This window comes from Dyadobacter frigoris, assembly GCF_005280585.1.
Classification (GTDB): domain Bacteria; phylum Bacteroidota; class Bacteroidia; order Cytophagales; family Spirosomataceae; genus Dyadobacter; species Dyadobacter frigoris.
Genome location: NZ_SZVO01000014.1, coordinates 1 through 115,343, shown reverse-complemented (window position 1 = coordinate 115,343; position 115,343 = coordinate 1). Strand labels below are relative to the sequence as shown.

At 39.1% G+C, this 115,343-nt stretch carries 105 protein-coding genes (1 of these 105 running past the window's edge); 66 read left to right on the top strand and 39 right to left on the bottom strand.

Annotation, left to right across the window (positions count from 1 at the left end; translation table 11 throughout):
• The 8 genes from FDK13_RS25890 to FDK13_RS25855 all read left to right on the top strand — a co-directional run.
• Nucleotides 1-391, top strand: partial view of a Gfo/Idh/MocA family protein gene (locus FDK13_RS25890; RefSeq protein ID WP_137342919.1) — the 3' end only. 968 nt of this gene lie to the left of the window's left edge; 391 of the gene's 1,359 nt are visible here — the last part of the coding sequence; the start codon falls outside the window, past its left edge; the stop codon is at nucleotides 389-391.
• Nucleotides 392-446: 55 nt separating this feature from the next.
• Nucleotides 447-1,670, top strand: a complete 1,224-nt coding sequence (locus FDK13_RS25885; RefSeq protein ID WP_137342918.1) for a sugar MFS transporter — start codon at nucleotides 447-449, stop codon at nucleotides 1,668-1,670.
• A gap of 3 nt (nucleotides 1,671-1,673) precedes the next feature.
• Nucleotides 1,674-2,756, top strand: a complete 1,083-nt coding sequence (locus FDK13_RS25880; protein WP_137342917.1) for a GHMP family kinase ATP-binding protein — start codon at nucleotides 1,674-1,676, stop codon at nucleotides 2,754-2,756.
• A gap of 280 nt (nucleotides 2,757-3,036) precedes the next feature.
• Nucleotides 3,037-5,046 (top strand): (E)-4-hydroxy-3-methylbut-2-enyl-diphosphate synthase, encoded by a 2,010-nt coding sequence (gene ispG, locus FDK13_RS25875; RefSeq protein WP_137342916.1) that lies wholly within the window; start codon nucleotides 3,037-3,039, stop codon nucleotides 5,044-5,046.
• Nucleotides 5,047-5,077: 31 nt separating this feature from the next.
• Nucleotides 5,078-5,257 carry a DUF6728 family protein gene (locus FDK13_RS25870; RefSeq protein WP_137342915.1) on the top strand — a complete coding sequence of 60 codons (180 nt, stop codon included), beginning with the start codon at nucleotides 5,078-5,080 and terminating at the stop codon, nucleotides 5,255-5,257.
• Nucleotides 5,254-5,613, top strand: a complete 360-nt coding sequence (locus tag FDK13_RS25865; protein ID WP_137342914.1) for an MmcQ/YjbR family DNA-binding protein — start codon at nucleotides 5,254-5,256, stop codon at nucleotides 5,611-5,613. The genes FDK13_RS25870 and FDK13_RS25865 overlap by 4 nt, the downstream gene beginning before the upstream one ends.
• Before the next feature lie 81 nt (nucleotides 5,614-5,694).
• The gene (locus FDK13_RS25860) at nucleotides 5,695-5,988 is read left to right on the top strand and encodes a hypothetical protein (protein ID WP_137342913.1); all 294 of its coding nucleotides are present in this window, start codon (nucleotides 5,695-5,697) and stop codon (nucleotides 5,986-5,988) included.
• Nucleotides 5,979-6,266 carry a type II toxin-antitoxin system RelE family toxin gene (locus tag FDK13_RS25855; protein WP_137342912.1) on the top strand — a complete coding sequence of 96 codons (288 nt, stop codon included), beginning with the start codon at nucleotides 5,979-5,981 and terminating at the stop codon, nucleotides 6,264-6,266. Before FDK13_RS25860 ends, FDK13_RS25855 begins: the two co-directional genes overlap by 10 nt.
• A 57-nt stretch (nucleotides 6,267-6,323) precedes the next feature.
• Here FDK13_RS25855 and gldC read toward each other — a convergent pair whose 3' ends face one another.
• Together gldC and FDK13_RS25845 are read right to left on the bottom strand one after the other, a co-directional pair.
• Complete coding sequence (gene gldC, locus FDK13_RS25850; protein ID WP_137342911.1) at nucleotides 6,324-6,665, bottom strand: gliding motility protein GldC; 342 nt, start codon at nucleotides 6,663-6,665, stop codon at nucleotides 6,324-6,326.
• Between the two features lie 64 nt (nucleotides 6,666-6,729).
• Nucleotides 6,730-7,461 (bottom strand): DUF4197 domain-containing protein, encoded by a 732-nt coding sequence (locus FDK13_RS25845; protein ID WP_137342910.1) that lies wholly within the window; start codon nucleotides 7,459-7,461, stop codon nucleotides 6,730-6,732.
• A gap of 107 nt (nucleotides 7,462-7,568) precedes the next feature.
• On the opposite strand from FDK13_RS25845, the gene FDK13_RS25840 reads away from it, so the two are divergent.
• The 5 genes from FDK13_RS25840 to FDK13_RS25820 are packed head-to-tail and all read left to right on the top strand — an operon-like array spanning nucleotide 7,569 to nucleotide 12,794.
• Complete coding sequence (locus FDK13_RS25840) at nucleotides 7,569-8,846, top strand: competence/damage-inducible protein A (protein ID WP_137342909.1); 1,278 nt, start codon at nucleotides 7,569-7,571, stop codon at nucleotides 8,844-8,846.
• 58 nt (nucleotides 8,847-8,904) lie between these two features.
• Complete coding sequence (locus FDK13_RS25835; RefSeq protein ID WP_137342908.1) at nucleotides 8,905-10,209, top strand: dihydrolipoamide acetyltransferase family protein; 1,305 nt, start codon at nucleotides 8,905-8,907, stop codon at nucleotides 10,207-10,209.
• Complete coding sequence (locus FDK13_RS25830) at nucleotides 10,210-10,743, top strand: 5' nucleotidase, NT5C type (protein WP_137342907.1); 534 nt, start codon at nucleotides 10,210-10,212, stop codon at nucleotides 10,741-10,743.
• Entirely contained in the window at nucleotides 10,740-11,417 is a 678-nt protein-coding gene (locus FDK13_RS25825; RefSeq protein WP_137342906.1) for a response regulator, read from the top strand. The genes FDK13_RS25830 and FDK13_RS25825 overlap by 4 nt, the downstream gene beginning before the upstream one ends.
• 3 nt (nucleotides 11,418-11,420) lie before the next feature.
• Nucleotides 11,421-12,794 (top strand): sensor histidine kinase, encoded by a 1,374-nt coding sequence (locus tag FDK13_RS25820; protein ID WP_137342905.1) that lies wholly within the window; start codon nucleotides 11,421-11,423, stop codon nucleotides 12,792-12,794.
• 295 nt (nucleotides 12,795-13,089) lie between these two features.
• On the opposite strand, the gene FDK13_RS25815 is transcribed toward FDK13_RS25820, so the two are convergent.
• The 3 genes from FDK13_RS25815 to FDK13_RS25805 form a co-directional block, all read right to left on the bottom strand.
• On the bottom strand, nucleotides 13,090-13,836 hold the full coding sequence (locus FDK13_RS25815; protein ID WP_137342904.1) for an acyl-CoA desaturase: 747 nt from the start codon (nucleotides 13,834-13,836) through the stop codon (nucleotides 13,090-13,092).
• Between the two features lie 144 nt (nucleotides 13,837-13,980).
• Entirely contained in the window at nucleotides 13,981-14,655 is a 675-nt protein-coding gene (locus FDK13_RS25810) for a DUF4159 domain-containing protein (RefSeq protein ID WP_137342903.1), read from the bottom strand.
• A 69-nt stretch (nucleotides 14,656-14,724) separates the two neighbouring features.
• Complete coding sequence (locus FDK13_RS25805) at nucleotides 14,725-15,432, bottom strand: RsmE family RNA methyltransferase (RefSeq protein ID WP_137342902.1); 708 nt, start codon at nucleotides 15,430-15,432, stop codon at nucleotides 14,725-14,727.
• A gap of 392 nt (nucleotides 15,433-15,824) precedes the next feature.
• On the opposite strand from FDK13_RS25805, the gene FDK13_RS25800 reads away from it, so the two are divergent.
• Complete coding sequence (locus tag FDK13_RS25800) at nucleotides 15,825-16,835, top strand: glutamine synthetase beta-grasp domain-containing protein (protein ID WP_137342901.1); 1,011 nt, start codon at nucleotides 15,825-15,827, stop codon at nucleotides 16,833-16,835.
• 80 nt (nucleotides 16,836-16,915) lie between these two features.
• On the opposite strand, the gene FDK13_RS25795 is transcribed toward FDK13_RS25800, so the two are convergent.
• On the bottom strand, nucleotides 16,916-17,467 hold the full coding sequence (locus tag FDK13_RS25795) for a hypothetical protein (protein WP_137342900.1): 552 nt from the start codon (nucleotides 17,465-17,467) through the stop codon (nucleotides 16,916-16,918).
• Between the two features lie 42 nt (nucleotides 17,468-17,509).
• The gene (locus tag FDK13_RS25790) at nucleotides 17,510-19,696 is read right to left on the bottom strand and encodes a glutamine synthetase III family protein (RefSeq protein WP_137342899.1); all 2,187 of its coding nucleotides are present in this window, start codon (nucleotides 19,694-19,696) and stop codon (nucleotides 17,510-17,512) included.
• Between the two features lie 156 nt (nucleotides 19,697-19,852).
• Between FDK13_RS25790 and FDK13_RS25785 the strand changes: the two genes are divergently transcribed.
• Together FDK13_RS25785 and mtaB are read left to right on the top strand one after the other, a co-directional pair.
• On the top strand, nucleotides 19,853-21,691 hold the full coding sequence (locus FDK13_RS25785; protein ID WP_137342898.1) for an LTA synthase family protein: 1,839 nt from the start codon (nucleotides 19,853-19,855) through the stop codon (nucleotides 21,689-21,691).
• 39 nt (nucleotides 21,692-21,730) lie between these two features.
• Nucleotides 21,731-23,059 (top strand): tRNA (N(6)-L-threonylcarbamoyladenosine(37)-C(2))-methylthiotransferase MtaB, encoded by a 1,329-nt coding sequence (gene mtaB / locus FDK13_RS25780; RefSeq protein ID WP_137342897.1) that lies wholly within the window; start codon nucleotides 21,731-21,733, stop codon nucleotides 23,057-23,059.
• Nucleotides 23,060-23,202: 143 nt separating this feature from the next.
• Here the strand turns inward: mtaB and FDK13_RS25775 are convergent, their stop codons facing one another.
• From FDK13_RS25775 to FDK13_RS25765, 3 genes are all read right to left on the bottom strand, one after another.
• Nucleotides 23,203-24,522: an ammonium transporter gene (locus FDK13_RS25775; RefSeq protein ID WP_137342896.1), complete on the bottom strand. Its 1,320-nt coding sequence runs from the start codon at nucleotides 24,520-24,522 to the stop codon at nucleotides 23,203-23,205.
• A gap of 42 nt (nucleotides 24,523-24,564) precedes the next feature.
• Entirely contained in the window at nucleotides 24,565-25,815 is a 1,251-nt protein-coding gene (locus FDK13_RS25770) for a porin (protein ID WP_229216219.1), read from the bottom strand.
• Between the two features lie 347 nt (nucleotides 25,816-26,162).
• Nucleotides 26,163-26,510, bottom strand: coding sequence for a 4Fe-4S binding protein (locus tag FDK13_RS25765; protein ID WP_137342895.1), 348 nt, complete (start codon nucleotides 26,508-26,510; stop codon nucleotides 26,163-26,165).
• Nucleotides 26,511-26,642: 132 nt separating this feature from the next.
• On the opposite strand from FDK13_RS25765, the gene FDK13_RS25760 reads away from it, so the two are divergent.
• Nucleotides 26,643-27,662 (top strand): acyl-CoA reductase, encoded by a 1,020-nt coding sequence (locus tag FDK13_RS25760; protein WP_170982920.1) that lies wholly within the window; start codon nucleotides 26,643-26,645, stop codon nucleotides 27,660-27,662.
• A gap of 46 nt (nucleotides 27,663-27,708) precedes the next feature.
• Here FDK13_RS25760 and FDK13_RS25755 read toward each other — a convergent pair whose 3' ends face one another.
• Together FDK13_RS25755 and FDK13_RS25750 are read right to left on the bottom strand one after the other, a co-directional pair.
• Complete coding sequence (locus tag FDK13_RS25755; RefSeq protein WP_229216218.1) at nucleotides 27,709-28,458, bottom strand: alpha/beta hydrolase; 750 nt, start codon at nucleotides 28,456-28,458, stop codon at nucleotides 27,709-27,711.
• A 119-nt stretch (nucleotides 28,459-28,577) separates the two neighbouring features.
• Entirely contained in the window at nucleotides 28,578-29,648 is a 1,071-nt protein-coding gene (locus FDK13_RS25750) for a carboxypeptidase-like regulatory domain-containing protein (protein ID WP_137342894.1), read from the bottom strand.
• A gap of 282 nt (nucleotides 29,649-29,930) precedes the next feature.
• On the opposite strand from FDK13_RS25750, the gene FDK13_RS25745 reads away from it, so the two are divergent.
• The 8 genes from FDK13_RS25745 to FDK13_RS25710 all read left to right on the top strand — a co-directional run bounded on the left by FDK13_RS25745 (nucleotide 29,931) and on the right by FDK13_RS25710 (nucleotide 38,530).
• On the top strand, nucleotides 29,931-30,638 hold the full coding sequence (locus FDK13_RS25745; RefSeq protein ID WP_137342893.1) for an esterase family protein: 708 nt from the start codon (nucleotides 29,931-29,933) through the stop codon (nucleotides 30,636-30,638).
• 108 nt (nucleotides 30,639-30,746) lie between these two features.
• Nucleotides 30,747-32,018: an ATP-grasp domain-containing protein gene (locus FDK13_RS25740; protein WP_229216217.1), complete on the top strand. Its 1,272-nt coding sequence runs from the start codon at nucleotides 30,747-30,749 to the stop codon at nucleotides 32,016-32,018.
• Nucleotides 32,019-32,051: 33 nt separating this feature from the next.
• On the top strand, nucleotides 32,052-33,152 hold the full coding sequence (locus FDK13_RS25735) for a carboxylate-amine ligase (protein ID WP_137342892.1): 1,101 nt from the start codon (nucleotides 32,052-32,054) through the stop codon (nucleotides 33,150-33,152).
• 166 nt (nucleotides 33,153-33,318) lie between these two features.
• Entirely contained in the window at nucleotides 33,319-34,176 is an 858-nt protein-coding gene (locus tag FDK13_RS25730) for a type 1 glutamine amidotransferase (RefSeq protein WP_137342891.1), read from the top strand.
• 37 nt (nucleotides 34,177-34,213) lie between these two features.
• The gene (locus tag FDK13_RS25725) at nucleotides 34,214-35,407 is read left to right on the top strand and encodes an ATP-grasp domain-containing protein (protein WP_137342890.1); all 1,194 of its coding nucleotides are present in this window, start codon (nucleotides 34,214-34,216) and stop codon (nucleotides 35,405-35,407) included.
• A gap of 86 nt (nucleotides 35,408-35,493) precedes the next feature.
• Nucleotides 35,494-36,705 (top strand): aspartate aminotransferase family protein, encoded by a 1,212-nt coding sequence (locus FDK13_RS25720; RefSeq protein ID WP_137342889.1) that lies wholly within the window; start codon nucleotides 35,494-35,496, stop codon nucleotides 36,703-36,705.
• A gap of 55 nt (nucleotides 36,706-36,760) precedes the next feature.
• Nucleotides 36,761-37,636: an aldose 1-epimerase family protein gene (locus FDK13_RS25715; protein ID WP_229216216.1), complete on the top strand. Its 876-nt coding sequence runs from the start codon at nucleotides 36,761-36,763 to the stop codon at nucleotides 37,634-37,636.
• A gap of 78 nt (nucleotides 37,637-37,714) precedes the next feature.
• Nucleotides 37,715-38,530 carry a serine hydrolase gene (locus FDK13_RS25710; RefSeq protein WP_229216215.1) on the top strand — a complete coding sequence of 272 codons (816 nt, stop codon included), beginning with the start codon at nucleotides 37,715-37,717 and terminating at the stop codon, nucleotides 38,528-38,530.
• A 262-nt stretch (nucleotides 38,531-38,792) separates the two neighbouring features.
• On the opposite strand, the gene trxA is transcribed toward FDK13_RS25710, so the two are convergent.
• From trxA to FDK13_RS25695, 3 genes are all read right to left on the bottom strand, one after another.
• Complete coding sequence (trxA, locus tag FDK13_RS25705) at nucleotides 38,793-39,125, bottom strand: thioredoxin (protein WP_090338216.1); 333 nt, start codon at nucleotides 39,123-39,125, stop codon at nucleotides 38,793-38,795.
• Between the two features lie 87 nt (nucleotides 39,126-39,212).
• Nucleotides 39,213-42,866: a DNA polymerase III subunit alpha gene (gene dnaE, locus FDK13_RS25700; RefSeq protein ID WP_137342886.1), complete on the bottom strand. Its 3,654-nt coding sequence runs from the start codon at nucleotides 42,864-42,866 to the stop codon at nucleotides 39,213-39,215.
• 57 nt (nucleotides 42,867-42,923) lie between these two features.
• Nucleotides 42,924-43,613 (bottom strand): DUF2461 domain-containing protein, encoded by a 690-nt coding sequence (locus FDK13_RS25695; protein ID WP_137342885.1) that lies wholly within the window; start codon nucleotides 43,611-43,613, stop codon nucleotides 42,924-42,926.
• 155 nt (nucleotides 43,614-43,768) lie between these two features.
• Between FDK13_RS25695 and FDK13_RS25690 the strand changes: the two genes are divergently transcribed.
• The 6 genes from FDK13_RS25690 (at nucleotide 43,769) to FDK13_RS25665 (ending at nucleotide 48,086) form a co-directional block, all read left to right on the top strand.
• Nucleotides 43,769-43,996, top strand: coding sequence for a hypothetical protein (locus FDK13_RS25690; protein WP_137342884.1), 228 nt, complete (start codon nucleotides 43,769-43,771; stop codon nucleotides 43,994-43,996).
• Nucleotides 43,997-44,333: 337 nt separating this feature from the next.
• Nucleotides 44,334-45,311 (top strand): tryptophan--tRNA ligase, encoded by a 978-nt coding sequence (trpS, locus tag FDK13_RS25685; protein WP_137342883.1) that lies wholly within the window; start codon nucleotides 44,334-44,336, stop codon nucleotides 45,309-45,311.
• A complete protein-coding gene (locus FDK13_RS25680; RefSeq protein WP_137342882.1) occupies nucleotides 45,308-45,883 on the top strand; it encodes a phosphatase PAP2 family protein in 576 nt (191 codons plus the stop codon). The genes trpS and FDK13_RS25680 overlap by 4 nt, the downstream gene beginning before the upstream one ends.
• Nucleotides 45,884-45,921: 38 nt before the next feature.
• Entirely contained in the window at nucleotides 45,922-46,866 is a 945-nt protein-coding gene (locus FDK13_RS25675; protein WP_137342881.1) for a ribose-phosphate pyrophosphokinase, read from the top strand.
• 33 nt (nucleotides 46,867-46,899) lie between these two features.
• Nucleotides 46,900-47,466, top strand: coding sequence for a 50S ribosomal protein L25/general stress protein Ctc (locus FDK13_RS25670; RefSeq protein ID WP_137342880.1), 567 nt, complete (start codon nucleotides 46,900-46,902; stop codon nucleotides 47,464-47,466).
• A gap of 125 nt (nucleotides 47,467-47,591) precedes the next feature.
• Nucleotides 47,592-48,086: a DUF421 domain-containing protein gene (locus FDK13_RS25665; RefSeq protein ID WP_137342879.1), complete on the top strand. Its 495-nt coding sequence runs from the start codon at nucleotides 47,592-47,594 to the stop codon at nucleotides 48,084-48,086.
• A 2-nt stretch (nucleotides 48,087-48,088) separates the two neighbouring features.
• Here FDK13_RS25665 and FDK13_RS25660 read toward each other — a convergent pair whose 3' ends face one another.
• On the bottom strand, nucleotides 48,089-49,024 hold the full coding sequence (locus FDK13_RS25660; RefSeq protein ID WP_137342878.1) for an NAD(P)-dependent oxidoreductase: 936 nt from the start codon (nucleotides 49,022-49,024) through the stop codon (nucleotides 48,089-48,091).
• Nucleotides 49,025-49,228: 204 nt separating this feature from the next.
• On the opposite strand from FDK13_RS25660, the gene pdxA reads away from it, so the two are divergent.
• The 7 genes from pdxA (at nucleotide 49,229) to FDK13_RS25625 (ending at nucleotide 59,013) form a co-directional block, all read left to right on the top strand.
• Nucleotides 49,229-50,332, top strand: a complete 1,104-nt coding sequence (gene pdxA, locus FDK13_RS25655; RefSeq protein ID WP_137342877.1) for a 4-hydroxythreonine-4-phosphate dehydrogenase PdxA — start codon at nucleotides 49,229-49,231, stop codon at nucleotides 50,330-50,332.
• A gap of 70 nt (nucleotides 50,333-50,402) precedes the next feature.
• Complete coding sequence (locus FDK13_RS25650) at nucleotides 50,403-51,290, top strand: YicC/YloC family endoribonuclease (RefSeq protein WP_137342876.1); 888 nt, start codon at nucleotides 50,403-50,405, stop codon at nucleotides 51,288-51,290.
• On the top strand, nucleotides 51,291-51,917 hold the full coding sequence (locus FDK13_RS25645) for a DNA-3-methyladenine glycosylase (protein WP_137342875.1): 627 nt from the start codon (nucleotides 51,291-51,293) through the stop codon (nucleotides 51,915-51,917).
• Nucleotides 51,918-52,102: 185 nt separating this feature from the next.
• Nucleotides 52,103-53,884: a tetratricopeptide repeat-containing sensor histidine kinase gene (locus FDK13_RS25640; protein WP_170982919.1), complete on the top strand. Its 1,782-nt coding sequence runs from the start codon at nucleotides 52,103-52,105 to the stop codon at nucleotides 53,882-53,884.
• A gap of 74 nt (nucleotides 53,885-53,958) precedes the next feature.
• A complete protein-coding gene (locus FDK13_RS25635) occupies nucleotides 53,959-55,140 on the top strand; it encodes a class I SAM-dependent methyltransferase (RefSeq protein ID WP_137342873.1) in 1,182 nt (393 codons plus the stop codon).
• A 120-nt stretch (nucleotides 55,141-55,260) separates the two neighbouring features.
• The gene (locus FDK13_RS25630) at nucleotides 55,261-57,582 is read left to right on the top strand and encodes an efflux RND transporter permease subunit (protein ID WP_137342872.1); all 2,322 of its coding nucleotides are present in this window, start codon (nucleotides 55,261-55,263) and stop codon (nucleotides 57,580-57,582) included.
• A 45-nt stretch (nucleotides 57,583-57,627) separates the two neighbouring features.
• Nucleotides 57,628-59,013, top strand: a complete 1,386-nt coding sequence (locus FDK13_RS25625; RefSeq protein WP_137342871.1) for a M28 family peptidase — start codon at nucleotides 57,628-57,630, stop codon at nucleotides 59,011-59,013.
• Nucleotides 59,014-59,092: 79 nt separating this feature from the next.
• Here FDK13_RS25625 and FDK13_RS25620 read toward each other — a convergent pair whose 3' ends face one another.
• Complete coding sequence (locus FDK13_RS25620; protein WP_137342870.1) at nucleotides 59,093-59,827, bottom strand: proteasome-type protease; 735 nt, start codon at nucleotides 59,825-59,827, stop codon at nucleotides 59,093-59,095.
• A gap of 235 nt (nucleotides 59,828-60,062) precedes the next feature.
• Here FDK13_RS25620 and FDK13_RS25615 point away from each other — a divergent pair, with 235 nt between their 5' ends.
• Together FDK13_RS25615 and FDK13_RS25610 are read left to right on the top strand one after the other, a co-directional pair.
• Entirely contained in the window at nucleotides 60,063-60,530 is a 468-nt protein-coding gene (locus FDK13_RS25615; protein ID WP_137342869.1) for a nuclear transport factor 2 family protein, read from the top strand.
• Nucleotides 60,531-60,583: 53 nt separating this feature from the next.
• Entirely contained in the window at nucleotides 60,584-61,135 is a 552-nt protein-coding gene (locus tag FDK13_RS25610) for a DUF2911 domain-containing protein (protein ID WP_137342868.1), read from the top strand.
• Nucleotides 61,136-61,203: 68 nt separating this feature from the next.
• On the opposite strand, the gene FDK13_RS25605 is transcribed toward FDK13_RS25610, so the two are convergent.
• Nucleotides 61,204-62,781 carry a glycoside hydrolase family 32 protein gene (locus tag FDK13_RS25605; protein ID WP_170982918.1) on the bottom strand — a complete coding sequence of 526 codons (1,578 nt, stop codon included), beginning with the start codon at nucleotides 62,779-62,781 and terminating at the stop codon, nucleotides 61,204-61,206.
• Between the two features lie 227 nt (nucleotides 62,782-63,008).
• Between FDK13_RS25605 and FDK13_RS25600 the strand changes: the two genes are divergently transcribed.
• Together FDK13_RS25600 and FDK13_RS25595 are read left to right on the top strand one after the other, a co-directional pair.
• Nucleotides 63,009-63,704 carry an SGNH/GDSL hydrolase family protein gene (locus FDK13_RS25600; protein WP_137342866.1) on the top strand — a complete coding sequence of 232 codons (696 nt, stop codon included), beginning with the start codon at nucleotides 63,009-63,011 and terminating at the stop codon, nucleotides 63,702-63,704.
• 176 nt (nucleotides 63,705-63,880) lie between these two features.
• Nucleotides 63,881-64,450, top strand: coding sequence for a helix-turn-helix domain-containing protein (locus tag FDK13_RS25595; RefSeq protein WP_137342865.1), 570 nt, complete (start codon nucleotides 63,881-63,883; stop codon nucleotides 64,448-64,450).
• A 203-nt stretch (nucleotides 64,451-64,653) separates the two neighbouring features.
• Here FDK13_RS25595 and FDK13_RS25590 read toward each other — a convergent pair whose 3' ends face one another.
• Nucleotides 64,654-65,562: a diacylglycerol/lipid kinase family protein gene (locus FDK13_RS25590; RefSeq protein WP_137342864.1), complete on the bottom strand. Its 909-nt coding sequence runs from the start codon at nucleotides 65,560-65,562 to the stop codon at nucleotides 64,654-64,656.
• An 83-nt stretch (nucleotides 65,563-65,645) separates the two neighbouring features.
• On the opposite strand from FDK13_RS25590, the gene surE reads away from it, so the two are divergent.
• From surE to FDK13_RS25575, 3 genes are all read left to right on the top strand, one after another.
• Nucleotides 65,646-66,383 carry a 5'/3'-nucleotidase SurE gene (gene surE, locus FDK13_RS25585; protein ID WP_137342863.1) on the top strand — a complete coding sequence of 246 codons (738 nt, stop codon included), beginning with the start codon at nucleotides 65,646-65,648 and terminating at the stop codon, nucleotides 66,381-66,383.
• Between the two features lie 225 nt (nucleotides 66,384-66,608).
• Nucleotides 66,609-67,916 (top strand): MFS transporter, encoded by a 1,308-nt coding sequence (locus tag FDK13_RS25580; protein WP_137342862.1) that lies wholly within the window; start codon nucleotides 66,609-66,611, stop codon nucleotides 67,914-67,916.
• A 77-nt stretch (nucleotides 67,917-67,993) separates the two neighbouring features.
• Nucleotides 67,994-70,315: a DUF7133 domain-containing protein gene (locus FDK13_RS25575; protein WP_137342861.1), complete on the top strand. Its 2,322-nt coding sequence runs from the start codon at nucleotides 67,994-67,996 to the stop codon at nucleotides 70,313-70,315.
• A gap of 73 nt (nucleotides 70,316-70,388) precedes the next feature.
• Here FDK13_RS25575 and FDK13_RS25570 read toward each other — a convergent pair whose 3' ends face one another.
• A complete protein-coding gene (locus FDK13_RS25570) occupies nucleotides 70,389-70,967 on the bottom strand; it encodes an O-methyltransferase (protein ID WP_137342860.1) in 579 nt (192 codons plus the stop codon).
• A 107-nt stretch (nucleotides 70,968-71,074) separates the two neighbouring features.
• The gene (locus FDK13_RS25565; protein WP_137342859.1) at nucleotides 71,075-71,401 is read right to left on the bottom strand and encodes a low molecular weight protein tyrosine phosphatase family protein; all 327 of its coding nucleotides are present in this window, start codon (nucleotides 71,399-71,401) and stop codon (nucleotides 71,075-71,077) included.
• A gap of 156 nt (nucleotides 71,402-71,557) precedes the next feature.
• On the opposite strand from FDK13_RS25565, the gene FDK13_RS25560 reads away from it, so the two are divergent.
• Both FDK13_RS25560 and FDK13_RS25555 read left to right on the top strand, forming a co-directional pair.
• Nucleotides 71,558-72,745 (top strand): THUMP domain-containing class I SAM-dependent RNA methyltransferase, encoded by a 1,188-nt coding sequence (locus FDK13_RS25560; protein WP_137342858.1) that lies wholly within the window; start codon nucleotides 71,558-71,560, stop codon nucleotides 72,743-72,745.
• A gap of 100 nt (nucleotides 72,746-72,845) precedes the next feature.
• Nucleotides 72,846-73,421: a hypothetical protein gene (locus FDK13_RS25555; RefSeq protein ID WP_137342857.1), complete on the top strand. Its 576-nt coding sequence runs from the start codon at nucleotides 72,846-72,848 to the stop codon at nucleotides 73,419-73,421.
• 65 nt (nucleotides 73,422-73,486) lie between these two features.
• Here FDK13_RS25555 and FDK13_RS25550 read toward each other — a convergent pair whose 3' ends face one another.
• Nucleotides 73,487-73,750, bottom strand: coding sequence for a hypothetical protein (locus tag FDK13_RS25550; RefSeq protein ID WP_137342856.1), 264 nt, complete (start codon nucleotides 73,748-73,750; stop codon nucleotides 73,487-73,489).
• A 423-nt stretch (nucleotides 73,751-74,173) separates the two neighbouring features.
• Here FDK13_RS25550 and FDK13_RS35570 point away from each other — a divergent pair, with 423 nt between their 5' ends.
• The 8 genes from FDK13_RS35570 to FDK13_RS25515 all read left to right on the top strand — a co-directional run bounded on the left by FDK13_RS35570 (nucleotide 74,174) and on the right by FDK13_RS25515 (nucleotide 84,374).
• Complete coding sequence (locus FDK13_RS35570; protein ID WP_170982917.1) at nucleotides 74,174-74,326, top strand: hypothetical protein; 153 nt, start codon at nucleotides 74,174-74,176, stop codon at nucleotides 74,324-74,326.
• A 212-nt stretch (nucleotides 74,327-74,538) separates the two neighbouring features.
• Nucleotides 74,539-76,149 carry a hybrid sensor histidine kinase/response regulator gene (locus FDK13_RS25545; RefSeq protein ID WP_137342855.1) on the top strand — a complete coding sequence of 537 codons (1,611 nt, stop codon included), beginning with the start codon at nucleotides 74,539-74,541 and terminating at the stop codon, nucleotides 76,147-76,149.
• 1 nt (nucleotide 76,150) lies between these two features.
• Complete coding sequence (locus FDK13_RS25540; protein ID WP_137342854.1) at nucleotides 76,151-79,756, top strand: response regulator; 3,606 nt, start codon at nucleotides 76,151-76,153, stop codon at nucleotides 79,754-79,756.
• A gap of 46 nt (nucleotides 79,757-79,802) precedes the next feature.
• Nucleotides 79,803-80,168: a response regulator gene (locus FDK13_RS25535; protein ID WP_137342853.1), complete on the top strand. Its 366-nt coding sequence runs from the start codon at nucleotides 79,803-79,805 to the stop codon at nucleotides 80,166-80,168.
• Nucleotides 80,169-80,176: 8 nt separating this feature from the next.
• The gene (locus FDK13_RS25530) at nucleotides 80,177-80,986 is read left to right on the top strand and encodes a CheR family methyltransferase (protein WP_137342989.1); all 810 of its coding nucleotides are present in this window, start codon (nucleotides 80,177-80,179) and stop codon (nucleotides 80,984-80,986) included.
• Nucleotides 80,968-81,549, top strand: coding sequence for a chemotaxis protein CheB (locus FDK13_RS25525; protein ID WP_137342852.1), 582 nt, complete (start codon nucleotides 80,968-80,970; stop codon nucleotides 81,547-81,549). Before FDK13_RS25530 ends, FDK13_RS25525 begins: the two co-directional genes overlap by 19 nt.
• A 345-nt stretch (nucleotides 81,550-81,894) precedes the next feature.
• Nucleotides 81,895-83,520, top strand: coding sequence for an NADP-dependent glyceraldehyde-3-phosphate dehydrogenase (locus FDK13_RS25520; RefSeq protein WP_137342851.1), 1,626 nt, complete (start codon nucleotides 81,895-81,897; stop codon nucleotides 83,518-83,520).
• Nucleotides 83,521-83,951: 431 nt separating this feature from the next.
• Nucleotides 83,952-84,374 carry a hypothetical protein gene (locus FDK13_RS25515; RefSeq protein WP_228101774.1) on the top strand — a complete coding sequence of 141 codons (423 nt, stop codon included), beginning with the start codon at nucleotides 83,952-83,954 and terminating at the stop codon, nucleotides 84,372-84,374.
• 60 nt (nucleotides 84,375-84,434) lie between these two features.
• Here the strand turns inward: FDK13_RS25515 and FDK13_RS25510 are convergent, their stop codons facing one another.
• Both FDK13_RS25510 and FDK13_RS25505 read right to left on the bottom strand, forming a co-directional pair.
• Nucleotides 84,435-84,731, bottom strand: coding sequence for a hypothetical protein (locus FDK13_RS25510; protein ID WP_137342850.1), 297 nt, complete (start codon nucleotides 84,729-84,731; stop codon nucleotides 84,435-84,437).
• 644 nt (nucleotides 84,732-85,375) lie between these two features.
• Complete coding sequence (locus tag FDK13_RS25505; protein ID WP_137342849.1) at nucleotides 85,376-86,179, bottom strand: XRE family transcriptional regulator; 804 nt, start codon at nucleotides 86,177-86,179, stop codon at nucleotides 85,376-85,378.
• A 251-nt stretch (nucleotides 86,180-86,430) separates the two neighbouring features.
• Between FDK13_RS25505 and FDK13_RS25500 the strand changes: the two genes are divergently transcribed.
• The 5 genes from FDK13_RS25500 (at nucleotide 86,431) to FDK13_RS25480 (ending at nucleotide 90,763) form a co-directional block, all read left to right on the top strand.
• A complete protein-coding gene (locus FDK13_RS25500; protein WP_137342848.1) occupies nucleotides 86,431-87,327 on the top strand; it encodes a MerR family transcriptional regulator in 897 nt (298 codons plus the stop codon).
• Complete coding sequence (gene crtID, locus FDK13_RS25495) at nucleotides 87,320-88,819, top strand: bifunctional phytoene desaturase/3,4-desaturase (protein ID WP_137342847.1); 1,500 nt, start codon at nucleotides 87,320-87,322, stop codon at nucleotides 88,817-88,819. The genes FDK13_RS25500 and crtID overlap by 8 nt, the downstream gene beginning before the upstream one ends.
• Before the next feature lie 3 nt (nucleotides 88,820-88,822).
• Nucleotides 88,823-89,659 (top strand): phytoene/squalene synthase family protein, encoded by an 837-nt coding sequence (locus FDK13_RS25490; RefSeq protein ID WP_137342846.1) that lies wholly within the window; start codon nucleotides 88,823-88,825, stop codon nucleotides 89,657-89,659.
• Between the two features lie 83 nt (nucleotides 89,660-89,742).
• Entirely contained in the window at nucleotides 89,743-90,258 is a 516-nt protein-coding gene (idi, locus tag FDK13_RS25485; RefSeq protein ID WP_137342845.1) for an isopentenyl-diphosphate Delta-isomerase, read from the top strand.
• Between the two features lie 7 nt (nucleotides 90,259-90,265).
• Nucleotides 90,266-90,763, top strand: a complete 498-nt coding sequence (locus FDK13_RS25480) for a sterol desaturase family protein (RefSeq protein WP_137342844.1) — start codon at nucleotides 90,266-90,268, stop codon at nucleotides 90,761-90,763.
• Between the two features lie 5 nt (nucleotides 90,764-90,768).
• Here the strand turns inward: FDK13_RS25480 and FDK13_RS25475 are convergent, their stop codons facing one another.
• The 5 genes from FDK13_RS25475 to FDK13_RS25460 all read right to left on the bottom strand — a co-directional run bounded on the left by FDK13_RS25475 (nucleotide 90,769) and on the right by FDK13_RS25460 (nucleotide 95,888).
• Nucleotides 90,769-91,914 (bottom strand): NAD(P)/FAD-dependent oxidoreductase, encoded by a 1,146-nt coding sequence (locus FDK13_RS25475; RefSeq protein WP_137342843.1) that lies wholly within the window; start codon nucleotides 91,912-91,914, stop codon nucleotides 90,769-90,771.
• The gene (locus FDK13_RS25470) at nucleotides 91,898-92,593 is read right to left on the bottom strand and encodes a methyltransferase domain-containing protein (RefSeq protein WP_137342842.1); all 696 of its coding nucleotides are present in this window, start codon (nucleotides 92,591-92,593) and stop codon (nucleotides 91,898-91,900) included. The genes FDK13_RS25475 and FDK13_RS25470 overlap by 17 nt, the downstream gene beginning before the upstream one ends.
• Nucleotides 92,586-93,611, bottom strand: coding sequence for a type III polyketide synthase (locus FDK13_RS36215; protein ID WP_229216222.1), 1,026 nt, complete (start codon nucleotides 93,609-93,611; stop codon nucleotides 92,586-92,588). The genes FDK13_RS25470 and FDK13_RS36215 overlap by 8 nt, the downstream gene beginning before the upstream one ends.
• A 53-nt stretch (nucleotides 93,612-93,664) precedes the next feature.
• A complete protein-coding gene (locus FDK13_RS36210; RefSeq protein WP_229216213.1) occupies nucleotides 93,665-94,540 on the bottom strand; it encodes a UbiA family prenyltransferase in 876 nt (291 codons plus the stop codon).
• 118 nt (nucleotides 94,541-94,658) lie between these two features.
• Nucleotides 94,659-95,888 carry an MFS transporter gene (locus FDK13_RS25460; RefSeq protein WP_137342841.1) on the bottom strand — a complete coding sequence of 410 codons (1,230 nt, stop codon included), beginning with the start codon at nucleotides 95,886-95,888 and terminating at the stop codon, nucleotides 94,659-94,661.
• 250 nt (nucleotides 95,889-96,138) lie between these two features.
• Here FDK13_RS25460 and FDK13_RS25455 point away from each other — a divergent pair, with 250 nt between their 5' ends.
• Nucleotides 96,139-96,372, top strand: coding sequence for a hypothetical protein (locus tag FDK13_RS25455; protein ID WP_137342840.1), 234 nt, complete (start codon nucleotides 96,139-96,141; stop codon nucleotides 96,370-96,372).
• Nucleotides 96,373-96,446: 74 nt separating this feature from the next.
• Here FDK13_RS25455 and FDK13_RS25450 read toward each other — a convergent pair whose 3' ends face one another.
• The gene (locus FDK13_RS25450; RefSeq protein ID WP_137342839.1) at nucleotides 96,447-96,986 is read right to left on the bottom strand and encodes a DUF2911 domain-containing protein; all 540 of its coding nucleotides are present in this window, start codon (nucleotides 96,984-96,986) and stop codon (nucleotides 96,447-96,449) included.
• Nucleotides 96,987-97,199: 213 nt separating this feature from the next.
• On the opposite strand from FDK13_RS25450, the gene FDK13_RS25445 reads away from it, so the two are divergent.
• Nucleotides 97,200-98,000 (top strand): sulfite exporter TauE/SafE family protein, encoded by an 801-nt coding sequence (locus FDK13_RS25445; protein WP_137342838.1) that lies wholly within the window; start codon nucleotides 97,200-97,202, stop codon nucleotides 97,998-98,000.
• Here the strand turns inward: FDK13_RS25445 and FDK13_RS25440 are convergent.
• Nucleotides 97,960-98,334, bottom strand: a complete 375-nt coding sequence (locus FDK13_RS25440; protein WP_137342837.1) for a DUF7674 family protein — start codon at nucleotides 98,332-98,334, stop codon at nucleotides 97,960-97,962. The two genes, FDK13_RS25445 and FDK13_RS25440, sit on opposite strands and share 41 nt — an antisense overlap.
• Before the next feature lie 280 nt (nucleotides 98,335-98,614).
• Here FDK13_RS25440 and FDK13_RS25435 point away from each other — a divergent pair, with 280 nt between their 5' ends.
• Entirely contained in the window at nucleotides 98,615-98,884 is a 270-nt protein-coding gene (locus FDK13_RS25435) for a hypothetical protein (RefSeq protein ID WP_137342836.1), read from the top strand.
• Between the two features lie 103 nt (nucleotides 98,885-98,987).
• On the opposite strand, the gene FDK13_RS25430 is transcribed toward FDK13_RS25435, so the two are convergent.
• From FDK13_RS25430 to FDK13_RS25415, 4 genes are all read right to left on the bottom strand, one after another.
• The gene (locus tag FDK13_RS25430; RefSeq protein WP_229216211.1) at nucleotides 98,988-100,934 is read right to left on the bottom strand and encodes a CocE/NonD family hydrolase; all 1,947 of its coding nucleotides are present in this window, start codon (nucleotides 100,932-100,934) and stop codon (nucleotides 98,988-98,990) included.
• Between the two features lie 81 nt (nucleotides 100,935-101,015).
• Entirely contained in the window at nucleotides 101,016-102,017 is a 1,002-nt protein-coding gene (locus FDK13_RS25425) for a CobW family GTP-binding protein (protein WP_137342834.1), read from the bottom strand.
• A 93-nt stretch (nucleotides 102,018-102,110) separates the two neighbouring features.
• Nucleotides 102,111-103,220: a glycoside hydrolase family 26 protein gene (locus tag FDK13_RS25420; RefSeq protein ID WP_137342833.1), complete on the bottom strand. Its 1,110-nt coding sequence runs from the start codon at nucleotides 103,218-103,220 to the stop codon at nucleotides 102,111-102,113.
• A 46-nt stretch (nucleotides 103,221-103,266) separates the two neighbouring features.
• On the bottom strand, nucleotides 103,267-104,445 hold the full coding sequence (locus FDK13_RS25415; RefSeq protein WP_137342832.1) for a glycoside hydrolase family 130 protein: 1,179 nt from the start codon (nucleotides 104,443-104,445) through the stop codon (nucleotides 103,267-103,269).
• A 277-nt stretch (nucleotides 104,446-104,722) separates the two neighbouring features.
• Between FDK13_RS25415 and FDK13_RS25410 the strand changes: the two genes are divergently transcribed.
• Nucleotides 104,723-105,607 (top strand): AraC family transcriptional regulator, encoded by an 885-nt coding sequence (locus FDK13_RS25410; RefSeq protein WP_137342831.1) that lies wholly within the window; start codon nucleotides 104,723-104,725, stop codon nucleotides 105,605-105,607.
• Between the two features lie 20 nt (nucleotides 105,608-105,627).
• Here FDK13_RS25410 and FDK13_RS25405 read toward each other — a convergent pair whose 3' ends face one another.
• The 4 genes from FDK13_RS25405 to FDK13_RS25390 form a co-directional block, all read right to left on the bottom strand.
• Nucleotides 105,628-109,869 (bottom strand): PAS domain S-box protein, encoded by a 4,242-nt coding sequence (locus FDK13_RS25405; RefSeq protein WP_137342830.1) that lies wholly within the window; start codon nucleotides 109,867-109,869, stop codon nucleotides 105,628-105,630.
• Nucleotides 109,870-110,297: 428 nt separating this feature from the next.
• Complete coding sequence (locus FDK13_RS25400) at nucleotides 110,298-110,630, bottom strand: hypothetical protein (RefSeq protein ID WP_137342829.1); 333 nt, start codon at nucleotides 110,628-110,630, stop codon at nucleotides 110,298-110,300.
• A 14-nt stretch (nucleotides 110,631-110,644) separates the two neighbouring features.
• Nucleotides 110,645-111,193, bottom strand: coding sequence for an RNA polymerase sigma factor (locus FDK13_RS25395; RefSeq protein WP_137342828.1), 549 nt, complete (start codon nucleotides 111,191-111,193; stop codon nucleotides 110,645-110,647).
• A gap of 228 nt (nucleotides 111,194-111,421) precedes the next feature.
• A complete protein-coding gene (locus FDK13_RS25390) occupies nucleotides 111,422-112,603 on the bottom strand; it encodes a putative sensor domain DACNV-containing protein (protein WP_220417427.1) in 1,182 nt (393 codons plus the stop codon).
• 183 nt (nucleotides 112,604-112,786) lie between these two features.
• Between FDK13_RS25390 and FDK13_RS25385 the strand changes: the two genes are divergently transcribed.
• Nucleotides 112,787-113,266 carry an Lrp/AsnC family transcriptional regulator gene (locus FDK13_RS25385; protein WP_137342827.1) on the top strand — a complete coding sequence of 160 codons (480 nt, stop codon included), beginning with the start codon at nucleotides 112,787-112,789 and terminating at the stop codon, nucleotides 113,264-113,266.
• A 2-nt stretch (nucleotides 113,267-113,268) separates the two neighbouring features.
• Nucleotides 113,269-114,225, top strand: a complete 957-nt coding sequence (locus tag FDK13_RS25380) for an EamA family transporter (RefSeq protein WP_229216210.1) — start codon at nucleotides 113,269-113,271, stop codon at nucleotides 114,223-114,225.
• Nucleotides 114,226-115,343 lie beyond the last annotated feature (1,118 nt).

Sequence of the window (115,343 nt, the reverse complement as noted above, 5' to 3'; positions counted from 1 at the left end):
GGGTTTCAGAGCGCAGGGAACTGAGGGAATCTGGATGAACGACGGTCACACGATTTATCTTGAAGATGTCTCGCCAAAGAAACATGAAGCTGAACCGGATGCTCCCTATTTGAAAAAATATGACCACCCGCTTTGGACAAAATACGAGAAAGAAGCAGAAAATGCAGGTCATGGCGGAATCGACTATTTTGTTTTCCGTGGTTTTATCGAAGCTGTAAAAAGAAAAGTCGCTCCGCCAATCGATGTTTACGATGCAGCCGTCTGGAGCGCGATCAGTCCGCTTTCTGAATTATCAATCGCAAGAGGAAGCTCACCGGTTGAAATCCCTGATTTCACAAGAGGAAAATGGAAAACCAATAAGCCAATTTTCGGCCTCAATGACGAATTCTAAAATTTGCAAATAACAGTTCAATTATAACCAGGGAATTTTTAACTAACTAAACTAAATGTCTAATAAAAAGAACGAATATCTAGGCCCTCTTGTAATTATCGGTGTAATTTTCTTTGTGATGGGTTTCATCACTTGGGTTAACGGAACTCTGATTACTTTCTTCAAAAAAGCATTTTCTCTGGATAACACCAGTTCTTACCTTGTTACTTTTGCTTTTTTCATCTCTTACGTGATCATGGCAATCCCATGTTCGATGGTTGTAAAAAAAACCGGTTTTAAAAATGGTATGTCCCTGGCTCTTATGGTAATGGCCGTGGGAACACTTATTTTTATTCCTGCTGCTGAGATGGCTTCTTATCCACTATTTTTGGTGGGCCTTTTTACAATAGGTATTGGGCTTACTGTGCTTCAAACGGCTTCTAATCCTTATGCGACGATTTTAGGACCCCGTGAAAGTGCTGCGCAAAGAATCAGTGTAATGGGAATTGCCAACAAAGGCGCCGGTATCATCAGTCAGATCGTGATTGGCAAGTTGCTTCTGGCAGGAGCAGAATCGGCAGATCCAAAAGATGAATTGGACAAAGTTGTTGTCCCTTATCTGATTCTGACAGCTATTCTGGTTGTTCTGGCATTAGTAATCCGGCTGAGCAAAGGTCTGGTTGAAGTGAGCGAAGAAGAAGATGAAACGCCAGGCACAAGTCAGGCTAGTGTACAAAAGACCAGCGTCTTTCAATATCCAAATCTTGTTTTGGGCGTCATCGCTTTATTTTGTTATGTTGGCGCAGAAGTAATTGCGGCAGATACTATTATTAGCTATGGTGTATCATTGGGCATCCCTGAAAGCGAGGCAAGGGTTTTTGGAGCGTATACATTGGGCGGAATGATGTTCGGGTATATGCTCGGTATTGTCCTTATTCCAAAATTCGTTTCACAACAAGCTTACATGATTTTCTCTGCAAGTTTGGGACTTGTCGTTACCGTAGTGGCGTTTCTGACTACCGGTTTCACATCCGTAATGTGCATTGCGGTTCTTGGTTTTGCCAACGCAGTTATCTGGCCTGCATTATGGCCGCTTGCGCTTAGCGGATTGGGTAAATTCACAAAAATTGCTTCTGCGCTTTTGGTAATGGGTATTTCCGGTGGTGCTATTATGCCATTGATTTACGGAGGTCTGGCAGACTCAATTGGCAGCACTCAAAAAGCTTACCTTATAGTACTTCCGCTTTACGCGTTTATTTTATATTTCGGTCTTGTTGGCCACAAAAAGAAAAGCTGGTAGTACATGAGAATCTCAACCCCCGGCCGTATTTGCTTTTTCGGTGAACACCAGGATTATTTGGGACTTCCCGTAATTGCAGCGGCCATTTCAAGACGAATTAGTATTGACGGTGATTATAGAAATGATGATCAGATCATTCTTCATTTACCTGATTTAGATCAAAAAATAGAGTTTTCTCTGATGGAAACATTTCCTTACATCATTCAGAGAGATTATTTCAGAAGTACAATTAATGTTTTAAAAAGAAAAGGTCTTGTTTTTTCAAAAGGATTTGAGTGCACGATCCACGGAAATATCCCGATTAACTCGGGAACTTCCAGCTCTTCGGCGCTGATCGTTTCATGGGCACATTTTCTTGATAAAATGAGTGATAATCCGGCTAATTTCTCTCAAAAAGAATTGGGAGAAATTGCCAATGCGGCCGAAGTTCTGGAATTTGGTGAACCTGGCGGTATGATGGATCACTATTCAACGGCAATTGGGAATGTAATTTATCTGGAATCTACGCCAGAAATTTACGTTGAAGCGCTGACTCCAAAACTTGGTACTTTTGTGCTTGGCGATTCGCTTGAACCAAAAGATACACTTGGAATTCTTTCCCGCTGCCGTTATGGCATGGAAGATGTGATCAAAAAGGTAACGCAATACGATCCTTATTTTTCGATCTTCAAAACACAAATGGCGCAGTCTTCCGATTATAAGAAATTATTATCCCAGGATGAATTAAGCCTTCTTCAGGCCAATATTGACGACCGGGATATTCTTTTACAAGGAAAAGCACTTTTATCTCAAAATGTTGAAGAAGCCGGAACCGCGGAATTTGATAAGGAACTGGGTTCATTGCTTTACAGACATTACAAAAATCTTCGTGATCATAAGCGTACTTCTACGCCGAAAATCGAACGAATGATGGATGCTGCACTTTCTGCGGGTGCTTTGGGTGGAAAAATAAATGGTTCGGGCGGTGGAGGATGCATGTTTGTATATGCACCAAACAATGCCGAAGAAGTAGCCGAAGCGATTGATGCCGCTGGTGGAAAAAGCTATATCATTAATGTCGATTCGGGAACAAGAATTGAGGAATAAAAGATTTTATACGTTGTGAAAACAAAATCGGCCCGGGATTCAATTTCCGGGCCGATTTTGTTTTGTAAGAATATAGCGGTTTTTAATATAAATGCACCTTTGTAATTCCATTTGTGTTTTACTTTTGTGTAATTTGTCATCTGGTTTACGCCAGAAACTATAAGGCATTGAAGCTCTGTCTTCTGATTCTAACTTTTTAGATTTAAAAATCAGAATATCGGTAACAGTGTCCGCATTTATTACAAGTGGAATAATTATCTGCTAAAAAAACAAAAACAAGATGTCCATTTTGACAGCTCCTGATAATAAATTAAATATGTACTGCCCTTCCCTCACTGAATACAAACGGAGGGAAACGATTACAATTAAAATTGGTGATATCCCGATGGGTTCTGATTATCCGATCCGGGTTCAGTCCATGACAACGGTTGATACCATGGATACGCAGGGATCGATTGAGGAGGTTATTCGCATGGTCGACTCGGGTTGCGAGTATGTGCGTATCACCGCTCCAAGTGTTAAAGAAGCTCAAAATCTTGAAAATATTCGTAAAGGATTGCATCAAATAGGAATTTTTATTCCCTTAATTGCTGATATACATTTTACGCCAAACGCTGCTGAACTCGCAGCCAGGATTGTTGAGAAAGTTCGTATCAATCCTGGAAACTACGCAGATAGAAAACGTTTCGAAGTAATAGATTATACGGACTCTTCATACGCCGCCGAACTGGAACGTATCCGTGAAAAATTTATTCCGCTGATTAAAATCTGTAAGGAATATGGAACTGCGATGCGTATTGGTACAAATCACGGATCACTTTCCGATAGAATTTTAAGTCGATACGGTGATACGCCGCTTGGAATGGTTGAATCTGCACTGGAATTCCTGAGAATTTGTGAAGAATTCAATTATTTCAACATTGCGCTTTCTATGAAATCCAGCAATACGCAGGTGATGGTGGAAGCCTACCGTTTACTTGTTCAGCGACTGGATGAAGAAGGTTTGAAACCTTATCCATTACATTTGGGAGTAACCGAAGCTGGTGAAGCGGAAGATGGGAGAATAAAATCGGCGGTTGGAATCGGTACCTTACTGGAAGATGGCTTAGGCGATACCGTTCGTGTTTCACTAACTGAAGCACCTGAAAAAGAAGCACCTGTGGCTCGTGCCTTGGTTGAAAGATATACTCATCGTGCTCCTCACGAGCATATTGAAGCTATTGAGGCTTGTCCGATCAATCCTTTTCAATATACAAGAAGAGAAACTTCGGAAGTATTTAATATCGGTGGATTGAACGTTCCGCGTGTGATTGCTGATTATTCAGATCTTACGGTTGAACAATATGATGATTTAAAAAGTATTGGTCATTTTTTCTTGCCCGTACCTGATAAATGGGCAATGAACGATCAGGGTGCCGATTTTATTTATTCAGGAAGCAAAGCTATTCCATTTATGTTACCAAATGGATTGAAGGAAATTCTTGATTACCAACAATGGCTTGAACATCATGACCGGACAAATAAATTTCCGGTTATGATGGTTCATGAATATTATTCGGCTGCCGAAACGTCTTCTCAATTAAATTTTATAAAAGGTAATATTCATCAGTTTGATATTCCTTTTCTTGAAAAAATCAGGGAAGAAAAAAATATAGTGCTTTTGCTGCATTCTGAAAATCATCATGCGATGCCGGAAATGCGCAGGTTTTTCTATCGTTTGGTAGAAATGAAAATAAAAACGCCGGTTATCACTCAGCGTACATACGAAACAGATCTTGGCGACAGTTTAACTTTATATTCGGCAACGGATATTGGTGGATTGTTGGTTGACGGATTTGGTGATGGAATTTTATTATCTCCTGATTTTCAATATCCCATTTCACATAAAGAAAAACTTACATTAGCGACAACTTACAACAGCATCGCTTTCGGCATTTTGCAGGCCGCAAGAACGCGGATGTCAAAAACGGAATATATCTCCTGCCCTTCCTGTGGCCGGACGTTATTTGATTTACAGGAAACAACCGCCATGATCCGAAAATATACCGAGCATTTGAAAGGTTTGAAAATCGGGATTATGGGTTGTATTGTCAACGGACCGGGAGAAATGGCGGATGCCGACTATGGTTATGTGGGTATGGGTAAGGATAAAATTGCTTTATACCGTGGACAGGAAGTTGTAAAACGCTCTGTTACAGCTGCGAAAGCAGTTGACGAATTAATTGAACTGATCAAAGAAGACGGCCGCTGGATTGATCCGGGACAGGACGAAACTTTCAATCTTTCTTAATTCCTAATCTCGAATTGTAAACTTGTTTAATATGAAAAAGTATTTTCAGCTTGGAGATGTATTTTATTACTTTGTCCGGGTATTCAAAAAACGCGATCCAAACGATCCGACTTCATTCAACCTTCGGATGATGCACGGCATTAACCGGATTTCGATTGTTATGTTTTTATTCTGTCTGATCGTAATGATCGTACGCGCTTTTACAAGATGAACTTAGAAACCATTCGCGATTTTTGCCTGGAATTGCCAGGCGTAGTAGAAGACCTTCCTTTCGGACCAGATACGCTTGTATTCAAGGTAATGGGAAAAGTGTTTTTATTGACACCGATGGATTCGGCTAAGCCGCAATTCAACGCAAAATGTGATCCTGAAAAAGCCGAAGAACTACGCGAAAAATATTCGGACGTTCTGCCAGGATATCACATGAATAAAAAGCACTGGAATACGGTTCACATTACGGGAAGTATTCCAAGTGAATTATTGTATAGTTGGATTAAGGATTCTTATGAGCTGATTGTAGATAGTTTACCGAAAAAGGATAAAGCGGCTTTGGAGGAATTGAAATAGTATTATTGTTGTCATAAATTACAACTTTAATTTGCTGATAATTAGATTATATTTGTTAATCAAAATTAACAACAATTGATTATGGCTACCGAAATCGTAAATAGCTACAAAAACCTAGTTAACAATATTGGGCAGTTAATCGAGGTTTCAGGATACCGAAATGATTACATAGCTCAAAAAATTGGCTTAACTCCTGTTAATTTCGCCACAAAAAAAAAACGCGGTACTTTATCAGTCACTGAGATCGAACAAATTATCTCAATCATTGAAAATGAAGATGTTGAAGATTACATCATGATTGAAATTATGAAATCAAGGAAAGATGAGCCAACTATCTCCTTGGAACAGCTCGAAAAAGAAATGGGATGGAAATAGAAATCAGATCCAGTTTTCTTAAAGAACTTAAAAAATTACCTTCTGATATTCAAATTTCAGTTTATGCCACTTTAAAAACTTTGCGTGAGGCTCAATCATTGGAATCTTCTGATGTGGATTACAAAAAAATGCAAGGCCAGAAAAAAGGAGGAAATTATTATCGAATTCGGCTTGGTCAATGGCGCATAGGGATTGAATATATTAATCCCGAAATTATCGCAATAACTGTTTTAAGTCGAGGAAATATTTACAAACATTTCCCACCAGGTAAAAACTAAAAAAGCGGCCGAAAGACCGCTTTTTGTTTTTCAATAAGATGATAAAAGTATTGCCAATTATTTCGCAGCCTTCATTTCCTCATCAAGTTTCTTGCTAAGAGTTTCGCAAACGCCTTCAATTGCGTCGGCCATCACTGTATCGTTTGTAGCAGTCAGCAAAGTATCTGCTATTCCGCTCATAATTTCAATGTAAAAACGTTTCATTTCAAAAACCTCCATGTCTTTTGTCCAAAGGTCAATTTTCAAAGTACCTCTGTGGTAATGATCCCAAACTGCAATAGCTATGGCGCGGGTATCATTGATTCCTTCGTTTGGATTGTCGGTCGCAGACCAGTGGATTTTATCAGGTACGTTTTGATTATCTAGTTCAACGGTGAAATGAATCTCAGAATTTTTCATAAAAGGATTAAATATTTTTCGCAAAAGTAAGACAAAGTAACAACACCTGACAATTTCAGGTTCGCTACTTTCCTGATTGTCCGAAAACTGTTTTCAAAATATCACTTACTCTGGCTACCGGATCTTTCCTGATTTTCTTTTCCTCCTGCGCAATTAAAGTGTACAAACCATCAATCGTTTTTTGTGTAGCATATGCTTTCAGATCAGGATTCACTTTTTTCACCAACGGAATTTCATTATATGTTTTTACAAGATCAGCATAATATTGTGTCGCTTTATTAAGGTTTAATGTACTGTCAACAACCGGAAAAAAAGTATTATAAAGATCCTTGTTTGTCGTCTTTTGCAGGTACTTCGTTGCCGCGTCATCCTGCCCTTTTAAAATACTGAGGGCATCTGTGATTGTCATCGAGGTAATTGCTTTTACAAAAATAGGTTTGGACTTTTTCGCAGCATCTTCGGCAGCGCGGTTTAGCGAAAGAGTGAATTTGTCAACCTCTTTTCCCAAGCCAAGCTTACGAAGTGTTTCCGCAACTTTCTGAGCTTCCGGTGGTACCACGATTTTGATAAGTTCATTCTTAAAAAATCCGTCAGTTTTAGAAGCCTCGGCAGATCCGTTACTGATCCCGACGGTTAATGCTTCTTTCAAACCTTTTACAATATCGGCGTTAGATAATGATGATGTTCCTTCTGGTTTTTTAAATGAGTCCAGTACCTTTCCAAGATTAAACTGAGCCATTGAAGCACAGCTGCATGAAATCCACAAAAAGACAATTAATAGTATTTTACGATTCATTGGGGTTACTCTGTTTAATACACACTAAGTTTCAAACGTAATCAATAACAATTAATTTTACTTAATTTTGGAAAAATAAACGGTTCAAATCATTCAAATTCGCATTTATGAATCCCATTATCAGGGCGGAAATAATTACCATAGGTGATGAAATTCTTTTTGGACAAATCACAGATACAAATACGCAATGGATTGGTGCTGAGCTCACTGGAATAGGAATTCGCCCGGTTCGTAAAACCTCGGTCGGCGATTTGCAGCAAGATATCATCGCAGCCCTGTCAGAAGCGAGCCAAAGAGTTGATGTTATTATTGTAACCGGTGGCCTCGGCCCAACGAAAGATGACATCACAAAACATACATTTTGTAAATATTTTAATACCGAATTAAAAATAAATGAAGATGCTCTGGCTCTCGTTACAGATTTTTTTGCCAAAAGAGGCAGAGAAATGACAGAGCTTAATAAACAGCAGGCGGCACTTCCGGAAAACTGTACCTACATTCCAAATCTTTGGGGTACGGCGCCAGGCATGTGGTTCGAAAAAGATGACGTAATTTATGTTTCTCTTCCGGGCGTCCCGTATGAAATGAAAAGCCTGATGACACACGCGATTCTGCCAAAACTGAAAGAGCGGTTTATTTTTAATATCATCACCCATAAAATAATTCGCACGATTGGTATCGGCGAATCCTTTTTAGCCGAAAAAATAGCCGACTGGGAAGATGCGTTACCATCCCATATCAAACTTGCCTATCTCCCTCATTTTGGACAAGTAAAATTGAGATTAACAGCAACAGGAGATAACCAGGACACTTTAGACGCGGAATTAAAGGAGCAGGTTGACCAGCTTGTGCCGATGATTCAGGAATTCATTTTCGGATATGATACAGACGAGCTGGAATCTATAATTGGAAAACTGCTTTTGCAAAATGATGCTACCGTTTCCACAGCCGAAAGTTGTACGGGCGGATTTGTAGCTAATCAGATCACAAACGTTCCAGGCTCATCAGGATATTACGAAGGTTCCATAATCAGTTACAGCAATGCAATAAAAATGCATATATTGGGTGTTTCCAGAGAAACGCTTGAAGATTTTGGAGCGGTTAGTGAACAGACTGCACGGGAAATGGCCGAAGGTGCGCGTAGAAAATTAAATACAACTTATGCCATTTCTACCACCGGAATTGCAGGACCAGACGGTGGAACACCGGAAAAACCTGTTGGAACGGTTTGGATTGCTTGTGCTACACCAAAAGAAACTGTTACTCAGCTTTTAACTTTAAGGAACGACAGAAAAGTAAATATTGAGCTGACGTCGAGCTACGTTTTAAATTTGTTAAGAAAAACAATTTTGAAAACAGAAGCAGAAAAAATTAATGACTTATAAAATTTAGATAATTCATAATATCGTGGGGTTCGGTTGTGGAGATGAAATATAGAAAAATATGAAAATAGTTGAAATGTTAATGCCCGCTTTGGGTGAGAGTATTATGGAATGTACCGTGTTGACGCTTCTTAACAAAGAGGGAGATTCAATAACGGCTGACGATTCTGTCCTGGAAGTGGCCACGGATAAAGTGGATACGGAGGTTCCCTCGCCCTATTCCGGTGTGTTAATCGAATGGCTTGTAAAAGAAGGCGACGTAGTTGCTATAGGAAGTCCTGTGGCTCATATTCAGGTAGAGGAAGGTGATGAAACTCCTGATGATTCTCCAAAGGCAAGTTTTGATGATCCTGCTTTTGATGCGGTTGCATTTCTCGAAAAGGACATTCATAATGCCGTCCATAAGACTTCTGAAACGGTTGCCGCTGAACTTTTACTGAAAAGCGGTTCTGAGTCGAGCACATTTTATTCGCCGCTGGTATTAAGTATTGCCCGTGAAGAAAATCTAAGTGCACAAGAGCTGGCCAGTATTCAAGGTACCGGCGCTGAAAACCGTGTTACCAAAAACGATATTATTTCTTACCTGAGTGACCGGACAAATACTAAAAAAGAAGTTGTTCAGACAGCGCCTGTAAAAGCTACGTCACTGAACGGTTCATCCGAAATTATTGAGATGGATCGCATGAGGAAGATGATTTCTTCCCGTATGAGTGAATCAAAACGCATTTCTGCACACGTTACCTCGTTCATAGAAACCGATATGACTACGGTGGTAAAATGGAGAGATGCGATCAAAAATGATTTTAGAAAAAAATCAGGTGATAGTATCACATTCACGCCGATTTTGATCGAGGCTGTTGTAAAGGCTATTAAGGACTATCCATTGATCAATATTTCGGTTGAGGGCGACAATATTATCAAAAAGAAAGATATCAATATCGGAATGGCTGTTGCTTTACCCGATGGTAATCTGATCGTTCCTGTGATTCATCACGCCGATCAATATGATCTGGCTGGATTAGCTCGGAAAGTAAATGAACTGGCGAAAAGAGCGCGTGAAAATAAATTGAAAGCGGATGACCTTGCCGGCGGAACTTATACAGTTTCCAATATTGGTGCTTTTGGGAATTTAATGGGGACGCCAATTATTGTTCAGCCGCAGGTTGCTATTATGGCTTTTGGCGCAATAAAAAAGAAACCGGCCGTTATAGAAACCTTACAGGGAGATTTGCTCGGCATAAGAAGTCTGATGTTTATTTCTCATTCTTATGACCATCGCGTTGTTGACGGTTCACTTGGCGGTATGTTTGTGAAAAGGGTTTCTGATTATCTTGAAAATTTTGATGCCCATAGAACGCTCGTCTAAATGCTGAGACTCACTTTGGATATGGATGATGTGATGGCCGATACGCATGGAAAACTGTCGGATATCGTTCTGAAAGATTTCGATACGGCTTTGACTAAAATAGATCTTGAAACAAAGTCACTAAGGGAATTACTTCATCCGAAACAATTAACACGGATCAAAAGGATCATGAATGAGCCGGGTTTTTTTGCCGACATTCCGGTTAAGAAAGATGCCCGGGAAACGATTTTGAAACTTTCCGGATTCTATGAAATTTATGTTGCCACAGCCGCTATGGAATTTCCAAATTCGTTTAAGGATAAATTTGACTGGCTCCAAAAACATTTCAGTTTCATACCCTGGTCCAATATTGTTTTCTGTGGTCATAAAAGTATTATTCATTCCGACTATCTGATAGATGACCAGGTTCGCAACCTGAATGCTTTTAAGGGCGAAGGGATTTTATTTACAGCAACGCACAATCTTTCTGACAAAACATTTCGACGTGTGTCGAGCTGGCAGGAAGTTTCCGAATTATTTTTACCCAATAAATGAAATTACTACTGATAGAAGATGAACCGAAAACCGTTCAATCCCTGAAACAAGGACTTGAAGAAAATGGGTATGAGGTTGATATAGCATACGACGGCCTGATTGGAAAACAACTGGCTAAGAAAGGCGGCTATCAGTTAATTATCAGTGATATCATTATTCCTGGAATCAACGGCATAGAACTTTGCAGGGAACTGCGTCACTCCGGTGACGAAACGCCGATTTTAATGCTGACGGCTCTTGGCTCAACGGATGATAAAGTGACAGGACTTGATGCAGGAGCGGACGACTATCTTGTAAAACCATTTGAGTTTAAAGAACTGCTTGCCCGTGTTCGTGCGCTGACAAAACGTGGCTCAACGATTTCTCAGACTGCACAAATTTTACGTTTTGCTGATATCGAAGTATCCATGGATGCTAAGACGGTTCACCGATCCGGAAATAAAATTAACCTTACGGCGAGAGAATTTAATTTGCTTGTTTATTTAATCAGAAATCAGGGGCGTGTTGTTTCAAAAGTTGAAATTGCAGAGCAGGTTTGGGATATCGGGTTTGATACGGGTACCAATGTGATTGAGGTTTACGTCAATTATCTTCGTAAAAAAATCGACAAAGATTACCCGGTAAAACTGATTCATACACAGTTTGGAATGGGCTATGTGCTTAAAATCGAGTAAACCATGCAAATCCGTACCCGACTTACGATCCAGTTCTCCTTGCTTGTAAGCGGCATTTTATTGGTTACATTTTTTGCGATCTATTATTTTACCTACAATAACGTTACAGAGGATTTTTACGACAGGTTAAGATCAAAGGCCAAATCCACAGCCGAGCTCTTACTAAAAGTCCCCCAGGTAAACACCGAAGTTTTGCGGGCATTGGAAGGGTCCAACCGTGACCTTATATACAATGAAAATATCCTGATTTTTGATGAAAAAAACAGGCTTATTTATACCAATACAAACGCTGTTACCAAATCAATTCACGTTTCAAATTACTGGCTGGATGAAATCCGGAAATCCGGAGAAATCCGTTATACCGATGGTGACTATAAAGTTGTAGGGCTTTATTACAAATATCCTTTCAACCGGGCGGTCGTTATGCTGGGCGCTCAGGATTTGTACGGCCAGGCGAATTTGTCCAACTTAAATACGCTGCTTACAGTTTTGTATCTTATTGTAACAGCTATTGTCGGACTTGCGGGCTGGGTCTTCGCTAAACGAGCGCTTCGTCCAATTTCAAAGGTTATGAACGCCGTAGAAGGAATTTTGCCTCAAAAGCTCGACACAAGATTAGAGATTCCTAACCAAAAAGATGAAATCGGCCGTTTGTCAACGACATTCAACAAACTTTTGGACCGGATTGAAACGGCTTTTCAGATGCAGAAAATATTTGTTGCCAACGTTTCGCATGAGCTCAAAAATCCTTTAACCAAAATAAGGTCACAGCTGGAAGTAAGTATGCTAAAAGAGCGTAGTACGAAGGATTATCAGGTTACAATTCAATCCGTGCTCGAAGATGTTCAGGAACTTGCGCAACTTTCAAATACTTTACTTGAACTTGCCAAAGTGAGCGAAGACCAGCGAGATCTTTTGACGGAAATAGTCAGAATTGATGATTTACTCTGGGATTGCAGACAAAGTCTGAGTCAGGCAAATCCTGCTTACAATATTCAGCTTAATCTGGACGAGCTTCCTGATGATGATACATGGCTGGAAATTGCTGGAAATTCAACTTTATTAAAAACTGCCTTTCTGAACTTAATGGATAATGCCTGCAAGTTTTCAGAAAACCAGATGGTGAAGATTACTTTACACGCTTCTTCAAAAAAACTGAATCTGCGTTTTGCCGACAATGGCAAGGGAATCCCGGTACAGGATCAAAATCTTATTTTTCAGCCGTTTTATCGCGGTGACAATACAGCCAATGTGAAAGGTTACGGCATCGGACTTTCTTTGGTTGAAAGAATCGTCAAACTACACAACGGGTATGTCTCTATTCAAACCAACCAGCCTAAGGGAACAACCTTTATTATAGATTTTATTCGCCTCTAAGCAAATTCTAATTTATCCTTAAGTCCATCTTAAGGATTACGTGTTTAATTTGTAATGTTCTTTAAGCGTCAGACTTTTTTCATCGAACGCGTAAAATTAGATTTCATTTTTTGTGGTGTTAATAAGCAAACTTGGCAGGTGTCACTCACACCTGCCAAAGTTTTTTTGTGGCCATCCATGGATTAAAATCCATGGCTACAATATCCGTCATACCTACGGCATTAATATAATCATAACAAAAAAGGCAATGAACAATTAATTGTTCATTGCCTTTTTTGTTATGATTATTTATTATTTAGCTCTTCTTACGAATCTCAATAATTTTCAGCTTGTTAAGCATTTTAATTACCGGATAAGTCGGATCAACTTCAAACCATTTTGAACCAAAATTGATTGAATTGGGGCGTTTGTGGTGATTGTTCTGGAACAATTCTCCCATCATAAGAAAATCAAAAATCAGCGAATTCTTAGATTTGTCATCATTATCAAAATTCTGATAACCATACTTGTGACCACTCCAGTTAACAATAGCACCATGGATTGGACCCATCAAAAAATGTATCGGTAACAAGAAGAAAAACACCCAGTGCATATCCAGATAGATGTAAGCCAATATATAAAAAGCAGAATATAAAATCGCCCAGCCAGTTCTTGAAACCCAGGAATCTCCCAGTTTTTCAATAAAATTCCATTCAGGATAATTACGCTCGAATTGTGTTTCAATCGCTCTTTTACGATTCAGAACTGCGTTGTAGATATCTTTTGTCTCCCACATCATTGTAAACACATTTTTTGTGTGATGCGGAGAGTGCGGATCTTTTTCTGTATCACTGAATGCATGATGCATACGATGAAGTATTGCATAGGCACGAGGACTCAAATAAGACGACCCTTGCGACAAATAAGTTAACAGATAAAAAAACCGCTCCCATGGCTTGCTCATTATAAACATTTTATGAGCTGAATAACGGTGCAAAAAGAATGTTTGACAAAAAAGAGACAAGTACCAGTGTACAACAAAAACGGCAAGAACTATATACATGAAAAGATCTGATGGTTAAAAACGGAATAATGACACAAATTTAATTGTAACAAGGCAGAATTCCACCATCATTACCCGTTAATTTGCACACTTATTTATATTCATTCTATAATATTCCTAAAATACTATGTCAAACTTGGGATATTACAAAATCGTAAATGCATAATCAAGGAGATTGGCTCCCATTTGTAAAGCTTTACGACGGAGCTCTTCCGGATCTTTATAAACACTTTGATCCTCCCAACCGTTTCCTAAATCACATTCGTAAGAATAAAAGCATAATAAACGGCCCTGATAAATTAACCCGAAACCTTGCGGCTGTTTCCCATCATGCTCGTGAACTTTTGGTAAACCATTGGGAAAATCATATTTCAAGTGATAGATCTGATGATCAAAAGGAAGTTCGACAAAAGATAATTCAGGAAAGACTTTTTTCATTTCCCTGCGGATAAACGGATCCAAACCATAATTATCGTCAATATGCAGAAAACCACCTGCAAGCAGGTAATTCCGCAAATTTCTGGCTTCTGCATCAGTAAAAACGACGTTGCCGTGGCCCGTCATATGCACAAAAGGATAGGTAAATAAATCCGGGCTCCCAACTTCCACCACATCTTCAACCGGATTAATATTCATTTTAAGCTCCGAATTACCGAACCGGATCAGATTTGGAAGCGATGTTTTATTGGCATACCAATCACCTCCGCCACCATATTTCAGTTTAGCAATTTTCAGAGAAGACTGCGCCCAGCCGGATAATGCAGCAGTCAGCAAAATAATTACCAAAAACGATTTCTTCCAAAAGATGCTTTTCACCATAATATCTTTAATGAAACTAAGTAGTGCCGGATTGAATATCTCGCACCTTCGTGTATTTGTAAATCTCTTTCAAAGTAATTGTGCCAGATTAATAGCGTGGCAGCCGGCAACCGCAGCCGTCTCAGTTCTTAATCTGGTAGCACCCAAAGAAACAGCCTCAAATCCGTTGGTTGTTGCTAATATAACTTCTTCCGGGGAAAAATCCCCCTCAGGTCCTATCAATAATATTGTATTAGAATGCTTTTTGACTTTTTTAATAACATGTTCTGTCAAATGATTGTCCGGAACATAGGCGATCAGACGAGTACCATCCTCGCATTCCTTTATAAACGAAGGAAAATCTGTAACCAATCTGATTTCCGGCATATAATATTGTTGTGATTGTTTCATTGCAGATGCCGCAATACGATTTAGGCGGGCCATATTGACGACACGTGACACAGTTTCGCGGTGGGTATGTTCTGTCACAATAAAATCGATACGGTCCACGCCCATTTCAGTCATCTTCTCCACCATCCATTCGTTCCGTTCCGCTTTTCGCGTTGGAGCTACCGCAATGTGTACATTATATGATCTTTTTGGTATGAAACTTGATTCAACTGCTTCATAAGTAACGTTTTTTCTGCCAATATTAAGCCGGCATTTTTGAAGACGCCCCTTACCGTCGGTCACATAAATAATATCCCCGGAAGTTAGCCTCAGCACTTTTGTACAGTGACGAGACTCCTCTTCATCCAATTCAAAAACCTTTGGATCAGGCTGAAAAAATAAATGCATAATCTAATTTAATTTCCGAAAGCAACAGCCTCGATTTTTTTCCAAAAATAGCTAATAATTATGTAATCACTTCGTAGTCAAAAAGTGACTATACTAAGATTTGACCAAAAGTAGATGAAAACCCGTTTTTTGTATTTTTTCATTATTTTTAAAAATACTTATTAATATAAACCCTAATTATGATATAAATACACAATTGCGTTTTGAAAGGTTTATTTTTAAATCTTAGCTGATTTTATAGAAAAAGTACATTATTTACTGAAAATACTACCATACTCGCAATTTTATTCTGTATTAGATTAAAATTTGTTAGATTTTATTTTTTAGAAATACATTTTAGCATTAATATTGTGTCGTAATATTAATTCGTCACCACTTTATCTAGTATTATTATGTCAAAATCTAAGCTGGAATACATTTGGCTGGACGGCTATAAGCCAACCCAAAGTTTACGCAGCAAAACCAAAATTGAAAGCGACTTTAGTGGTAAACTTGAAGATCTAAGCAATTGGTCGTTTGATGGTTCATCTACCGAGCAAGCAGCTGGTGGTTCTTCTGACTGTCTATTGAAACCTGTTTATCTTATTCCGGATCCGCAACGTAAGGACGGATACCTTGTTATGTGCGAGGTACTTAACGCTGACGGAACCCCTCACGTTTCAAATGGCAGAGCTACGATTGAAGATGATGACAACGATTTCTGGTTCGGTTTTGAACAGGAGTATTTTCTTTGGGACATCGAAACTAATAAGCCACTAGGATTTCCGGCAAACGGTTACCCTGCACCACAAGGCCCTTACTATTGTTCAGTAGGTGCTCAAAATGCATACGGACGCGAAATTATTGAAGAACACCTTGACGCTTGTATCGAAGCAGGTCTTAACATTGAAGGTATCAATGCAGAAGTTGCGGCTGGTCAGTGGGAATTCCAAATGTTCGCAAAAGGAGCAAAACAAGCCGGAGACGAAATCTGGTTGGGACGTTACCTTTTGGAGCGTATCGGTGAAAAATATGGTGTTTCTATCAACTGGCATCCAAAACCACTAGGAGCTCTTGACTGGAACGGAAGCGGAATGCACGCTAACTTCTCAAACAATGTATTGAGAACCGCTGGCAGCAAAGAAACATTCGATAAAGTATGCGAAGCTTTCCGTCCTGTTGTTAAAGAACACATAGAAGTTTATGGTGCTGATAACCACCTTCGTTTGACTGGAAAACATGAAACTGCAAGTATTCATGATTTCAGCTACGGTGTTTCTGACCGTGGTGCTTCAATTCGTATCCCTGTTCTTGTTCCTCAAAAAGGATGGAGCGGATACCTTGAAGATCGTCGTCCAAACTCTGCCGCTGATCCTTATAAAGTAGCTGCTCGTATTATCAAAACTGTTAAAGGAGCTGTTTAAGAAATAGTTATTTTACGATAACAACAAAAAAACCACCTTAATGGTGGTTTTTTTGTTGTTATGATATTATTCAAACGAAATTATTCTTCATCCTCAGTCGAAAAAGAATAAACATTCGGATCAAGCTGCAAACGTCCTGAATTGTAACGAATGATAAAATCATTAATGATTTTATCATTTATTTCAGTTTTATTCAATCCAACTTCCAGACCGATTCCGTAATCAAATTTATCGTCAACCTCAACATGCTCGCGAACCGATATTTCTTCGTTTTCCTCAATTTCTTCAATAAATTCAGTAAGCAGAATTTCAGCTTCTTCGTCCTTATCAAAATCCACCACATCATTCTCTCCTCTTTCATCAGGAGAAATATAGTCTGGCATCTGGAGCTTTAATCTTTCCAAAGCCGCATCATACACCAAAGTGGAATGGTGTAATCTTAAAGTATAAATTAACAAGTCATAAACCACCTCTTTATCTTTGTAAGAACCTACAAACTGAACGTGGGCATGTTCGTTATTTTCTTCTTCATCGTCTTCGAACTCGTCTGTCACATACACAAAGTTCAATCGTTCAGCTTTACATTCCCGTTTAAGCTGTGCAATTTCTTCTGGATCGAATCCCGGATTCATAGTTTTGATTTGATTATTGTTTTAAAGCAATGGTAAAAATAATTATTCTAAAAATAGCATTTCCCTGTATTTGGCAAGTGGCCAGTCTTCATCATCGATCAGCAATTCCAGTTTATCCACGTGATATCTGATCTCATCAAAATATCCTTTTACTGTTGAACCATAAAAACGGGCGCGCTCAAATAAATCTTCAACATTATTAGCCGTCTTCCGGCTTTCTGTCATTTCACCAACCAGCCTTTTAATGACCACCACATGTGAAGAAATATCCTTGATTATTTCCTTGATCGGTTCCGCTTCTTCCAGCATTTCCAGATCTGTTAGCGCACGTGCCGTCTGCGCCAGTTTAAATTGGTATTTGACAACCGTTGATACGACGTGATTTAACGCCAGGTCACTTATTACCCTTGATTCTATTTGTAATTTCTTAACATAATTTTCAAGTTCAATTTCATAACGGGCATGTAACTCTCTGGAAGACAACACGCCCATTTTTTCAAATGCCTTAATTGTACTTTCAGTAACATAAGCATAAAGCGCATCATACGTCGCACTGATATTACTTAATCCTCTTCTTTTAGCCTCTTCAACCCATTCCTCGGAATAACCGTTTCCTTCAAACAGTATTTTTTTTGATTCTTTAAAATATCTTTTAAGAATTGTGACTGTCGCTACCTTTTTTTCCTCTCCCGCATTAAGCCTTTCGTCCATTTCCCGTTTGAATTCAGTCAGCTGATTAGCAACAATTGTATTCAAAACAATCATAGGCGAAGCGCTGTTTAACGCACTGCCAACGGCCCTGTATTCAAATTTATTCCCCGTAAAACAAAAAGGAGAAGTTCTGTTCCTGTCTGTATTATCTCGTTGCAAGTTAGGTATTCTTGTAATACCCAGCTTATAATAAAAGTTTTCGCCTTTTTCAAGTGTAATTTCTCCCTTACTAACCAATTCTTCAAGCATATTGGTCAGTTCTCCACCCAAAAATACAGAAACTATTGATGGCGGCGCCTCATTTGCTCCCAAACGATGTTCATTTCCTGCTGATGAAATAGAAGCACGCAGCAAATCCGCGTGATCATGAACCGCTTTTACAACATTAAGCAAAAATGTCAGGAAGCGTAGATTCTCTTTTGGCTTTGTTGTTGGTGCCAGTAAGTTAATTCCTGTATCTGTTGACAATGACCAGTTATTATGTTTTCCGCTGCCGTTTATTCCTGCAAAAGGTTTCTCATGAAATAAAACCTGAAAATTATGCTTCTCTCCGATTTTTTGCATCAGATCCATCAGCAAAGCATTATGGTCGATGGCTAGGTTAACTTCTTCAAAAGTTGGTGCACATTCAAATTGTCCCGGTGCTACTTCATTATGTCTTGTCCGAACCGGAATACCAAGTTTCAGTGCTTCAAATTCAAAATCCACCATAAAAGCATTCACACGCGGCGAAATGGACCCGAAATAATGATCGTCCAATTGCTGGCCGCGCGCAGGGCTATGGCCAAAAACCGTTCTTCCTGTCATCAACAAATCAGGACGGGCGTAATATAAAGCTTTATCAACCAGAAAATATTCCTGCTCAATACCCAGCGTCGGCGTTACTTTATCTACATCACGATTAAAAAACTGACAAACCGATGTCGCAGCTTTATCCAGCATCACGAGTGACCGGAGTAATGGCGCCTTATAATCAAGCGCTTCACCCGTGTAAGAAATAAATACAGACGGTATACATAATGTTTTTCCCCCTGCCCCATTATCCATCAGAAAAGCGGGAGAACTTGGGTCCCAGCCAGTATAACCCCGCGCTTCAAAAGTAGCACGCAACCCGCCACTAGGAAACGACGAGGCATCAGGTTCCTGTTGTACTAATGCACTGCCTTTAAATTTCTCAACGGCTTTTCCGTCAATTGTTAAATCAAAAAAAGAATCATGTTTTTCAGCAGTACTTCCTGTCAACGGTTGAAACCAGTGTGTATAATGCGTTGCTCCTTTGGAAATCGCCCATGATTTCATAGCCGCGGAAACTTCTTCCGCAACTTCTCTGTCGATGGTTGATCCTGAACGAATCGCATTTGAAATTTTAATATAAGCTTCCTGGGAGAGTAAGGTTCTCATCACATCATCGCTAAAAGTATTACTGCCGTAAAGGTCAGCTACCTTTTCGGTAGGTGGCGTCAGAACGGGTGCAACACGGCTCAGTGCAATCTCAAACGCTTTGGAACGAAATGTCATAAGTATGGTGAATTAATAGTATTTCTTGCCAAAATTATTTATTTCGGGATACTAAGCATCAAAACTGCATGAATTTTTCTGATTTTTCATTTTATAAGTTACAACAAGTGTCAAATTCAAGATATTTTTTTGATTTTTGCAATTTATTCCCCTAACATGCTGAAAAGAATTCGATTTCTGGCCTTGTACGGGTTGAGCTGGATATTGTTCTTTCAACTCTTCCGCATCATTTTTTTTATTTACCATTTCAAAAAATCTCTTGATCTTGGCGGCGCCCTGCTTGTCCAAAGTGCATTGCACGGATTAAGAATGGATATTTCTTTTTCGGGTTATATTCTAATGATACCTACACTGCTCATTGCAGCCAGCAGCATAAAGTGGAAATGGTATCAAAATTTCTTACATTGGTATAGCGCAATCGTCGCATTTTTCATGGTCTTGCTTACTATTTTTGACCTGGAATTATTTCGTGCCTGGGGTTTCCGGATCGACGCTACATCACTTATATATTTAAAAACGCCCAAGGAAGCTTTTGCTTCCATGGGTGCTGCGCCCGTTTTCCCACTTTTGGTTTTATTGATTTTACTTCTCGTTCTGGTTATCAAAATTTTATTTACCATTCAAAAAAGGACGATACCATATTTCTCCGGATCATCACCGGTTTTCACTGCATTACTTTTCATTTTTCTGGCTGCCGTACTTGTAATTCCAATTCGCGGGGGTTTTCAGTTAGCACCAATGAACGAAAGTGCAGTATATTTTTCCAACAAAAGTTTTGCCAACTATGCGGCTGTCAATGTGCCCTGGAATTATAGCCGATCGTTGCTCAATGAAGGATTTGACAAACATAATCCATTCAATTATTTCCCTGAGGATAAAGCAAAAGCTACGGTAACATCATTATATCATCACGGAATAGAACATGAACAATTGATTGACACAACCAATGCGCCTGTTAATCTTATCATTATTATCTGGGAAAGTTTTACAGCAAAAATCGTTGAAAAATTAAATGGAGTGCCTGGTATCACGCCACAATTTGATGCGCTGACAAAAGAAGGAATTCTTTTTACAAATATGTACGCCAGCGGAAACCGAAGTGATAAAGGCATGGTGGCAATACTCAGCGGATATCCGGCGCAACCGACCACTTCTATTATAAAAATACCAAATAAAACAGTTTCTCTTCCTTCGCTGCCCAGGGAATTTAGAGATTTCGGTTATAATACATCCTTTTATTATGGTGGAGAAACTGAGTTTGCCAACATGAAAACGTATTTTTTACAACAGGGATTTAACACCATTGTTGACAAAAATGCTTTTAATGGGGCTGATATGAATTCTAAATGGGGTGCTCACGACCATGTGGTTTTGAATAAGTTCCTAACTGATCTTGATCAAAAAAAACAGCCATTTTTTACAACACTTTTTACACTCAGCAGTCACGAACCTTTTGAAGTTCCTGTAAAAACGGTTATTCCGGGAAATGACCAGGAACATTTATTCCTCAATGCACATCGTTACTCGGATGCTTCTATTGGCGAATTTATCAAAAATGCCAAAACAAAACCTTGGTGGAAGAATACGCTTATTGTCATATTAGCGGATCACGGCCATCCTTTACCAGAAAAGCCAGCTTCGAAACCCAACGAGTTTCATATTCCTATGTTATGGCTTGGCGGAGTTTTGAAAAAAAAGAATATTACGATAGACTCGTTGTGTTCACAAACTGATTTGGCCGCGACTTTACTAAATCAATTGAATTTACCTTCAAAAACATTCAACTGGAGTAATGACATTTTCATGACAAACCGTACTTCATTTGCTTATTTTGCCTTTATGAATGGTTTTGGCTGGATGCGTCCCAACGGATTTATTGTCAGGGATAATATTGGGGGAAACATTACTGAGAAATCAGGGAATCTCAAACCAGAAGAGGTTGACTACGGAAAATCCTATTTACAAGCTTCTTTTGGTGATTATTTGAAGCGTTAAGCGGAAAAAGTGTAATTTTGCAGTCTTATTGTAAATACTATGAAAAAAGTCGCTTTTTATACGCTGGGTTGCAAACTTAATTACTCTGAAAGTTCTTCGATCGCGAGAATGTTTGAAGATAAGGGTTATTACAAAGTTGAATTCAACGATAAGCCGGATATATTTATCATCAATACATGCTCTGTGACGGAAAATGCGGATAAAAAATGCCGTAAAATCGTTCGCGAAGCCCAAAAAATAAATGCAGATGGGTATGTCGCCATCATTGGTTGTTATGCTCAACTAAAACCTGCCGAAATCGCCGAAATTCCAGGCGTTGATGCAGTTTTGGGTGCAGCAGAAAAATTCCGTCTGGTGGAATTGCTGGATACTTTTGAAAAAGAACCAGTCAATCAAACTGCTAAAATTCTTGCCTCTCCTATCGAAGATGCGGTAGAATACCATACTTCTTATTCGCTAAACGACCGCACCCGTACTTTTCTGAAAGTCCAGGATGGTTGCGACTACCCTTGTGCCTATTGTACAATTCCTCTGGCTCGCGGAAAAAGTCGTTCAGATACTATTGCCAATATTGTTAAAGCTGCCAACGATATTGCTGCAAGAGACGTGAAGGAAATCGTACTTACGGGGGTTAATATAGGAGATTTTGGTATTCAGAATGGTGAGAAAAAAGAAACGTTTCTGGATCTGATCAAAGCACTGGATGAAGTGGAAGGAATATCAAGATTCAGGATTTCTTCTATCGAACCTAATTTGCTGACAGATGAAGTTATTGAATTTGTAGCGCAGTCGAAACGTTTTGTTCCTCACTTCCATATTCCTTTACAATCGGGATCCAATAAGGTTTTGTCGCTGATGCGCCGGAGATACCGCAGAGAATTGTACGTGGAAAGAGTAGCCAAAATAAAATCATTAATGCCTGATTGTTGCATCGGTGTGGATGTAATTGTGGGCCATCCGGGAGAAACGTATGAATTATTTCTGGAAAGTTATCAGTTCCTGAATGAGCTGAACATTTCCTATCTGCACGTTTTCACCTATTCAGAAAGAGAAAACACTTTGGCGGTGACTATTAAACCAGTAGTCCCAAAATCTGAAAGAGCAGAGCGCTCCAAAATGCTTCATATTCTTTCAGAAAAGAAAAAGAGACATTTTTATGAATCACAGATTGGAAAAACCGGTACTGTTTTATTTGAAGACGAAATTCAAAACGGACAAATGCTTGGCTTTACCGAAAACTATATTCGTGTTGCTGTAAAATACGATCCTTTGCTGATCAACGAAACAAAGGAAATCCAGTACGTAAATCTTAACGAGTCAGGTTTGATGGAAGTAATGGAATCTGATCATTATGAGCCTGCACATTAACAATAGCTTTTAGCAATCAGGTTTCATTCCTGGATTTCAGTTCTAAATTCCTGTTTTAGGTTAAGATTATTTTACAAATCCTTCTATACAAAGAACGACCGGCAGAATATTCTGCCGGTCGTTCTTTGTATAGTTTTGAATTCTTATGCTTCTACAAGGAACTCATCATGCTGACTGATATCCAAACCAACTTTTTCGTCAGTTTCAGATACACGAAGTGGCAAGATAAGGTCTGTGATTTTCAAAAGAAGGAATGAGCCTCCGAAAGCGAATACAGATACACCTACCAATGCAATCACGTGATTGATGAAAAGTGTAGTTTCACCGAAAGCAAGACCTTGATCAGTTACCAATGGGTTCACTGCGCTTGTTGCGAAAATACCAGTCATCAACATACCAACCATTCCACCAACACCATGGCAAGGGAACACGTCAAGTGTATCATCCAAAGTTGAACGTGTACGAAGGTGAGCAACGTAGTTACTGATACATGCAGCAACTGCACCGATGAAGATAGACGAAGGAACCGTTACGAAACCAGCAGCAGGTGTGATAGCCACAAGACCTACAACCGCACCGATACAGAATCCAAGAGCAGAAACTTTTTTGCCCCTTGCAACATCAAACAATACCCAAGCCAAACCAGCAGCACCGGCAGCCGTGTTAGTAGCAGCGAAAGCGGAAACAGCCAAAGGAGAAGCAGTCAAAGCAGAACCGGCGTTGAAACCGAACCATCCGAACCAAAGTAAACCAGTTCCCAAAAGAACGTAAGGAATATTAGCAGGAGGCAATACGTGAGATTCAAGTACAGATTTACGTCTTTTCAGATACATTGCGCCAGCCAAAGCAGCCCAGCCAGCAGACATGTGTACAACAGTTCCACCCGCAAAGTCAAGAACACCCATTTTGAAAAGGATACCATCTGCATGCCATGTCATGTGAGCAAGCGGTGCATAAACGAACACGCAGAACAGGATCATGAAAAGTACATAAGAGCGGAAATTAACACGTTCAGCCATAGAACCCGTAATAAGTGCAGGTGTAATGACAGCGAATTTCATTTGGAACATCGCAAATAACGCGAAAGGAATTGTTCCGAAAGCAGGACCATCCAACACTCCTTTAAACATAAAGTGAGTCGTCGGGTTACCGATAAAGCCTCCAACATCTTCACCAAAAGCAAGACTGAAACCAACTACAACCCAAAGAACGCTAATGACACCCATCGCGATAAAGCTTTGAAGCATGGTGGAGATAACATTTTTGTTATTAACCATCCCTCCATAGAAATAAGCTAAACCGGGAGTCATTAACAGTACCAGTGCGGATGATACCAACATCCAGGCGATATCGCCTGAATCTAAGCCCTCAGTGACAATTTTGGTAGGCACGCTAGGAACAAAAGCTCCCAGCAGAGCAATTACCAGTAAAATAATCAGTGGTAAATAATTACGTTTTTCCATTGTTTTGTAGAGATTTCGATTGTTTTGATTTAAGAAGGTGAATTAAAATTTATAAATGAAAGCAATTCCAAACGTTGTCTGACTGCTTTTAGTGAAATTTCCATCGGAATCTTCAAATTGTTGTTCCTTAGTACCGCTCGCTTTTGGATAAGCATCAAGACGGAACTCAGGTTTGATAAGGATGTGTCCGTCTGCAAGACCAATGTTACCTGTTAAAGTTACAGAATTTACGTGAGTTCCAATACCTGTTGCACCGTCCAATTTTCCATTTGGATAAGCAAGTAAGGCTCTAACACCATTATCGTTATCAAAATATTCATAACGCGCACCGATTGCGAAATTATCTGTGATGGCTACATTCGAGTAAATCGCTGCACCACCCCATGATTTGGAATTATCAGGACCACCTGCTCCCTGATAATCTCCTTTTTGAGAACCCAATGCTGCATTTACTCCAACAAGGAATTTTGGGGTAACCTGATAACTTGAAGTAACATCGAATACCCGGTAATGTGCTTTTGGTGAATCTCCGTCAGAACCCGGATTAGCTTCGTTACTATTGATAAAATTAAGATAGACATTCCAGCCCGTAACAGGTGAAATAAATAACTGAGAAATAATTCCCTTTTTGCGGTTGTTATCTCCCAAACCATCTACGTTGTTAACTACACCAGCCATTAATGAAACTTTATCAGTGAAAGCGTAAGTTGCCTTAACCCCCATGTGATAAAATGGCCCGTTGTTAAATAAGTTTGAAAGTGAGTAGTTAAAGTTGGCAGGCGCATCAATTACTTCATATCCGATATGCGTTCCGAATTGTCCCGCTGTCATAGAGAACTTATCAGTAAACTTGTAAGTAAAGTAAGCTTGTTTGATGGCAAGCGCGGTTCCTGTTTTTGATGAATTAAGAGGACTCAGAAGGTTACCATAGTTACCCAAATCCGCATTAGGCCCAAACGTCAGATCCACAACTGCTTCTGACTTTGAATTGGTGTAAACTGCTTTGGCCTGAACAAGTCCTAGTGAAAACTGTCCGGATTTTATATCAAAAACCCGAGCGTTAGCCTGGCCAAGATTTGATCGTGAAGCCGGCTTGTTAAAGTTGGCCATGTAATAAGAATCTAAATAACCAGAAAACGCAAAAGATCCTTTTCCTTCTTCACCTTCTTCTTTTACCTCCTCAATTTTGCTAGTTTCTGTTGTTTTGGCTTTTTTCTCTTCATCCAAACCCGACTTACTAAAACCCAAAAAGGGGATCATTAAAGATAATACTGTACAATAGACCTTTTTCATAATTTTCTTCTGTTTACGTATTTAATAGTTTCACTGATTATTTACGTACCAAATATTGTACTAAAATTATATTTATCAAATAATATAGTCATTTTTTATCATGAAATCGTCAATTTTCCTTTTTTTGTACTCTTTTTTATCAATATTAAAACATAATTATAACAAAATCTACATTTTAATAAATTTTAATTTATTCTGTATTTGCATACTATTACAAAATTTTATTAAATAATGTCCAAGCTATTAATTAAGAAATTTTATTATTATTTTACTATTAAAAAAAAACAGGGCACAAAAAAAGACCCACTGTTGAGTGGGTCTTTAAAGCATTAACTGGTAATTATGGCTTATTCACCATGCATCCAAGCTTTTTTAGCCAGTAAAGTTTCTTCCTCTTCCTCATTTTCAGGATCAGGCACGCAGCAATCCACCGGGCAAACGGCAGCGCATTGCGGTTCTTCATGAAAGCCTACACACTCGGTACATTTATCTGTTACTATATAATAGAATTCGTCAGAAACAGGTGACTGTTTTTCTTTACCGCTGATAACGGTGCCGTCTCCAAAATCTACCTCGTCCAAACTCGTACCATCCCCCCAAGTCCATTCTACACCTCCTTCATAAATAGCCGTATTGGGGCACTCTGGCTCGCACGCCCCACAATTTATGCATTCATCGGTTATCATTATAGCCATAGTCGCCGGATTGTTTATATTTGTTCCTATTTTTCTCCTTAATAGACTAACAAATATAACTATTTAAAGTTTCCCGACAATCAGAAAAATAAAAACAGATTTACAAATTTAATTATTTTTAGTTTCCCTGGAATGATATCAAGAATTCAACGCATAAATGCCTTTATTAAGTTAGGAAATTTTTTGAAAGACCCTAAAAACGGGGACTATCTTCAGGAATTGGCCATTAGTGCCAATAGAAAAAACAACTGGTTTACGCCGGTCAATGTGCTTGGGTCGTTAAATGCAATTGCCACCCGCTTTCTGTCGGAAGAAACCCTTGTTGCCTGGGTTGAAAAATATCCGGAACCTGAAACTTACCGGAAAATCGGTGTTATCATGGCCGGCAACATTCCGGCTGTTGGGTTTCACGATGTATTATGTGTTTTGATCAGCGGACATAAATTACTGGCAAAACCCAGTTCAGATGACCCTGTCCTGATTCCCGCTCTCCTGGAAAAACTTATCGAGATAGAACCAGCCTTTTCTGATTGCATATTTTTCGTAGACAGACTTAATGATTCTGACGCTTACATTGCCACCGGAAGCGATAATACCGCACGATATTTTCACTATTATTTTTCAAAAAAACCGAATATAATCAGGAAGAACCGGACTTCACTGGCCGTGATCAGTGGTAACGAAAGCGAAAATGAATTGCACGCTTTGGGCAATGATATTTTACAATATTTTGGCCTCGGATGCAGAAATGTTTCCAAGCTCTATGTTCCCAAAGGATATGATTTTACCAAGTTTTTCGAATCTATTCAATCCTTTGATCATCTGTGTCTTAATCACCACAAATACTTCAATAACTACGAATACAACAAATCCATTTTACTGGTAAATCGTGTTCTTCATTATGATAATGGATTTTTAATGCTGACTGAAAGTCCGGCAATGGTATCTCCTATCAGTGTTGTTCATTACGAAACCTATGAAAACATGGAATCCATGAAAGGTTATCTTGAAGAAAATTCGGGGAAAATCCAATGTGTTGTGGGAGACAAAAACAATTTCCCCAACGCAATTCCTTTTGGACATACACAAGAGCCTGAGCTATCCGATTATGCAGATTCTGTTGACACTATGAAGTTCCTGACTTCTTTATAATATATTATTCATGAGAAGCGGAAAAACAAACCCGCTTTTCATGAAATTATTTTCCAAATGCCCAGATCAGGAAATCAGGCATTGCACGAGACCAGGTCTCAGGATTATGTTCCCCTCCTATCGTTTCACAATAATTAATATCTTTCCCCCAGGCAAATCCTTTCCGTTCGAGTTCGGCTATACATTCCAGCGTATCCTGGATTGAATCAATAATACCATCATGATCGCGGTCGTCGGTTTCGTCATTGGTACCGGTCTGAAACCAGAATCTCAAATCCTGTTTTGTTTGCGAATTCCTGATCTGTTCGTGCATGATACGGTCAATATCCCTGTATCCTGCATCCAGCGCCTTTTGCCTCCACCATAACGCACCCGAAAATATCCCGGTTTTTGAAAAAACATCCGAATGATTCCAAACCATATCAAGCGCCATCAAACCACCAAGAGAAAATCCGGCATAGGTGATATTTTGCGTTTCAATCGGATAATTTTCGTTTAAAAAAGACAGTAATTCCTTCAATACAAAATCGGTAGTAGCGCCTGCCTTGCTTCCGCGGTGGGCATAATCAGGCTTACAAACCGTTCCATATTCCTGCAAGCGATCTGTTCCGGCATGAATACCTACAACGATAACGGGTTGGATTGTCTCATTAATTTGTAAATCGGTAAGAATATGATTCATCCGGAGCGCTTCAAAATCCTGCCCGTCGTTTATTAAAAGCAATGGATATTGGCGTGCTTCATTATAATGTACAGGAAGCCTTATTGAGATAAGAACTTCGCGATGAAGAAACAAAGAAGATATGCTTTGCTCAATACACAAAAGATGGGGATCGGATGAAATCAAAATAAACTGGAAAAACGATAAAGCAACAAGGTAACAGATGCAGTGTTTTAATAAAAGAAAGATTAAAATTATTCCGGTTGCGGAAAATAGTCAAACGGTAACATATCCCCTACTTTATCCCAGCTCCAATATCCATTAAATATGATCCCAAGGGGTTTTTCAAACCTTCCGTTTTTATCCAAAAGGACATACTGATCTTTTAATGTTATGGTTGACGTTTGATATGACGCTTTTTTAATACCTGAGCTATTGTTAGCGTAAACATATTCAAGGTCTTCCATTTTGCGGAGATAAACAACCCGCAACGCTCCTTTAAATTCCATCTTCGCTTCATTGTCAGGATAAGAAAGATATTCGTCATAAGACACATCTCCATATGTTATAGCTCTGGTTACCCGAAATCCCTCCTGCTGTAATTTTTGGTCTCTGAGTGACCGTGCGAAATGCATCGAAGAACCTTGAAATACTTCTAACCGTTTTTCTGCCCATTGCCGCTTTTGCGAGTCTTTCCCATCCATTGGTTCGAAATGCGGATAGCCCAAATAACTTACATAACCTTCGCTTTTATTCAACACAAATGCGATCAATAAGAAGTTGATGTTATATCCCAACTCAGGATTTTGGATTTTCAAAGGTTCTTTGGCGGTGACCGTTAATGTTTGTTTTTCAACATTAAATTCCGTTATCAACGCATCAGGATTAAGCAATTTACATTTTTGGGCAATTGCACTTTTACCTAAAAAATAATCCTTAAACAACCTCAGATTCGAATACCAGGAAGCATCACGCTTACCGGTAACAGAAATTGCATCTAATGCATAGGCCTGCTGTGGAATTTTAAACAAAACTGGCGTCATGGCCATTTCATCGTTTTTAATCATTATGGGATGAACGATAGGTGCGTACCCTACCAACGAAACCACGACCTCATATTTCCCGGGATCCAGCATTAAGGAAAAGCCTCCGTTGTCATTTGTTAAAGTACCAATCGTTGAATTGGTTATGTACACTGAGACAAATTCTAGCGGCTTATTCGTTTCTTCATCTATTACACGGCCCTTGAACATCTTCTTTTGGGCGGAAGCTGTACCCGAATTAAATGTAAATAATAGCAGGATGTATAAACTTACAGTTTTCATAGCTGGCGCGGTTTATAACTAAAAATCTAAGTAGTATTTAGTTACAAAATACACTATTACATTTATTTTAAAAATTATATCGGAAGATTTTTACTTTCTCCCGGTCATCCAACTTTTTTTTCACTCAAAAATATATCACTTTTATCAGTTTTCACTTTTTCCGACTTTTAAGAAAATTTGCCTTTTGAATTAAACAGCCCTTGTTTATTCGCAATATTTACTTATTTGCTTCTTATTATATGTTTTGTATATTTCAACATCAACCATAAAAATCTGCTCACATTGGAGGAAAAACATATAAAATATTACTCACACCATCTCGGACGTGATATCGAGATGCTGGTGTATGGCAGCTGGGGTTATCCGATTTTAGTATTTCCCACAACACTTGGACGATATTATCAGGCAAAAGATATGGGACTAATCGAGTCGGTCCGTGGTCTTGTTGATTCGGGAAAATATAAAATTTATTGTATTGATTCAGTAGATGCAGATTCCTGGTATGCAAAACATTTAAATCCCGAAGCCCGTGTTTTAAATCACATTCAGTATGATAAATTTCTTACAAACGAACTTGTTCCTTATATCCGGAATGAATGTCGCGTAGATAAAATTGGTGTTGCAGGATGCAGTTTCGGCGGTTTCCACTCTGCCAATTTTGCTTTTCGGCATCCTGATACTGTGGCTTACCTGGTGAGTATGAGCGGAGCTTTTGATATACGTAATTTCATGGACGGCTTTTATGATGACAACGTCTATTTCAGCAATCCGGTGGATTTTATGCCAAACGAACAAAGCTGGCGGTATAACCATATGAAGATTGTGCTGGGTACTTCCGACTGGGATATTTGTCTGGAGAGTAATATTAAGATGTCGAATATTCTCAGTTCAAAAGGTATCGACCACTGGCTGGATATCAGGGGCTGGGAAAAACATGACTGGCAACTTTGGAACAAAATGTTTCCTGATTATCTGAGCAGAATTATGTGAGCCAATTTGGCTCTTTTGCACCATTTTGATATTTGGAAAAAATAAAAATATTAAAATCCCTCGTAGATACCACCATTTAACAATCAAAATCATTAACAACAAGTCATTATGAAAAAAATCGGAATACTCTTTGGAATGGAAAATACCTTTCCACAGGCATTTATAGATCGCGTTAACAGTAAGGGTGAAAAAGATATTATTGCAGAAGCAGTAACAATCGAAAAAGTCGTCCAGGCCGATCCAACTGAATATGCTGTAATCATTGACAGGATTTCACAGGATGTTCCGTTTTACAGGGCTTATCTCAAAAATGCAGCTTTATGCGGCACTGCCGTAATTAATAATCCTTTCTGGTGGAGCGCAGATGAAAAGTTTTTTAATAACGCACTGGCCGAAAAAATCGGGGTACCCGTCCCAAAAACCGTTTTAATTCCTTCAAAGGAAAGACCAACGGATACTTCGGAAACTTCATTTCGAAATCTAAAATTCCCGTTAGCCTGGGAAGAAATGTTTCAATATATAGGATTCCCTGCTTATATGAAACCACATGATGGTGGTGGCTGGAAGAGTGTTTATCAGGTGAACGATCCGCATGATATGTGGAGAAAACATGAGGAAACGGGTCAGTTGATCATGATGCTTCAGGAAGAAATCCAGTTTGAAGATTATTTTCGCTGCTACTGTATTGGTCAGAAAGATGTGTTGATCATGCCTTACGAACCGAGAAATCCCCATCACCTGCGTTATGCTTCCGAAATAAAAGCAAAAGGCGAAGAAGCTGAAAAACTTTTGGCAACGATCAAGGAATATACTTTGAAACTGAATATTGCTTTGGGTTACGATTTTAATACGGTGGAATTTGCTGTACGGGACGGAATTCCCATTGCTATTGATTTCTGTAATCCGGCGCCGGATGCGGATATTTATTCTGTTGGTAACGATAACTTCGAATGGGTTGTTGAGGCCGCAGCAAACATGGCAATTGACCGGGCGAAAAGTCATAAATCCGGCCAGACAAACCTGACATGGGGAACATTTATAAAAGACTCTGTTGGTGTTTCTTTGCAAGCTCCGGAAATTGCCCCGAAAGCAACTGAAGTGGTTGCAGCAAAAACGGTTAAGCCGAAAAAAGAAACTGTTGCAAAAACAGAAACTACTGAAACCCCTGCACCAGTTGCGGCCGTGAAGGAAAAAGCACCAGCTCCGATTGCCTTTGAAGAAATCCCGAAAAGAAAAGCTGCGCCTGAAAAAGTGGAAGCAAAAGAAACTGCACCCGCTAAACCGGCTGTAAAAGTTACAACAAAAAAAGCGGTGACTCCAAAAGCGGTAACAGCGGAAACTCCTAAAAAAGCAAGCAGCAAAACGACAAAAAAGAAATAGCAGCCAATATATTACTAACCTCAGCATCAAAATATGGCGACTTTCACACTCGGAATTGAAGAAGAATTTCAAACGATTGACCCTGTTACCAGAAATCTGCGTTCCCACATGTCTAAATTAGTTGAAGACGGGAAAATAACGCTGAAAGAACGGGTAAAGGCTGAAATGCACCAGGCAGTGGTGGAAGTAGGTACCAATATTTGTCATAACATCCAGGAGGCCAGAGAGGAAGTTACCTATCTGCGTAAAATGATCCTGGATCTGGCTGCCAAGCAAGATTTACAGGTGGGAGCCGCCGGAACCCATCCGTTTGCGGACTGGGTGGAACAGTTGATCACTCCCGATCCGCGTTATGATGAAATTATTGACGAGATGCGTGATGTGGCCAGAGGAAATCTGATTTTTGGTTTGCACGTGCATGTTGGAATAGAAAACCGAAACGAGGGAATTGAAATCATGAATGCTGTAAGATATTTCCTACCCCATATTTATGCATTGTCTACGAATTCGCCGTTTTGGTGTGGCCGAAATACGGGGTTTAAGTCATATAGATCCAAGGTTTTTGACAAATTTCCAAGAACCGGTATTCCCGATTATTTTTCAAGTGCAGCTGAATACGATGAATATATAAATCTGTTGGTCAAGACAAAATGTATCGATAACGGTAAAAAAATCTGGTGGGATATCAGGCTTCATCCTTTTTTCAATACCATCGAATTCCGGATGTGTGATGTACCTATGCGTACGGATGAAACCATTTGTCTGGCCGCTATTATGCAGGCGCTTGTGGCCAAAATCCATAAACTGCACCGCATGAACCTCAGTTTCCGGCCATATCACCGCATGTTGATCAATGAAAACAAATGGCGCGCAGCGCGTTACGGCATCAGCGGAAAACTGATCGATTTTGGAAAACAGGAAGAAGTCGAATATAAATTACTAGTGGTAGAATTACTGGAATTTATTGATGACGTAATTGACGAATTGGGAAGCAGAAAAGAGATCGAATATATTCACCAGATACTGGAAATGGGCACAGGCGCAGACAGGCAGCTGGCTGTTTTTGAACAAACAAATGATTTGAAAGCCGTGGTGGATTACATTGTTTCAGAAACGAAAATCGGAATTTATTAACGGGTCACATTCTTATTAATAATTGATTGAAAGAAGAATTCTTTTTAGTACTAACTAAGGGAATTCTTCTTTTTGTTGAATCAAATGAGGAAATTTACGTTTTAAAATAAAGGCAATAACAAAACGGAGTACCAAAATAATCATCAGCTTTGGGCCCTATCTAAAAATGAACAACGATAAGAAACAGTTCAGAATCGCTATTCTGGACATGTACAACGGCTTTGAAAATGAGGGGATGCGTTGTATTAAAAAAATCATCACCGGGTTTGGTGAAAGAGAATTATTGAATCTGACATACGAAATTTTCGACGTACGTCAGAAACTTGAAGTACCCGGAATGGACTTTGACGCTTATATTTCCACAGGTGGACCGGGAAATCCTGCTCCTTCGGGCGAAGCCTGGGAACGTAAATTCTTTCGTTTTCTCGATCAGTTAACACAATATAATGCAAGCCGGCACAATCGTACAAAAAAACATCTTTTCCTGATTTGTCACTCGTTCCAAATGGCGAGCATTCACTGGCAAATAGGTGCTGTTGGAAGAAGAAGAAAAACTTCATTCGGGACATTTCCTGTTCATAAAACTTCCTGGGGAAGGAAAGATCCTGTACTTAATCCGCTAAATGATCCGTTCTGGATTGTTGATTCCAGAGATTTCCAGGTAATCCAGCCAGACCAGCAGGCGATAGATAATATGGGTGCGAAAATTATTTGTCTTGAAAAAATACGCCCTCATGTAAAGCTTGAACGCGCAATAATGGCGATCCGTTTTTCAAAAGAAATTGTTGGAACACAATTTCATCCCGAAGCAGATTCGGAAGGAATGCTGAGATATTTTTTAAGAGATGATAAGAAAAAAAGCATCATTGAAAATCACGGTGAAGCAAAATATAACGACATGATCGAGCATTTGAACGATCCTGATAAAATCAAAATGACGGAGGCGACAATCATTCCGATGTTTTTAAAAATGGCATTTGACAAAATTCAGGAGTCAGAAAGTATTCCTGTTACTGTTAAATAAACCATGCATTCATTCAACAAAGTAAATTCAGGAAAATATGCATCAGGAAGCACGGAAGCAATTTAACCAGTCATTTTCTGAGGAAAAATACCAGCAGCTTAAAAATGAAATTCAAACAGATTATCCTGATAAGCTTGATTTTCGTGTAGCCGAAACGCCAGTTTTTGTTCCGAAAGATTTAAAAAATAAATTGGTTGAAGCTTGCGAGGAGATTATCGAAACCATTATTTCCGATGATTTCAAATCGAGAACGGATCGTGCGATTCCGGCAGGCCAAAATGTTCCGAATGAAAATGGACATTCTTCTTTTCTGGCTATTGACTTTGCTATTTGTAAAGATAAAAATGGTGCATTAGTTCCTAAATTAATTGAATTACAGGGATTTGCTTCTCTCTATGCCTATCAGGGATATTTATCAGAAACCTTCAAAAAGTATTTTCCGATTCCTGAAAATTTTTCATATTCTTTCGGCTCTCAAAATTTCGAAGGGTACGTTGAGGATTTGAAAAAGCTGATCGTAGGCGAAGAAAATCCTGAAAATGTTATTTTACTCGAAATATTCCCTGAAAAACAAAAAACCAGAATTGACTTTGCTTTGACAGAAAAACTGCTTGGCGTAAAAGCGGTTTGTTATACCAAGCTGATCAAGGAAGGACGTAATCTTTTTTATGAAGAAGATGGACGAAAAATCCAGGTCAAACGAATTTATAACCGGTTAATTTTTGACGATCTGCAAAATTATCCCGGCCTGGAAACAAGCTATCATTTTACGGATGATGTTGATGTCGCCTGGGTTGGTCACCCAAACTGGTTTTTTAGGATAAGTAAATTCACTTTGCCTTTTTTAAAGGGCGAATACATTCCGGAAACCAGATTTGTTTCGGACTATGGAAATAATTTTCCGGTCGATCTTGAAAATTATGTTTTAAAACCGCTGTTTTCTTTTGCAGGCACCGGTGTCCAGCTTCATGTCGATCAAGAAATGTTAAAAGAAATAACGGATCCTGAAAACTATATTTTACAGAAAAAGGTAATTTATGAACCGGTTGTGCAAGCACCTGACGGGCTCGTGAAATGTGAAGTCAGGATGATGTATGGCTGGCCGGATAACGAAGATAAACCTCGTTTATTAACGAGTCTAAGCAGACTTAGTCGCGGAGAAATGATTGGCGTCCGTTTTAATAAGGACTTCACCTGGGTAGGTGGGACAGCATGTTTTTTTGAAGAATAATACTTTGGCTTTCAATTTCGAAAAAATATGGAAAGTTTAATATTTTAGAATAATATAATTAATAAAAAAAGTATAATAAGTATTAAATGCATATTTCACATCGTCAACATTTTTTTGATCATATTGCCCAGACATCCGACTTTCCTCTTGCCCTTGAAATTGAAAAAGCAGAAGGTGTGTACATGTACGGAACGGATGGAAAACGCTATTTGGACCTGATTTCCGGCATTGGCGTAAGTAATGTTGGCCACAGACATCCGGAAGTTTTAGCGGCTCTGCACCAGCAACTGGACAAACATATGCACTTGCTGGTTTATGGTGAATTTATCCAAAGCACACAAGTACAACTGGCAAAAGCGTTGGCAGATACTTTAAATTTTGAATCAGAAAATCCATCTCCTTTTGGTAAAATTGATAATGTATATTTTACCAATTCAGGAACCGAAGCGGTGGAAGGCGCTATGAAACTGGCCAAACGTTTTACCGGCCGAACAGAATTTATTTCCTGTTACAACGCCTATCACGGCTCCACCCAGGGCGCATTAAGCCTTTCGGGAGCAGAATCCTTCAAGCGGAATTTCCGTCCATTATTACCCGGCATCAGAAATATTGAACATGGAAATAGTGCAGATTTACAATTTATTACTTCCAAAACAGCTGCGGTTATCATTGAAATAATCGGAGGGGAATCAGGCGTACGCGTTCCAACTTTGGATTATATAAAAGCACTTCGCAAAAGATGTACGGAAGTAGGTGCATTGTTAATTCTTGATGAAGTTCAGACTGGATTCGGGCGCACGGGTTCCTTCTGGGCATTTGAACAATATGACATTTACCCTGACGTGCTTTTAAGTGCCAAAGGTATGGGCGGCGGAATGCCAATTGGTGCTTTTATGTCTTCTCAGGAAGTTATGAGCGTTTTTAAAAACAATCCGGTTTTGGGACATATCACAACTTTTGGCGGACATCCGGTAAGTTCGGCAGCTTCTCTTGCAGCTCTTCAGGTAACTTTGAAAGAAAATCTGGCTCAAAAATCAGTTGCGAAAGGAGACCTTTTCAAATCATTACTGGTTCATCCAAAAATCAAAGAAGTTAGAGGAAAAGGATTAATGCTGGCGGCAGAAATGGATTCCTTTGAAGTTTTAAAACAAACAATTGACAGCTGTATTGCGAAAGGTGTTATAACTGATTGGTTTCTTTTTTGTGACAATTCCATGCGTCTTGCTCCTCCGCTGATCATTACCGAAGAGCAAATCAGAGAAGGATGTAGGGTGATAATGGAAGTATTGGAACAATAAATTAGACATTACTAACCAAATTTATTTTAATGATTAATAAACTTTAAATTAGATCATGGCTACGATAGAAAACGATATTCTTAGAATTGGCGTCAGTGAACTTGGTGCAGAACTTTGTGAAATCCATTCCAAAATTTCAGGTAAGGAATATATGTGGGATGCAAATCCGGACATTTGGGGGAGCTATGCGCCGGTACTTTTTCCGGTTATCGGAGCCATTAAAGATGGCTATGTTCTGATTAAAGGACGGCAATACAAGGTACCCAGACATGGTTTTGTACGAAATAATCCCAATGTCACAATTGTTGAGCAAACTAAAAACAGCCTTACTTACGGTTTGAAATACAGTGAAAAAACATTGCAGATCTATCCATACGAGTTTGAGTTCCTGATCACTTTTTCACTTGAAGGAAACAAAATTACTGTAAGCCATCAGATCATAAATCATGGCGACTACACTATGTTTTTTTCTCTTGGCGGGCACCCTGCATTTAAATGTCCCGTTAACGCAGACGAGGAATATGAAGATTATTACCTTGAATTCGAAAAAACGGAAAACGCCGCAACCTGGCTTTTAGAAAAAGACGGTCTGGTTGGGAAAACAACAAAGCCGGTCATTCAGAATTCGAATATCTTGCCATTACAATCAGATATGTTTGATAACGATGCGCTGATATTTAAAAATCTGAATTCGACGAGTGTAAGTTTGAAAAGTAAAAAATCTGCTCAATCTGTTCATGTTGAATATTCAGGATTTCCCTATCTCGGCATTTGGGCAAAACCAAATGCAAAGTTTGTTTGTATAGAACCTTGGCTCGGTATCGCAGACAACGCCGACAGCGACCATAATTTTGAAACCAAGGAAGGCATATTAAGCCTGGCTGCCAAAGACACTTTTAACGCATCGTACTTAATCGCAATCCAAGAATAATGTATGAAACAAGTATGCTTTACAATCGCTTTATTTTGCCTGTCAAATCTCTCTGTTTTCGGGCAGTCAAAATTAAAAATGGGAGATTTAAAGCAGAAAATTTCAACTGAATTATCAAAACACAAAGGCTCTTACGCCGTTGCTCTCAAGGATCTGACTACCGGTGAAGAGTTATCAATTAACGAGCTCCAAACTTTTCATGCGGCCAGTACAATGAAAATGCCCGTCATGATTGAAGTTTTCAAACAAGCCTCTCAGGGGAAATTTAAACTGACAGATTCGATCACAATTAAGAATGAATTTAAAAGTATTGTGGACGGAAGTTCGTACAGCCAGGATTCTATTCAGGATAGTGATCACATTCTTTACAGGCATATTGGAGAAAAACGTGCGATTAAAGATCTGGTTTATGAGATGATCATTGTCAGCAGCAATTTTGCGACGAATATGGTTATTGATCTCGTTGGCGCAAAAAATGTAACGCAGACCATGCGGGATTTAGGGGCAAAAGATATTCTGATTCTTCGTGGTGTTGAAGATGCAAAAGCATTTCAAAAAGGTTTGAATAACACCACGAATGCGTATGATCTGCGGTTACTTTTTGAAAAAATGGCGCTTGGTAAAATCGTGAGCCAGAAAGCGTGTGATGCTATGATAAAGATTTTACTGGATCAAAAATTCAACGATGTTATTCCTGGAAACCTTCCAAAAGATGTAAAAGTTGCTCACAAAACTGGCGGACTTCCTAATATTCAACACGATAGCGGAATCGTTTTCCTGCCGGATGGTAGAAAATATGTGCTCGTAATTTTGTCAAGAGACTGGGAAAACGAAGCGGCAAACAGGAAAATGCTTGCAGGAATTTCTGAAATGATTTATTTGAATTTGAAATAAGGGCTTCTAGTTACGGCTCAATAAGAGCCTCCTGTTTATAGAAGAGGTAAATTGGGTAGAAGATATTGGCTCCATAGGAGCCTCCTGATAGTAGGGTACCAGGAAACTGCGATACAGTTAACTGGTTAATTCAGGATTTTTTTCTATAACAGGTAATCCCAAAGGGATTTGAGCAGAAACTTCTTAGATGAAACGCGGTAGAAGTCCAATAAAAAAGGCTCCTCACGGAGCCTCTTTTATATAAATCCTGAAACTGTTAAAATTAAACAGTCGCTACGATTTGAGCATTTAATTTATCTTCCAAAGTAGTTTTAGGCACTACACCTACAACTTTATCTACCAACTGACCATTTTTGAAGATCATTAAAGTAGGGATACTGCGGATACCAAACTTAGCAGGAATTGCCGAATTCATATCTACATCCATTTTACCAATAACAGCTTTTCCTTCATACTCGCCTGCCAATTGCTCCACAACCGGCCCGATCATTTTACAAGGACCACACCATTCCGCCCAGAAATCAACAAGTACAGGCTGATCGCCCTGAATAAGTTCTTCAAAAGTGCTATCGGTAATTTCAAGTGCTTTTCCCATGTCAATAAGTGTCTATTTTGATATTAATTAGTTGAGATAATAATGAAAAAAGTACTATAAAAGTTCCGGAAATATGAAATATCCGTACTAGTTAAGAAAAAATTTCACACCCGGAAAACCATCCAGAATTTTAAACAATTCATTTGTTGGCGAGACACGATAATTCCGTAAAACCATCTCTACTTCCAAATGTGTTTCAGGATCCTTAACCGTCATATTTACAGGACATGGGCCAGGATTATTACTAAAAGTATCATTTAATAAGGAAATAAATTCAGCATCGATCTGATCGAGTGTCAGATTGATTCTTATCTTTTTACACATCTTATCCCGGATTTCAGTTAGCAGTTGTATAGAAGAAATTTTAAACTCAAACTGATCTTCCTGTTTCCAGCGATTTTGTATTTTTCCTTTGATATACAAAAAGCGTCCTACTTCGAGGTAGTTTTTAAACTTCACACAATCCTCTCCACCCAAAAGCATTTCTATCGAACCTCTGTAATCCTCTAATTTAAAGATCATGAAAGGATTACCATTTTTGGACATCCGCTCAATGACACTGGTCACAATTCCGCCTACACTTATTTCTTTACCAAAATTCCTTGGCGCGCGTTCTCCCTCATGAATGGTCAATAATTCATTCAGTGTTCCGTTACAGAAATTATCAAGTTCGAGTCGGAATGTATCCAAAGGATGCCCCGAGATGTAAAAACCAACGACTTCCTGTTCATATCTAAGTTTCGCGAGATCATCCCAAGGTTGTACATCAGCCGGTTTTGGCTTTGCCATTAGCGCTTCATTTCCTCCAAATGCACCAAACAAAGAAGCTTGGGCTGATGCCTTTTCAGCATGATAATTATTCGCATAACGAATCAGACGCTCAATAAAAGTACCAACATCACCACCAGGTTCAGAGGTAAAATATTGTGCGCGGTGATAATCCTCAAAGCAATCAAAACCACCCGCATAAGCCAGGCTTTCGAGCGTCTTCTTATTTACGGTTCTTAAATTGACACGGGTAATAAAATCAAAAATATCTTTAAACTCTCCGTTCGTATCACGTTCTTCTATTATCGATTCAACCGCGGCATCACCGCTTCCTTTAACACCGGCAAGCCCAAACCTGATTTCTCCCCTGCTAGTCGCATTAAACTGACGATCCGATTCGTTGATATCCGGCCCCAAAACCGTAATCCCCTGGCTCTTACACTCTTCCATAAAGAATGTAATTTTTTCAATATTACCCAGCGAACTTGTCAATACAGCCGACAAATATTCTGCCGTAAAATGCGCTTTCAGATAAGCAGTCTGGTAAGCAACAAAAGCATAGCAGGTTGAATGGGATTTGTTAAAGGCATACGATGCAAAAGCCTCCCAGTCGGTCCAGATTTTTTCAAGTTTCTTTAAATCCAGACCTTTTTCTTCCCCGCCCTTCATGAAATACCCTTTCATTTTATTCAGGGTTTCAATCTGTTTCTTACCCATTGCTTTGCGCAAGGTATCCGCCTGGCCTTTTGTAAATCCACCCAGTTTCTGGGACAAAAGCATTACCTGTTCCTGATAGACTGTAATTCCGTATGTATCAGCAAGATACTCTTCCAGTTCTGGTAAATCGTAGGTAATTTCTTCATGCCCGTTTTTCCGACGGATAAAGTTTGGAATATAGGCAATCGGTCCCGGACGGTATAATGCGTTCATCGCAATAAGGTGTTCAAAACGGTCGGGAATAAGATCCCGCATGTGTTTTTTCATACCGTCAGATTCAAATTGAAAAATCGCGTTGGTTTCTCCTCTCTGAAAAAGCTCAAATACTTTCGGATCATCCAGCGGAATATCGTCAATGACGATTGAAATACTATGATTCCGTTTGATCAGGCGAAGTGCTTCTTTAATAATGGTCAGGTTTCGCAGACCCAAAAAGTCCATCTTTATAACACCCGCATCTTCTATAATTTTCCCCTGATACTGTGTAATCAGAAAATCAGAATCTTTGGAAGTACTTACAGGAATAATCTCAGTCAGATCGCTTGGAGCAATAATAATACCTGCCGCATGAATACCCGTATTTCTTACAGTTCCCTCCAATCGTCTGGCTTCCTGTAACACGCTGGCCTGAAGATCATTTCCGGCAATGATCGCCCTCATTTTCTTCACGTTATCCAATTCCTCAGGAGCAATCCCCTCCTTTTTGGTCAAACTCCCCTCACCTTCCAGCGGCGCAGAAAATATTCTTGCCAAAGTCATATTGTAGGCCGGTTTATCTGGAACAAGTTTCGCGAGCATGTTGGCATCCTGCAACGGCAAATCCATTACACGGGCAACATCCTTGATTGCAGATTTGGCAGCCATTGTACCATACGTTACAATTTGGGCAACCTGGTTATAACCATATTTCTTAACAACGTAATCAATCACTTTCTGCCGGCCTTCATCATCGAAATCCGTATCAATATCAGGAAGTGAAATACGGTCAGGATTAAGGAAACGCTCAAAAAGTAAATCGTATTTAATCGGGTCAATATTGGTAATTCCGGTACAATATGCTACTACCGATCCCGCAGCAGAACCACGTCCGGGACCAATAAAAACACCCATTTTCCGGCCCGCATCAATAAAGTCAGCCACGATCAGGAAGTAACCGGGGAAACCCATATTTCTGATTACATTCAGCTCAAAATTTAGACGTTCTTCAATTTCAGGCGTAATTGTGCCATATTTGAATTTTGCACCTTCAAAAGAAAGGTGTCTTAAAAATTCCCATTGATTTAAAACATCAGCTGTAAGTTCTTTCGTCCCTACCATTTCGGACAACGTGTGTGTCTTGAATTCTTCCGGAATCGGGAAGTTCGGCAGCAGAATATCTTTCCTTAAATCAAGCGTTTTTATCTTGTCAACGATCTCATTCGTATTGTCTATCGACTCGGGTAAGTCGTTAAACAATTTCATCATTTCACTTGTATTTTTGAAATAAAACTGATCGTTGAAAAATGCAAAACGAGAACCTTTCGGGATTCCTTTGTCATCATCAAAATCCTTCGCCGAAGGCGTGCTTTGTTTATCACCCGTATTGATACAAAGCAAAATATCATGCGCATTCCAATCCTCCCGATCTACATAATGTGAATCATTGGAAGCTATAATTTTAACATTATATTTTCTGGCAAAACGGATCAGTACTTCATTAACGATATACTGATCCCGGATTTCGTGACGTTGTAATTCAACATAAAAATCGTCCCCAAAAAGATCCAGCCACCATTTAAATTCCTTTTCAGCTTCGGCCTCACCTTTTCTGATAATTGTTTTGGGAATAATCGCACCAATACAACAAGTTGTAGCGATAAGTCCTTTATGATATTTCACAATCAGCTCTTTATCAATCCGCGGGTATTTCCCATACATTCCCTCTATAAAACCAAGAGAACACATTTTGACAAGATTTTTATAGCCAATTTCATCTTTTGCCAAAAGCAGCTGATGATGGCGGACATCCTTTTTTTCTTTCGTAAACTGGCGAATATGGCGGTCTTCTACGACGTAAAATTCACAGCCAACAATTGGTTTTATGCCCTGTTTATTACCTTCGGCCACAAATTCAAAAACACCGAACATATTCCCATGGTCGGTAATGGCAACGGCCGGCATGTTATCTTCCTTCGCTTTTTTGAAAAGCTTTTTGATATCAGCAGCACCGTCAAGCAGCGAAAATTGTGTGTGGCAATGTAAGTGGGAAAATTGCATATTTATTTTTTGAAGATTCGCTCAATTCTGTCATTCACTAATTCTATCATTCAATCATTATAATTGAATATCCTCCGCTTCCGGATTGGCATCGTACAATATATAATTCATAAAATCGGTATAAGGTTTCAGCAATTTCATTCCATTTATTATTGAATCTGCGAAATCCTTTGAAGTCACATCCTTATCCGTAAAACGATGGATAAAGAAAAGTTGTTTTCGTCTTAACAACTCAATTTCCGGATGATCTTTTGGGTATCCTTTGGGAGCTGTTTTTAAGGATTCGCCTGAAATTTCAGGAAAAAATTCACGAAAGGTTTTTTCATGAATAATGCTTTTCAATTCATCTGCATTGTAATCAACTTCCTGCCGATATTTGCTCAATTGCTCCGCAGTTGCGTCCCACATCCCGCCGCCTAAAAAAGAATTTCCATCCGGCTGAATATGGAGATAGTAATCAACTTTGCCCGAACTTCTCCCACCCGGCCCGATTCCCGCACTTAAATTACTTTTATAAGGATCTTTATTTTTCGAAAAACGCACATCCCGATTGATCCTGAAAATGCAATCTTTTACCTGCAAATTCCCCAAATCATGAAATTTACCAAGTTCTGTAATTAAAATACCGACCAGTTTTTCAAGATCTGCTTTGGAAGCATCATATCGTTTTCTGTTTTCCAGAAACCATTCTCTATTGTTGTTTTGAACTAAGTCAGTAAGAAATTTCAGTGTTGATGATTGAAGCATAAAATATATTCTGAGATAATAATCTGTTTTTCACGTTTAATAAACCTTAGACAATTTACAAATATCAAATTTACCACGTTTTTCTGAATCAATTTAACGAATTTTACAATTCGAAAGGACGAAGTTTCTTTAAAACTCATAATCAACTGAAAATTATGAACGTTCAATTTTTGTCAAATGAAAAGGGTGAAAAGACAGCTGCCGTGATACCGATTGAATATTGGAATAAGATCAAACAGCAACTTGAAATTGAAGTACCAGATTTCTGGGGAGATTTGCCCGAACATGTTAAGGACGGAATACAAAGGTCTCAAAAGCAATTTTTAGCCGGAGAAACAAAATCCAACGATGAGGTAATGGAAAAATATAAAAAGTATCTATGACTTTTCCCATCCGCTGGACCACAGAAGCGCAAGAAAGCTTTGGTCATATCACACACTACATAGAAGAGCATAGATCGGAAAAACAAGCACAAAAAATTTGTAAGAACCGTCAATAAAACGATACTCGAAATTGCTAATTTCCCATATATTTTTGAGGCATCAGCGTCAAATTCTTCTATTCGAAAAGGTTTCGTAAACAAACGGTGCTCCTTGTTTTATCAGATTGAAAATGATGTAGTCATACTACTTTATTTCTGGGATAATCGCCGAAAACCACGTTTGTAAAATACAATGTTTACAACAAAATTTGATATAAGTAAATCAGTTAATTAATTAAATGGCCAGAATTCTTACCGGGATACAAAGTAGCGGGCTTCCACATTTGGGAAATCTTTTGGGTGCAATCCAGCCTGCTATTGAACTATCCAAAAATCCACAAAACGAATCTTTTCTTTTTATAGCGGATCTTCATTCGCTGACTACACTTAAAAACGGATCTGAGCGCGAATTATATGTTCGCTCCATTGCATCAACGTGGCTTGCATTTGGGTTTGATACGGATAAAAATGTATTCTGGAGACAATCCCGGGTTCAGGAGCACGCAGAACTTTCATGGTATCTGAGCTGCTTCACGCCTTTTCCTATGCTTGCAAATGCCACTTCTTTCAAGGATAAATCTGAAAAACTTGCAGATGTAAATGCTGGATTATTTACCTACCCGGTTTTGATGGCGGCAGATATTTTGCTTTACAATGCTAATATAATTCCGGTTGGAAAGGATCAAAAGCAGCATCTGGAAATGGCAAAAGATATCGCTTCGCGATTTAATAATCTTGCCGGAGAAGATATTCTGGTTTTGCCAGAACCGCTTATCGACGAAAGAATGATGACAATTCCGGGTGTAGATGGACAGAAAATGAGTAAATCTTACAATAATTATATCAACATTTTTCTACCTGAAAAGGAATTGAAAAATGTTCTTAAAAAGATTGTTTCAGATTCTACGCCGCTTGAAGAACCCAAAGATCCTGATTCTGACATTACCTTTAAACTGTATTCTTTGCTAGCCTCAGAAACGGAAACGGAGACGATGCGTCAGAATTATTTGAATGGAGGTTACGGTTATGGTCATGCAAAACAGGCACTTTTTGAAATAATACTTGAAAAATATGCGGAGCCGCGCCGTCTCTATAATTACTACATGGAGAATAATGACGAATTGGAAAATATCCTGAAAACGGGTGAAGAAAAAGCAAGAATTATTGCCAGAGAAACAATCGCAAAAGTCCGCCGTGTTCTCGGATACGGCGAATGAGTCCTGCCATTGACAGCCTTGTTCACGGAGATCAACAGCTTTTCCTTTTGCTGAATGGCGAGCATGTGCCCTGGATAGATTCAATCATGTACTGGGCAACTTATAAGTTCACCTGGATTCCGATGTATCTGGTTTTGCTTTTTTTTACAATAAAAACAGAAAAGAAAAAAGCGGCCGCCATAATCGTTACTGTTTTAGCGGCGGTAATTTTATCTGACAAGCTTGTTTCCGGTGTGATGAAACCTTATTTTGAACGTTTCCGCCCTTGTCATGAACCGTTGCTGGCTGGGCTTGTGCATAATGTTGGTGGATGCGGAGGCTTATACGGATTCGCGTCTGCGCACGCCGCAACCAGTTTTTCTCTTGCCATTGTTTGGTTCCAACTGACAAAGGGCAAGATCAGAAATATGGGCTGGCTGTTTGCCTGGGCGGCTTTTTATTCTTATAGCCGTGTGTATGTTGGCGTCCATTATCCGGGTGATATTTTCGTCGGAGCACTGGCTGGCCTGATCGTTGGCTGGATATGTATTCAACTTTATTTAATATTTTTGAAGAAATACTATCCTAATTAATTGATTTTTATTAATTTTGCGCAAATTTTAGTTTAGCCATGGGCTCTTTTAATACAGTAAAAATATTTTCAGGAAGTCAGTCTGAGTATCTGGCAAAAGACATTGCAAGGTATTTCGGCAAGGAGTTGGGAGGATACACATTGCGCAAATTCAGTGATGGCGAATTATCCCCGAGCTTCGAAGAATCAGTGCGTGGTTGTGACGTATTTCTGATCCAGTCGACATTTCCGCCGGCAGATAACTTACTGGAACTGCTTTTGATGGTCGATGCAGCCCGACGCGCCTCTGCACATTATGTTACGGTTGTCATCCCTTATTTCGGATATGCACGTCAGGACAGAAAGGACAAACCCCGTGTAGCAATAGCCGCAAAAGTGGTTGCCAATTTGTTAACAGCTGTTGGAGTGGATCGTTTAATGACTGTTGATCTTCACGCAGGTCAAATTCAGGGATTCTTTGATTTACCTGTTGATCACCTGGAAGGAACGTCGATTTTTGTTCCTTACATTAAGTCACTTGGACTGAAAAACCTGCTTATTGCGTCACCTGATATGGGTGGAGCAGCAAGGGCAAGGAATTTTGCCAAGTTTATGAACGTTGATATGATTTTGTGTGATAAACACAGAAAAAGAGCCAACGAAATTGCAAGTATGCAGGTTATCGGTGAGGTTGAGGGAATGGATGTTGTGCTTGTGGATGATTTAATTGATACCGGCGGCACTTTGTGTAAGGCAGCAGAGATTATTATGGCAAAAGGTGCAAATTCAGTCAGAGCCATTAGTACTCACCCGATTATGTCCGGGAAAGCACATGAAAATATTGCAAATTCTGTCTTGGAGGAATTAATTGTCACAGATACTATCCCTCTTAAGCAACAGAATGACAAAATACGCGTATTGTCAGTTGCGGAGTTGTTCGCAAAAGCAATAGGACGTATCAGAGATCACGAGTCTATTAGTTCATTGTTTATAAATTATCAGTAAATTTTATTTTTTTTAACTTTAATAATTATTCTTATGAAAACGCATGAGATTGTAGGGTTTAGAAGAGCGAATCTCGGCAAGGTGGAAGCTCAGGAGTTACGTGCTCAGGGTTATGTTCCATCTGTGCTGTATGGTGGTACCGAACAAGTGCATTTTTATGCACCTGCTATGTTGTTCCGCACATTGCTTTTCACACCGGATGCTTTTAATGTTACCTTGAATATCGAGGGAACTATATATAATGCTATTTTACAGGAAAAACAATTCCACCCTGTAAATGACATGTTGTTGCACGCTGACTTTCTTCAGATCATCGAAGGAAAAGAAATCAAGATTGAAGTACCTGTAAAATTAACGGGAACCTCATCTGGTGTAATGAAAGGTGGTAAAATGAACCAAAAATTGCGTAAATTGCGTGTACAAGGTTTGGCAGAAAACATTCCTGATTATGTAGAAGTTGATGTAACTGAACTTGATCTTGGAAAATCTGTTAAAGTTGGTGCTATCAAGCCTGAGGGTTTCACTATCCTTAGCTCAATCAGTAACCCAATCGCATCAGTAGAAATCCCACGTGCTCTACGCGGTACAATTGGTAAATAATAAGTATTTTATTTTTCATGGCTAATAGATGCAAACGTGCCGACCTTTGGTCGGCATATTTGTTTTACAGCTATTCGTTTTTTAAATAGCTTACACACTTATTCCCATACAGTTCAAAAATATCAATGGATAAACTTTTCAATGTAGACTGGCATGCCATGTTTGTTCCCAGCTTATCGCTGCTGGAAATATTTTTACGGGGAACATTCACGTACTGGGTTATTTATCTCTGCATGAGATTATTTCGCAGAGGAACAGGGCAGCTAAGTATCAGCGACTTACTTCTGATAACAATGATTTCTGACGCCGCTCAAAATGCGATGGCCGGAACTTATAATTCAGTAGTCGAAGGTGCAGTGCTAATCCTGACGCTCGTATTCTGGGATTTTGCGATTGACTGGATGGGTTACAAAAAGGTGATTTTTGGAAAGTTTGCAAAGCCAGATCCGGTATTACTCGTTCGAAACGGCAGACTTTTACATAAAAATATGGAAAAGGAATTGATAGGCGAAGATGAATTAATCGCGCTTTTAAGGGAAAAAGATGTAGATGATTACACAAAAGTAAAAACATGCTACCTCGAAGCAACAGGAAATATCAGTGTTATTTTAAAAGAATAATCTTAGGCCATCACCAGCCATTCTTTTATTTGACGAAGCAAAACTTCATTGATCCTTACATAACTTTCGTGTGTCCAGCCACCAATATGGGGCGTGAGTACAACGCGATTGGAATTAATCAGATAATCAAAAACAGCCTGCTGTTCTTCGGTCAAAGTTTTTAATTTTTCATTTTCCAAAACATCCAGACAAGTGCCGATTATTTTTCCTGATTTCAAGCCCTCTGCAACAGCAGTCAGGTTTACCACTTTTCCTCTTGACAAATTCATCAGATAAAAGGGTTTGGAAAAATTTTCAATAAATTTCTGGTCAATCAGGTATTTCGTTTCATCCGTAAGCGGAACGTGTAAACTTAAAATATCTGCTTCCTGCATAATTTCTTCCAGAGAAGCTTCCGTAGCAAAAGCGTCGCCATAATTGTCACGGTATTTATCAAAAGCTAAAACCTTACAGCCAAATCCACTTAACCGTTTCGCCGTAGCTCCGCCGTTGTTTCCATAACCAATGAGTCCCACGGTTTTCTTCATCAGCTCCACGCCCCTGTTTCCTTCCCTGTCCCAAATTCCGTTTCGAACTTCCTTATCCGCTTTTACAATATTTGCCAGCAAGCCTAAAAGCATTCCAAGCATGTGTTCGGCTACTGCATCCCGGTTGCCTTCACCTGCGTGAAAAACCTCAATGCCTTTTTCTTTTGCAATTTCAAGATCAATTAAGTCAAGGCCCGCTCCTGCCCTTGCGATAAAACGAAGTTTTTTTGCTGGTTGCATTACTTCCAGATCAACAAAAGTTTTGCTCCGGATAAACAATCCTTCATATTCTGGTAATTCACGGATAATATCTTCCCTTTTGTATTCGGGATGGTAAGCATATTCCCAACCTTCCGCTTCCAACATTGTAAAAAGAGACGGATGCATGGAGTCTGCTATCAGGATTTTCATAGGTGCACGGGAATTTTTGTAACTTGCCAATTGATTAGTTTTACAAAAGTAATCAGAAATACATACAAGGGAGGATATAAATGCATATTCCGCATGAAGTTCTGTGTTTAAAATTCTTCATTATGAATACAAAATTATTAATATCAGTACCTTGCAAAGTAATTTCAACAAAACAGAAATAACAATCAATACTATATCAAATAAATGAGTGAACTACCAAGTGATAAACCATTAATAGGGATTACGTTAGGAGATTACAACGGGATTGGCCCGGAAGTGATCCTTAAAGCATTGGAAGGAAATCAGTTAGCTAAATTATGCACACCGGTTATATACGGTTCTTTGCGCGTACTGAATCAATATCGCAATCTTTTTGAAATGAAAGACTGGACGTTGCATGGGATCCAAAAGCCTGAGCAGGCGAATCCAAAGCTATCCAACGTAATTACCTGCTGGCACGATCATCAAACAGAAATTCAACCTGGAAAAGTTACTCCGGAAGCAGGACAAGGCTCTTTATCGTCATTGAAGCGGGCAGTTGAAGATCTTAAAGCAGGAAAAATACATGCTCTTGTCACCGGCCCTATCAATAAAGACAATATTCAAAGTGCAGAATTTAAATTTCCGGGACATACAGAATTTTTGGCAGAGGCTTTCTCTGTTCAGGAAGCCTTAATGTTTATGGTTTCCGGCGATCTTCGTGTGGGCGTTCTTTCCGGCCACATTCCCGTAAAGGATGTTCCGGCATGGGTCACTACTGAAAAACTGACTGCCAAAATTGAGCAAATGCTTTATTCATTAAAAAATGATTTTGGTATAAAAAAGCCAAGATTGGCCGTTTTAGGTTTAAATCCTCACGCTGGTGAAAACGGTTTGCTGGGTAGTGAAGAAATTGATACAATTATTCCTGTGTTAAAAAGTTTCCGGGAAAAGGGTAATCTGGTTGTTGGGCCCTTCCCGGCAGACGGTTTTTTTGCAGCCGGAACTTATAAACAATATGACGGAGTTTTGGCCATGTACCACGACCAGGGCTTGATTCCTTTTAAAACATTGGCTTTTAACGAAGGAGTAAATTTCACTGCCGGATTGTCAGCTGTAAGAACTTCACCTGATCACGGGACCGCTTATAATATTGCAGGAAAAAATCAGGCAGAACCAGGTTCGCTGTTACAGGCAATTTATCTGGCCTGCGATCTGGCAAAATACAGAACATTCAGTCAGGATATTGACAAAAAAGCACTGATAACAAAACCACAGCAATCGGAAAGCCAGCATCCGGCAAAATCAGGAAAACAAAGACAAAATTGATGCAAGCAAAAAGGCCCATTTTTTGTGGCAGCTTTCCTCACTTAACTTTCAATTTAATTAAAGACCCTACATGTTAAGATCCATGACCGGCTACGGTGTAGCAAACATCGAATCCGAATCGATCAACGTAACAGTTGAGATTAAAACACTGAATTCTAAATTCCTGGATATATACTGTCGCGTTCCGAGAAATTATTCAGAACGTGAAATAGAAATCCGCAACCTTGTAACGCAATCTTTGGAACGCGGAAAGGTTGAAGTAAGCCTGACAGTGCAACCCGTTGGAAAAGCTATTGCAACAACAGCGGTAAATCGTCCGTTGGTAAAAGCTTATTTTAATGATTTATCCGAAACAGCCAATGATTTAGGTTTTTCCGGAGAATATACGGATTTGCTGCGTATGGCACTTCAAATGCCTAATGCCTACAATACTGAATCTGTAAGTGAAACAAATCGCGATAATGACTGGGCTCAGATTAAAGAAGCCGTTCACGAAGCGTTAAGAAAATGTACTGTTTTTCGTGAGCAGGAAGGTAAAATGACTGCTGATAAATTTGCAGATTATATCGGCACCATTTCAACACTTTTGGAAGAAGTAAAAGAACAGGATAAATTACGCATTCCGGCAGTACGTGAACGTTTGGAAAAACAGGTGCGTGATTTGTTGTCCGACGAAAATTTTGATCCAAACCGCTTTGAGCAGGAACTGATTTATTACATAGAAAAATTTGATATTTCAGAGGAAAAAATTCGACTTGCCAATCATTTGTTATATTTCAATGAAACATTGCAATCTCCCGAAAGCAATGGTAAAAAGCTGAACTTTATTGCCCAGGAAATCGGACGGGAAATTAACACGATCGGTTCAAAAGCGAATGACTATGGCATTCAGCGTTTTGTGGTTCAGATGAAAGATGAACTGGAAAAAATCAAGGAGCAAACTATGAATATCATTTAGATGATTCCTGGCGAAAATCGTTTGCCAATATCCTTTTACGAAGCTTACGACACGCGTACGCTAGCCCAAAAATTACTAGGCTGCGAACTCGTTCACAATAGTCCCGATGGTATCACCAGCGGGATTATTGTTGAAACAGAAGCCTATTTACAGGATGATCCCGCTTGTCATGCCTATCAGAAAAGAACGGCAAGGACAGAGCCTATGTACGCTGCCGCGGGAACTATTTATGTTTATCTCATTTATGGAATGTACCAATGTGTAAATGTTGTAAGCAACAAGCCAGGCTGTGGAGAAGCGGTGTTGATCCGGGCTCTTGAACCCGTGAAAGGCATTGAGCTCATGGAAATGCGAAGGGAAATATCCCGAAACAAAAAATCCGGTGTATTAAAAAAACCGATTTCAACAAAGGAACTATGCCGTGGACCAGGAAAGCTTGTTCAGGCGATGGGCATCGACAAGTCCGTTCACAATGCCCAGTCTTTGATCGAAAGTAATTTATACATCACGCCTTCTGCATCTTGCAATCCTTTTGAAATAGAAATTTCCAAAAGAATCGGAATCACACAGGGAGCTGATTTTTTGTATCGTTATTCTATCAAAAACAACCCTTTTGTAAGTAAATAAGTATACATACAGCTACAAAAACAAAATTTATACTACAAACAAATAAAAGAAATGCCTACAAGGTGACTTTTTGTTTTATGATTTTCTATATTTGGCCTTTCTTTAAAACACTCAGCGTTATATAACTTCTAATAAAAATTTTATTTGGTCTAATACGCGCCTTGCCATACATGTTGAATTTATTTATGGCTAAATTTTACTCATTAGCTTTTATTTTACTGGTATACGTAAACCTTTTCGAAGGGTTTACTTCTTTTGCCCAGACTTCAAGAACTCAAGAGGTCGTGGTGCGATCGAAATATTCAACAAGTTTCCCCAAGGACACCGTATTGATATATAAATACCGCAAGCTTGCTTTAGATAATTTGTATTATGACGCAGACAAAGCTGTTGTATACGCCCAACAGATTCTACGGCTCTCGCAAAAACATCAATGGCCGAAAGGCAAGATCATGGCATATGATTTGCTTTGTACCTATTATATAATCGATGGCAGCTATGACATTCTGAGAGAAATATCCAATGAAATACTTATTCTTTCTCAAAAAGAAAACCTTCCGCTCTATACCGCCAATGCCAAAAGATTTCTGGGAGAATCCGCAGCAGAATATAAACAATTTGACACCTCACTTGCTAATTTCCAAAGTGCCTTTAAAATTTACAGCAGCCTGAAACTCGACAGTTCCAAGGCAGTTTGCCTGGAAAATATTGGTAACTTTTATCGCGAAAAGCTGGAATATCCCGAGGCGAATCGTTATTATGATTTGGCTTATCGCTCATTCGAGAAAATTGGCTCACAACTTGGAATGGCATCTGTTCTGCAAAACCGAGGCTATCTTTATGTAAGAAAAAATGAATTGGATAAGGCTGAAAAATATGTCAGCCAGGCGCTGGTAATATTTCAGAAGCTGAACAATCGTTTTGGGATGCTTAATGCACTTAACGACTTGGGAAATGTTTATTTTTCCAAAAAACAATATGACAAAGCTATCAAATCAGAAAGCGAGGCGCTTGCACTCAGCAAACTTTACCATTCTTCCCGTCAGACGAACTGGGCTCTGATTTGTCTTTACAAGGCATACAAAGGACAAAATAATGTTGAACAGTCACTCAACTACCTGGAACAGGTCGATTATATCCGCCGTACACGACACCTCGAACGCGTTGCGAGAGAGTATAACATGTATAAGCTGATTTATGAAAACCAGCAAATGGATTCTGAAATTCAGCAAAAAATCATCAATGAACAAAATACGATTCAAAGTTTTTTAATCGGTTTTTTGGTTCTGATCGTAGCTTTTTCAGCCTTCCTTTGGTTTAATAATAAAAAGCTTAGACTAAAAAATGCTGCAATAAAAGAAGCGCTTATCCAGGGACAAACTATTGAAAGAAAACGTGTTGCAGCTGAACTTCATGACCATTTAGGTGGCACACTTGCCTCTTTGAACTGGTATTTATACGGCATGGATAAAAAACTTTTATCCGAAGAAGAGCAAAAAATTTACCAAAGTGTCCATCAAATGGTTGGAGCCGCTTATAGGGAAGTCAGAAGTTTATCTCATAACTTAATGCCGGTCGAGCTTGAAGAACACGGGCTCGTCATGGCTTTGCAACGCCTCATTGGTAAGCTGAACGAAAACAATTCTATTCATTTTACCTTCGAAGTTGACGGGCTAGAAAAAAGACTTGACAAAAAAGTGGAATTTGAATTGTACAGTATCCTGCTGGAACTTACCAATAATATTCTTAAACATTCCAAAGCAGACAAAGCAGAAATTTCGTTGACAGAATCCGTTCGCACTATTCATCTGACTATTAGCGATAATGGAAATGGAATCAAAAATAATTCTTTGCACGGCGCGGGTCTGGGAAATGTGAAGAACAGGGTGCAAAGTCTTAAAGGGAAAATCATGATTTCTAACGAAGAAAACCCTGGAACGAACATTGGAATTGAGATCCCTAAATAAACTTATTCTCCTTTCAACAAACTGTATTAGCGTTCGTGGTGTTAGTGTAGTTTGAGAAAAACAAAACACGTCTAATGATTATTTCCGAAAAAATTAAGGAGTTCACCACTGCAATCTCGCAAACCATTACCAATCAAACTTTCATCAGCCTTTCTCTGGGCAATTATAAAGGCAGCGAAGAAAACCTGAAAAATCTTTATGTCAAAAGAATTCTGATCAAAAAAGAGGAGAAACTAAGCTTTACTTATCGCTATAAAACCAGGGACATTGTTAAAAACTTTTCCATAGCAGAAGCGGTCAACATGATAGAAAAATTTCTCCTCGAAGGGTTCAAGGTATCTACACTTTTTTCAACGGAATCGGATCTGCAATTTGAAATTCTCAATACCGGTAAAGTTACTTTAAAGAAAAAGCCTTCATCCAAAAGTACTGCTTCACTAGATCATGATAAAAATAAAAAACGGTTAATCCCGGCACAAAATAAATCTTATCTAACTGATTTAAAGATCACTGACCAGGAGGGGAATGTCTTTAAAAATGCACAGGATAAATACAAACAGATCAATCACTACGTCGAAATACTAAGTTCGCTTATAAAGGAAATCCCTACTGAGGGAACTATAAAAGTGGTTGATATGGGCTCTGGAAAGGGATATCTTACTTTTGCCTTGTACGATTATCTTCAAAATGTACTAAATCTTCAACCCGAAATTACCGGCGTTGAATTCCGGGCAGATATGGTTGCGCTTTGTAATAACATAGCCGAAAATGCCGCTTTCAAAAGTCTGAATTTTGTAGAAGGAACGATAGAAAATTATGAAAACAAGGAAATTGATATTCTTATTGCACTTCATGCCTGTGACACGGCAACGGATGATGCCATTTTCAAAGGGATAAAAGCAGAGGCAGAATTAATTGTAGTAGCGCCTTGCTGTCACAAACAAATCCGCAGGGAGATTGAAAAACACAAAGCAACCAACGACGTCGACTTTTTAACGAAATACGGAATTTTTCTTGAACGCCAGGCCGAAATGGTTACCGACGGAATCCGGGCAATGATTTTGGAATATTGTGGCTACAAAACAAAAGTTTTTGAATTCATTTCAGACGCTCATACGCCAAAAAACGTTATGATTGTCGGTATTAAAAATCATAAGTCAAATCCGGACAAAACGCAGCTGCTGAAAAAAATAAAAGATGCTAAATCTTATTTCGGCATTGAGTACCATCATTTGGAAAGAATGTTGGGAATTTGATGCATGGCATGAGAATTTATATAATTATTTTTTTGAAGTGACAAAAAAGGTCAAAAAAGACCGTTTCCTAAACATGCTGTGTATATTTGCAGCTTTTTGCAAAAAACCTAATTACAATATATGTGGAATAAATTAGCAACTTACATAATCCGCTACCGGCTTTGGTGGGTTGCATTGGTGTTGGTCTCAACAGTTTTCATGGCTTATGAGGCAAAAAAAATCGAACTTTCTTATCAGTTTGCAAGAATCCTCCCCGCAAACGACCCGGTTGAAAAAGAATATCAGGATTTCCGTAAATTATTTGGCGAAGACGGCAGTGTAATGGTGATCGGCTGGCAGGATCCGGAACTGTTTCAGGTCAATAAATTTCAGGACTGGTGCAAACTAGCACAGCGCATCAAGGAAACTACCGGCATAAAAAATGTTTTATCCCTGGCCAATCTGCAAAAAGTTGTAAGAAACGACAGTCTGAGTCAGTTTGATTTCGCTCCTGTTATCAGAACAATTCCAACAACCCAAACAGAAGTTGACAGCCTGAAAAAGGAAATTCTTAATCTTCCGTTTTACGAAGGTTTGGTGCTTAATTCCAAAACAAATGCCACACTTATTGTCATAACCTTTAACGATAAAGCACTTAATTCAGCTCGCCGTCTTAGTATAGTAAGTGATATTGAAGCAATGGCCGAGGAATTTGCTGTCAAATATAAAACGGATCTGCATTATTCAGGTATGCCTTATATCCGGACAGTCAACATGAAGAAAATTTCTGGTGAAATGGAATTGTTCATGGGACTGGCCGTTTTGGTTACGCTTTTTATCCTTTGGGCTTTTTTTCGATCCTTCCGCCTTACACTGCTTTCAATTATTGTTGTATTGATTGGCGTAATATTTTCGGTTGGTTTTCTACAATTATTTGGGTATAAAATAACGGCACTTACAGGGCTAATTCCTCCCCTGCTCATTGTAATCGGCGTTCCTAACTGCGTATTTTTTATTAATAAATACCAGACAGAACTTAAAGCCGGTCGAGCAAAAGATGATGCATTACTGGAAATGGTTCGCCAGATCGGTCTGTCGACTTTCTTGGCTAACATAACCACGGCAATCGGATTTGGCGTTTTCTACTTTACCAATAGCACATTACTAGTTGAATTTGGTATTGTTGCTGCGATCAGTGTGATGGTCACTTATGTACTTTGCCTGTTGCTTCTTCCGATCACGCTTCATTATATGGATGTGCCAAAAGCACGCCATTTGAAACATCTGGATGGGAAATGGGCACATGGTTTTCTTACAAAAGTAAATTATCTGGTACATAACCGTCGCAAGGAAATTTATATCGCCATGGTCATTATCATCGTCGTTTCAGGTTATGGTATGACCAAAATCAAGGCAATAGGTTATGTGGTGGATGATCTTCCAAAAAACGATCCGGTATACACCGACCTTCGTTTCCTTGAAAAAAACTTCAATGGCGTTTTACCTTTTGAAGTTATGATCAACACCAAGGAAAAAAATGGTGTTTTTGGTGATCAGGCTGCGGTACTCTACAAAATAAAATCGCTGCAAAATGAACTTGGAAAGTATAAGGAATTTTCAAAACCAGTTTCGGTTGTAGAGGCTTCACGTTTCCTTTATCAGGCTTACAGAGGTGGCGATGCCAAATATTATGCCTTGCCGGGTGCACTGGAATTGTCGAAACTGACTAATTATGTTCAGGGAAAACAGGGAGCTTCCAAACAAATTAATTCGTTTTTGAACGAAGATAAAAGCGTAACACGTGTAAGTTTTCAAATGGCTGATGTGGGTTCGGAACGTATCAAGGTTTTGATGAAAGAAATCCGCCCGAAAGTGGATTCTATTTTCAGTCCGGCCAAATACAAAGTTAGTCTGACGGGACATAGTTTGGTATTTTTGAAAAGCAATGACTATTTGCTTGGAAACTTGTATGAAAGTTTACTGATCGCAATTCTTCTGATCGCCGTCGTTGGAATGGTACTTTTCCGATCGATTCCGATCATACTTTTGTCAAAATTACCGTGTCTTATTCCTTTGGCTCTGACTGCCGGCATCATGGGATATTTCGGGATTTATTTCAAACCGACAACCATTCTCATTTTCAGTATTACTTTTGGTATCGCATCGGATGGAACCGTTTATTTCCTTACAAGGTACCGTCAGGAAATTTATGACAAAGGACTCAATGCGTCACAGGCCGTTACCAATTCTATATTTGGAACCGGACTAAGCATGATTTACACAGCAGTAATTCTTTTTTGTGGTTTCTCAATTTTCTCTGCTTCGAGCTTTGGCGGAACGGCTGCGATGGGTGTCATGGTTTCAATAACTTTGCTGGTTGCTATGTGTACCAATTTGATTTTACTGCCTGCGTTGCTCCTTTCCATTTCCAAATGGCAGGGAAAAGGCGAAAAACCGTCCTGATAGTAATTAATATTGATTAGTAAACACTCCTATAAAAAACAAGAAATGAAAAGAACAATGCTTTCTGTGGCGATGTTAGCCTTATGCTCAACAACAGCCACTTTTGCCCAGTCCGACTACCAGGCTGACTCGATTTTTATCCGTAAAATTTTCAACACGGCTTTATCCGAAGGACACTCTTATGAATATTTAAGAGATCTTACCCAGAAGGTTGGCGCGAGATTAAGCGGCTCGGCCGGAGCTGCGAAGGCTGTTGAGTACACCCGGGATATCATGGTTAAGGAAAACTTTGACAATGTCCTTTTGCAAAACGTGATGGTTCCGCATTGGGTACGTGGAGCAAAAGAGAAAGCGTATATTCTTTCAGGAAAACAAAAAATCGTAGTCCCAATCGCTGCTTTGGGCGGTTCAGTTGCAACACCCAAGGGCGGGACAAAAGCAAAGGTTATTGAAGTTCAAAATTTTCAGGAATTAAGAGCTCTTGGAACGGATAAAGTGAAAGGAAAAATCATTTTCTTCAACCGTCCGATGGATCCTACCAAATTAAATACTTTTGAAGCATACGGCGGTGCTGTAGAACAACGTGGTTACGGCCCGAGTGAAGCCGCAAAACTTGGTGCTGTCGGCGCTATCGTTCGTTCGATGACGACAAGACTGGATGATTTCCCTCACACAGGCAGCTTGCGTTATGCCAGCGGAGCAGGTATGATTCCGGCCGCAGCCATTTCTACAAACGGTGCTGAACTGTTAAGCAAGCTGATAAAAGAAAATCCGGATACGGAAATTTATTTTGAACAATACAGCGAGACGCTTCCTGATGTTGCTTCGCATAATGTGATCGGCGAATTAAAAGGATCTGAAAATCCTGCAAAATACATCGTTGTTGGCGGACATCTTGATTCCTGGGATTTTGCACAAGGCGCACATGACGATGGCTCTGGCTGTGTTCAATCCATCGAAGCGGTTCGTTTGCTTAAAGTTTTGGGATACAAGCCAAAAAACACTTTGAGAGCTGTGATGTTTATGAATGAGGAAAACGGACTGAAGGGTGGGATTGCTTATGCCGATTCAGCAAAAAATAAAAATGAGAAACACATTGCTGCTATCGAATCCGATCGTGGTGGGTTTATTCCATTGGGTTTTGGTGTAGTTGGAACACCAGCTCAAAAAGCGAAAATTGTTTCCTGGACAAAATTATTTACACCTTACGGCTTGTATGAATTAGGACCAGGCGGCGGCGGCGCGGATATTGGGCCATTGGGTCCGCAAGGAACCGTTTTGATGGAATTAATTCCTGACTCTCAGAGATATTTCGATTATCACCATGCTGCCAATGACACTTTTGACAAAGTCAGCAAGCGCGAGCTTGAACTTGGCGGGGCTTCCATGGCAGCCATGTTATACCTGATTGATAAATACGGAGTGGAATAATTCACTTCAACCAGAACAAAAAAGATCGGGCCTGAATAAAATATTTATTCAGGCCCGATCTTTTTTGTTCTGGGTATATTTAATCCTGTTTTTCTTTAATTTTATCAAAGGAAACATCCATCCAGTCTTCCGGAATTTCGTCCAGATCTTCTTTCAGTTTTGCTGCCCAAAGTTCAGATACTTTTTCCATATCTTTCTTTTCATAGCGATGCTCAACAATCGCGAAACTATCTTTTTTGTAAAGCACAACATCAATGGGAAATTCGACATCATTGTTACTAACACGCGTTGAATCAAAAGAAAGAAAGCCTGCTTTCAAGGCTTGTTTCATCGTAGATTCATCGTCAAGTACTCTATTCAAAATCGCTTTTCCCTGACCTGAATTCCCGATAATTACATAAGGAGACCCTTCATCAAGTTCCACCCAGTTTCCTTCGGAATATAGCAAAAAAAGCTTGTGCTCTGCATCATCTTTCAGCTGTCCGCCAACAATCGTATTCAGATTAAACTTCAAACCAGCACGTTCAAGTGCCTCTTTGTCTTCAACAGCAACCCTTTTCACTTGTTCTCCAAACGCATTAACCGCCTTATACAATTTGTTATAAACTACTCCTTCCTCAATCAGTTCTTCAAAATAATGTACCGCCTTATCCCTCACAGAACGCAGGCCGCTGGTCATGATAAAAAGAGAATAATTATCTTTTTGAGCAATGTACATCTTCTTTTTTGTAGTTGTATTGGTACCAGCTGTGATGCGCGTATCCGCAATCGCCACCAATCCTTCTTTCACTTTAATTCCTAAGCAATAAGTCATAATTCCGTCTTTACTTTAAATAATGGAAAGATTTCCGTGTGAAATAAACCCTTCCTATCGTGCAATTAAATCAATTCTCCACAAAAATACCAAATCCAAAAGGTTACTTTAAGCTTTATCTAATAATTAATATAACCTCCCACCTCTTGTTTCTGTCAGCCTTTTGTACATTTATAGCCCCGGGCTTTGAAAACCGGGTTTCCAGCTTCAACTTTCTTCTTACAAATCAACCTTTATGGCGTCTAACGGACAATTGATCACCGCATTTTATACAAGTTTCCGGAATAAAGATTACAAAGCTATGCAAGATTGTTACGCCGAAAATGCTGTCTTCAATGACGAGGCCTTTAAAAATCTCAACAGTGAAGAAGTGAAAGCGATGTGGGAAATGCTTTGCAAATCAGGAAAAGAACTAAGCCTTACTTTTGGAAATGTTACCGAAAATGAAACGGGCGGAACTGCGGAATGGACAGCTTCCTACCTTTTTTCAAGAACCGGAAAACGGGTAGTCAACAATGTATATGCAAAATTTGTCATCCAAAATAATAAAATTGTAAAACACACAGACACCTTTGACTTTTATACCTGGGCCAAACAAGCATTCGGCACAACCGGATTATTACTTGGCTGGACACCCTATTTCAGAAATAAAGTTCAGACTGCGGCCAGAGAAAATCTGGATAACTTTATGAAAAAGAAATAAATTAGCAGCTAATATCATCCCAATTACTATTCCCAATAATTACTTTCAAAAAAATGAAAAAAGCAATTTTACTATCATCTATGCTTTTCATAGGTGCAATTTCTGCCAATGCCCAGACATTCAGAGGCCTTGATGCAAGTCCGATGGATAAAGCTTTTTATCCAGACAATTTCTCTCACGATCGCAAAGGCGACGACAAAGCGCTTGTTCGCGTAACGTACAGCCGCCCGGCCAAAAAGAACCGTGAAGTCATTGGAAAACTGGTTCCATTTGGAAAAGTATGGAGAGTTGGAGCGGATGAGTCTACCGAAATCAAATTTTACCAGGATGCAACGATTCAGGGACAAAAAGTAAAGGCTGGCACCTACGCTTTATTCGCCATTCCGGGAGAAACGGAATGGACAATTATCCTGAATAAAGATTTGGATTATTGGGGTGCTTACAGCTACAAAGAAGCTGATGATGTCCTAAGAGTAAAAGTACCTGCGAAAAAAACAGCCGAAAATATCGAAAATTTCACTATTCAGTTTGCCAAAGTCGATAATGGCGCGGTAATGAAATTTGGCTGGGAAAATACAGTGGTAGAAACGCCGATCACTTTCTGATTAAAAAAAGTAAAGGCTCTATCAAAAGAAATTTCGATAGAGCCTTTACTTTTTAGTATAAAACGATTTTACTCCATAGAAGTCTTCATCTCCCAGATGTTAATATTTTTGAAAGTCGTGGCTACTTCGGTTGAAAACAATTCATAACTTACTTTTTCGGAAAGAGGAAAAACCAGATCCGTCATCACCTGCTTTCCGCCATTCGCAAAAACTTCGATATTGTTCCTGTCCACCAGAATTCTGATGGCTATATCATCATTAGTATCCGGCATTGGCACAGATTCAATACTAGGGAATTTAGGACCAAAACCTACATTCCCGCTTTTAGTACGATCAATTTTCAGCGTATTATCAATTTTGTTGTAATAAACCAGCGTCTGATTTTCTCCATGTTTCAATAATTTAATCCCGGCCTGCTCCGCAGAACTTTTTTTAATTATAAATTCAATATCAAGCATACTGCCGGAAATAGAATTCAGTAATTTGCTTCCTGTCACGGCCACAGAATTTTGTGTTGCTAAAAGCTGACCGCGATAGGAAGTCACTTCTCTGACAGGAAATGATTTTATCCGATATTCGCTGTTTTCATTTTTATAGATTGAAAGTTCTCTCGGAACAGACATTTGGCCTCTAAAACCTTTTGACGGCGTGGTCGCAGCATATTCCCAGCTATTTTCCCAACCGATCATGATTTTGCGTTTGTCGTTGTCGGGCAGGTTGTTGAAAATAATTCCGGCATAAAAATCCTTACCGTAATCCAGGTATAATGGATATTGTAAAATATCGGGAGTGAAAGTTTTTCCGTCAAAGTTTCCGATAAAATACTGCATCCCCAAATTTCCGTTTTGCTGAGGATGACCACCGGAAACCGTTATTACCCATTTTGTGGTGCCGGGTTCATTTTCAACAGGCAATTCAAATATATCCGGGCATTCCCAGATTTTACTTTTATCTCCGAATTTGTCCCCAAATTCACTTAATAAACTCCATGATTTTAAATCCGGGGAGGCATAGAGCTGCACCTTAAAATCCAGCGGTTTGGCCACAATCATAATCCATTGTTTGGATTGTTCCTGCCAGAAAACTTTTGGATCGCGAAAATCCCTGGTGTGCAAATCGATCAACGGATTTTTGTCATACCTCGTAAATTGTTTTCCATCAAGGCTATACGCCAGGCTTTGGCTTTGAGAAATGCCCGTACCGCTGCTATCAATATGCGCCGTGTAAATGGCTACCAAAGGAATCTCACCATCTTTTTTCCCAAAACCCGATGTATTGTTTTTATCAACAACTGCAGTGCCGCTGAAAAACATGGTACTGGTACCATTTCCGTTTGGATAATCCTGCAAAGCAACCGGCTGATGCTCCCATTTCATCATATCCTTGCTCGTTGCATGACCCCACGACATATGTCCCCAGGTATCTCCTTCGGGATTATACTGGTAAAAAATATGGTATTGATCGTTATAAAAAACCAGCCCGTTTGGATCATTTGTCCAGTTTTGAGGTGGCGCAAAATGAAAAGCAGGTCTGTAAGTCATTTCTTTGGTGGAATCCACAGACTGCGCATTTACCAAAGAAGTATTGTTTAACTGGCTGATCATTAAAGCAATCGTAAAAGTCCGAATGGTTTTTAGCATTCTCATAGATAAAAATGTATTAAGCAGGGCCGATTTGTCTGTTAGTTTAAGCAATTTTTCTTTATTTCTAATACACTTAAATAACAGTGCCTGAAACATCAAAAACGACGGAATTTAAATAATAATCTAAATCCCGCTCATTTCGATCCAAACGGCTTTAAAAATGGTATATATGAAGTAGCAAATTATCAAAAAAGCTGTTTCAAACTATTTTGAACATACCGATTCTAAAAATGTACAAATTAATTTTATCGTCTCTTCTTTTTTGTATTGCCTGTATTAATGAGCCGGAAGTTGCCATAGTTCATTCAGGAAATAGCCCTGAAAGCACAGCGGGACTACGGTATCTTGCCCTTGGAGATTCTTACACGATTGGACAAAGTGTGCCGGAAACCGACCGGTGGCCTGTACTTTTTGCAAAAAGTTTGAGAGAAAACAGGACTCCGGTTACTACAACGGATATTTTGGCAAAAACCGGCTGGACAACGGCCAATCTATTAAGTGCTGTTTACGGCTATAAACCTACCGAGAATTATGATCTGGTTTCCTTGCTTATTGGCGTGAATAATCAGTTTCAGAGTTTAAGCATTGATCAGTTTCGGATCGATTTTCATGAATTGCTTTTACAAAGCGTAGCTTATGCTGGTGGTCGTGCCAACCGTGTTTTTGTTTTGTCAATTCCTGACTGGGGCTCTACGCTACTTGGCTCAGGAAGCCGGGAAGAGATCGGGAAGAGTATTGACAAATTCAATCTTGTGGTTAAAGAAGAATGTGCCAAAGAGAAAATATTGTTTATCGACATTACTCCAATTTCCCGCAAAGCACTGAATGACCCAACGATGGTTGCCAGCGACAATCTTCATTATTCGGCTAAAATGCACCAGTTATGGGTCGACGAAGCGCTGCCAAAAGTGAAATTTTTACTGTAAGTTTTAACAAAAATCATTCTTGCAACCTTTGTGTATTTCAATAAAATAAACAAAATATCCCTGCCGTAAATTAAGTTAAGATTGCTAAATCGTGAAGTATTGAAAAAAATACCTGTGTAAATGCAAGAAGCATTTAACTTTGAGGTGTAAAAAAACGTTATAGCGATCAGATTACTATGGAAGGTGCATTTTTATTGGAAGTAAGCCGGAGAATTAAGGAGAAGCGGATTGATAAAAAACTTACTTTACAGGAGCTGGCAGATAAATCCAATGTCAGCAAAGGTTTGATTTCCCAAATTGAAAATGGCCGCAGTATTCCCTCTTTGCCGGTTATGTTCAGTATAATCCAGTCATTGGAAATGGAAGTTGGCGATTTTTTCAAGGACCTGAATCTGGTAGAACCTACCGTTATTGTCCAGAAAAAAGATCAATATGAAACTTTTGAAAAGGAAAATACCAAAGGATTCAGTTATCAGCGGATTTTCACAAAAAGCCTTCAGGCCACAACCATCGATTTTGTCCTTCTCGAATTATCTCCAAATTCGCACAGAGAAGAAGTATATACAGAAGCTTTTGAATTCAAATATATTTTAAGCGGAAAAGTTGATTACCTGATTAATGGTGATGTTTATAGTATGGAAGCGGGTGATTCGCTTTTTTTTGACGGAAGGTTACCTCACGTACCTAAAAATAAACATGCTGATCGTTGTCTGATGCTGATCGTTTATTTCTTTAATCAGAAGTAAGGAAATTGATTTTGTGGTAATAAATATACTGGCTGGTTTACTACCGGTCGGACGGTAGTAAAAACCGTCCGACCGGATCCTGGTTCGAAAAAAAACTTCAAGTGGCAAATTTTCGGAACGGGCCACCCGTCGGACGGCTTTTTCCGCCGTCCGACGGGTAATAAAAACTTCCTCAATCAATCAAATTTAAAAAACCAAAAATCCTAACTTTCCGGATTTGTCACCAAAAACTCCAACAACCCTGGCCGTACCTCAATATTCACTTCAACCGGCTTATCAATTTTAATCGTTTCATCATCCGCATGAAGATCCTTTCCTTCCCAAAGTACCTGTATTTTTTTAGCCTTCAAAGTCGTGAATGAATAATTATCTTCTTTCCCATTAATAAGATTCAGCAAATATTCTTCAAACTTTTTCTGATGATTTTCCGGAATTAAAATAATTTCAAATTCTCCATCTCCCGGATCCGATGCCGGGGATAGTTCCAAATTGGGGCCGATGGACCGTGTATTCATGATTTCTACCATGACATACTTCCCGGTGTGATCCACACCATCTGCAACAATTTTACAAGCACGTGATCGGTAAGAGAGCACAACATCGTACAAAACCGCCCTTGCCATTTTTATTTTATCTTCCCGGCTTTCCTTCACATCATCTTGCATCTTGTTCATTACTTTCATCAGTTTTGGAAAAATACCAAAACCGAAAGCTTCAAGAAAAAACATATTATCAGGTAACCCTCCTATCTTTCCCACATCGAATTTTTTCAATATGGATTTATGCCAGGTAGGAATAATATCATGAACCGTCCCGGAAATATTAAGCGTGCCAGCTACATTATTTGCCGTTCCATGAGGAAGCAATGCAAGTGGAAATTGTTTATCAAGCACTTTTCTTTTTAGTAACGCTTTTGCAGTGCGGCGTACAGTTCCGTCGCCGCCAGCTATAACCAGAAAATCCGTTTCGTCTTCAAATTTGTCCCAATTCTCTTTTTTGACAGAGGAATACGTGCATTCAAAACCAGCTTTCCCGATCAGTTCCATCAACTCATTTTTCGAAAAATCCTTCTCTCCTGCACCTGGGTTATGTAAAAGGTGAGCTCGTTTCATAGTATCGGTTTAAGTTAAAATTGTACTAATAAAAATATACCAGGCACAATTTTATTAACACAATTGAAAAAAATGATACGCTTATGAGAATCCTTGTAACGAATGATGACGGAATTTACAGTCCGGGAATTGCAGTACTTGCCAAGATAGCCTCTCGTTTTGGAGAGGTACGAATTGTAGCCCCGGATGTCGAACAATCCTCTATGGGTCATGCCATTACGGCTTCCAGACCCCTGTCATATAAAAAATCACCGATAGTTTTTGAAGGTATAGATGCCTACCGGGTGAACGGTACACCGGCCGATTGCGTGGCATTGGGCCAGCATCTTTGGGAAAAAACCGACGTTGTTCTATCCGGCATCAATATGGGACCGAATCTGGGGAATGCGATGTGGCATTCTGGCACGCTTGCAGCTGCGAAACAGGCAGTTTTGTTTGGTATGAAAGGAATTGCGTTGAGCACGCCCACCGGAGAAAATGGTCCGGATTTTGAACTTCTGGATCCTTTTGTTGAAAAAGCGCTAAAAATCCTGCTCGAAAATCCTGACCTGAATCTTATCAACGTCAACTTTCCTAAAAATCCGAAAGGCGTAAGATGGACACGGCAATCGGTCCGGTTGTACGACAACAAGATTGTCCCAGCGCTTGATCCGATGGGCAGAAAAAGTTACTGGTTTACGGTAATTCCATTGGAACCGGCCGAAGAAGGCTCAGACCGCTGGGCAATGGAAAATGATTTTGTCTCGATTACGCCCTTACGCCTCGATCTTACCAATGAAGCCGAATTAATAAAAGCGCAATTAAAATATCCCATTTCTTAAAACAGGACTCCTCATCAACAAACATAAGACCAAATAAATTGTCTGTTTTGACAAAACCTGCGCTTTCAGATTACGTGTCTGAGGTCGCAGGTTTTTAATTTCTTCGCGAATTCAAAAAAGAGTTGAACGCCAAATAAGGGGTAGAAATGACGTTTCGCCGTCTTACTCCCAAGAAGATTAATATTCCAATACCCTTAAATTCCTGAAAATCCATTATTTCACACCATGGAAAAAACCAAAATTGGTAATTACCGCTGGGTAATTTGCGCCTTACTTTTCTTTGCAACCACCATTAATTATGTTGACAGACAAATACTTGGATATCTAAAACCGACACTTGAATTAGAATTTAACTGGACAGAATCTGACTACGCAAACATTGTAACCGTTTTTGCAGGATGTTATGCTTTGGGATATATTATTTTCGGAAATATAATAGATAAAGTTGGGTCAAAACTGGGTTATTCCATTTCGATTGTTATCTGGAGTATCGCCGCCATTGCACACGCTTTTGTTAAAAGTACTTTTGGTTTCGGAGCAGCTCGTGCAGTTTTAGGTTTAGGTGAAGCGGGCAACTTTCCAGCTGCGGTTAAGGCTGTGGCAGAGTGGTTTCCAAAAAAAGAAAGAGCATTGGCTACCGGGATTTTCAATTCAGGAACCAGTATAGGAGCTGTTGCAGCACCTATCGTCGTCCCCTGGTTACTAGGATCTTACGGATGGCAGCAGGCATTTATTATTACCGGAGCGCTTGGTTTTATCTGGCTGATTTTCTGGTGGATTTTATATGAAATCCCATCCCGTCATAAAAAATTACAACCTGCGGAATTCGAATATATTCACAGTGATAATGAAGTTGTGAGTGCCGAAACCGATAAGCCAATCAAATGGTTATCGCTTTTAAAACTTAAACAAACCTGGGTCTTCATCATAGGAAAATTCCTTACGGACCCGATCTGGTGGTTTTTTCTTTTCTGGCTTCCCTCCTATTTCGCAACAACTTTTTCACTTGATTTGAAAAAACCAAGTATTCATTTAGTTGTTGTTTATACGGCAACTACTTTCGGAAGCATCGGTGGCGGATATCTGTCTTCCTATCTGATCAAAAAAGGATGGGCTCCTTTGAAAGCCAGAAAAATAACCTTGCTTATCGTCGCATTTGCAGTAATGCCTATCATTTTTGCCAAATACGCTACGGATATCTGGGTTGCGGTGGGCATTATCAGTGTTGCTGCGGCTGCGCATCAGGCCTGGAGCTCAAATATTTTCACAATTGTTTCTGATTTATTTCCAAAAAGAGCAGTGAGCTCGGTAGTGGGTATGGGTGGATTTGTTGGTTCGCTTGGTTCAACTTTGTTTCCTCTACTTGTAGGAGCCTTACTGGATTATTACAAAGCAGCCGGAAACATTGGCGCAGGGTATAATATTTTATTCATCATCTGTGGCTGTACCTATTTTGTCGCCTGGTCCGCAATTCAGTTGCTGACTGCGAAAATGACACCGGTTGAAGAAGCGCTTAAAAACCAGAATTTATAATAATCAATTAAAAAATACGTATTACTAAACCACCGGAATTACGTTCAAAGTTTTTTGGTGCCTTTAAACTGTAACCAATGAAAAAATTTCGTTATCCTTTGCTGATGTTAACCCTTGCGGGCACTTTATTCTATTGTAAATCGAATAAACAAGCTGGATCACAAATCGTTGCAACCAACGTACAGGAAAGCTCAAAAGAAGATCCTGCCAAAATAGATTTTAATAAATCGCCGTTTTTGACTGCACAGGAATCCATGAAAAAGATTCAGGTTGAAGACGGATTTGAGGTAAAACTTGTAGCTTCCGAACCGTTGATCAGCACACCTGTTGCTTTTTCATTCGATCAAAAAGGACGGATGTGGGTGATTGAAATGACAGGTTACATGCCTGACACTGTTGGAACCGGCGAAGATATTCCCAATGGAAAAATTGTGATTCTGGAAGATAAAAACAAAGACGGCGTCATGGACGACCGCAAAGTTTTTCTGGATTCTCTGGTTTTGCCCCGCGCAATTTGTCTGATCGAAAACGGAATTTTGGTTGGTGAGCCGACTAATTTGTGGTTTTTTGAAATAAAAAATGACAAACCCGTCAGTAAAACCCTGGTGGATCCCTTATATACTGAAGGCGGAAACGTTGAGCACCAACCAAACGGACTGATGCGCGCAATGGATAACTGGATTTATAATGCAAAATCCAGCAAACGTTACCGCAGGCAAGGAAATAAATGGCTGATTGAACAAACGCATTTCCGCGGACAATGGGGAATTTCCCAGGACAATTATGGACGGTTATATTACAACAATAATTCCCAGAATGTGCTGAGCGATTTCTTCTCTCCTGGTTTTGGTGCCAATAATAAAAACCAGAGAAATGTCGCCGGATTCAACGAAAAATCTGTCGCCAATAATCACGTGTACCCAATTCGCCCTACTCCGGGTGTAAACCGTGCTTATATGAAAGGAGTGATAGATGATAGTCTGCGACTTATTGATTTTACAGCTGCTTGCGCTCCAATGGTTTACCGGGGAAATTTGTTTGGAAAAGCTTATGACTCAAACGTTTTTGTAGCAGAGCCATCTGCGAATTTGATTAAGCGAAATATTCTTAATGACAAAGGTTATATAGTAAAAGGTGAACAGGCTTACAAAGGGAAAGAATTCCTCGCGAGTACTGATGAGCGTTTCCGACCGGTAAGTTTATATAATGCTCCCGATGGTGCCATGTACATTGTTGATATGTACCGCGGAATTATCCAGCATAAAACGTACCTGACGCCTTATCTTAAAGGACAAATTGGAAAAAGAGATTTGACTCAGCCACTTTCGGCAGGAAGAATTTATAAGGTTGTTCCTAAAAATACGAATGTAAAAATTACCGCACTTCCTGCCGACGCAGAAAGTCTGGTTAAATTACTGGGAGATAACAACGGATGGATCAGGGATTATGCACAGCAAACTTTGGTTGACGGAAAAATGAGCCAGGCTATTCCAGCTTTGGAATCTGCTTCAAAACAAACTGCCAATACCTTTCTGGCCATTCATGCACTCTGGACTCTGGAAGGTTTGAATGCTTTAAAAACGGATGACGTTTTGGCTTTGCTTAACCAGTCTTCCTGGCCTGTTAGAATGGAAGCGCTTAGTGTTTTACCTTCTGTCATTTCCGGACAAACGTACAAAACTTATACTTCTGCTTTAAATAAACTGGTTGATCAGAATGATACGCTTGCAGCGCCTTATGTTGCATTTTTGGCTCATAATATTCAGGAATTTGACAAAAGCGCGGCTAATGATCTGTTGCTGAAAGTAGCAAAAAAATATCCTGTCAACCGTTACGTTACCGATGCAGTCATCAGTAATTTGCAGGATCATGAAGAAGCCTTTAAAAATGAGTTGCTTGCTTCTCTTTCGGATACCACACTTATCATTCAAAAACAATTAAACCGTGCCATTGCACAGGCGGCCAACAGCAAAGGTAATCGTGATCCTCAGATGCTTATAAAAGAATTCCCAAAAGGTGTTGCCTTGTTTACTTCCATTTGCCAGACTTGTCACGGACCGGATGGTAATGGTGTAAAATCCCTTGGGCCTCCTTTAAACCAGTCTGAATGGGTAAATGGTGATAAGGCAAAACTTATTTCCATCGTGCTTTTCGGATTAACAGGACCTGTAAAAGTGAATGGGCATATTTACAAAACTCCGGAAGTTAGCGGGGATATGCCAGGTATTGGTTACGATAAAGATATGCCGAGTGAAGATGTGGCCCAGCTACTGAGTTTCATTCGTAAATCATGGAGAAATAACGGAGAAAAAATTACTACGGATGAAGTAGCCACAACACGGAAAAAGTTAAATGCCCGTCAAAAAGCATTTACTGTCGAAGAACTGAACGGAATGTAAATCCTGAAATATCCTATTGACATAAAAAATGCCTGAGCCGGTTTTCAGCTCAGGCATTTTTTATATCAGTTTCTTAAACTTTTACTGCAATCACAATTCCAGTCGCCCAAACCTGTTTGGTCAGTACCAGGTCTTTTCTTGCTTCGAGATCTTTAATCAGATTAATCGCTTTTCTGTCATGTCCTTCCGGCCAGTTGGATTGCGGCAGCATATCGTCAATAATATATAACCCGCCTTTGTTTAACATTTCCAAAACTTCATCCAGAAGTAAATATTTTCCGTGCCAGGTATCGGCAAAAATATAATCAAACTTCATTTCAAGGTTACTTTCGACCCAGTCTTCTCCATCGGCCAGAACCAAAGCCAGGCGTGTATCCTGCGACAAATGATTTTCGGCTATGTCCAGAAATTTTTCATCATTATCGATGGATATCAAGGTTGAATTTCTATCCATTCCTGCGAGTATCCATGAAGTTGACAATCCGGTACCGGTTCCGAGTTCAAGAAATTTTCCACCGGGTTTTGAAGCCGCAAGCGTTTTTAAGAGCGAACAAGTCTGAATATCAGACGCCATGGTAAAGCCGGAAGCTTTTGTAGCCAGATCAATAGCTACAAAAGCACTGGGTAAAGGATTGTTAATTTCCTGTGTCATCGGAATAATGTTTCGTTAAGGTGGAAAAATAGGCAAAAATTAACTGAATACATATCCCACCTTACGGAAAAATGAAATTAAATTTAAGTTGTCACGGTTTGAAAAAATTAACCCCCTCCAAGATAAGGATCCACGGATGACCTAATCATGTCAACTAACTCCGGATCCATGAATTTATAATGATCTTCAATATCAAGAATTACCACTTTTGACTGGCTCATTTCATCCGGACATCTTTGTATCAGGCGCTGTTTATGTTTCTTTTCCATGACAAAAATGATATCAGCCCAGCTAATGAGTCTCGCCGTAATTTTTATTCTCGCTCCCGGCTCCGTTCCGGCAGACCTTACATGAATGCTTTCGTGATTCTTGTAAATTTCTTCTGCTGTCGGGCTGCGCCATTGATTTTTGCTGCAAACAAAAAGTATATTCATTGAATTGAAAATTCAGATCTGTATTATATTACCCTAAACAGTGAAATTTAGTACGAATATCAAATGAAAACGATCAAACATTTCTCCCAACATATCAAAACTCGATCACGAACCGTTACCTTTGCCACTTTTCCGTTTGAATTGCAAATCATAGTCATGTCATTATATACAACCGAAGCTCCGATCATTATTACCTGCAACAAGCGCCTGGCGCCTTACCTTGAACAGGAAGTAAAAGATCTTGGCTATAAAATTGAAGAAGCTTTTGTTACAGGCGTCCGCATCAAGGGCACCATAAACGATTGTATCAAACTTAACCTGAATCTGTATTGCGCAAGCCAGGTTTTGTACAGTCTTGAACAATTTGAAGCACAAAGTCCTGATCACGTTTATAATCATCTGGTGAAAATGGCCTGGGAAGATATTCTTCCGGATCCGGGTTATTTTTCGGTTACCAGCAACGTACAGCATCCAACGATCAACAACGGGATGTTTGCCAACCTTCGCGTTAAAGATGCGATTGTTGACCGATTGAGAGATAAAAGAGGAAATCGTCCTTCCACTGGTTCTGAACTTGTCGGAGCTGTGATTCACCTTTTTTGGAAACATGATTATGCAGAAATTTTCGTGGATACTTCCGGAGATTCACTGGCGCGTCACGGTTACAGAAAAATTCCAGGCCGTGCACCTATGCTCGAAGCACTTGCCTCCGCTACCATTCTTGCAAGCAAGTGGGATAAAACCTCGCCATTTATCAATCCCATGTGCGGTTCAGGAACGCTGGCCATTGAGGCTGCTTTGATCGCAAGTAAAACGCGTCCGGGTTTGTTCCGCGATAATTTTGCTTTTATGCACTTGCAGGGATATGACAAAGAAGTTTATTATAATGAAATGTACGTTTTGGAAGACCAGATCATTGAAGTTCCGGGCCTGAGAATTCTTGCTACGGATATCAGTGAAATGGCGGTAAACAATGCGCGTAAAAACGCAATAGCTGCCGGTGTAGGAGATATGATCGAATTCAGCGTTTGTGATTTTGCAGATACAGAAGTTCCGGAAGGTGTAAATGGTGTATTTTTTGTCAATCCGGAATATGGAGATCGTTTAGGAGAAATAGACGAACTGGAAGAAACGTACGGTCGTATCGGTGATTTTATGAAACAGAAATGTAAGGGATATTTTGGCTACGTGTTTACGGGAAATCTGGATCTTGCCAAAAAAATCGGGTTGAAAGCAAAGCGAAGAATTGAATTTTATACCAGTACAATCGACTGTCGCTTACTTGAATACGAACTATACGCTGGTACAAGAGATGTTAAAATTACCGCCCCTCAGGAAAACTGAAGGCCAATTTGTAATTCATGATTAATAAAAACGTTACTAAGTCGTTTAACACACGTCCGATAGTAACGTTTCCTTTTATATAACAGAATTATTCAAACCGATGAAAATCAGTTTTTCACTTGCAATTTTGATCCTTTGCTGTTCCTCCTGCCAATGGCTGGGGAATCAGCCCAGCTTTGGAGATGATTATATTACCTATAAGATCAGTAAAGGCAACCATGAAATTGATGATAATTCAACCCCTCTTTTTACGGCGGGACAATTAAAATTTCAGGCTATTTTTGATAGTACATGTATATATCAAACGACGGACGCCGGTAATCAATATGACATTAACAAATTGCTTGGATTTTCTGATTGTAATTCGCAGCATCATGAAAACAGCGCGAGGTTTGGATGGAATTGGCGGGACAATGCATTAAATATCTTCGCTTATATTTATGTTGCCGGGCAAAGGCAGGAAAAACAATTGGGAACTCTGGCACTGGGTAAAATGGGAAGTTTCAGTTTGTCTACTTTAAACAATACTTATATTTTTACCTTCAACGGCGAACAAACCATTATGCCGCGCCATTGCTCAGGCGGCCTTGGAATATCGTACAAGTTGTTACCGTACTTCGGTGGAGATGAAGTAGCACCGCATGATATTAAAATTAAAATCCGGAATATAGAATAGTATTTATTTTTACAACAAAGCCAGCAAAAAGTAAATTTCTGCTGGCTTTGTTATTGAGCATATGGCTATTCATCTGCCAAACTTATACTTGACCTGATAAGCTTTCTCTTTTTCTCTCTAATCGTGAGCCTGGCTTTAGTCGGAGGCTCTTCTCTTAGAGTCCTTTCAGTTTTTACTGCTACACTTTTCTCAGCCAATTTTTCCTGCGCTTCTGTATGACGATGTACTGGAATTCCATTTTTTATCCCCTGAACATCTTCAAAAGGCCGGTTGGCTACCCTCCGCCTTGTTTTATTACCAAGGCCTTGAATTTCTAATTCTTTGGCCATATTATAAATATTTAAAAAATTATATCAATTGTACCATAATTAAAAACTGTTGTAATTTCTAAAAACATCGTTCCAATAACAAATCTTCAAGGCACGATTTTTAGATGGCCCTTGTAGAAAAAAAAATTTACAGCAACTGCCCTAAAAAGCGATTGATTTTACAACGTGTGGGAATAATTCCCCACCACAATTATTAATGCTTATATTATGCCGCAACTATCAAATTTAAATAAGTCCAGACTTGAGTAAATCAAAGTCTTTTTAAATAAAATCGGCGAGACGAACGAAAGTTCTCAATATTCCACTGATCAGAAGTATATTGTGGAATTAATTATTTAACTGGTCAAAATCAAAGGCAGACAAGATGTCCTTGACGAATTTGAAACGGCGTATATCCATCACCTGATTACGATTCAAAAGTGGATGGAAGAACTTAAACTTATTGCAAATGAAGCAATAAACGATTTAAACCATCTCGAACACCATTCTCTGTTTGAAAAGAAAATCGTGGAAATGAAGGGTTATGATGTCGGGCAATTTATTCGGTATCCTAAAAATGATGGTTTGTTGAAATAGTTTCTTATTGTTTAAAAGCCTTAATATATCATTCATTGATAATTTTTCGAGCCATTATGTAAAAATGGCCCGGTTTGGCTGGTATGATATTTAAATAGCGGTTCTCGGGTATTCCAAAACCGTCTCATGATGAAATTATATTCTGTAAACCTGTTAAAAAAACATAAGAATAAATTAAAGGCTGGTCTATTAATAAATTCTATTTCTGAATTATGATTCTTATAGTTGACGATAGATCCGAAAATATCCTTCCTTTGAAAAAAATTCTTGAACTGAATAATTTCAAAACCGACAGTGCCGAATCCGGGGAAGAGGCTTTAAAAAAAATCCTGAATAACAGCTACTCGCTCATCATAATGGATGTGCAAATGCCCGGTATGGATGGCTTTGAGGTTGCCGAGGCGATATCTGGTTTTAACAAAGCAAAGGACACTCCTATCCTTTTTTTGTCCGCAGTGAATAAAGAGAAAAAATTTATTACCAAAGGTTATACCTCAGGCGGTATTGATTATTTGACAAAACCGGTTGATCCTGATATTTTATTGTTGAAAGTCAAAACATTCAATAAGCTCTACGAACAACAACAGGAACTTAAAGCAATTCAGATTTCACTTCAAAACGAAATTGAGGTCAGGAAACAGGCGCAGGAAAATCTTGCTTCCAATATGCAGGAATTACAGTTTGTGCTTGAATCATTGCCTCAGATCGCATTTACCATGTCTACAAATGGTAAAATTGAATATGTAAACCAACACTGGTTTCAATATTCCAAGGATCCGGACACATTGCCTGAAATACATCCGGATGATATGTCATGGGAAATCTGGCAAAATTCTGTATCACAGGGTGTTGAATTTTCTTCCGATGTGCGTTTAAAAAATTTATCTACCGACGATTACCGCTATTTTCTACTCAAAACAATTCCGGTTTTGCAGCAGGGCAATATCATTCGTTGGGTTGGTACTTTTACCGATATTCATCAGCAAAAAATGGCCAACGAATTACTGGAACATAAGGTGCTTCAAAGAACAAAAGAACTGCTGGCAAAAAATTCGGAGCTTGAAACTACCAATCACGAACTCCAGCAATTTGCCTGGGTTGTATCCCATGATTTGAAAGAACCGCTGAGAAAAATACAGACGTTTAATCATCTCATTAAAGATAAATTTTTGAACGGAAATCAGGAAGCCGCCTCCTACCTCGACAGATCAATCAGTTCTTCGGCCAGAATGACGCGACTGATCAGCGATTTGCTTGATTATTCACGTTTATCCATTTCCGCCAATTTTCAGCCAACGGATTTAAATCTTTTGATCAGTGATATTCTGAGTGATTTTGATGATCAGATTAAAGAGAAAAACGCAATGATCCAGGTTGATAAATTACCCCTGATAGAAACAATTGCAAGCCAGATCCGCCAGGTTTTCCAAAACCTGATCAGCAATGCACTGAAATTCGCAAAGAAAGATACTGCACCGATTATCACGATCACTTCCGAAATAATAGAATCAAAAGAATTTGATAGCCCTGTTTCTGATACAGGAAATTATTGTCGGATCACGTTAAGTGATAACGGGATAGGTTTCGATGAAAAATTCCTGGACCGGATTTTCGTCATTTTTCAGCGCCTGAATAACCAGAGCAGCTATGAAGGAACCGGAATCGGACTTGCCATAGCCAAGAAAATAATGGATAAGCACAATGGCCTTATTTCTGCAAAAAGTCATGAAAATGAAGGTGCCACTTTTATAATAATTCTTCCTGTCAACCAAGTAGACGAATCCACACAACCAGCCAATACAGAAAAGATTTACCAATCATAATATGCCTGCTAATTCCTCCAACTCCATAATCCGGCAACTGCAAATTGTATTTTCGGTCTCAATTATCCTTCTGGTTCTTAGTCTGTTTGCTTCGTTTTACAGTACGCAAAAATTAATCCTTAATTCCCAGCTTGTTAACCATACCAATCAGGTTCTGATCGAAGCTGAAAACATTATTTCATATATCAAAGATGCAGAAACCGGCCAACGCGGTTTTCTGGTCACCCTGGACCCTCAATTTTTACAGCCATATAATGGTTCCTACGAAAAAACATCCGCAAGTTATAATACGTTAGTCGGGTTAACGACTGATAATCCGGTTCAGCAAAAAAATCTGGAAGAAGCGAAAAAATTGTATGAAGCCAAATTCATACAAATGCAAAAGATCATTGACAAAACCAGAAGAAACGAGCAATCTGCCTTCGATACTGCCGCCCGGCAAAGAGAAATGCTTAAGGGCAAACAGGTAATGGACAACCTTCGGGTGGTTATTGAAAGGATAAAAACGGAGGAAAATAAAATGCTCAAAGAGCGCACCGAAGCACAACAGGTATATATTAGTTATACTCCTGTTTTGCTCGTAATCGCAGCATTGATATCCATATTGATCACTGGTTTTGCCTATTTCCGGATTAAAAAAGATCTGGATGACCGCATTCGTAAACAGAAAGAAGCTGAGGAAAAATATATTGAAACAGCACAAAGAATCAATGTAATTGAAGGTATTACAAAACTTGTTTCAGAGGGCGACTACTCCGTCAGAAACTCGGATACCATGGACGACGAGCTGGGCAGGATTTCAACCGCACTTAATAGTATGACTGGTTCATTGGAACAAACCTTCAATGATTTGTCTAATAAAAACTGGTTGCAAACTGGTACTGTAAAATTAAGTGATGCAATCCGTGGAGAAAGGATTTTAAAGAATCTGGCAGAAAATCTGATAACTACGATAACGGGTTATATCAATGCGCCGCTTGGTACGGTTTATATTCTAGATAAGGACTGGAACTATAAACTTACCGGTAATTTTGCTGCAACACATGCGCCAGAAATTATCAAAGGTAAAGAAGGACTTGCCGGTCAGGTAATTAAAAATAAATCCTCTGTCATTATCCGGGATTTGCCCGAAAACTATATTACTGTAAATTCTTCCCTGGGAAATACGCCACCAACCTGTATTGTTATTTTGCCCTTGGTTTATTCAAATGAATGTATTGGTATCATTGAAATAGGACTTTTAAGAGAACCCGGAGCACTGGAAATTCAGTTTTTGGAAGAAAATCTGGAAATGCTTTCGATAGGCGTGAATGCAGCTTTGGATTATGTAAAATTGCAGGAATTCCTTGAAGAAACTCAGGCACAATCAGAGGAACTTCAAACGCAGCACAATGAACTTGAAAACCTGAATACGGAGCTGGAAGCACAATCTCAAAAACTCCAGGCATCAGAGGAGGAGCTGCGCGTGCAGCAGGAAGAACTTCAACAAACCAATGGTGAGCTTGAAGAACGCAGCAGTTTGCTGGAAGAAAAAAATCTGGAAATTGAGAAAAAGGCAGAAGAGCTTGAAGTAACAACCCGTTATAAATCAGAATTTTTGGCGAATATGTCGCATGAGCTGCGTACACCACTGAATTCAATATTATTATTAAGCCGGCTGCTTGCAGAAAATGACGAGAAAAATCTAAACAGCGATCAGGTTGAATATGCCACAGTGATTCAGTCGTCCGGAAATGGCTTACTGGGACTGATTGATGAAATTCTGGATCTTTCCAAAATTGAGGCCGGAAAAATGGATCTGGATTATGCCAGGGTTTCAGTGCGGGATATAACTGACGATATCAAAGCGCTTTTCAATCAGATAGCAAAGGAAAAAAATCTGGAATTTAAGATTTCGGTCGATGCCGACGTCCCTGCATTTATCGAAACGGACAGAATGCGTTTGGAACAAATATTAAAAAACCTGATTTCTAATGCATTGAAATTCACCTCAGCAGGCTCCGTTCAACTGATTGTAAAAGCTAATCCGGCTGATGCCAAAGTACTTTCGTTTGCAGTTAAAGATACCGGAATTGGTATTCCGCCTGAAAAACAGCAGCTTATATTTGAAGCATTTCAGCAAGCCGACGGCTCAACCAAAAGAAAATACGGCGGAACCGGTCTTGGTTTGTCTATCAGCAGGGAATTGATAAAACTGCTTAAAGGTGAAATTACACTTAACAGCGAAGCAGGTAAAGGCAGTGAATTTATTTTATATCTTCCCGTTTCCCAAAGTCAAAATTCCCAGATCCCGGAAAACAAAAATTTCTTTGGAACTGCAAAAACAGATTCTTTTATTAAAAAAGATGAGATCATTGACACCCGGTTTATCAGTACCGTCATACCGGAAAGCATTCCTGACGACAGGGCAATAATCTCTGAAAAGGATAAGGCTATTCTGATTATTGAGGATGATACCAATTTCGCAAAAACACTTCTGGATTACACCAGAAAGAAAGGTTACAAAGGAATTGTAGCTGTACGAGGCGACGAAGGACTAGAACTGGCAGAAAGTTTTAAACCACGAGGTATTTTGCTCGACATTCAGCTTCCTGTTATGAGTGGCTGGGATGTGATGGACAGGCTCAAATCCAACCCTAAAACCAGACATATTCCAGTGCACATCATGTCGTCTCATAAACTTAAAAATGAAAGTTTACTGAAAGGCGCAGTTGATTTTATCGACAAACCGATGGCGCTGGACAAAATGCAGGAAATTTTTAAAAAGATTGAATATGTACTGAGCCGAAAATCAAAAAAAGTACTGATCATTGAAGATAATCCACAGCATGCCAAAGCATTGGCCTACTTTTTGGAAACTTTCAATATCAATTCCGAACTGAGAAGTAACATTTCGGAAGGTATAGAGGCTTTGAAAAATAAGGAGGTTGACTGCGTCATACTGGATATGGGAATTCCTGATAAACAGGCTTACGAAACCCTGGAGGAGGCCAAAAAGAATCCGGGTTTCGAGAATCTTCCTATCATTATTTTTACAGGAAAAAGTCTGTCCATGACCGAAGAATTGCGTATCAAACAATATGCTGACTCAATTATTGTCAAAACGGCACACTCCTATCAACGAATGCTCGATGAAGTCTCTCTTTTTCTTCATGTAGTTGAAGAAAATAAAAAACCGTTGGTGAGAGACGGAGATTTTAAAAAGCTGGGTGCATTAGAACAAATATTGCAGGACAAAACAGTTTTGATAGCTGATGACGATGTCCGTAATATTTTCTCACTGACCAAATCGTTGGAAAACTATAAAATGAATGTGATAACTGCGCTGGACGGCCAGGAAGCTTTGCAAAAACTTCGGGAAAATCCTTCAATTGATGTAGTTTTGCTTGATATGATGATGCCACAAATGGATGGCTATGAAACGGCCCGCAGGATACGCGAGAATTATCAGTGGAAAAATCTGCCGGTGATAGCGGTGACAGCCAAAGCAATGACAGGGGACAGGGAGAAATGTATTAATGCCGGCGCGTCAGATTATATCACAAAACCAGTTGATATTGACCAACTTATGTCTTTATTACGCGTTTGGCTCTATGAAAAATCGTGATTGATATCAGTCGTAAAATAGTATAGACTTATAGTATCTAAAATTTATGTACAAAAAAAAGGTATTGATCATTGACGATGATGCCAGAAATATTTTTGCACTTTCCGCTACCTTACGTTCAAAATCGTTTGAGAGTATTTCCCGATCCGGTGCCAGGGAAGCACTTGAATTATTGAAAACAGAAGAGGTTGTGGATGCGATCCTGATTGATATGATGATGCCGGATATGGATGGTTATGAAGCAATTCCACTCATCAAAAATATTGAATCACGGCGGAACACACCAGTTTTTGCGGTTACGGCCCAGGCTATGGTCGGCGATAAGGAAAAGTGTCTCAAAGCCGGTGCAGACGACTATATTTCCAAACCTATTAATGTTGACCACTTGTTACAATTGTTGAGAAGTATTTAAAATTTATGATGATCGAGGATGAGGAAATAGATCTTCTTTTGGATGATGTATTTGAAATGTATGGTTATGATTTTGCCAATTATTCCAGGGCATCATTAAAAAGACGAATAATCAGGCTGTTTGCTCTCGACAAGTTTCCAAGCTTTGCCGAGTTGCGTTATCGTGTGCGTACGGAAGAAGATTATTTGAAGAGATTCATTGAAGAAATTACGGTGAACGTTACCGAAATGTTTCGTGATCCGTCATTTTATAAAGTTTTAAGAACCCACATTTTGCCGATTTTAGGCACTAAACCTTTTATAAGAATTTGGCATGCAGGCTGTTCTACGGGCGAAGAAGTCTTTTCGATGGCCATTTTATTGCAGGAAGCTAATTTGTTAAGAAAGTCGCTGCTATATGCCACAGACCTGAACCCCAGCGTTTTAGAAAAGGTAAGAAAAGGAATTTTTCCCTTAAATCAGATGAAACAATACTCCGAAAGTTACATAGCATCCGGAGGTACAAAGGATTTTTCCACTTACTACACCGCCAACTACGGACAGGCAAAACTGAACGAGGATTTGTCCGAAAAGATTATTATTTCAACGCATAATCTTGTTTCAGATAGTTCTTTTAATGAATTTGACCTGATTCTTTGTCGCAATGTTCTTATTTATTTTGATAAGGATTTACAGGAAAGAGCTTTGAAATTATTTGATGAAAGTCTGGGGCCGCTTGGATATCTTGCTTTGGGTTCGAAAGAAACTTTGAAATTTTCGACCATTCAATCAAGATATAAGCAATTGGATAAGGAAAAGATATGGAAGAAAACGATGTAAAAAGTAAATATAAAGCCATTGTTATCGGAGGTTCGGCCGGAAGCCTTTCAGTTTTGTTTGAAGTTTTCCCGGCCTTAAATCCTGTATTGAATGTAGCTATAATTCTGGTACTGCACCGAAAATATTCCGGAGATTCCTCCCTTTCAGATCTGCTTTCCACCAAAACATTAATTCCTACAAAAGAAATTGATGATAAAGATCCAATCCTTCCAGGTAATATTTACCTTGCTCCTGCCGACTATCACCTCTTGATCGAAAAAAATTACTCTTTTTCGCTTGATGTTTCTGAAAAAATCAATTTCAGCCGGCCAAGTCTCGATGTTACATTTGAATCAGCCGCCGATACTTTTGGTACTTCTCTTATAGCTATCCTTTTGTCAGGTTCAAATGACGATGGAACGGCCGGGCTGAAAACTGTAAAAGATGCCGGAGGATTTATAATCGCGCAAAAACCAGAATCTGCACAAATGGCTTATATGCCTCAAAACGCCATTAATAATCTTGAAATGGATTTGATACTTGATTCTAAGGGAATCAGTGACTTTATTAATATGCTGCACTGAAAAGTTTAAGCTCAGTTTTTAGTGATTTTTCCCGGTGTGACTTCTATTCATTTCAGCCATTTCCCCAGGATGGGACATTGCTGAATTATGATTTTAGAATTATTTTCTGCGGTTATAAAATTGCAGACCAAGTTTGAAAAATCTGTCAGACAATAGATTTACACCTCAATATCAATGAACTTGACATCGCAAAAAAGAATCATAAAAAATACTTTTGCATTCCGCACGTGATCTCATTAATTATGGTCTTAAATTGACCAGCGGATTATTGCTGATGCTGAAACAGTTTCCACAGCAAAAATTTCCGGCATTCATTCATCGTGTACCTTTTTTAAAAACTAAAAAATGGATTTCAAAACCACATTAGAAAACATCTTTGTTGAGGCAAAGGATGTTCCTGCTGAATTTTCCCTTCCTTCGGAAATTCACCAGCGGGAATATCTTAGTAATGGAGAAATGAAGCAGTGGAACGGACAGGTTCATGAAGTATATTCACCAATTTGTATCAAAACGGAAAACGGGCTGGAAAGAAAGCTGATCGGCAGCTATCCGGTTTGTACAGAAAACGAAGCACAGGCTTCTCTGGAAGCAGCAGTGCAGGCATACGACAACGGCCGCGGCGAATGGCCCATCATGAGCGTTGAAGAACGTATTCATCATGTTGAGAAATTCACGGGCAAAATGATTGAGCAAAAGGACATAATCGTAAAGCTCATCATGTGGGAAATCGGAAAATCATTTGCCGATTCTACAAAAGAATTTGACCGTACCGTTGAATATATTTACGCAACCATTGATTCTCTGAAACATCTCGACAGAGATTCGTCGGGCTTTGAGATTGTTGACGGCATAGCAGCGCAGATCCGCCGGTCGCCACTTGGCGTGGTATTGTGTATGGGTCCCTTTAATTATCCGTTGAACGAAACCTTCACGACGCTGATCCCGGCGCTGATTATGGGAAATGCGATTTTGTTCAAGCCTCCGAAATTCGGCACTTTATTACATTATCCTTTACAGGAAGCTTTCCGGGATTGTTTTCCAAAAGGCGTGGTAAACGTGATTTATGGCCGTGGAAATGCGATTGTTCCAGGTTTGATGCAGTCCGGAAAAATCAACGTGCTGACTTTGATAGGTTCCAGCAAAGTTGCGAATGAATTGAAAAAACAGCACCCAAAAGTGAACCGCTTGCGGGCAGTTTTGGGTTTGGATGCCAAAAACGCTGCTATTGTGACACCCTATGCCGATATTCCGTTGGCTGTCAAAGAAACCATTACGGGTTCGCTGTCTTTTAATGGACAACGTTGCACTGCTTTAAAAATCGTGCTGGTGCACAGGAGTATAGCCGAAGAATTTATCAAACAATTTAATGCAGCCGTCGGTCAGCTCAAATTTGGTATGCCCTGGGAAAAAGGCGTGTCGCTGACACCTTTGCCTGAACCTAATAAAATTGATTATCTGAATGAATGTATTGCAGATGCAGAAAAATTCGGAGCAAAGATCATGAATGAAAACGGAGGCACCTCCGTAGCTTCTTTCTTTTATCCCGCCGTGGTTTATCCTGTAAATGATCAGATGAAATTGTATCATGAAGAGCAATTCGGGCCTATTATCCCTATTGTTCCTTTTGACGATCTGGAAGAAACAATCGATTTTCTTATCGCATCGACCCATGGACAGCAGGTAAGTATTTTCAGCAACAACGCGCAGGAAGTTTCCTGGCTTATTGATCCGTTGGTCAATCTGGTGAGTCGTGTCAATATTAATACACAATCGCAACGAGGACCAGACGCTTTCCCGTTTACAGGCCGGAAAGACAGTGCAGAAGGAACCTTGTCAATTCCAGATGCAATTCGCTCTTTTTCAATACGTTCGCTGGTTGCTTTTAAAATGAGTGACAGTAACAATCAGCTGATCAATGAAATTGTAAGAGAAAATAGTTCTAATTTTTTAAGTACTAAATTCATTTTTTAAAATTTTTGGTCAATTAAGTTAAGTCATATCTTCCTCTGAGTATCGCGTTTTTTTATTAACCTAAAAAAACGCGATACTCAGAGAATATTTTTTTGAAACTTCTATAATTTAGATTTAATCAAAACGGTTATAAATTTTCTTTATTCAACCTGCTAAAATATTTGTAAAGTATTGAAATAAAATATTTTACACCCCGGTTTTTTCTGGCGAATTCTTCAATATATTTTCAAATCCAACAGATATATAAATTTTTTTTATATTTTACCACTAAAAACACTAATTAAAATGGTGGTTTGTGTTATAGATATAAGGGCATTCCTATATTTGCAAATATTCACAAAATTGTAAGTCAGACTTTTGACTTAAATAGAATGTCAGGATTACCAGTCAGTCTAAATCACTGGAATCAGTGATAAGATTATTAAAAAAAAATGTTTAACAAAGCCGTTACTACCATGGACCAGGATACGAAGTTAAGTGCAGATTATATTGATTCTCAAATAGGAAATGTGATAGAATACTACGATCGCTGGGAATTCGGGGAAGAGCCCTTTTTCGGAAAAGCGCGTATTAAAGGTCTGGCAGATGATGAGTTTGGAAAATTGAGAATTATCTGTGAAGTATTGGAAGGAAGTGATCTTGAATTGGCTTACGAAGAGGAAGACAATTTTGTACATTCTGATAACCGCCCGATTTATGCAGGGGCACCTCCATTTGAAATTTATTCAGCCAACTGGATTACAACAGATGGAAAAAAGAAAAAACAAACCTTCATTTCATTGCCAAATGAAAATGCCCGTGCTTATGCCGCTCAGCTTACCAATAGTAAAGTTGTAGTAAAACGCATATACTAACAAAAAAACGCCAACTTCTTTCAGATTTGAAAGAAGTTGGCGCAAATAAAATCACCGGCCTCAGGCAGGCATGAGCATTAACTGGTTAAACTCATTTTCTGCCGATTGCAACTGTTTATGGCTTATTCCACTATATAATAGAATAAGCTCCCTTCCTTGCTCCTTTGAAACTGTCTGTAATTTCCAATATTTTGGATGACTAATGCCAATGGGTTCCCGAAACAATTTTTCTCCCGGTTCCCTTATCAGAATTTCGTAATCAGTTTTTAATTTTTGTGTTGTAGGAAGATAAGTCGCCTTGAAGATTACTTTAACCTCCCGGCGATTTTTCAATGTGAAAACCTTTTCATGTATCATGACTATTTTGTCTTTATTTATAACAATATAAAGTTACGCTATTAACGAATTATACTTAAAAATTGTATTGATTTTTCATTAAAAAGTTATTAAACGTAAGGCCAAGGCCTAAAAAAGCAACACATATAATACGTTTCTTTGAATTATACGTCACACAAATATTTTACTTTAATAAAAATAAATTTCAGATCGAAGACCTGACATAGATTTTTCAGCGCAGGTCTGGTAAAATTCGCTTCATCTTTTTTAAATTTTATCCAATGAAAATCCTGCTTACCGGTGCCACAGGTTATATTGACAAAAGAACTTGTCGATAGTATGACACGGTCGAAGTAGTTTGCCCAGATAACAGACTTTCTAAATTGCTTCATATCAAACCTATAAGTTCTCACGAAGCAATCGCTGCTGCCTTCACAAAAATTAAACAAAACGCAATTATTTCCAACTGGAAAGATTCTTTGATTAGCGGAAGGATTGATACAAGGCTAACGCAGTACGTTCAGGTTCCGATTGGCTTTACTCGCATTTTTCTATGCCATTTCACTTTTTTATTTTTAAAGGCATGATCACCGTGATCACAAAATAAAGGCTCCCGGTATCCAAACCGGAGCCTTTATTCTACATCACACACACCCAATTTCAATTTATTTTTTCATTTCTTTAATTTCAAATTGCACCTCCTGAAGCATTTTCAACAACTGCTGCATATCTGTTTGCGGTTCAGGCAGTTGTTTACTGTGAAAGCTATAATATTCCCACAATTCCAAAACTTCTGAAACAGGAACTGTATAAGCAAAATATTGTTTGTTAAACGACTGCAAAAGCATCGTCCCATCCTCATTAATTGTAACCTGCTTAAAAACAAAATCCTGCTCTCCTTTCAAAATTACGATACAAGGCGTTTCCTTTTTAAGCAACCGCCAATCCTGAACATACCTTGTGATGATATCACTGCCTTCCGGTACAGGCAACATCGAATCTCCGATCGTCGGGAACATTCGAAAAGTACCGTTCTTGGGCAGATTCGGAAGGTTAAATCTTGGTAATCCGGCCAGAAATTCAGGATCGCTGTAACCCGAACGATACCCTGCTTTTGCTTTTACCGGGACGTACTCAACATTCTCTTTCTCGTCCTTATCAACGGTGATGGCCAACACACGGATTTTACTGCCAGACATATAAGCCTGGCTCCCTTCCTCCAGATCTTTAAGTTTTTGCTCGCTGAGTTTTGACAAATCCATCTTCAAAAGACAGTCAATACTCATCTTGAAAAAGCCGGAAGTATTCACCAGATCTTCTACCGTCGGGTTGACGGTTCTTCCACTTTCATGTGCATTAAGCTTCACACGCGAAATCCCAAGCTTTTCGGCTAATACCTCCTGGCTCATTTTTTTTCGCAGCCGTAAATGCTTAATGTTTGCTGACCAAAATATTTGTTGCGTTTCCATAACGGTATGATACTTTTGAAATCAATCAGTAGATATTTTCAATATCAAATGTAGCAACTTTTTAAATAAAACATACAAAACCTGAAATTTTTTTTTCTGTATTTTATTTCAAACCAATAAGTTAAAGGCAGGTCACAAAGTTTACTGTAACAATTTTCAGATTCGTGTACCAATAACTTTTATTTAAAGTATTTCCTTAAAACGTTACAAAAGTCATTTTGTTTAACTATTTTTGAAAAACATTAAACAAAATGGCTTTATATTCAATCAAGGATCTTGAAAGGATCAGTAACCAGAAAGCGCACACCATTAGGATTTGGGAGCAGCGTTATGGTTTACTTGAACCTGAAAGAACGGACACCAACATCAGGTTTTATGACGACCAGCAGCTAAAAAAACTGCTTAATGTCTGTACCTTAATGAGTAAGGGTATGAAAATTTCGCATATCAGCAAGCTCAGCAGGCCAGAAATGGTTGTTGAAATCGATAAGATTATTGCTGAATCATTTCAGAGCGAAAAACATGTTGAGGCCATTATTAATCAGGCACTGATTTCTCTCTCTACCTACGATCAGATACTTTTTGATGAACTATTCTCAAATGCCATAAAGCGTTTTGGAATGACTAAAACATATTCAAAAATCATTTATCCGTTGCTTGTCCGGACGGGATTGATGTGGATAAAAGATGATTTGCTACCGGCTCAGGAGCACTTTTTATCTAACCTGATCAAGCAAAAACTTTTCAGCGCCATTGATGCGCTTCCCTTGCCAAAGGATCCGGATCAAAGTTGGATTCTTTTTCTAAATGAGTCAGAGGATCATGAAATCGGGCTCCTTTTCGCCAATTATCTTATTCGCCAACATGGCAAAAAAGTGATTTATCTTGGACAGCGTGTCCCTTATAATGACCTGACAAATGTGGTGGAACAATGTAATCCGACACATATTTATTCATTTTTTGTAAGAAATCAGTACGAAAACGAAATGGCTGAATTGGTCACAAAATTATCAGGTGACTTTGGATCCAGTATGATCTGTATCTCGGGAGGCGATCAAAATATTCAGAAAATTGCCGAGGATAATAACGTCATGCAGATTAAAACGATTGATAACCTCATTGAAATTTTAACAACACCAAATGCTTAACCCAACTGGCAAAATAAATAAAAAGGATGTTGCAGTGATTGGTTCCGGATTTGCCGGGATGTCTGCATCAGCCGTTTTGGCTGCAAATGGAACCCAGGTGACAGTTTTTGAAAAAAATTCAAATACAGGTGGACGGGCCAGATCTTTTGAAAGTAATGGATTTGTTTTTGATATGGGGCCAAGCTGGTATTGGATGCCTGACGTTTATGAAAATTACTTCAATTTATTTGATAAGACAACGTCAGATTTCTATGAGTTAAAAAAGCTGGACCCAGGGTTCGCGGTCGTTTTTGGCGAAAGTGAGGTCATGGATATCCCAGCTGATTTCAACGAAATATGCGAATTATTTGAAAGTATTGAAACCGGAAGTGGCATAAAACTGAGAATGTTTATTAAAGAAGGCGAGTTTAAATACCGTGTGGGAATGGGTGAAATGGTTTTTAAACCCGGGCATTCAGTCTCCGAATTTTTTAGCCTCAAATTGTTTAAAGATGCCTTGCAAATCCAGCTGTTTTCATCTTTTAGTGATCACGTCAGAAAATACTTTAAGAATCCAAGGTTACTTGCCATCATAGAATTTCCCGTGCTTTTCCTAGGTGCTATGCCAAAAGATACACCTGCTTTATACAGTCTCATGAATTTTGCAGGCTTAAAACAAGGTACATTTTATCCCATGGGAGGTTTTGGAAAAGTAGCGGATGCATTTAAAACAATTGCTGAAAATGAAGGCGTTAATTTCAAAACCTCCCATATTGTGGATCGGCTGGAGATCAACGCCGGCTCAATCAGTCATTTGCATTCGAACGGTAATAGCCACCAGGTAGACGCTATTATTGGAAGTGCTGATTACCATCATATTGAAAAAGATTTACTTCCGGAATATCTACAGTCATACGATGACTCTTACTGGTCCGCACGAACTTTTGCTCCGTCCTGCCTGCTGTTTTATCTCGGTGTGAGTAAAAAAATAGGCAAACTGAGACATCATAATTTGTTTTTTGACGAAGATTTTGAACAACATGCCGTAGAGATTTATAAAGAAAAAAAGTGGCCTACAAATCCCCTTTTTTATGTTTGCTGCCCCTCTAAAACCGACCCGTCCGTAGCGCCGGAAGGAAGTGAAAATATCTTTGTATTAATGCCCATCGCAATCGGGCTTCCTGATTCTGAGGAAATCCGTGAAGAATATTACAACGCGCTCATGAAACGGCTTGAAAAGTTTGCTGGCGAAGATATCACCAGCCATGTCGTTTATAAGAGAAGTTATTCCGTTTCGAATTTCATCAGTGATTATAACGCTTATAAAGGCAATGCTTACGGGCTGGCCAACACGTTAATGCAAACAGCAATCTTTAAACCCAAAATGAAAAGCAAAAAAGTGAAAAACCTATACTATGCAGGGCAGCTGACTGTTCCCGGACCTGGCGTTCCGCCATCCATTATTTCGGGACAAATTGCGGCTAAGGAACTTTTGAAATTTCTTAAGAAATAATATATGAAAGCGATCTTTGATAATTTGTCTGCTGCTTGTAGTAAGACCACCACGCAATTATACAGCACTTCTTTTTCATTAGGAATTCAATTTCTGGACAAGAAATATCATGCTCCGATTTATGGTATTTATGGATTTGTGAGGCTCGCGGATGAAATCGTTGACAGCTTCCACGAGTACGACAAGGAATTTTTGATGCGCAAAATCAGAAACGATACCATGGAAGCCATTGCCTTAAAAATAAGTATTAACCCAATTCTAAACAGTTTTCAGGAAGTCGTTCACAAGTACAGAATTGAATGGGCGTTGATTGATACTTTTTTGAAAAGTATGGAAATGGACCTTTACCAGAAAGAACATACCGAAAATTCTTATAATCAGTACATTATGGGTTCAGCTGAGGTAGTCGGGCTCATGTGCCTGCGTGTGTTTTCGCAGGATGACCTCATCGTTTACGATAAATTAAAGCCCTTTGCGATGAAGCTTGGAGCGGCATTTCAGAAAGTAAATTTTCTGAGAGATTTAATGGCTGATTATCAATTGCTGGGAAGAAATTATTTCCCGGAGGTAAATTTTCAGCATTTTTCATTCCAGGATAAACTTAATATTCAAAAAGAAATTGAGGCAGATTTTGAAGAGGCATTGATAGGTATTAAACAATTACCGGCTGGTGCAAGAAGAGGTGTTTATCTGGCTTATTTTTATTACAAAAAATTATTTCTGCGAATAAAAGAATTGCCGCCGGAAAAAGTCATGACCGCCCGGATAAGAATTCCTGATTATGATAAAATCGGACTTATGTTCCTGTCATTATTTAGACATCAATTTGATCTTTTATGACAATAATTTGTTAGGAAAAGTAGTAATATAACTAGGCGTACTAACATTATGTTGCTTTTTCTAAATCCTAAATCTATTAAGTCATGAATGATCACGTTGTCCTTGTAAATGAAAATGATGTTGAAATTGGTTTAATGCCCAAACTGGAAGCGCACCAGAAAGGTGTTTTGCACCGTGCATTTTCGATTTTCATTTTCAATACAAACGGAGAATTACTTTTGCAGCAGCGCGCATACGGAAAATACCATTCGGAAGGATTATGGTCAAATACCTGTTGCAGCCATCCTTTTCCTGATGAGAGCACTTTTAATGCTGCTACAAGGCGCCTGAAAGAAGAAATGGGCATTGATGCTTCTTTAAATTTTCTTTATTCATTCCGCTATGAGGCAGGGCTGGATAACGGATTAACGGAGCACGAACTCGACCACGTTTTCTGGGGAATTACAGATAAAATTCCCGTAATTAATCATGATGAAGTTTTAAGTTATAAATACATTTCTGAAAAAAATCTTCGTATTGATATGCAAAACAATCCTGCGCAGTATACGGAATGGTTTAAGATTTGCCTCGATGAAGTTTTAGAAAAATTAAGAATTTAATCAATATATGAATCCTGTTATAGTAAATATACTAACCATAATCGTAACATTTGTCGTGATGGAATGCGTGGCCTGGCTGGCACATAAGTATCTCATGCATGGCCTTTTCTGGTTTCTTCATCACGACCATCACCAGAGAGACGATCAGGATTTTTTTGAAAAGAACGACTACTTTTTTCTGATTTTTGCTACTCCGGGAATACTATGTTTATTTTTCGGGCTGGAACAGAATTTCAGCATGTTATTCTGGATCGGCACAGGAATTAGTTTGTATGGAATGGCCTATTTTCTGGTGCATGATATTTTTATCCACCAGCGTTTCAAAATTTTCAGAAATACAGATTCCTTCTATCTGAAAGCAATCCGCAAAGCGCATAAAGTGCACCACAAACATTTGCAAAAAGAAGAAGGCGAATGTTTTGGTATGTTGTGGGTTTCGTTCAAGTACTTTAAGGAAGCGAAACAGTCAATGGCCAAACAAAATAAGGTACAGCGCTCGGTATAAGCATATTAGAATTCAAGTCCGTGTGTTAAGGTGATAAGCTTACGCATTAAACCGGGCGTTTTGCTCAACAATTTTAGCGCTAAATGCGTTGTATTTTTCTTTCCAAACAAGTTTTGCAAATAGTAACCAGCTACGATTCTGTTGTTAAAAGCATGATCCCAGGATTTTTTATACGCTAGGGATACTTCTGGTATCGAACATTTGTTTTCAAAATACTTAATCAATTCCACCGCCAGCAACTTCGAAGCTCTCATGCCCATGCTCATGCCATTACCGCAAAGTGGTGTGATAGCTCCTGCCGCATCACCTAATAAAAAAATATTCCCAAGGTCGGTTTGCTTTTTATGAAACTGGATATTACTGATTACAAGCGGATTAAAATTTACAAATTCTGATTTCGTAAAGTAATTTTTCAAAAACGGGTTTTTGAAAAGTACATTTTCTTCCATCGTTTTGATATCCTTATTGTTGTTTTGAAGATTTTCGGCCGTAGTGAGATAACACAGACAATGCCAGTCCTGGTCCACTTTTGAAATACCACAATAGCCGTCTTTAAAATTATGAAGCTCGATTCTATTATTAGCCAAATCGCTCTTTATGTGATATTTTACGCCAATATAATTGGTATCTTTTCTATTATCCGGGTTTAGATATTTTTCATTTTTCTGGATAAAAGAGGGCGTATATTTCCCATAACTTCCACAAACAACAGAAGCTTTAAATTCGCCTCGGTTCGTATCAATTTCCTGAAATTCGGTTCCAGCCTGACTAACAGAGTTAACTTTACAATTTTGAAGAACCTTAACCTTTTTTTCAATCGCAAGTTGATATAAATAATTGTCCAGGCTATATCTGCTTATACCAAAACCACCCATTTCAAGGGTTTGGTTTAGCATAAAACCCTTTTCCGAGCTTATTCCCAGATTATTGATAATGGGCAAATTATAGGAATCAAGGGGCAAACCAAGTCCGGTTAGAAAATCCCAGCTTTCCATCGAAATATATTCACCACAAACTTTATTAAAAGGATATTCATTTTTCTCGAACAAAACGACTCTAATACCTTGATCTGCAAGCTGTATAGCCAGGCATAGACCTGCCAAACCTCCGCCGATAATGGCACAATCGTACATTTTATTCTCTGGTTCCATCAACGATGATTAGATGCCTAAATGCCCATTTATTCTTAATGGAGTAATGAACTGCTTCCGATCTATTTAAAATGGAAATCCATTCATTCTTTTTAAAACCTCTTAAAACAGAAAGAGGAGCATCATTTTTTACAAGGTAAGATTTTGAAAATAAATAAGTTAACCATTTAATTGAAAAATACGCCAGCGGATTTCTTTCAAGATCATTAATAACAAGAATTGATTTATGTTCAATCGCGAAGCTAATCAATGCCAAAAGCTCATTTTCAGTCAGATGATGACAAAATAAACAGGCATGAATGATGTCAATTTTTTCAATGTGGCTAAATATTTTCCTGTAATCATCACAAATAAACTGAATCCCTTCGTTTTCAGGATTATTTTCAGCGTATTTTATACAAACCGGCTTTAAATCAACTCCATGTAAATCAATAAAATAACCATGTTTCGCTCTCCATTTCTTAATTCGCTTTAACGTATCTCCTCCCCCACAACCGATATCTGCAAATGAATAATGCTGACCTGGTTTGATAATGGATTTTAGAGCCGAAAAAGAAATATCGTAGCCGCCGAGCCAATGGTTAATAAAATCCAGTTCCCGAAGATTTTGAAATAAATCCTGTTCCGGAATCTCTTCCTGGTCCAGTAACTCCTTTTCAGTACTTCTGAATTTAAACATATTGCAGCTGCATGGTTTCAATACTCAATCCGGGGCCAAAAGCAGCCGCGAAGATCTTCTCGCCTGCTTTTGCGTTTTTCGATTTTTCCAATACTTTTTCCAGCACGAATAAAACCGTGGGAGATGACATATTTCCGTAATTTTTCAGGATGTCATATGTTTCTTCGAGCAAAGATTTATCAAGGCTGAGTGCCGCTGCAAAATCATCCACAATCTTTTTACCTCCCGGATGAATAGCCCAATGATCTATCTCAGAAGGCATTAAGCTAATTTTATCTAACATCGGTAGAATATTTTCCTTGATTAACCCAGGCACGTAAGACGTCAGGTTCATGATAAAACCTGTTTCAGATAATTGCCAGGCCATATCCCTGTATCCCTTATGCAGGATCATGGAATTGAATTTATTCACCTGTACTTTCTTATAATAACTGTTTTCCTTTGGCTGTGATGACATCATAACAGCGGCAGCTCCATCGCCAAAAATAAGGTTGGAAAGAATATAATCGTCGTTAAATCTTTTTTGAAAATGTATCGTGCATAACTCCGTACAAACGATCAGCACATTTGCATCAGGCTGACTTCTGCAAATAGCATCTGCACTTTTTAAAGCAATGATTGCCGCATTACATCCCATAAAATTAACGCTGCTGCGTTGAGTCTCCGGATTCAGATCCAGCTCCCTGATGAGTTCAATATCGAGGCCAGGTGCAAATAATCCGGTGCAGGTAACTGTAATTAAATGCGTTATGCCTTTTTTAAGTGTATCAATATTTTCAATTTTATAAATAGCTGCAAGGGACAGTTCTGTTGCATATTTTTTATATAACAGCATTCTTTCGGTCAGTCCTGGTTCAACGGATGAAGTTTTTGAAAACAATTCAAAATCCGAAGTTCTTTCATCAAAATCTTTCAGTACGGAATGCCTCTGATTGATGCCGGTTTTCCCGGCAACGATTTTGATTTTACGCTTAAATGTCTCATCACTCGTTGAATTCATATAAAACGAACTCAACATTTCTTGTGAAAAGCAATTTTCCGGAACTGCGGTCCCAATAGCGGTGATATAACTCAAAGGAAAAAATTGATAATAATGAGTACAAAAAAACAACTGTTCATACAAAGAGCGGCAATCCAGTTCATCCGCATAGTGTTCCTGAAATTTGCATTTTCCATATTTTTATTGACAAGATAAAACCAGTAAAAAAAGTACAGAACGATTGGTAAGAAGAACAGCTGGATTATAAAAAAAATCATTCCAGAATCCTGGCTTTGAAAATACAAATAGTAAAAAAGATTACACAGGGCAAACATAAGTGCCGTAAAAATGAACGTTCCTCTGTATCCCAGTTTATAACTTAATGTAGTTATCCCGTCCCGAAGATCCTGTTTGTGCTGATAAATTTGTGTAAGTGGATAAGCACCAGCAATTTGAAACGAACAGCCCAAAAGAATAAAAATAGTGTCGCGGTTGAGAGGTAAGGAATTTCCGGTTATTCCCGCTATTGACATGTAGTATGTAAAAGCACCCTGAAAAATAGTAACAACCAGAAAACCAATAACCGCATATTTTTTCAGACGGATCTGTTTGGAACTGTAAGCGCGGGAAGCTGCGATGTAAAGAATTAAACAAATGGCAAACAGGTGACTAACAAAAAAATAAGCCAATGAAACAGCCAGTGCATCCAGAAATACGGTAAGGTAAAAAAGGCCTTCCGTCGGCATCGGAGGTTTTTCAATACCACCAATACTGTCTTCGTCGCGATCTATATAACTATTGTAACCGTTACTTGCCGGATATACCAAAAAATGAATGATAAAAAAGGAAAGTGAAGCTTCATTATAAGCAATGTTTTTTGCCTGACTGAAAGCAAGCAAAAACAGGGGCATTAGAAAAAATGAGAATGGAATTCTCAGAAGTTTTATCGTGTTTTTATCAATTTGCATGGGGTGATTCACACTTCAATATAAATCAATATACGTACAAATTACGTGCCAAAGCCGGTGCAACGCAAAGAAAATAAGTAAACTGAAAATATAAAACGTAAAATCTGGACGCCGGACATTAAATCCGGCGTAAAGCCTTAATCTCTCTCTGGTTCCGGAAAAGTATTTTAAAACCCAAAGCACAACCAAAACTCATCAAAACCAGCACCAGCCATAAACTATTGTAACCCCAGTGGGCAGCAATAAAACCGCCTCCGGCCGGACCAATTATTTGTGCCACAGCCCATGACATAGAATATGCGGCTGAGTATTTCCCACGGTTCAGTTCCGTTGCCCTGCTCATGATCATGGTGCTGATATAAGGCAATGTCAGCATTTCACCCATTGTAAAAAATAAAACTGCCGCCGCCGCTATGATTATCGGCGCAACACCCGGAACGACTAGCAAAAGAAAGGCGATGGCAGTCAATATAATACCAGAAATAATATAAAATGCATCTGTTTTCCGGCTACCCAGATTCTGGATCAATACCATTTCAAAAAGAGCAATGATGACACCATTCATGCCCAGCAAAATCCCGATCGTAGATTCTCCAATTCCCCATTGTTCTTTCCAATAAACCGGAACAAGGCGGAAAATAAGTACAAATGCGATCATGTAAATGGTAACGAGTACAATAAAACGCACGAAAAACATGTCTTGCCAAGGAGATTGTCCAATTAATGATTCTTTTTCTTCTATGGTTTTTTTCTTGATTTTTTCTCCTTTTGGTAACAAAACCAAAATAAGAACTCCCGCCAAAGTATAAACCACGCCATCAACCCAAAACAATAAATGATAGTCAATCGCTGCAAGCAACCCGCCCACTGAGGTTCCAAAACCAAATCCGACGTTGGTAGCAAGTCTGTTTAATGCGTAAGATCTGGTCAGGTTTTCCGGAGAAGAATAAGAAGCAACTGCCGTATTATTGGCTGGCCTGAATCCTTCAACAAAAAAGCTCAATACAACTGTTAAAGCACAAAGTATATTAAAATCATCAATGTGACCAAAGATTGCAAACATGGATCCACTGAGAACAAGGCTGATTACCTGAACAGGACGGAAACCGATTTTGTCAGTAAAATAACCTCCTGCCAATGCGCCCAAAACTGAGCCTACACCAAAAAGTGTGATGATCAAACCAGCATCAGCTATACTTCGGTGCATACTTTGAGTAATGTACATGCTCATAAAAGGCACGGCCATATAACCACAGCGATTTATTAGAATTACCAGACTCAACAACCATGTTTCCCTACTCAGTCCGCTAAATGAAACTCTGTAATTTTGTATAATTTTTTGAACCATAAAACCAAAAATTGCTGAAACCGGAAACGAACAAACGGGTACAACAACAAACAGTTCTGCAAACGGCTGCGTTCCTTACTTCAACACAATATTATAACGGGCTGATTTTTAATAGCAATCCTACATTTTCTTCCGCTTATTTTGCCGTTTATAAAAATAAATGATAATCCGCATCCAAGCCGTGCAACCTTTGTTTTATTGCATGCATCTGTTGTTCAGGCAAAAGAAACACTCCAATAAAATATTAGCCATGAAAGGAAAACAATTATTTGATCATTATCAGTCTGTTGCTCAGATCAATGGTTTCGGTTCCGAAGAATTTCAATACGGGAATCTGTTGTACCAGGCACTGAAAATTGAAGGAGAAGAGAAAATTTTCCAACTTTTGGAAGTAGCCGAAGAAACCGGAAAAAGAATTGCGCTGGAATATCCTGTTGAATCTATTCACAGCTATCCCGAACCAGACAAAGTTGTTCTTGTTTGACAAGCAATTTAAAACAACAAAAAAAGACGGGCATCTGAAAATTTTCAGATGCCCGTCTTTTTTTGTTGTTGACATTATTTTATTGATACCGGTATTTCTGTATTTTCCCACTTCAAAACAAATCCTTTTGGCGTTACTTCATAAGCCAGTTTTTCAGTTAATGAAGCACTTTTAGCTGGTTTTGCTTTCACGCTCAAAACATCCTTTGCAGTATCTTTTGTGGTTTCACCCGTGCGTTTAATTCCCCATTGTCCAACTTCCGAGTTGAAGAAAAATGTCCATTCCTTTTCACCAGGCTGTGCATACAAACTGTACTTTCCTGCTGGTAAAGATTTTCCGTCTATTTTGATTGCTTTATCCGTTTCAAAAATGGTCGCTTCGTTTGCTCCTGCTCTCCAAACTTTGTCGAAAGGAACCAGATCTCCAAATACCTTCCGTCCTTTCACCGAAGGACTTGAATAGTTAATCGTAATTGTTGCTGCGCCAACTTTTCCTGTTGCCGTTTGAGGCTGACTTGGCCGGCTAGCTTTATCCTGCTGCGCCCAGACAAGCGACGACATCAGCATAGCCGTCAAAGTCAGAACAATTCCTTTTGTGATGAATCCTTGTTTCATTTTGTGCTTCATTTTTGTTAGAATAAATTTTCAACCATTTCAGCCTGAGACGTTTTCAGACTATTTTTCACCTAAAATAAACAAAATTTAATCAGGTTAAAGCTACATTTTAAATTATAATGAAAGAATAATATTTTGAATGAAATACGAATCCTTTTTTATTAAAAAGTTGCTTGTTAGCTTAGCATAAATCCCCTAATTACTACGACTCAAATGTTTTCAAACTTTCTTTCAGATTATAATTCCTGGACTTTACTTGCGCTCGGTTCCCTTGCCTTCATTGCCGGTTTTATAGATTCTGTTGTTGGCGGTGGCGGGTTAATCCAGATTCCTGCCTTATTGATCAGCTTTCCAAATGCTCCTATTGCTACGCTTTTTGGTACGAATAAAATCGCCGCACTGGCAGGAACTTCTGTCGCAGCTTTTCATTATGCCAAAAGAATAACATTTGACTTTAAATTACTGTTTGTCATATCATTAAGTTGTTTTATTTCCTCATTTACCGGTGCCAGAATCGTTAGCCTGATTAACGTGCAAGTACTGAAACCACTGATACTTTTCATCCTGATTGCCATTGCTGTTTACACTTTTTTCAAAAAGGATCTTGGATCGGTCAAAACAAAAGAACTGCCTTATCGAAAACAAATCATTTATGGCGCATTTATCGGCCTGATCATTGGATTTTACGACGGGTTTTTCGGGCCGGGTACCGGAAGTTTCTTTGTACTTGCTTTTGTGGTAGTGCTGGGTTTTGAATTTGTCCAAGCCTCGGCCTATGCCAAAATTGTCAATTGTGTCACCAACATTTCCGCTTTGATCGTTTTCATAAAACAGGGAAATTATATGCTGGAACTTGCACTGATTATGGCCGTCATGAACATAACCGGAAATATCATTGGCAGTAAACTGGCACTGAAAAAAGGAAACGACTTTGTCAGGATTATATTCCTGGTTGTTGTAATCATTATGATCTTCAAATATGGCTGGGAGGTATTTGCGGACCAAGGTGTTTGAGATAAACCTTTTGAAGCGCTGGCGGAATAAGGATTGCCAGATGATTTTTCGTCTTCGCTTTTTTCGCAAGAACCAGTGAATCAATAAATACCTTTTCAATCAGCAGCTGCACCATAATATCACCTTCCAGATATATTTTTTCGGCTAGCGCAAAACATTTTCTGGCAGTTTGAAAATGTTTTAGTTCGAGATTAATTCTGGTAAAATCAGACAAGGAATAAATCGCTGCGTGAATCGATGAAAAAGCTCTTGGAATTTCCTGAAAATTTCCGTCATGGGTAATCTTCGGTAATTCTTCTTTCAATAAGCCAATAACCTGAAATTGCGTTATCATAATATAAAAATTTAAATCATAATGTTGAGTACTTGAAATAGCGTTCCAAACTATTTTTAAATTTGTAGTAAACTAAAAATCAATTAGTTAATATTAAAAAATAAACATTTCAACAAAACAGATGTTTATCAAAATAGAAGTCAATTATCAAAATGAAATAAACAAATTGATAACAGTGGTTACAATTTAACGATTTTTGGTGATTATAACGTTAAAATCACAACCGGAAACGCTGGCCTGGTTTTTGAACAAATATTTAAAATGATTAAATATTAAAATTATGCAAGACCAAAAAGAGCGGGAAATAAAAGAGCTGCAAGAGAAAATAATGGCTAAAAGACAACAGATCGAGTTTGATAAAACAGACATGGATCTGACGACTGAATATGCCTCAGAAAATAATGAAAATCCAGAGGTAAGTGAAGATTTCAAAAATGTTTACGATCCTGCCGGAAACGTTATTGATACCGGTGAATTAAAAGAAATAAGTGTTGCCGAAAGCGAACTGATTCATCTGATTGACAGGCTCAATAAGCTGAGAAACGAATAAAATTTCAAGTCAGTTGAAGTAAAATCATACGACAGTAAAACAAAAAATCCGCAAAGAGAAATTGTCTTTTTGCGGATTTTTTGTTTATGTTTCCAACTCAATATTAGTCAACCACGCGCACACCAACATACGACGCATTGCCGCCGGACGTATAAATTCTATGTTTTGCAGATTGAAAATCCCCTTCCGATGCTTTATAAATATTGACAAATTTCTGAGGGTTACGGTCAACCAACGGAAACCATGAACTTTGTACCTGGATCATGATTTTGTGCCCTTTTTTGAAGCTGTGCGCCGCATCCTGCATATCAAATTTAACATGTTCCACTTTATTCGGAACCATGGCTTCCGGTTTGGAGAAACTGTTTCTGAATTTTGCACGCATCACCTCTCCGCGGATGAGTAATTGAAAACCACCCATTTTCATAGACGGATTAACCGGACTGTTATTCGGTGCATCGCCGGGGTAAACATCAATTAATTTTACAACAAAATCTGCATCAGTACCTGTTGTTGAAACAAAAAGGTTGGCGAACACATTACCCGAAATCGTGACATCTTCTTTCAAAACATCGGATTCGTAAACCAGAACATCCGGCCGGCTTGCAGCAAACCGCTGATCTTCATACATATAATCACTACCCCGAATAATCCTGATCTCCGAAGTGTAGGGTACCGGTTTTGCAGGATCACTGATATATTCGTCAAAAGATGTTGTTTTTACAGTTGGCGCTTCGAAGGAAAGTTTTCCGTTTGCATGAAGGAACAATTTTTTTTCAACCGTATTTTTCGGCGGCCATTGGTCATACTTTTTCCATTCATTAGAACCTGTTTCAAAGATATACGCCTTCGGCAAAGACGGATCCTGTTTGTCTTTCAGGTAATGATTAAAAAACGGCAGCTCAATGGACGTCTGGTAAAAAGAACTTGTTTTGGAGCCGAAACGAATATTTCCCAAAGATTCCCCGGTCCCGCGTGACCAGCCTCCATGAATCCACGGCCCCATAACAAGCAGGTTGGGGGATTTCGGTTTGTTATTTTCAATCCCGCCATACGTTTTGAGCGGACCATACAAATCTTCCTGATCAAACCAGCCGCCTACTACCAGCATAGCAGGCTTTATATTTTTCAAATAAGGAACCGGAGTCCTGGCCTGCCAGAAATCATCATAGGATTCATGCTCCATCAATTGGTTCCATATCCGGTTTTCGTTTTTGAAAATCTTCTCATTCACATTTTTAAGCGGCCCCAGTTTTTTATAAAATTCGTAGGAATCAGGCGTTCCATAAGCAGAAAAAGGGGGTGTGCCTTTTGGAGTCGGAACAGGACGTGAAGCACCATATGAGGAAATAAAAGAAAATGTGCCCATAAGGAAAAATGCTCCGTTATGATGGCGGTCGTCACCCATGTACCAATCCGTAACCGGTGCCTGCGGGGATGCAACTTTTAAGGCTGAATGCGCATCAACGGCTGTCATAGTTGCATAATAGCCGGGTGCAGAAATGCCCCAGGAACCTACACGGCCATTATTATCCGGAATATTTTTGAGAAGCCATTCAATCGTATCAAAAGTATCAGAGCTTTCGTCAGTGTCTTTCGAACTCTTTTTATTGGCAATAAAAGGACGATACGCTTCAAAACCGCCTTCTGACATATACTTCCCACGAACATCCTGATAAACAACAATAAATCCGTCCCTGGCAAAACTCATGGACGGCCCGAGTGACGTTTTGAAAAGTGTTTCCCCATATGGCGCGCTGTTATAAGGTGTGCGGTTCAGTAAAATCGGATATTTTTGACTTGCAGAAATATCCTTGGGAATATAAATGGCGGTAAATAATTTAATCCCGTCACGCATCGGGATCATCCGTTCTATCTTGGAATAATGTTCCCTGATATAAATTGAATCTTCGTTCACTTTTCCCTTTTGTGCATACAAAAAAGGACTTATCGAAAGAAGAAAACATAACAGAAAAACAGACTTGATTAACTTGTAATTTTTTGCCTGGCCATAGCCGGGCTGATCTGATGAGAAGGTAGAAGTTTTCAAAATTAACGGGCTTTGAGTAGAGATAAGCCAATTTAGCGATTATCGCTGTTTAGAAAAAATGAAGGGTGTTTTTTTAGTCAATTAGCCTTTTAAAATTGACAGTTTCATGGATTTTAGCTTTTCCGCAGCTATTTTTTTGATCGCCGGACGCAAAATTCTTTGAATTGAGGATAACTCCAAACCCAGTCCAATAAATACAAGCTCAGAAACCGGTATTTCGTTTTCATTCCAGGTGCCATAACTTTCCAGGGTGAGTCTTTTCCCGGTGGATTGCACTAGTATTTTTTCGTTGCTGCCTTCCAGTTTGATAAATCCTTTAATACGATAAATCTGTTTGTAATGTAACATCAGGGACACATTTAAAGTATGGATCAGGTAATCTTTGTAAAACTCGTTTTCCGTTTTGAAGGTTACCGTTTTTATTTTATGACCGCTTGCGTGGGTAAAAATAGCATCTGGCTTTTCACTTATATCAAAGTTGTCATCTCTTTTATTTTCCAGTATCTCCAATGGAATTTGTCCGTCAGAAGATAGAAAAATTTCGGCAAAAGGATTAATGGAATGCATAAGATTTTCCAGTTTTACCAGGTAATTCGCTGATACAAAATTTGTCTTATTGATGATAACTAAATCAGAAACGACAATCTGGCGGATTGTTTCTTCAGTTTCATTAAGATAATCTTCAACCGTTTCGGCATCGGTGACACAGATTACTTTTTTCAGTTTAAAAACCTTGATGACATCTTCCCGTTTAAAAATTTCAGCCACTGTTCCGGCATCTGCAATACCCGTAGTTTCAATAAAAAGATTTTCCGGACGCTCATCGCTGAAAGCCAGCATGTTCAGAACATCGTATAATTCTTCATCCAGCGAACAGCAAATGCACCCGTTATTTAGCTCATACAACTGGCTGTATTGTTTTGATATCAGCGTTCCGTCGATTGATGCTTTTCCAAATTCATTTTCAATGACCACATTTCTGCTACCTTCCAGACTTTTCAGCAGGTTATTCAGCAAAGTGGTTTTACCTGCTCCTAAAAAACCTGTGATCAGGTATACGTTTATTTGTGTTTGATTGTCCATAATTGAAATAACTTTACATATGCATCTACGTTGCAAATATAAAGTTATTGATTGATAATCCTCCGGTTTTAAAACAGAAATTCGCTGTTTCTTTTAACGGTAAATACTTTTCAGATCCTTTTCAAATAAAGTATAGGGATCATTATAAAAAGTCATGAAATCGGGAACGCTCACTTGCCCGGGAAAAGGAGCATAAAAATGGGTAGGGCTTTTAGAATCATTTCGCCATACCAAAACATAAGCAAGGTTAACTTTTTCCGCTTTCAGGGATTTTAAAAGCGATTCTGTCCACCAGTTTTTATCAGGAATTGATTCCAGTCCGGATTCCGTAAAGGCTGCCAGTTTATTTGCCTTTTTCGCATAATCTGAAACGATTTTCAGCTTTTGCACACCCGCTTTCAGATTGTATTTCCCATCCCGGCCAAAATCTGCATAATCATCAAAACCTACCAAATCCACCCATTTATCGCCTGGGTACCTTTCCAGATATTCCTGCTCGGTTGTAAACTTGCAATCTGGTGAAAAGGCATAAATAAAATTATGCACACCCAACTCGTCGCGCAGATAAGAAACAGTGAATTGCCAGACTTCGATTAAATCTTCCCGGGAACAATGTCCTTTTCCCCACCAAAACCAGTCGCCATCCAGTTCATGATATGGACGAAAAATCATGGGTGCAAGCGTTCCGTCTTTTCCTTTTACCGAATGTGCAAAATCTGCAATCGTTTTCAGGATTTCCTTATACTTTTCATGATGAGATCCGCCTGGTTTGATCAGCGCTATGGCTTTTGCCGAGACCGAATCTTTCCAATAAAAACCGCCTGCGGAAGCCGGATTGTTGAAATGCCAGGCCATTGTCGTTACTCCTCCCCTGTTGTAAGTATCCACAACATTTTTCCTGAGCGATTCTGCATTCTTCTCAATCTGATCTTTTGGATGTCCGGACAATCCGCTGAAATCCGCGCCAATAATGGCCGGATGCGAGCCGGTGACAGATTTCACATCTGAGCGATTTTCATCTCCCGACCAGCCGTGGCCATATTCCGTCGCAGCCTGGTGGCCGAACAAAATATATTTTTTCGATAATTCACCAAGATTGCGATATAATGCTTTGGTTTCCTTGGTGGCTTTGGTATCAATTTGTGCAAATCCTGAGTGACTTACCAATAAAGTAAATCCGGCAATAAGTAGGGGTTTTAGCATAAAATTAAAAAATAAAATGGGTAATTAAGAGCTTAGCAGAATTCTGTCATTTACGGATAAGAGTAAGATTTTTATCAATAATAGTAATTAATGTTTCGACCGAAGCTGCCGAACGGAGTCCGTCTGCCGGTGTATTCGTTACGTAATCAAGCAGTTGTTCAAGGGAAGAAGTTGCTACATGTAAACGGGTATCGGAAGAAGCATAATAAATGAAAACTGTTCCATCATCGTCCAGGATCCAGCCGTTTGAAAAAGTTATATTGGAAACGTCACCGATCCTTTCTTCGCCCTCGGGAGCGATGAAATAACCGCCGGGTTTGCAGCTCACTTTGGTCAGATCATGCAGATCTGTCATGAACATATAAAGTACATAACGTAAGCCAGAAGCGGTATTTCTTACACCGTGAGCCAAATGAAGCCAACCTTTTTCCGTTTTGATCGGTGCCGGTCCCTGGCCGTTTTTTACTTCGTAAACTGTGTGATAATGTTTCTGGTCAACAATATATTCTTTTTCAACAACAGCATTATCAATCGTTTCGGAATAGCCAAAACCAATTCCGCCGCCCGAACCTGGTTCAATAAATCCATCCTGGGGACGGGTATAAAAAGCATATTTCCCGTTTACAAATTCCGGATGTAAAACCACATTTCGTTGCTGTGGCGATGGTGTTACCAGATCTGCCAGACGTATCCAGGTTTTCAAATCTATTGTTCTTGCAATTCCGCACCGGGCAATGGCCGATGATTCGTCTCCCTGTTTTGCGTTCGGATCTTTGCGTTCGGTACAAAAAAGTCCGTAAATAAATCCATCGTCATGTTTGGTTAAACGCATATCGTAAACGTTAACGTCTGGCTCATCATTTTCAGGCAGTACGACAGGATGATCCCAGAATTTAAAGTTATCCACACCATTCGGGCTTTCTGCTATGGCAAAAAATGACTTCCTGTCCGAGCCTTCAACACGTGCCACAACCAGATATTTGCCATCATGTTTTATTGCGCCGGCGTTAAAAGTCGCATTGATTTCAAAACGTTTCATCAAAAACGGATTGGTATCCGGATTCAAATCATACTCCCAGAAAATGGGTGCGTGAGCAGCTGTCAAAACCGGATGTACAAAACGATCGTAGATTCCGTTTCCGGGCCAAATTATCTGATTTTTAAGATCAAGCAGTTGCCGGTGCTCTTCCTCCAATTGTTTTAGCCGGGTTTTAAAAACTGACATAAGTTTATTTCATAAATAAGTCTATAAAATTATATACAATTCCCATCCTAAACATAGTACTATTTTATCAATCACTTCATAAATAAAAACTTTTATACATGGTAATTTTAATTATTTATTGTAAATAAAAAACAGATACAATTTTTAAAGTATCCTCAATTATACTAAGCGGCTAAAATATATTCATATTAAAATAAAATAAAAGCACTTGAATATGGTACAAATAATCACTTTTAATATTTATATTTGATCCAATATGACATCAAAATAAATTGAAATGATTGAAGTTTACCGTGAAATCACTCCATTAACACAGTACGATTGCTTTACAATTTTTACAAGAAAAAAGAAGTCTTTTGACTTTCCTCTTCACAATCATGACGAATTTGAGTTAAACCTGATCCTTGGGGGAAAAGGTGTAAAACGTATTGTCGGAGATCATACAGAAATCATTGATGATGCCGAATTGGTATTGGTAGGAAATAACCTTCCGCATGGCTGGTTTACGAATCAATATAAATGGGAAGAAGGAATGCCCGAGGTGGAAGAAATTACCTTACAATTTCACCGGGATTTGTTTGATGACAAATTACTCAGAAGAAACCAGCTTTTTTTTATAAGATCACTTTTGGACAAATCGGTCAGAGGAATTTCTTTTTCGAAAGATACAATTGACAGAATTATGCCACGATTGATGGCTCTTACCAAAAAAAGCGGCTTCGATTCTATGCTGGAATTAATGTCAATTTTGCACGATTTATCAGTTTCAAGAAACATGCGGGTACTTTCCAACAGCACTTTTACGGATGAAAATATTAATTTCAACAGCCGGAGAATTGAAAAGGTATTTGCCTATATGCGGGACAATTACGATAAGGAAATCACCCTGGAAGGTGTGGCAAAACTGGCCGGAATGACAGAAGTTTCTTTCAGCAGATTTATCAAAAAAAGAACCGGAAAAACATTTATTGAAAGTCTTAATGAAATAAGGCTGGGACATACTTCCCGCTCCTTGATCGATACTACCAATACAATTTCCGAGATCGCTTACAAATGCGGGTTTAATAATCTGTCTTATTTCAACCGGATCTTTAAAAATAAAAATGGCTGCACCCCAAAGGAATTCCGTGAAAACTATGCAGGTACACGGACATTCGTATAATTACGAATATCCGCTCATTTTTAACTAAGCCACTGATCTAAAACATTTTGCAACGTATCTTTTAGGATGGGCTTGGTAAGATAATCATCCATTCCTGCTTCTACACATCGCTCTTTTTCACCTTTTAAAGTTCCGGCAGTTAATGCAAGAATTGGAATTCTTTTACCTGTTTCCAGTTTTCTTATTTCCGATGCCGCTTCATACCCATTCATTTCAGGCATCTGCACATCCATTAAAATAAGATCCGGTTTTTCCGATATGAAAAGTTTTACGGCTTCTTTTCCGTTAGCGGCTTCTATGAGCTTTGCATTGGTCAGGATTTTGTTTAAAAAAGTTTTGACCAGAATCATGTTTATTTTATTATCCTCCGCTATGAGGATCGTTATTTTTTCGGTTTTTATATGACTGTCTTTCAATTCTTTACTATTATCAACATTTTCAGATGGCTCTTCGTCACGTCTATCAAGTTTTAATAATATGTTAAAGAGTTTCTGAATTTTAACTGGTTTGGTCAACTGAACAATATGTAATTCCTCGGACAAAATACTAATATCTTTATCATCCGAAGAGCGGTTGAGAAGGATGATTATCTGCTCGGATTCTGAATGCATGTACATTTCTCTTATTTTCCGGGCCACTGTTATTCCGTCAAGATCCGGTAAATGATACTCCATCAAAATCACATCATACAGATTCCCCGCTTTAAGTTTTTCAATAACTGCCTGGCCTGTGCGAACGATTTCTGACTCAATCTGCCGGTTTGCTAACATGTTTTTCAAAATAATGCCATTTGCTACATTATTCTCTGCGATTAGAATTTTCTGGACGGATTCAATATTGGACCAGTCCAGAAATGAATTGTTGAACGATTTAAATGTTACATCAAAATAAAAAGTACTCCCTTTGCCAGAAATACTTTCTAGCTGTAACTCACTGTTCATGAGCGCCAAAAGCTTATTTGAAATTGGCAATCCCAAACCGGTACCACCAAATCTTTTTGTCGTAGACGCGTCTTCCTGAGAAAATGCCTCGAAAATCTTTTGCAGATTTTTCGAATTTATTCCAATACCGGTATCTCTCACCGAAAACCTGAAAGTAGTATCATCCCCCGATTCCTTCAACACATCTACTTTAAGTTCGATCTCTCCATTTTCAGTAAATTTGACTGCATTTCCTAATAAATTAATCAGAATTTGACGCAGACGCACCGGGTCAACACAAATATATCTCGGCACGTTGGAAGCAATGTTTAGTAAAACTTCCAAGTCATTCTGATACGCCTGGTAGGTAATCATATCCGTAACCTGACCACAGATTTCAAGCAAATCTATTTTTTCAATTGCCAGTTCCAGCTTGCCTGCCTCAATTTTGGAAAAATCCAGAATATCATTAATAATATCAAGCAACGAATTTGCCGACTGAAATACCATCGAAAGATACTGATGCTGTGTTGAGTCAAGATCCGTTTTCATGAGCAGATCCGTAAAACCGATAACACCATTTAAAGGTGTCCGGATTTCATGACTCATATTAGTAAGAAACTCTGATTTTGATTTGCTCGCAGCTTCTGCCTGTTGCCGTGCATGACGAATTTCCTGTTCAGCAAACTTACGTTCGGTGATATCCCGGACAACGGATTGCAAAATTTGAGCCCCGTTTAAATCGATGGAGTTTAGTAAAATTTCTACTGAAAATATTTCTCCGGATTTCATGCGCTTTTGTTCCCATTCAAAACGACAACTTCCATTTTGAAGAGCCAGCACACTATATTCGAGAATTGTTTTTGCTGAATCTCTCCCGTCAGATTGATATGGATAAGAAAGATCCATCGGGCTCAAAGCGTAGAATTCCTTAAAGGAATCGATTTCGTACATTTTTAAAGTAGAAGTATTACAGTCAAAAAAGCCGTCACCGTTTAGCAACATAACCGCATCACTCGTGGAATTATACAAAGTCCTGTATTTAATTTCAGACTGTGAAATTTCCTGTTCCTCCTGTTTTCTGTCCGTGATATCCTGCAAATAGCCATGCCATAAAACGCTATCTTCCAACCTTTCAGGAATTGACTCGCCCCGCAGCCATCGCTCACCCAGCACCGGGCTTAGTATCCTGTAATCAAGATCCCAGTTTTGAAGTGTTTCTTTGGACAATTTTATCGACTTGATAAATTTCTCCTTATCCTCATGATGAACATTTGTGGTTAAAGACTGGGGATCAATGAATTTACCATCGGCATGAAAGCTTAACACGTGTATCAGATCTTTGGAAACATAGGGGAATTTAATCCTGCCGTCATCAAAAATCTGGAATTGATACAATGTCCCGGGAACCTGCTCAGACAATTTCCTTAACATTTCAGAGTTTTTATGGCTTAATTCCTCAGCCTTTTTCAGCTCGTCAATATCCTGAAACGTTCCGAATATTCGGGTACAGATCCCATCCTGATAATCCGCCTTGCCAACTACCCTGACCCATAGCTCCTTACCCGCAAGTGTTGTTAACTGAATTTCCTCATTTATCGGTATTCCTGAATTTATACAATTGGTAAAAGCAATTTCTAGTTTTTGCTTATCCGACGTAGTATAAAACTGCATCACATTTTCAACATCCGGCACAAAATCAGGTGATACTCCGTGAACTTCTTTTATAAGGTCCGACCAGGTTAAGATCTTTTCCTGAAAATAAAATTCCCAGCCGCCAATCCTGGCAACTTCGCTGGTTTGTTCGAGCAATTCCTTCGTTCGTCTTAATTCCTCGTGAGCCTGTTTAAAAACTGAAATATCACGCATTACTGCAATAAAATGCGTGCATTTTCCATGCTCATCAATAATCGGATTTATGTTAAGATCAATCCAGTATTGTTCCCCGGATTTGGAATAATTGAGAATAATTTCACTCATGGAAACTTTGTTGGCCAAACCCTGGCGCAGCCTTTTTCTGGTTTCCATACTTGTATCCGGCCCCTGTACGAGTTCAGACGGCCTCCTCCCGATAATCTCATCCATCGAATATTCCGAGCGCTTTTGAAAAGCATCATTCACCCAGGTTATGACTCCGTCGGCATCGGTTGTAACAATCATATCGGTAGTATTTGCCGCTACCAGGGCCAGTTCTTTTAACTTTTCCTCGTCAAATTTCCTTTTGGTAATATCATGACTGGTCAAAACCATTTCTCCATTTACCGGATCAATACTTGCCCTCGTGCTGCTCCAATACCACGAACCGTCTTTGTGTTTGATCCTGTGCTCTACCGACGGCAAGGAAACTCCCGATTCATACGTTGCAGAAAGCGCCTCAAAACAACGTTCAACATCATCGGGATGAACAAATTCAGAAAAAACCCGCCCTATGGTTTCACTGACTTCATAGCCATATATTTTTGTCCAGCTGGGTGTTACATAAGCAAATACACCTTCGGGATTGATGATGAAAAGAACATCAGTCATGTTGGAAACCAATGCAGAATAATCCCTTTCTATTTTGACTTTGCCGGTAACGTCATAGCCTATACAAAGTATTTCGCTGAAATTTCCATCTTCATTTCTTATCCCGGTGAATTCCCATTCACTTGCTTTTATATTCTGAGCCTTGTCTTGTTTGTGCAGAACTATTTTAAATGGCACACCAGGCCTTTCAAAACATTTTCGTCCAATTTCAAAGCATTTTGGATGGTCTTCTTTAACGATAGTCAGCAGCGAATTTTTGCCTGTTATTTCCTCTTTGTCATAACCAAAAGCCTGACAGAAAAAATCATTCACATAAGTATAAGTACCTTCCCAGTTAATCCGCGTAATATATATGGACTGACTATTTAAAACAGATTTGTAAAATCTGGATTCTTCATTATTATTTTCCTCATTAATTTGATTTTTCACCACACCACACAAAAACCGAAACGGTTTTCCACGCTCATCACGGATACATTTAACATGGCAAAACATCCAGGCCGTGTGCTGACCCTTTTCTATAAACCGCACCGTCAGGTTAAAAATACTATCAGAAGATTGAAAATGGCTTAATGCACCGTTTAATAATTCTTCAATATCCTCCTTAAAAACAATTGCCTGAATGCCAATTTTAAATTGAGAAATATCCTGTAAACTATAACCCAACCCATTCCATAATTTAGGATTTACCCATTGATTTGTTGGTTTTTCAACGTCACAATACCAAAAGCCATCCAGACCAAAGTCCTGGATAAAATCAAAAACATTTTCCTGGCTACTGATTAAATTATAAAGTTCTTTCTTTAAGAAGTCCATCGTTGAGTTTACCTTACTGTTACTTTTCGTCCATTTACGTGGCTCTTTCTCTTTCGACACTGTTCAGGGTTCCAAAATTCATACCGCACAATAATCATTTCTAATCTTCAAAAAGGATAAACAAACATAGCAAATCACCTGTTCTGTCGTGGTGCCAATTTTCTGCTGTTGAACAAATTTCGAAATAATTTAAACAAAAATTAATATTATTTATTCCGGTTACGATTATATATATAAATCCTCATTCCAAATCTATTTATTACCCCCGACAACTTACGGGAATAATTTAACGCAAAAAAGCAATCCCGCTAAAAGGATTGCTTTTTATATATAAATTCTATTCCAGTAATTCAATTTTCTTCGATAGACTTTCCAGATCCTCCCGAATCTTTACACTACAAATCAACTATCATCTTTCCTTTTTCAACTTAGTCCTCCTTTTTCCATTGCCGGCAACGTTTTAACCATTCTTCCCGGATTTTCTGTTTGTCTTCACTCCCCATCCTGCTTATCCATTTTTCTCTCAAATCCATTCCTCCACCTCCATGACCTTTTGAGAAACCAAAACCACCAAAAAGTATTTTGCATAACACCAACAGTCCGGCGGACTGCCAGAAAGTGATGTGTTTTACGCCTAACAAATCCGGTAAAATCGTATTCCACAACAACATAACAACAGTACTGACCAACGCAATAATAAGCGGAACAAATAGAAAAAATTTAGCTTTGTTTCTTCTAAAATTCTTTGGGTCCATATTCATATCAATAAGTTTCTCTAATTAAAAAATTCATCGTACACCGTTTTCATCCGCTTTCGCAAATGTTTTACCGCATATCCTTTTCTCGAAATAATCGTTTTCAGATTTTCATTTGTATTCGTGGCAATGTCCTGTAATGTAACATCTTCCAATTCATTCCAAACAAAAACCTGCCGCTGGTTTTCAGGCAATTCTTCCAAAGCAAGAAATAATTCTTTCCAAAAAACTTCACGAATATATTCCGTTTCCGGCGTGTAATTATCCGCCAGCAGTATATCACTTAAACTGAAACTGTCTTCCTCATTTTCATAGGTGAAGTCGTCCAGTAATTCAGGAGTTTTTTTTCTATATTTATCAATGATTTTGTTACGGGCAACCTGATGCAGCCAACCGCTCATCTGATCAATTTCTTCTATGTTGATCACATTGCTCAGCTGATACCAGACGTCCTGCAAAATATCCTCAGCATCCTGCTCAGACCGCACCTTATTACGAATAAAACCAAAGAGACGTTTCCCGTATTCTTTGATCGTACCCGCAATAGCATTTCCGGTATCTGTAGTCATTCCCTGGCTTAACATTTCCTCATTTTTTAAGGAAGACGCACAACTTTTAAGATTACTTTAAATTCTTCGAAATATTATTTCAAAAAGATCAGGATATTTTTGAAATCCGACATGCTAATCGCTATACGAAATAGCTAATATTCTGACTAGCAAACAACAAAATCAGTTTTCCGCAAAGTATCTGGACGTTTGCTTTAAACTGATTTTATATTTTATGAAGTATTTTTGCTAAAACAATAATGCATCCACCCGGTGTGACTGCACTATATTATCACAGGGAGACCAGGAAAATATTGTAAACCGGCCGTCTTGCGAGGCAACCAGCGCAAGGCTATCCCGTTGATCAAAAACAAATTGCGCTGCCGATAAATGCCTGGTTCCTCCATTTTGTACAGGCGGAACGATAGAGGCAACATTACCTACTATCGGCTCAGTAACCATGATTTTATCCACACGTGAAGAAAACGTGGAACGCCCGATCTTCACTCCAAAAGCAAGCAGTTCAAAGCGATCGTTAATGATTGTGGCACCATCCACAGCCGTTAATCCGGCGATATGGTTTACTGCATTCGTTATTTTATTGATCCAGATCGGATGTTCAGATTCTGTCTCATGCTGCTCGTACAACTCAGCCAGCTCCGAAAATGTTGGTGTGATCGAATAGGAAATCGGGTGAATAATGGAATCACGCCAGGTTTCCCTGCCAGAAGGCACTACAAGCAAAATTCCGCCTCTTTTATGATCCCGCATGGAAACAGCGAGCTGCACCATCACATTCAAAGAATCATTCCAAAGAGAAGAAGAATTGAAACCAATAAGCGAGGTCACCAGATTTGGACAATCAGGAATTTTCCCACTGATATCATCCACAATTTTGATCTGATCACCTTTCAGCACGGCCACATTCACAAATTTGCCGAAACCGTCAATCCTGCGATGTTTGATCACCAGCATTCCCGGTTCAATAACTTCCAGCACAAAACAAAGATTTGGGATCACGCGCGTTGTCCCCCAGATATAAAGTTCATCTCCGTCAATCCATATGCCCAAATGAATTCCGGAACGCTCAACCGCCGGAGCAAGTTTTGTTAAAATTGCGGGCGTAAAAGTCAGTCTGTTCTCAAAAATCAAGGGTTGACCAGAAAGCTCCGGAGGTAAAAAAGCAAGCGAAATAGAAGGCGAATGACCTTCTTCCCTTCGCAAACTTGCCCAGAAAGTAGTATCTATAATTGACTCAATAACCTGGGCATCAGGCTTGGGAGCAAAATCATCTTTATTATGTCTTTTAGCATTTTCGTGATGGAAGATAAAATGCTCCTCCACCGTTTTTGCTACTGACTGCGCAGCCTGATATGTTGTCGTGGAAATTGTGCTACTCATTTTCACCGCTTCATTAAAATTACGAGCCATGGCATTATGGACAAACTTATAAATGGAATCTATCGATACTACTATCGAAACGAAGCTCAGTGAAAGAAAATTCCAGTCCAACAAAATTTAGATATACGCTTAAAATTCACCAAATCGAATATTAATAAATTATAAGTCAAATATTTTGAATATAATTCTGAATTATATTAATTTTACCGAACAATGAACGGAAACGATATTATATTAGACAAAGTGGATTTTAGCATCCTTAGATTGATGCAGGAAAATGCACGTATTTCCAATGCAGATTTGGCAAGAGAGCTGGAAATGGCTCCGTCTGCGGTATTGGAACGGGTTAAAAAACTGGAACAGAAGAATGTAATTCTGCAATATACCACCCGCCTGAATCCCGCTCCGCTGCAACAAAAGTTGCTTGCCTTTATTTCAATGAAAGCTGCGGATGGACTTGGAAGTAATAACGTAGGACTGGAACTGGCGAAAATTCCGGAAGTGCAGGAAGTGCATCACATTGCCGGAGAAGATTGTTATCTGATAAAAGTAAGGACTGCGGATTCATCCTCTTTAATGAGTCTTATGCGGAATTCTTTTAGTAAGATACCCAATATTTTATCAACCAGAACAACCATCGTTTTGGAAACTGTAAAAGAACAACAACAATTGGTAATACCTGAAAAACAGTAATCATGGAATCTGTTCAAAACAAAAGTGCATCCACCCTGATGATGGTTCTGGCTTACGCAACGGTTTATATCGTGTGGGGATCAACGTATTTTTTTATTCAAAAAGCACTTACAGGCTTTCATCCGTTTCTTTTGGGAGCACTGCGTTTTATTGCAGCAGGTTTGCTGATGATGATCTGGTGTTTGATAAAGGGTGAAAATATATTTGACATTCCGACGATTAAGGTGGCAGCAGTCAGCGGTTTACTTCTTCTTTTTTTCAGTAATGGTATAGTTATCTGGGTTGAGCAGTTTTTGCCAAGCGCGATGGTTGCAATCATGGTTTCTACGGCCCCGATGTGGTTCATTCTTCTTGATAAACCAAAATGGAAGGAAAACCTTGGCAGCAGATCCACCATCGTCGGGCTATTGATTGGTTTTACCGGCGTCATCGTTCTTTTCAGCGAAAGAATAATAGGTGCTTTCTCCACTATTCAGAACAAATCAGAATTAGTTGGTCTGGCGATGTTGGTCGTTGGCTCAATGTGTTGGGCGGGCGGTTCTTTATATTCCAAATATAAAGCCACCAGCGGATCCATTATGGTAAAAACATCATGGCAAATGTTTGTAGCCGGCATAGCATTTGTACCTTTTGGCTTTGTAAGCGGCGAATTTAACGATATACAATGGAGCACAATTCCGTTAGATGCATGGATGTCAGTTCTTTATCTTACTATATTTGGATCAATTGTAGGATTTAGCGCTTATGTGTGGTTACTGAAAGTGCAGCCTACCACCAAAGTGAGTACACATGCCTATGTAAATCCTGTGGTTGCAGTATTGCTAGGGATTTTCTTCGCCAATGAAAGTATAACCTCTGTTCAGATCCTGGGTTTAGTAATCATTTTGGGCAGCGTTCTTCTTATCAATCTGGACAAATACAGAAAAGAATCGAGGGCTTTGCAAACGGCTAAGGCTTAGACATTTAATTTTTTATTTTTTTGTAAAAAAGCCAGAATAGCGAAATTTGCTGTGCTGGCTTTTTGTTACAACGCTGGTTTATCAGCTCCTGCGGAGCTTCCTGTTTATAGCAAGTTGGAATTGACACACGAATTCCCGGCTCTTTCGGAGCCTCCTATCCGAAAATTAATTCGCCTAAATTTAATTGATTAAAAATTCCAGGAGACTCTGATGGAGTCGGGGAATTGGTGTGCTTCATACCTCTCTATAAACAGGAAACGCCTACGCCGTTGCGGCCAGACCAGGAAATTTTAGAAATAAAAACTGACAGAGATTATGCCAAAATTAGCTCCTTAGGAGCTTTGTGTTTATAGAAACTTGAAATGTACCATAAATCCTGGCTCTTCCGGAGCCTCCTATCCGAAAATTAATTCGCCCAAATTTAATTGATTAAAAATTCCAGGAGACTCCGATGGAGTCAGGGAATTGGTGTGCTTAATATCTTTCTATAAACAGGAAACGCCTACGCCGTTATGGCCAGACCAGGAAATTTTAGAAATAAAAACTGACAGAGATTATGCCAAAATAGCTCCTCAGGAGCTCCTTGTTTATAGAAACTTGAAATGTACCATAAATCCTGGCTCTTTCGGAGCCTCCTATCCGAAAATTAATTCGCCCAAATTTAATTGATTAAAAATTCCAGGAGACTCCGATGGAGTCAGGGAATTGGTGTGCTTAATATCTTTCTATAAACAGGAAACGCCTATGCCGTTATGGCCAGACCAGGAAATTTTAGAAATAAAAACTGACAGAGATTATGCCAAAATAGCTCCTTAGGAGCTCCTTGTTTATAGAAACTTGAAATGTACCATAAATCCTGGCTCTTCCGGAGCCTCCTATCCGAAAATTAATTCGCCCAAATTTAATTGATTAAAAATTCCAGGAGACTCCGATGGAGTCAGGGAATTGGTGTGCTTAATATCTTTCTATAAACAGGAAACGCCTACGCCGTTATGGCCAGACCAGGAAATTTTAGAAATAAAAACTGACAGAGATTATGCCAAAATAGCTCCTCAGGAGCTCCTTGTTTATAGAAACTTGAAATGTACCATAAATCCTGGCTCTTTCGGAGCCTCCTA

Excerpts from the sequence above, each read along its gene's own strand:
- FDK13_RS25885 (WP_137342918.1), top strand. The coding sequence starts at position 447 with ATGTCTAATAAAAAGAACGAATATCTAGGCCCTCTTGTAATTATCGGT.
- FDK13_RS25880 (WP_137342917.1), top strand. The coding sequence starts at position 1,674 with ATGAGAATCTCAACCCCCGGCCGTATTTGCTTTTTCGGTGAACACCAG.
- ispG (WP_137342916.1), top strand. The coding sequence starts at position 3,037 with ATGTCCATTTTGACAGCTCCTGATAATAAATTAAATATGTACTGCCCT.
- FDK13_RS25870 (WP_137342915.1), top strand. The coding sequence starts at position 5,078 with ATGAAAAAGTATTTTCAGCTTGGAGATGTATTTTATTACTTTGTCCGG.
- FDK13_RS25865 (WP_137342914.1), top strand. The coding sequence starts at position 5,254 with ATGAACTTAGAAACCATTCGCGATTTTTGCCTGGAATTGCCAGGCGTA.
- FDK13_RS25860 (WP_137342913.1), top strand. The coding sequence starts at position 5,695 with ATGGCTACCGAAATCGTAAATAGCTACAAAAACCTAGTTAACAATATT.
- FDK13_RS25855 (WP_137342912.1), top strand. The coding sequence starts at position 5,979 with ATGGAAATAGAAATCAGATCCAGTTTTCTTAAAGAACTTAAAAAATTA.
- gldC (WP_137342911.1), bottom strand. The coding sequence starts at position 6,665 with ATGAAAAATTCTGAGATTCATTTCACCGTTGAACTAGATAATCAAAAC.
- FDK13_RS25845 (WP_137342910.1), bottom strand. The coding sequence starts at position 7,461 with ATGAATCGTAAAATACTATTAATTGTCTTTTTGTGGATTTCATGCAGC.
- FDK13_RS25840 (WP_137342909.1), top strand. The coding sequence starts at position 7,569 with ATGAATCCCATTATCAGGGCGGAAATAATTACCATAGGTGATGAAATT.
- FDK13_RS25835 (WP_137342908.1), top strand. The coding sequence starts at position 8,905 with ATGAAAATAGTTGAAATGTTAATGCCCGCTTTGGGTGAGAGTATTATG.
- FDK13_RS25830 (WP_137342907.1), top strand. The coding sequence starts at position 10,210 with ATGCTGAGACTCACTTTGGATATGGATGATGTGATGGCCGATACGCAT.
- FDK13_RS25825 (WP_137342906.1), top strand. The coding sequence starts at position 10,740 with ATGAAATTACTACTGATAGAAGATGAACCGAAAACCGTTCAATCCCTG.
- FDK13_RS25820 (WP_137342905.1), top strand. The coding sequence starts at position 11,421 with ATGCAAATCCGTACCCGACTTACGATCCAGTTCTCCTTGCTTGTAAGC.
- FDK13_RS25815 (WP_137342904.1), bottom strand. The coding sequence starts at position 13,836 with ATGTATATAGTTCTTGCCGTTTTTGTTGTACACTGGTACTTGTCTCTT.
- FDK13_RS25810 (WP_137342903.1), bottom strand. The coding sequence starts at position 14,655 with ATGGTGAAAAGCATCTTTTGGAAGAAATCGTTTTTGGTAATTATTTTG.
- FDK13_RS25805 (WP_137342902.1), bottom strand. The coding sequence starts at position 15,432 with ATGCATTTATTTTTTCAGCCTGATCCAAAGGTTTTTGAATTGGATGAA.
- FDK13_RS25800 (WP_137342901.1), top strand. The coding sequence starts at position 15,825 with ATGTCAAAATCTAAGCTGGAATACATTTGGCTGGACGGCTATAAGCCA.
- FDK13_RS25795 (WP_137342900.1), bottom strand. The coding sequence starts at position 17,467 with ATGAATCCGGGATTCGATCCAGAAGAAATTGCACAGCTTAAACGGGAA.
- FDK13_RS25790 (WP_137342899.1), bottom strand. The coding sequence starts at position 19,696 with ATGACATTTCGTTCCAAAGCGTTTGAGATTGCACTGAGCCGTGTTGCA.
- FDK13_RS25785 (WP_137342898.1), top strand. The coding sequence starts at position 19,853 with ATGCTGAAAAGAATTCGATTTCTGGCCTTGTACGGGTTGAGCTGGATA.
- mtaB (WP_137342897.1), top strand. The coding sequence starts at position 21,731 with ATGAAAAAAGTCGCTTTTTATACGCTGGGTTGCAAACTTAATTACTCT.
- FDK13_RS25775 (WP_137342896.1), bottom strand. The coding sequence starts at position 24,522 with ATGGAAAAACGTAATTATTTACCACTGATTATTTTACTGGTAATTGCT.
- FDK13_RS25770 (WP_229216219.1), bottom strand. The coding sequence starts at position 25,815 with ATGAAAAAGGTCTATTGTACAGTATTATCTTTAATGATCCCCTTTTTG.
- FDK13_RS25765 (WP_137342895.1), bottom strand. The coding sequence starts at position 26,510 with ATGGCTATAATGATAACCGATGAATGCATAAATTGTGGGGCGTGCGAG.
- FDK13_RS25760 (WP_170982920.1), top strand. The coding sequence starts at position 26,643 with ATGATATCAAGAATTCAACGCATAAATGCCTTTATTAAGTTAGGAAAT.
- FDK13_RS25750 (WP_137342894.1), bottom strand. The coding sequence starts at position 29,648 with ATGAAAACTGTAAGTTTATACATCCTGCTATTATTTACATTTAATTCG.
- FDK13_RS25740 (WP_229216217.1), top strand. The coding sequence starts at position 30,747 with ATGAAAAAAATCGGAATACTCTTTGGAATGGAAAATACCTTTCCACAG.
- FDK13_RS25735 (WP_137342892.1), top strand. The coding sequence starts at position 32,052 with ATGGCGACTTTCACACTCGGAATTGAAGAAGAATTTCAAACGATTGAC.
- FDK13_RS25730 (WP_137342891.1), top strand. The coding sequence starts at position 33,319 with ATGAACAACGATAAGAAACAGTTCAGAATCGCTATTCTGGACATGTAC.
- FDK13_RS25725 (WP_137342890.1), top strand. The coding sequence starts at position 34,214 with ATGCATCAGGAAGCACGGAAGCAATTTAACCAGTCATTTTCTGAGGAA.
- FDK13_RS25720 (WP_137342889.1), top strand. The coding sequence starts at position 35,494 with ATGCATATTTCACATCGTCAACATTTTTTTGATCATATTGCCCAGACA.
- FDK13_RS25715 (WP_229216216.1), top strand. The coding sequence starts at position 36,761 with ATGGCTACGATAGAAAACGATATTCTTAGAATTGGCGTCAGTGAACTT.
- FDK13_RS25710 (WP_229216215.1), top strand. The coding sequence starts at position 37,715 with ATGGGAGATTTAAAGCAGAAAATTTCAACTGAATTATCAAAACACAAA.
- trxA (WP_090338216.1), bottom strand. The coding sequence starts at position 39,125 with ATGGGAAAAGCACTTGAAATTACCGATAGCACTTTTGAAGAACTTATT.
- dnaE (WP_137342886.1), bottom strand. The coding sequence starts at position 42,866 with ATGCAATTTTCCCACTTACATTGCCACACACAATTTTCGCTGCTTGAC.
- FDK13_RS25695 (WP_137342885.1), bottom strand. The coding sequence starts at position 43,613 with ATGCTTCAATCATCAACACTGAAATTTCTTACTGACTTAGTTCAAAAC.
- FDK13_RS25690 (WP_137342884.1), top strand. The coding sequence starts at position 43,769 with ATGAACGTTCAATTTTTGTCAAATGAAAAGGGTGAAAAGACAGCTGCC.
- trpS (WP_137342883.1), top strand. The coding sequence starts at position 44,334 with ATGGCCAGAATTCTTACCGGGATACAAAGTAGCGGGCTTCCACATTTG.
- FDK13_RS25680 (WP_137342882.1), top strand. The coding sequence starts at position 45,308 with ATGAGTCCTGCCATTGACAGCCTTGTTCACGGAGATCAACAGCTTTTC.
- FDK13_RS25675 (WP_137342881.1), top strand. The coding sequence starts at position 45,922 with ATGGGCTCTTTTAATACAGTAAAAATATTTTCAGGAAGTCAGTCTGAG.
- FDK13_RS25670 (WP_137342880.1), top strand. The coding sequence starts at position 46,900 with ATGAAAACGCATGAGATTGTAGGGTTTAGAAGAGCGAATCTCGGCAAG.
- FDK13_RS25665 (WP_137342879.1), top strand. The coding sequence starts at position 47,592 with ATGGATAAACTTTTCAATGTAGACTGGCATGCCATGTTTGTTCCCAGC.
- FDK13_RS25660 (WP_137342878.1), bottom strand. The coding sequence starts at position 49,024 with ATGAAAATCCTGATAGCAGACTCCATGCATCCGTCTCTTTTTACAATG.
- pdxA (WP_137342877.1), top strand. The coding sequence starts at position 49,229 with ATGAGTGAACTACCAAGTGATAAACCATTAATAGGGATTACGTTAGGA.
- FDK13_RS25650 (WP_137342876.1), top strand. The coding sequence starts at position 50,403 with ATGTTAAGATCCATGACCGGCTACGGTGTAGCAAACATCGAATCCGAA.
- FDK13_RS25645 (WP_137342875.1), top strand. The coding sequence starts at position 51,291 with ATGATTCCTGGCGAAAATCGTTTGCCAATATCCTTTTACGAAGCTTAC.
- FDK13_RS25640 (WP_170982919.1), top strand. The coding sequence starts at position 52,103 with ATGGCTAAATTTTACTCATTAGCTTTTATTTTACTGGTATACGTAAAC.
- FDK13_RS25635 (WP_137342873.1), top strand. The coding sequence starts at position 53,959 with ATGATTATTTCCGAAAAAATTAAGGAGTTCACCACTGCAATCTCGCAA.
- FDK13_RS25630 (WP_137342872.1), top strand. The coding sequence starts at position 55,261 with ATGTGGAATAAATTAGCAACTTACATAATCCGCTACCGGCTTTGGTGG.
- FDK13_RS25625 (WP_137342871.1), top strand. The coding sequence starts at position 57,628 with ATGAAAAGAACAATGCTTTCTGTGGCGATGTTAGCCTTATGCTCAACA.
- FDK13_RS25620 (WP_137342870.1), bottom strand. The coding sequence starts at position 59,827 with ATGACTTATTGCTTAGGAATTAAAGTGAAAGAAGGATTGGTGGCGATT.
- FDK13_RS25615 (WP_137342869.1), top strand. The coding sequence starts at position 60,063 with ATGGCGTCTAACGGACAATTGATCACCGCATTTTATACAAGTTTCCGG.
- FDK13_RS25610 (WP_137342868.1), top strand. The coding sequence starts at position 60,584 with ATGAAAAAAGCAATTTTACTATCATCTATGCTTTTCATAGGTGCAATT.
- FDK13_RS25605 (WP_170982918.1), bottom strand. The coding sequence starts at position 62,781 with ATGAGAATGCTAAAAACCATTCGGACTTTTACGATTGCTTTAATGATC.
- FDK13_RS25600 (WP_137342866.1), top strand. The coding sequence starts at position 63,009 with ATGTACAAATTAATTTTATCGTCTCTTCTTTTTTGTATTGCCTGTATT.
- FDK13_RS25595 (WP_137342865.1), top strand. The coding sequence starts at position 63,881 with ATGGAAGGTGCATTTTTATTGGAAGTAAGCCGGAGAATTAAGGAGAAG.
- FDK13_RS25590 (WP_137342864.1), bottom strand. The coding sequence starts at position 65,562 with ATGAAACGAGCTCACCTTTTACATAACCCAGGTGCAGGAGAGAAGGAT.
- surE (WP_137342863.1), top strand. The coding sequence starts at position 65,646 with ATGAGAATCCTTGTAACGAATGATGACGGAATTTACAGTCCGGGAATT.
- FDK13_RS25580 (WP_137342862.1), top strand. The coding sequence starts at position 66,609 with ATGGAAAAAACCAAAATTGGTAATTACCGCTGGGTAATTTGCGCCTTA.
- FDK13_RS25575 (WP_137342861.1), top strand. The coding sequence starts at position 67,994 with ATGAAAAAATTTCGTTATCCTTTGCTGATGTTAACCCTTGCGGGCACT.
- FDK13_RS25570 (WP_137342860.1), bottom strand. The coding sequence starts at position 70,967 with ATGACACAGGAAATTAACAATCCTTTACCCAGTGCTTTTGTAGCTATT.
- FDK13_RS25565 (WP_137342859.1), bottom strand. The coding sequence starts at position 71,401 with ATGAATATACTTTTTGTTTGCAGCAAAAATCAATGGCGCAGCCCGACA.
- FDK13_RS25560 (WP_137342858.1), top strand. The coding sequence starts at position 71,558 with ATGTCATTATATACAACCGAAGCTCCGATCATTATTACCTGCAACAAG.
- FDK13_RS25555 (WP_137342857.1), top strand. The coding sequence starts at position 72,846 with ATGAAAATCAGTTTTTCACTTGCAATTTTGATCCTTTGCTGTTCCTCC.
- FDK13_RS25550 (WP_137342856.1), bottom strand. The coding sequence starts at position 73,750 with ATGGCCAAAGAATTAGAAATTCAAGGCCTTGGTAATAAAACAAGGCGG.
- FDK13_RS35570 (WP_170982917.1), top strand. The coding sequence starts at position 74,174 with ATGGAAGAACTTAAACTTATTGCAAATGAAGCAATAAACGATTTAAAC.
- FDK13_RS25545 (WP_137342855.1), top strand. The coding sequence starts at position 74,539 with ATGATTCTTATAGTTGACGATAGATCCGAAAATATCCTTCCTTTGAAA.
- FDK13_RS25540 (WP_137342854.1), top strand. The coding sequence starts at position 76,151 with ATGCCTGCTAATTCCTCCAACTCCATAATCCGGCAACTGCAAATTGTA.
- FDK13_RS25535 (WP_137342853.1), top strand. The coding sequence starts at position 79,803 with ATGTACAAAAAAAAGGTATTGATCATTGACGATGATGCCAGAAATATT.
- FDK13_RS25530 (WP_137342989.1), top strand. The coding sequence starts at position 80,177 with ATGATCGAGGATGAGGAAATAGATCTTCTTTTGGATGATGTATTTGAA.
- FDK13_RS25525 (WP_137342852.1), top strand. The coding sequence starts at position 80,968 with ATGGAAGAAAACGATGTAAAAAGTAAATATAAAGCCATTGTTATCGGA.
- FDK13_RS25520 (WP_137342851.1), top strand. The coding sequence starts at position 81,895 with ATGGATTTCAAAACCACATTAGAAAACATCTTTGTTGAGGCAAAGGAT.
- FDK13_RS25515 (WP_228101774.1), top strand. The coding sequence starts at position 83,952 with ATGTTTAACAAAGCCGTTACTACCATGGACCAGGATACGAAGTTAAGT.
- FDK13_RS25510 (WP_137342850.1), bottom strand. The coding sequence starts at position 84,731 with ATGATACATGAAAAGGTTTTCACATTGAAAAATCGCCGGGAGGTTAAA.
- FDK13_RS25505 (WP_137342849.1), bottom strand. The coding sequence starts at position 86,179 with ATGGAAACGCAACAAATATTTTGGTCAGCAAACATTAAGCATTTACGG.
- FDK13_RS25500 (WP_137342848.1), top strand. The coding sequence starts at position 86,431 with ATGGCTTTATATTCAATCAAGGATCTTGAAAGGATCAGTAACCAGAAA.
- crtID (WP_137342847.1), top strand. The coding sequence starts at position 87,320 with ATGCTTAACCCAACTGGCAAAATAAATAAAAAGGATGTTGCAGTGATT.
- FDK13_RS25490 (WP_137342846.1), top strand. The coding sequence starts at position 88,823 with ATGAAAGCGATCTTTGATAATTTGTCTGCTGCTTGTAGTAAGACCACC.
- idi (WP_137342845.1), top strand. The coding sequence starts at position 89,743 with ATGAATGATCACGTTGTCCTTGTAAATGAAAATGATGTTGAAATTGGT.
- FDK13_RS25480 (WP_137342844.1), top strand. The coding sequence starts at position 90,266 with ATGAATCCTGTTATAGTAAATATACTAACCATAATCGTAACATTTGTC.
- FDK13_RS25475 (WP_137342843.1), bottom strand. The coding sequence starts at position 91,914 with ATGGAACCAGAGAATAAAATGTACGATTGTGCCATTATCGGCGGAGGT.
- FDK13_RS25470 (WP_137342842.1), bottom strand. The coding sequence starts at position 92,593 with ATGTTTAAATTCAGAAGTACTGAAAAGGAGTTACTGGACCAGGAAGAG.
- FDK13_RS36215 (WP_229216222.1), bottom strand. The coding sequence starts at position 93,611 with ATGTTGAGTTCGTTTTATATGAATTCAACGAGTGATGAGACATTTAAG.
- FDK13_RS36210 (WP_229216213.1), bottom strand. The coding sequence starts at position 94,540 with ATGCAAATTGATAAAAACACGATAAAACTTCTGAGAATTCCATTCTCA.
- FDK13_RS25460 (WP_137342841.1), bottom strand. The coding sequence starts at position 95,888 with ATGGTTCAAAAAATTATACAAAATTACAGAGTTTCATTTAGCGGACTG.
- FDK13_RS25455 (WP_137342840.1), top strand. The coding sequence starts at position 96,139 with ATGAAAGGAAAACAATTATTTGATCATTATCAGTCTGTTGCTCAGATC.
- FDK13_RS25450 (WP_137342839.1), bottom strand. The coding sequence starts at position 96,986 with ATGAAACAAGGATTCATCACAAAAGGAATTGTTCTGACTTTGACGGCT.
- FDK13_RS25445 (WP_137342838.1), top strand. The coding sequence starts at position 97,200 with ATGTTTTCAAACTTTCTTTCAGATTATAATTCCTGGACTTTACTTGCG.
- FDK13_RS25440 (WP_137342837.1), bottom strand. The coding sequence starts at position 98,334 with ATGATAACGCAATTTCAGGTTATTGGCTTATTGAAAGAAGAATTACCG.
- FDK13_RS25435 (WP_137342836.1), top strand. The coding sequence starts at position 98,615 with ATGCAAGACCAAAAAGAGCGGGAAATAAAAGAGCTGCAAGAGAAAATA.
- FDK13_RS25425 (WP_137342834.1), bottom strand. The coding sequence starts at position 102,017 with ATGGACAATCAAACACAAATAAACGTATACCTGATCACAGGTTTTTTA.
- FDK13_RS25420 (WP_137342833.1), bottom strand. The coding sequence starts at position 103,220 with ATGCTAAAACCCCTACTTATTGCCGGATTTACTTTATTGGTAAGTCAC.
- FDK13_RS25415 (WP_137342832.1), bottom strand. The coding sequence starts at position 104,445 with ATGTCAGTTTTTAAAACCCGGCTAAAACAATTGGAGGAAGAGCACCGG.
- FDK13_RS25410 (WP_137342831.1), top strand. The coding sequence starts at position 104,723 with ATGATTGAAGTTTACCGTGAAATCACTCCATTAACACAGTACGATTGC.
- FDK13_RS25405 (WP_137342830.1), bottom strand. The coding sequence starts at position 109,869 with ATGGACTTCTTAAAGAAAGAACTTTATAATTTAATCAGTAGCCAGGAA.
- FDK13_RS25400 (WP_137342829.1), bottom strand. The coding sequence starts at position 110,630 with ATGAATATGGACCCAAAGAATTTTAGAAGAAACAAAGCTAAATTTTTT.
- FDK13_RS25395 (WP_137342828.1), bottom strand. The coding sequence starts at position 111,193 with ATGACTACAGATACCGGAAATGCTATTGCGGGTACGATCAAAGAATAC.
- FDK13_RS25390 (WP_220417427.1), bottom strand. The coding sequence starts at position 112,603 with ATGGCTCGTAATTTTAATGAAGCGGTGAAAATGAGTAGCACAATTTCC.
- FDK13_RS25385 (WP_137342827.1), top strand. The coding sequence starts at position 112,787 with ATGAACGGAAACGATATTATATTAGACAAAGTGGATTTTAGCATCCTT.
- FDK13_RS25380 (WP_229216210.1), top strand. The coding sequence starts at position 113,269 with ATGGAATCTGTTCAAAACAAAAGTGCATCCACCCTGATGATGGTTCTG.